This window comes from Clostridium felsineum DSM 794 (assembly GCF_002006355.2).
Taxonomy (GTDB): domain Bacteria; phylum Bacillota; class Clostridia; order Clostridiales; family Clostridiaceae; genus Clostridium_S; species Clostridium_S felsineum.
The window spans coordinates 3,287,275-3,402,617 of sequence record NZ_CP096980.1; the positions used below are offsets into that span (position 1 = coordinate 3,287,275).

Here is a 115,343-nt window from a genome sequence, read left to right on the forward strand (position 1 = left end):
CAAAAGATAGAAGTTATTGACTACAATGATGTAACCCCTTTAGTTGATCATGCGGCAATTAAAAACTTTAGAGAAAGAGCTCTTAACCCTGAGCACCCCACTGTTCGTGGAACAGCTCAAAACCCAGATATTTATTTTCAAGGTAGAGAAGCATCAAATAATTTTTATAATGCAGTTCCTGATGTTGTAGAAAATTATATGAGAGAAATAGAAAAGATTACTGGAAGAGTATACCATCCTTTTGATTACTACGGAGATGCTAATGCGGAGGAAGTAATTATAGCAATGGGGTCAGTATGCGATACCATTGAAGAAACTGTAGATTATTTGAGAAGCAAAGGTGAAAAGGTTGGACTTCTAAAAGTTCACTTATATCGTCCATTTTCTACTGACTATTTCTTTAAGTATCTTCCTAAAACCATCAAAAAAATTGCTGTTTTAGATAGAACTAAAGAACCAGGTTCAGCAGGAGAACCTCTTTATCTAGATGTAGTTAACACCTTTTATAATAGTCCAAATAAACCTGTTATCGTTGGTGGACGTTACGGTCTTGGTTCTAAAGATACACGACCTTCTCAAATTTTATCTGTATTTGAGAATCTAAAAAGCTCTAGTCCTAAAAATGGATTCACAATAGGAATTGTAGATGATGTTACAAATTTATCTCTTCCTGAGAGCGAATCAGTGGATACTACTCCAAAAGGTACTGTAAGCTGCAAATTTTATGGTCTTGGTTCTGATGGTACTGTTGGTGCAAATAAAAGCGCTATAAAAATTATAGGTGATAATACTGATATGTACTGTCAAGCCTACTTTTCCTATGACAGTAAAAAGTCTGGTGGAAGTACTGTTTCTCATTTAAGGTTTGGAGATAAACCTATAAAATCACCATATCTTGTTCATGAAGCAGACTATATAGCTTGCCACAATAAATCCTTTATACACAACATAAATGTATTAAACGGCTTAAAAAAGAATGGAATTTTTGTACTGAACTGTCCTTTTAAAGATGAGGAACTTGATGAAAATCTACCTAATACAATGAAAAAATATATAGCTGACAATGACATACAATTTTATACAATCGATGCAGTTTCAATAGCACAAGAAGTTGGTCTTGGTTCTAGAATAAACATGATTATGCAAGCTACATTTTTTAAATTGGCAGATATAATTCCAGTGGATAAGGCTATTCAATATCTAAAAGACTCTATCGAATACACCTATGGAAAGAAAGGTGCTTCAATAGTAGATGCAAATAAAAAAGCTGTAGACGCTGGCGTTAATGCTGCTCACAAAGTTAATGTACCTGCTTCGTGGAAGAATATCACAGAAGGTGATAAATCCTTAGATGACTTCCCTGACTTCATTAAAAGAATTGAAAGACCTATGGCAAGGCACGAAGGAGATGCCTTACCAGTAAGTGCTTTTAAAGGTATGGAGGATGGTGTATTTCCTCTTGGTGTAACTGCTTACGAAAAACGTGGTATTGCAGTTAACATTCCTGAGTGGCAAATAGACAAATGTATTCAATGTAATCAATGTTCATACGTTTGCCCTCACGCTGTAATAAGAGCTTGCCTTCTTGATGATGAGGAAAAAAATAATGCTCCCGAAACATTTTTAACTAAAAAACCTGTTGGTAAGGGAATGGAAAACTTAAGTTACAGAATTCAAATAAGTCCACTCGATTGTACAGGATGTGGAAATTGTGCTGATATCTGTCCAGCTCCTGGTAAAGCTCTAATTATGAAGCCTGCAAATGAAGAGATAGAAGAACAAGCCGACAACTTTAAATATGCTTTAAAAGTAAAAACTAAAGATGGTGTAATGGATATTAAAACAGTAAAAGGAAGCCAATTTGCTAAACCTCTTCTAGAATTTAATGGAGCTTGCCCTGGATGTGGAGAAACACCTTATATAAAACTACTAACACAGCTTTATGGTGATAGAATGATGATAGCAAATGCTACTGGTTGTTCTTCTATTTGGGGAGCAAGTGCACCTGCAATAGCCTATACAAAAAATCATAATGGAAAAGGACCTTCTTGGGGTAATTCTTTATTTGAAGATAATGCAGAATATGGCTACGGAATGTTTTTGGCAGTAAAGCAAATGAGAGAACGCTTACAAGAATTAATTACTGAAGCTACAAAATCAGATATAAACCTTCAACTTAAAGAAGCCTTTAATTTATGGCTTAACAGCTTTGATGATGGTGATAAATCAAAAGAAGCTTCAAGTAAGATTCTTAAAATTCTAGAAAATGAAAACTTTAAAGACAATAAGGTCTTAGCAGAAATATATGATAAGAAAGATTATTTAATTAAAAAATCCCATTGGTTACTTGGCGGTGATGGTTGGGCTTATGACATAGGATTTGGAGGTGTTGATCAGGTACTTTCTCTAGGAGACGATGTAAATATATTTGTAATGGATACTGAAATATATTCAAATACTGGTGGTCAATCTTCCAAATCCACTCCTGCTGGAGCCATTGCTAAATTTGCCTCTGCTGGTAAACGAACAAAGAAGAAGGACCTTGGCTTAATGGCTATGACCTATGGAAATGTTTATGTGACACAAATAGCTATGGGTGCAAATATGAATCATGCCATTAAGGCAATTACTGAGGCTGAAGCTTACAAAGGACCATCTATAATAATAGCTTATGCACCATGTATAAGTCATGGTATTAAAACTGGTATGGGCACTAGTATAGCTGAAGAGAAAAAAGCTGTAGAATCTGGATATTGGCATCTATTTAGATATAACCCTCTTCTTAAAGCTGAAGGTAAAAATCCATTTGTACTTGATTCAAAAGAACCAACATCACCATACAAAGGCTTTATAGAAGGTGAAATTCGTTACGCTTCACTTAAAAAACTTTTCCCTGATAGACTTGATGCTGCATTTAAACAATCTGAGGAAGATGCAAAAGAAAGATATTTACTTTATAAAAAATTATCTGAATTACAATAAACTAATAAAAGCTAGGGGAGATTAAACCTCTAGCTTTTATTCATTTTATACTCAACAACTGGTACTTTAAAAGTTTTATCACTAAAAGGTTTCTTTTCATAATTAAACTTACTTATGAAATCTTTAAATCTTTTGAATTCACCATTATCTACTTTGTACCAGTTTTCATCTATATTAAAAAAATCATCTCCCACAAAAGATATTTGATGTTGTACCTTACCATAAGTTGTAACAGATATCCCCCAACCTTTTTCATTTCTTTTTGGTATCCTTATTCTTTTTATCGAATTAATAAAATTAATAGTACTTTTTACATCTTCTTTTTTTGTTATTATTTCTTCGGTTACATGCCCTGTTTCATTAAAAGGATAAGCTATTATCCTAACTTCTTTAGTAGTTTTTGAATCTATATTAGTCGTTTGGGCTTGTTTTTCTTCTACTTTATTACCACATCCACATAAGAACATTATAAATAATATGCCTAACAATACTTTTTTCATAATTTCCCCCAAAGTTGTATAATTTACTTTTTATTAATACAAATTTTCTTCTTTCCACACCTCTCTCGAGCTATAAATATTCCTTCATTTTTTTCATATTCACATAGATATTCAATCTATAGTTTCTTTGTATCATATCTTATAAAAAATGGAGAAAGAGTTATTATTATAAAAATCCATATAATATAAAAAAGAAAGGAATAGGATTTAAATATTTCATATAAAAAATTATGGAATAAAATTGGAAGTGGTATAAGTACCGTAATTATAACTCGATATACCATCTTCATATAGTATTTAGTATTACAATTCAAACATTCAATAGGCTTACCAAGTCCTTTTAAAAGTGAAGTTACAATAGTTGTCCATCTAAAATTTTTTGAGCATTTTCTACATTTTTGAACAAACATTATTTTTCATTTCCTTTCTGTAGTATAAGGTAATTTTTGTAACCCAAGCTAATTGTATACATTATATTTTACACCTATTTAGATATTTATAAAACAAAAGTATGTTGCTATATTTATAATAATAAAATAAAATAGTATAGTAATGTTAAAAATGAAAAGGTGACAACAACTATGAATAGTATAATAAGTTCTTATAAGAAAAATCAGAAGGGTATAATTTTAATACTCTTAGCTTCAATATGTACAACTGTAGGCCAATATATGTGGAAATTGTCTGCTATGCATAACATTCCTTACATACTAATTGGATTCTTATTTTATGCAGTAGGTGCTGTAGGCATGATAATTGCATTAAAGTATGGAAGTTTTTCTGTTATACATCCAATGATGAGCATGGGATATGTATTTACAATAATAGTATCTTACCTTCTTTTAAAGGAATCCATTGGTGTAGAAAAAATAATAGGTGTAATGCTTATTATGTTAGGCGTTGCATTTATAGGTATAGGTGATGAATGATGAATAATAATATAATTTTACCTTTTGTAATTATTATAATGACTCTTTTAGGCTCCTTTGGAGGCTTCTGTTTTAAAAAATCCACCTCAGGAGGTACAATAGTATCGATTCTTACAAACAAGTTTTTATACATAGGGGGTTTTTTATATGTAAGTGCAGCTTTAACGAATATATATGCTCTTAAGTATATGCCTTTATCAGTAGTCATGCCAATGTCCTCAATTACTTACATATGGTCCATGATTATTTCTAGAATTATTCTTCATGAAAAAATCACAAAATTTAAGATTACTGGCTTGACTCTTATAATCATAGGTGTTATTTTTGTTGGGCTTGCTTAAACTGTAAATATAAAAAAGGTTCAAGAATATACTCTCTAATTCTTGAACCTTTCTATTAATATTTAGTAGTATTTTCTTTTCACAAATCCTAGTTATTACCTGTGTATACCTGCTATATATGCTCTTAAAGCTGAAGCACTAGAATTTATTCTCCAATCAGTTTCTTTATTTATACTAAAACAAACAACTGAATTTATTAAACTATATTTATCTGAATTTAATTGATTAAAAGCATCTGTATACCATGCTGCTTTATTTCCACCTATTTCTGTAGATGAAAACTCAGATATTTCTATTGGCTTATTTTTTACTTTTAATGCATTGTAAGGTTGAGAGAATATTTCATCGAAAGATTGCCATTTACTACCCCAACTTTGAGTTGTTCCCCAATTATATCCATCTATTGATATAGTATCTACATAATCATCACCTGGATATTGACCTAAGTAGCTTGAACCATTTCCTACGCTTGAACAATTAACATTGAAATTCCATTTAACATTAGCCGCTCCTACTGATCTAAATATGTCTACAACATGTCTAAATGCTGCCTTATATGTTTCGTTTGTATTTACTTTACTATCTCCCACTGCCCAATCATACCAGTTACCGTTGCCTTCATGAAATAATCTTATAATTATATTCTTTTTATAGGCTTTCATATCTAAAGCCATTTGTTTTATATATGCATCTTTTTTTCCATTTACTATATCCATATTAGAAAGTCCCCAAGCTTCCCAGGTAAGTGACATTGTAGAATTGTCTCCATATACAGCATCAAAATTTGATTTTACATCAGAAAAGTTGGTATTCCAATTAATGAACATATTTACTTCATCAAGATGCTTACGCTGTAAACTTTCAAAATCCTTTATCCCTTGTGTTGTAGGTTGATCTGCAAAAAAGGCTCCGTATTTTATTACCCTATTGGCGGAGACCTTTAGTCCGTTTCCAAAGCAACCTAAGGAAAATATTAATATTGAAATTGATAACATTACTAATTTAAACTTATTTTTAAAAAACATAATTTTCCCTCCTTAATGTTTTTAGTACTACATTTGACCCCTCTACAAAAATTATTACGTAATAACAATTAAATACATTTCTATAAAGCAATTTATTATAATAGCTATTTTTTATTGCTTCATAGATATTATATAACATCTATTTATTTAAATTAATAGTACAAATTTACTATTTAGTGTGAAAAAATTACTATTTCAAATTAATCTTACGAGTTGTATGTACTTTTGTAATTTTATAATTTTACCTTTTATTTCCCATACTTCTTATATTCAATAGGAGTATTTCCTGTATGCTTCTTAAAAAGTTTGCTAAAATATCCTGTTTCTTTGTATCCCAACATGCCGCTTACTTCATATACTTTATAATCATAATTTTTTAAAAGTATCTTTGCTCTATCCATCTTAACTTTAGTCAAATATTCTAAAAAGTTTTCCCCTGTTTGCTGCTTAAATATTGAACAAAAATAATTCTTACTTATATTTAAATGATTTGAAATGGAGGTTAGTGTAATGTCTTCATTAACATGCTTAAGAATATACTCACATGCCTTTTGAACTACATTATTTCTTTGATTTAACTTATATTCCTTTATAACATTTATAAGTGAGGATATATTATCTATAAGCTTTTCTTCAATATTACTTAAAGTTTCATTACCCAAAAATCCTACTTTAACAATTTCGCTTAAATTGTACAATTCTTTTAATGCACTATACTTTTTTAACACTTTAGTATAAATATTATTTATAACCTGAGTAATTATGATGTTAATTCTAAATACGTCAAAGTTCATTACTTGCGCTATTTCTTTTATCAGTTCTTTTAGTATATTAATTGAATCATCTTTACCTTCAATTATGTATTCTACTAGAATCTTTTCTTGCTGCTCAGGATAAATAAAATTTCTATTACTCATCTCTTTTAATTCTTCAAAGTGAATAACCCTATTGGTTCCTAAAATATATTTATAACTTAAAGCTTCTTTTGCATTTATACAACTTTTATATAAAAAATATATTTTACTATACCCTTTTCCAATTCCTATGTTAACTACTATACCCAAGTCATCATTACATGTCCTAAGAATACTTTTTAACGCTCCAGTAAACATATTATCTAAAACTGCTATTTCAATTTTCCAATCTGCTTGTACAATTATAAATTTTCTTCCCAAATCACCATCTACTATAGAATAATGTGTAATGCCTTTATTTATAAATTCCATTTTAATAGCATTATCAATAGCCCTTTCTAAATAGTTACATTGATCATTTTCAATTAATTTTTCACTGCTAATAACAAGCTTATTTATTTCAACAATTGCTACCTGTACTTTATCCTTAATTAGTGGAAGTTTATATTTTAAAATATACTCATCCATATCAATTAAATTCTTACCTTTTAATAAATCACATAAAATCTTTTCTCTAGATATTGTTTTATTAAGCTTAAATTCATAACTTTTTTTATCATTTTCAGCTAATTTTTTATAGGCATTAACTAATACATTTTGTAGTTTTTCAGTATTCAAAGGCTTTAATATATAATCAAAAGCTCCTAACCTAAGGCCCTCTTGAGCATATGAAAACTCGTCATATCCACTTAAAAGTACCACAATGGTATTTAATTTCATATTCCTTACAATTCTTAAAATGTCTATTCCACTAACTCTATTCATTTTGATATCTGTAATTATAAAATCAATTTTTTGCTTCCTAAGTTCTTCTATTGCTTCTTCACCATTAGAGCATTCACATATAACTTTAAATCCATATTCCTCCCATTTAACAGTTTTATTTAATCCCGTTCTAATAAGGGGTTCATCATCTACAATCATGACCGAATACATTTTTCTCACTCCTCTAAATGGAATTCTCATCTTTATTATACAATTTAATTATAAATTTCGAATAACTTTCTTTTTCAGCTTCTATATAAACACCACTATTTTTGCCATAAAAAAGTCTTATTCTATCATTTACATTTTTAATGCCCAAACCAAGTTTTTCATGCACCTTTCCATTAATATGTTCATATAAAATATGTATTTCTTCTTTATTCATTCCTTTTCCATCATCCATTACATTTAAATTCAAATAATCTCCATCTTCTCTAACTGATATATAAATATTACCATCCTTTTTTCTTAATTTTTCACGAAGGCCGTGATTAACTGCATTCTCTACTAATGGCTGAATTATTAACTTAGGTATTTTTAACTGACAAAAATTTTCATCTATATCAACATGTAAATTTATACAATATTCATATCTCAAAGTCATTAATGAAATATACTTCTTAATATGATTTAATTCTTCATTTAAAGACACAAAATCATTGTCCCATTTTATGTTATATCTCATCATATCTGCTAACGAAACTAATGAATCTGCAACTACATAATTCCCTTCAACTAATGACATTACCCTTATATTCTCCAGCGTATTAAATAAAAAATGTGCATTTATTTGACTTTTTAATGCTCTTAACTCCGTTTCTTTGCCAATGACTTCCTTTTTGATATTTTCTTTTATCAATTCATCTATTTTTTTCATCATTTCTCTAAAATTATGGGCCAATACACCTATTTCATCACTGCCATATACGGGTATATCCACTTCTAAGTTTCCAGTTCTTATTTGCCTAATTGAGTTTAGGATTAAATACAATCTTTTTAATATAATTTTTGTAACAAAATATATGATAATTGATAATAGTAGTAGTAGTAACAAACTTTCAGATAATAAAGCTTTCCTTGAATATGCTACACTTTTAGTAATATTATTTAAAGGTATAACACATATCAAATAGTCACTTGCTAGAGGTGATTCCATATAAAGTAGAATATATTTTTCATTTCCTTGGCTGTATGATATATCTCCTTTACTGTCCTTTAACTTTCCCATAATAGATTTTTTAAATAGCTTTCTATCAAAATGTAATCTTTTCAAAATAATATTATTCTCATTTGTTATTAAATCTAAAGTTCTTGTATTGAAAATAAATATTTGACTATTATTTAATTTATCATTATTAAACATGTTAGGAAAAAAGTTTTTTGATAACATAGTGATTCTTATTATGCCTATATCCTTACTACTTTGAGATTTAATTTCTTTATTTAGCGAAACTATTAATTCACCATTATCTTGATCTTCTAAAGAATCCTTTTTGATATCGTTATCACATTGATTTATATTCCAATATGCAGCTCCATCCTTATCTAATGTGTTTTTGTACCATTTATCTCCTATAATTCGTTTTTCACTATATATTAATGGCCAAATTTCATTAACCTCTGGATTGTTAGTAAATATATTTATTTGCCTAATATTTGGATTATTATTCTGTAAATTTGTTATCTCCTTGTACGTTACATCATTAAATTTTATAAGTTCTTTTAAATCTGTACTTTTGTGAGGATCAATATAATTCATAACATCCTCATTATTTTTTACTGCACTTAAAACATTTCTCATAATATATATATTTTTTTCAATATCACTATATTCAACATTAAGTTCATAACTATGCTTATTTATTGCATCTTTTTTAGCATTAACCTCAAGAGATTTAAAGGTATATACAGAAAAAAACATTATAGGAACTGCAATAACCAATATATAAGTAATTATTAGCTTTTTCATTAAGTTCTTTTTTATAAAAAAATCTCTAACATTTTTTATAAACAATATAATATAATCTCTCATTTAAAATACCTCTGTTTCTACACTCACTTACTTATATTAAGTTTTCTTTTATTTTCTTCGAATTTTTTTTGCTGATAGGCTTGTACCTTTGAATATCCTTCATTTTTTTCATAAGTCAAAAAATCGCTAAATATTTGATTAAATTCGTTATCACTTTTTGATGTAAGCAAATTTTTCAATGTATTTTTCCATTTATAATTTATTTTTTCATACACCGCGCCTTCTTCAGTATCTGCATATGGATTAATTTGATCGTATACAGAAAAGTTATAAGTTTTTCCCTTTGGCCAACTCTCCAATATCTGTATTGCTTTTGGTTTAGCCGATTCCCATTTATTTATAAAATCAGTATCCATAAGCATCCAATAAGTTTTCTCAGCTCCATATTTTTCATAAAATGCTTTTCTATCATTATTTAATAAATTGATTACTTCAGGTTTAAATTGCTCTTTTCCATTAATATATTTCCACAAAACACCCTCTTTACCTAGAAATAAATCTTTATTACCCTCCTCACTTATTAAATAACTAAGAAATTTTATTGCCCTCTTTGGATTCTTACAATCTTTTGAAATAAATGTAACAGTCCATCCTGATATACTATCAGAAGGTAATCTAGGCTCATCAAGTTTTGAATTTGCTGGTCCACAAACAGGTATATAAATTTTGTTTTTATCCATTTTATATAAGTGTAATTGTTCATCAACCATATCTGTTCTTTGATAAAGCAAGGAAAAATATCTTCCATCAGCAATTTTTTCCTTAATTTGCCCCTTCTTATCAACAAATATATCTTTCGAAAGCAATCCAAGTTCATTAGCTTTTCTTAACGTTCTTAACCATGTTATATATTCGGGGTCAGTTCTTCTGTCATAAATCTTACCTTCCTTCTCAAATGGTACTGCTAAAAAATCAGGTAAGATACTATCTAATGACAAATTACCTAAATCATCAAATTCATCCATTCCTAAGGGTATCATTGTTTTATCCTCTACAGTAGGATATTTTTCCTTGGCTTTTTCTAAAGCATTTAAGAAACCTTCTGGAGTCCTCATATCTGGTTTTCCTATAGCTTCATATATATCTTTTCTCACCAAAAAAGTTTGATTAGAGGGATTGTCTTCTCTATAATCATCCTTATCTTTTACATTCAAGGAAAAGTTGGGATAACAATATACATGTCCATCATTTTGCTTATACCACTCTAATTTTTGTTTGTTAGCAATTTTTAAAAAATATGTATCATATTTTTTTGCAAGCTTATCAAGTGACAAAACTAATTTTTCTTTTGTAAATTTTTTGCATTCATCATCCCAAGCATTCAAAGTTATAAAATCCGGTAACTTACCTCTATCTATCATAGCGTTTAAATTTTCTGTTTCATCTCCACTTGGAATAATAAAGTTCAGACTTACTCCTGTTTTATTTGTAACATATTTAGATATAAAATTATTTCCCCATTTAGTAGTAATTCCTGGATAATTAATATACCAATCAAAAGTTATAGGCGAAATATCTGATCTATATACTTGTCCATTCAATTTATTCTTTTCTTTATCAGTATTTCTATAATATCTTCTATATATATTAAACAACATAAAAAGTATAAGAAGTATTATTAAAACACTAATAACTTTGAACCTTTTTCTGTATTTTAATTTCATAAAATTGTTCTCCTTCCCTCTAACCGTAATACAAAATAAACAATTTATCTTATTTTTATCATTTGGATTTATATTACAAAACTCATTAATAAATACTTAAAAATAGGAGATGGACCATCTCCTATTTTACTTTTCTTTACTTTTGATTAGAATCTACATAATCCTTAGCATTATCCACATCAAAATTACTTGGAATTGATACTTTTGACACTGGCTTCTCTTCATCTATATTTGCCCAAGCTGCAGTGTCATGCTTTTCTATTGGTGTACGACGTTCATTTTGAATTTTATCTTTTTTGTTCACATTAACCACTCCCTTCACAAATAGTATTTTCAATTTATAAAAATGTATTAGCTATTTAAACATTCCTTTTTAGTTCTTAAGTAAAAAATAATATTTTTTTGGGTAATTGTTTATATATACTCCAAATAACTACAATAATTATTATATCTAAAGGTGTAATTTGGACATCATCCTTTACATTAATTTCCTAACAAAACTATATCATCTTTTTCTTATATTTTCTATAAATAGCACAATATTTTAATTGCTTATTTCATCATATATCAATACCAATATTTGCTTGAAAATTAAAAGATAAACCTTACGATAATTGAATAAAGTGCTTTGGGAGAACCGCGCGCAGATTATAATATTTTCTCTCACACAATCAAAAGATAAGAGGTGAAACTAATATGCAAAAGAGACGCTTGAAATTACTTTCAGGGTTCACTGTAATGGCTGTTACCCTTTCGTATTTTCCACTTTTCGGTGGAATGAAGGTATTGGCTTACAAAAATCAAGCTTATTTTAACGACCTTAAAATAGGTTTAGTTACAATGACTAATCAGACAATAAGTATTAAATTAAATGGAGATTATATGTTAAACGGAACCCTTATTCCCTCTCAATCTACATTAAATTTATCAGTAAACGGCAGTGGAATAGCCCTTAATGGAACTATTTATCCATACATTAGCCTTACTCCTAATAATTCTTCTAATTTGATTACTATAACAAGCGGCAGTCAAACATATAGTTATCCAGGAAACTTTGTTTTTAATGTTAGTGGCGGCAAAATTTTGCCTATAGATTCTACTTCTATGGAATCTTACTTAAAGGGTGTTGTAGGCTTTGAAATGTCCGATTATTTTCCCATGGAAGCTTTAAAATCTCAGGCAGTTGCATCAAGAACCTACGCTTTAAATAATTTAGGCGCCAAGGCTAATTTAGGTTATGATTTTGATGATACAATTAACTATCAAACTTATAGAGGTTCTGTCCCAAGTGATACTCATATAATCCAAGCTGTTGATTTAACAAAAGGACAAGTTGTTACTTATAATGACAACCTTATAAATGCAGTTTTTTCTGCTTCCCATGGAGGATATACAGAAGATGTTAAAAACGTATGGGGCTCCTCTTCGCCATATTTAATTTCTAAACCTGATATTTATAATAACCAAACTGTTGATAACGGCTCATGGTCTCAAGGAAATAAAACCTTTTCCAATGCAACTATAGATGCCACTTTAAAAAGTAAGGGGTATCTGGCATCAACAGACAATTTTGTAAGTATAGATTTAAATTCTATAACAAGATATATAAGCGGCAGAGTTTCCAGTTTAACTATAACTTATAAGGATTCTACTGGAACATTAAAATCCAAAGCCATAACCTCAGATAAGTGCAGAACCTTTTTAAATCTTCAAAGCTCTATGTGGTATTTAAGCTATGATAGTACTAAAGGAATCTATACCTTCAGTGGAAAAGGTTATGGTCACGGACTTGGAATGAGTCAAATAGGTGCTTCTCAGCGTGCAACCTTAGGTCAAAGTTATAAGGATATTTTAGGCTTTTACTACAATAACTCAATTGTAGACAGTGTTATAAAATATGCCAAGCTTGCTTCTTACACAAATAATACTACCAATAATCAAATTTATTTAGGACAAACTGTAAATTATAACGCTACAGGTCAAGATGGCTACGGAAGTTACCTATTTAAATTTGGAGTTATTAAAGATGGCGCTCTCTTAAGCGAAACAAACTACAGCTCAAATAGCAGTTTTGCTTTTACTCCTTCAAATTCAGGAAACTATCAGGTTTATGTAAAAATAAAAGATATATATTCTGATAAAGATTTTGACGATACTCTCTCAACTGCTTTAAGCGTACAAGCAATACCTGCTGTTAATATTGACAGTTTTACAGAAGATACAACTGACGCAATAGTTTCCCAAAAAACTATAAACTTTAACGCCTCAGCTTCTGGTGGAAGTACTCTTGGTTATATGTATAGATATGATATCTCTAAAGATGGAGCAATAGTTCAAAGTACAGATTACAGCTCAAGTCCAGCCTTTACAATAAATCCTAATGTTTCTGGTACATATACTGCTACCTTATACGTAAAGGATACTCTTTCAAAGGCAGACTTTGATTCAAAACAAAGCTTGAATTTCACTCTATATAATGTTCCTTCTGTGCAAAGTATAAATTTAAGTAAAATAGAATTGCTTCAAGGACAAAGTACTACTTTTACACCTATGGTAACAGGGGGGTCTCAAAATTATTTGTATAAATATGAAATTTATCGTGATGAAACCTTAGTTACTACACAAGATTTTTCCTCTGATAGTAATTTTTCATATTCACCAGCTACCTTTGGAGATTACTCAGTTAAATTGTATGTTAAGGATGCACTGTCTACTAACTCTTATGATTCAGTAGCTTCTGCAAACTTTAAAACCTATGCTTCACCTATTTTGAGCAGTTTCATCTTAGATAATGAGCAACTTATATCTGGTAATTCTGCAAACCTTAGTGCTGATGTTTCAGGCGGTTCTGGAAACTCTTCCTATAGTTTTGCAGTATATAATAACGGCTCACTAGTTACTAATACCCCTTACAATGCTAATAATAATTTTTCGTTTACTCCAGGTACTGGAGGCATTTATCAAATTTATGTTTATGCTAAAGATGCATTAGAAGAGGCACTTTATAGTGTTATGGGCAGTACTTCGCTTACAGTATTTAATCCTGTTAAAATATCTCGCACAACTGCAAGTGGCTATATGTTAGACGGAAGTCCTATTACCCTTACTTCAACTACCTCTGACGGAAGTAGCTCTGGAATCAAATACAGATATGAAGTATACAAGAATGGAGTACTTGTTTCCTCTAATTTATACAGTATTTCTCCAAATTTCACTTTTACACCAAGTACCTTTGGAAGTTATACTGTAAAAACCTTTGTTAAAGATAATTTAAGCAGTAGTTCCTTTGATTCTGAAAAAGATTTTTCAATAAATGTAAACAAAGCACCTTTATCTATGAATGTTCCTTTAAACTATGGAACTACAAGTAATGATGTTGTAAGCCTTCAAAATGCTTTGATTTATCTAGGTTATAATATATCAAGTGCTACTGGCTATTATGGAACTCAAACAAAAGCTGCTATTAGTTTAATTCAGAGTCAAAATTCACTACCTACTACCGGAAACGTGGATGCCGCTACTTTATATACTATAAATAGCCAGTTATCCAATAAAGCTGGAAATGCCCTTTTGAATTTTAGCACTTTACCTTTGAATTATGGAACTACAAGTAATGATGTTGTAAGCCTTCAAAATGCTTTAATTTATTTAGGCTCTAATATATCAAGTGCTACTGGTTATTATGGAACCCAAACAAAAGCTGCCGTTAGCTTAATCCAAAGTCAAAATTCACTTTCTGCTACTGGAAATGTGGATGCTGCTACTCTTAAGGTTATAAATAACATGCTTATAAATAAACCTCAAACTAAAGTTTTAAATTTCTAATTTAAAGAGTGGAAAATTACAATGTAATTTTCCACTTTCTAATCAATAGTTACAAAATTTTACAGACTACAATTAGCTAAAATATCTAATAATATAAAGCACAATCAATGTTACTGGTATAATTACATCTGGTAAAACAACAAACGAATTTCCTGCATTAAAATTTTTATTTTTTATCATTTCTTTTATGTGTACCACCGTAGCTCCTAGGAACAATGTACAGAATATAACTATTATAGCTAACCATGAATCCTTACTCATCCAAATACATAATACACCGGAAATTCCCATTCCTAATTCACTATATCCTAATTCTTTTTGAAATGGGCTTCCCTTTTGCCATCCAATATATTCTGCCACCATATCAGACATGAGTACATGTCCTATAAAGCCTTGAATACCAGCCAACGTTACTGTTATTACAAGTTGATAAAATAATAAATTTGTTACTATTAAGTGTACATTTTTTATTGCAGGATTAGTTAGTGTTGTTACAACCCCTACAACAATACCTAACAACCAAAAAACAAAAAATCTCATTTTTACAACCTCCTCAATCTAATCATCAAGAAGAATTATAAAGTCTATTATTGCTATAGAGTCAATACATTTTCTATTGGAATTTGAATTTCCGTAATAAACTCATCAGAATTTCTAGTTATCGAAATATCTACATGATATACTTCCACAGGTTCTCCTATTATTCTAAGTTTATTTTCGTTTGCATAATCTATTAATTGACTATAAGTTTTCGGTTTATTTTTATGCGCACCTAAATGCATTTTGCATAAATAGTATCCTCCACTTATTGTTTTAGTCTTTTCTTTTCCTATAATTTCTTCTTCAATTTCCATGCATACTTCAATATCACATGGTTCTCCTAAAACTCTTTTTCCGTGGTATATGGCAATATAGCTGCCTTTGGTTAACCATTTTTTTCTTGAAGGCATTTTGTTAGCTTCATTAAACAATTTAGAAAAACCAGTTTCATTCAATTTTATAATGTTTCTAAAATAAATAACCTTTCTTGGAGGTATTTTTTTTATTTCTATACATGAAAAATCCGCTCCATTTCTCATATTAATATTATCAATATATAGCTGAAAACTTTTATCTGCATACACTAATTCATTAATCTTCTCTCTAATTATCTTCCTTTTTTCTTTGAATAAATATTTTATATCTTCCATATCATTTTTATGTAAAAATTCGCCTATTTCCTTTAAAGACAAACCTAGTGATGCCATTTGTTTAATTATCATAACAATAACAATTTGTCTATCGCTATAGAATCTATATCCCGTTTCTTTATCTATACTCTTAGGCTTTAAAATACCAATTTTATCATAATATCTTAAGGCTTGAATTGAAACAGCACATATTTTTGAGAATTCACCTATTGAAAATAGTTCTTTGTCCATATACTCTCCTTTTTTAATACTTACGTAGTATTTTCAGTATGACTTTTTACATTATACATACTTAATAATTTAATATAATTTCTGCCGCTTTAGCCGCACCACCAAAACTTTTTATTTCATCTGAGTATATTTTAAGCTTTTCCTTAAATGTATTATCCTTAATAATTTCTCTGCATGTTTTTAAAAGAAATTCTTTATTAAAATTTTCTATATCGGTATTTAATGCACATCCTATTTCAGCGGCCTTCTCAGCATTAAAAGAGCGTTCAAAATGTTTTCCAGGAAAAATAATTGCAGGTACTCTATTTTCAATACACTGCACTGTTGTATTCTGACCACCATGATGAATAGCAACATCTGCCATTTTTAGAACCTCGTCTGATGGAACCATATTTAAAAAGTGTACATTTTCAGCACTATAATTCACACTATCTTTAAACCTTGGATTGCCGCCTGCTGTAGCTATAACATCAAATTCTGAATTTAAAAATGTATCTAAAATCACCTTTTGACATACTTCAGAAGCTACCTCTCCTACACTTAAATAAACATATATCAATGGTCGCTTTTTTTCGAAGTTAAAATTGATCTTTGTGAAGTTTTTAGGTGTAATCGATCCTAAAAATACATTTTTATTATTATATTTCAAATCCTCAAGTTCAGGTATACTTGGAATAAATGTTTTATCACAATTATAATCTACTAAAAGTTCACACACATTTTCAATAGTTTTTAAATTTAAAACTTCTAAAAGTTCATTATAATTTTCAGCATATCCCTCTGTAGTTTTATTCGAAAATCCCAAATAGCAAAAATCCTTTTTTCCTATTGTACTTCCTGTACTGAAATACGGTACATTCATTTTCTTTGCTACTATAGGCATGATCATTTCAAACTCTCCCAAAATAATATCTGGTTTAAAAGTTTCTACTAATTCCATTTCTTCTTTAAAGGTATTTTGCACATAATCTTTTGAAATAAGTCCCTTAAGTCTTATTACATCACATAAGCTATTAATAGAAAACTTAAGTTTAGGTGCACTTTCTTTAATAAAATTGCTATTTCCCTTTTCCCATATTTCCTCCATATGGGGTTTATATCCTCGTATAACTTTGTATCCACAAGCTTCGGCATAGTCTGCTTCTCTCCCTGCAGCCCTAAATAGTATACTTACGTCCTCTCTTCTCTTTCTTATTTCATCTGCCAAGGCAACCAATCTAGTTATAGTACCTAAGGCTTCAATAGCAGCAATTCCTGGAGTAAATAATATTTTTTTCACATCAATCATCCCCTAACTAAAGTTTACTTATCCCATTTATAAAATAATCTATAAATGCTGTTATTTTAGATTTTATTTCATCCTGAGAAAGCTTCTCTCTTAAAAAAAGTTCATGAAAAAATATAAAGTTGAAAAAAGCACCATATATAAATTCTGCTGAAGATCCTGCATCAACTTTTCTAAAATAGCCTTTGTTTATACCTGAAATTATATAATTTTCAAGGGGTCCATTTAAATTTGAATCTAATTTTGTAAATAATGACACGTCTGGTCTATTGCCCGTTTTATCCATTGCATAAAGAAAATGAAATTCTAGTATGCTTTTCTCCATAACATTTTTATAAAAGTACATAAAATAATCTATAAGTTCACTACGATAATTTTCCCCAGCTTCCTTAGGAAGTCCAGAAATTTCTATAGAACTAAAAATTTTAGAATATATGGCCTCTATTATTTTCTTTTTATTAGGGAAAATGCAGTATACCATAGTCTCACTAATTCCTATAACATTAGCAATATCTTTAGCAGTAAAACCAAAGCCCTTTTTTAACATAAGTTCTTTTCCCACACTTATAATTTGCTTTTTTCTTTCTTCATGACTCATCCTTGACTTTGAATTACTTTTCAATTTACCACTCCTAAACATTAATTTTTATACTTACTAAGTACTTACTAAGTATAATGTTGTAATTTCCCATTGTCAAACAAATTTATATAAAATCATTAACGAAATAGGATTAACCTTCTGCATTGGCTTAACTAAGTAAACTTAAAAATATATTTATATTTTGTTCATCCTTATACAATTCTTTTCCAAAGATTTTTTTACATACCCTTTTGAAATAAACCTTCTAAGTCTTATTTAATCTGCCAAGGCAATCAATCTAATTATAGTAATTAAATCTTAAATAAAAACAGTTCTCTGAGTAAATAATATTTTTTCATATTAATCAGCCATTAGCTAAAGTTTATTAAATATTCATATTACTTATTTCATTAATTTAAATTAAATATGAGTTTTTCTTTACCTTTTTATATTTTTTGAAAAACCCTATTGAAAGTTTTTTGTTGTGGTGCTAATATTTATAAATCAACACTTTATATGAAAAATTTACACATAATACAAAAATTTATTTAGGGGGAATATTACTATGAAAAAATATTTAATAGGTACTTTTGTGGCATTTATATTATTAGTAATTTTAGGATTTGCATCAGGAGAGTTACAAGCTATTTACAATCGCACCGTAGGTGTTGACATTAGTAGTTCTGAAACTGATAAATTTCATGCTTCAAAGGGATATGTTGATGGCGTTATCCAAGATTTATCTAAATATAAATTAGAATTATCGCAGACAACAGACAAAGCAGCAAGACAAGCTATAATATCTCACATCAATGAGTCATTTGCTGACTTTAATGAAAATCAAATAAAAAATAAAGATTTAAGGAAGTTTCTTATTGATTGTAGAAATGGAAATATAAAATAAACTGGGGGACTTTATAATGAAAAAAATATTTATAACAATATTATTGATTTTTGCAACAACTTCAAGCGCGTTATTCTTTAGTGGTTGTGACAAATCTAATGATACTAAACAAGCAGAACAAACAGAAGCCTTACAAAAGCAATCTAGTAGCAAAATTGGAATGCCTAATATAACAAACTTTTATGAAAAACGGATGATGAAAACCATAATGGAAGATTGTGATAATTCTAATCTCATAACCTATGCTTATATAAAAAATGATATGACTGGTAAATTCACATATTTAGGTGAAGCCATGGGATATGGTTTACCTTATGGTACAGAGTATACTAATCCTCAATATTCAACCGGTAGTTCTTCAAACAGAGTCACACTACCTCAGGCTGATCCGAATGGTCTATATAAAGCTGAAAATGTTAATGCAACTTGGATAATGCTAATTGATCCGGCGACAAAAAAAGCAAAACCTGTTTACGTTGAAAGTGATGTTACCATTTCCCCATTTAAATTACCTAAAAACTTGATAGACTCAAATACATTGCCCTCTGATTATTAAAAATTGTTAAGGAGATTTTAATATGTATTATAATAATAATTCCAAAAAAAAGAGCAAAAAAAAATTTCTTCTAATCCCATTAGCTATTTTTATAGTTCTAGTGCTTTTGATAATTTTTATTCCTAGAAATCCAGATAATGATACTAAACAAGCAAAGCAAACAGAAGCATTGCAAGAGCAAGCTAGCAGCCAAATAGGAATGCCTAACATAACAAACTTTTATGAAAAAAACATGATGAAAACTATAATGGAAGACTGCGATAACTCCAATCTTATAACCTATTCTTATATAAAAAATGATATGACTGGTAAATTCACATATTTAGGTGAATCTATGGGCTATGGCTTACCTTATGGTACAGAATACACCAACCCTAAATATTCTAAAGACAATGGAATAACTTTACCTCAGGCTGACCCAAATGGATTATATAAGGCTCAAAATGTACATGCTACATGGATAATGCTAATAGATCCTTCAACAAAACAAGCAAAGCCTGTTTATATAGAAAGTGATGTAACAGTTTCTCCATTTAAATTACCTAAAAACTTATTGGATGCAAGCACCCTTCCAGCTGATTACTAAGAAAATAAATTAAAGAAGTAAACTTAACTCCATATACCAAATAGATATGCTTTAAGTTTACTTCATAATGTTTAACTTTTAATATTATTTTGTGTATAAGCTTATAATAATTTCTTAATATAATTATTTGTGCTCTTCACATACTTAATATAATTATTTGTGCTCTTCACATACAATGCTTTTTTCTATACATTCTGAATCCTGTAAAAAACATACCTATAAAGCACATGCAAACCAAAACAATGTACACATATTTCATTCCATAAACGAAAACATTATCTCTTCCAAAAACATAATCAGTTACCCTATATCCTAGCTTTAGACTCATAAAATCATATAAAATAGTTCCAGATAAAATTATTCCAATTATTTGTCCAATATTTCTTACGAGTGAATTAATACTTCCGACTACCCCTAGCTTATTTCTAGGTGCTGATGACATTATTAGTGAATTATTTGCTGGTTGAAAAAGTCCTTGTCCTAAAGCTATTATAACCATATAAAATACTACTATTATTAAAGAAGAACTCTCATTTAAAAAAGACATAAATAAAAATCCACAAGCCATAAGTACAAGACCTAAAAATGTCAATATTTCTGATCCTATCTTATCTGCTAAATTTCCCGCAACAGGTGAAATTACAGCTATGATTATTGGTTGGAGCATCAAAAATATTCCAGCAATAGAGGCAGACATTTTAAGTGTATCTTGAAGATAAAACGGTATTATAATAGTTGATGCTTGAATACATGCAAATGATACAAGTGCACAAAAAAGGCTTAATGAAAAAATATTATTTTTAAAAATTTTAAGCTCCAAAAGTGGATTTTCTGTTTTTATTTCCAATATACCAAAAATTATAAACAGAAATATTGAAATTATCAAACTTACCATAAGTATAACATTTCCAAACCCAAAGTTCTGGGCAGCATTTAAAGCTCCGAATAAGAGTAGGCTTGCTATAAAATACAAAATGCCTCCTTTTATGTCCAATTTTTTACAATCTTTTTTCCCCTTTGGAAGCACTCTTAAACCTGCTGCAAAGGCAATGATTCCTATAGGCACATTCACAAAAAACAAATAATTCCAGGAAAAAGAATTTATAATCAATCCGCCTACAGGAGCTCCAAGCATAGTTCCAAGAGCAACAGCTGAAGCTAAAATTCCAAGTGCCTTTCCTCTTTCTTCAACTGGAAAGATTTGAGTAATAATTCCTTGATTATTAGCCATGTAAGCTCCTGCTCCTATACCTTGAATTATTCTAAAAATTATAAGCATAGTTAATGAATTTGAAAATCCACACATGAGTGAAGCAAGTGTAAATATTAAAGTTCCTATTTTAAATATTTTAGCTTTTCCTTTTATGTCTCCTAACTTTCCAAATATTAAAAGACTAGCACAAATAACCATTATATAGCTACTTACAATCCAAGTTACTTCAGCCATACTTATAGAAAGTTGTTTTGCCATCTTAGGTAATGCTATATTTACAATACTACTGCTAACACAAGACAAAAAAGACATTAACACTACAACAAATAATATAGTCCATTTACTGTGAGAGTTATTTCTCTTTACTCGATTCATTATAAAACCCTCCTATTTTAGTACATTATTGATACACTAAATACTTTTTTCATTACTATATTAACAATTAGCAAACTATAATTCATTAATTATCTTGCTTAGTATTAGTACAATTTTGCTGTTTTTCATAAACTTCAAACCAAAAAAGGTGAAAAATCAATTTATGATTTTTCACCTTTTTTATAATTATAAGCAGCAGCTATACCATATACTATTGCCAATAAAATATATAGAATTGCAGTAACGATATTCTTATCTCTTATGCTTAATATTGCCACAACTATAGCACATAGAGAAACTGCCAATTTAAATTTCCATCTATTCATCTTTAGTATACTCTCTTTCTTTTACGTTCTACTCTCACTATTTTATATTAACAAAATAAAAAACTAATGAATGTAATTCATAATCAGTGCATTCATTAGTTTTTTTATATATAAGATAAAGAAACTATTACCTTATATATAATTACAATAATTTTCCCATATAAAATTCATCTAAATATTCTTTACCAATAAGCATGGCATTCTTTTTTATTCCTTCAATAACAAAACCATTTTTTTCAAAAAGGCGTTTTGCAGCTTCATTTTCACATATTACTGTTAGTTCAAGCCTTTTTATATTTTGATTCTGTGCCCATAAGTTCATTTTCTTAACGAGTTTATTGCCAATTCCTTTTCTTTGGAACTCTTTTTTTACTCCCGTTACAATATAAGCTGAGTGTTTGATTCTTGAAAGGACCCCTCTTGCTGCAGAAATATATCCAATAATTTCTCCCTCTTCCTCTGCAACTAAAAGTAGATCATCTCCTTCCACTGCATCTCTAATTAGACTATTTATAAAGTTCAAATTACTGCTTCTCTCTTCTGGCTCATACATCATGTACTCTGTTTCTTTATCAAGTTCAAATTGCATTCTCCAAAATGAATATGCATCACCTGGTCTTATCTCTCGTATAATCATAATTTATCCTCCTCGCTTTCTTTATTAACCATAACTCTTAATTCTCACCCTACACTTAGCTAAAAATAAAACTTATATTAATCCCTCAATGCCACATCAAACTCAATAATTGAATCTTCATTCTCATCAACAATCTCTACGGAAATCTTATTTACTGTTGTAGTAAACTTGTCCTTAATATCTTGAACTTCTTCAAAAGCTCTGTCTATTTCATTTTTATTTTTAAACTGCCCTATTGTCATATGTGGCAAAAGCTTTTCATCACTAAACCATTCCGGCTTATAACTTTCTAATATTCCTGTATAAAGCCTACAACTAAGTTCTTTTATTGTTTTTCTTCCTTGTCTTACTTCTAAAAACAAGTATCTTCCAAATTCATTGTCCACCTTTAATATTCCTTGCAAACTTAACTTAAAACTTTTAAATTCTACACATACTCTTTTAATATGTTCTTCAATTTCACTTTGGGTAAGATTACTTTTAAAGGTAAAAGCCAAAGTAACATGACCCCTTACATGCTTGAATAAAGGATCATACTTTTCTCTAATTTTATCTATTACTTGCATATTAGAAAACTCCGGAAAAATCATTATAGTTCGTCTTTTAATATTGTTATTCACTACCATCACCCTTATTCATTATATCATTACCCTCTTTTTTTACAGATAGTATCCTATTTGTAGTTGGTAGATATTTTATCTTATAGGTTTCTCCAATGTAAAATTCATACTCACTGTAGATATTATCATAAAAATCTATCTTTTTATTATTCTTAATACTTTTTGCGTGTACAGCTGAAATTATTTTATTCTTACTACCTTTAGGTTTATCAAAGTCTAAGCCTGTTATAACAACAATATCATTTACTGTTTTCCCACCATAATAATCTTTTAAATTATCTTGAAGTTCATCATTCTGCGTCCAAGCACCAAAAATAAGCAATAAAGAAACCACTATAAACATTATTCCAAAAACTTTTCTAGCACTAAGGCTTTTTTCTGAAACCCATCCTCTATTATTATTTTTGACTTTAAAGTAGCTCTTAAATATAGATTTTCCAAATACAAATAATACCGCACCTATTTTAAGTGGTCCACTTATATTATCATAATCATTTAAAAAAGGTGCTTTAGCCTCATTACCTATCCTTATTCCTTCTATAAATATTAGAATACAGATTATATTTAAGACCATATCAATTGCTATATAAATTGCCTTCTTCATTAGTTTTCCTCCAAAGTCTCTGGCCTTAAATAAATTATTTTAAATGAACTTATACAAAAAACCAAAAATATTATACCAAATATCCTGAATTTTTTCCTTCTATGTTTTGATTTAGATTTTTCGATTGAATTATTAATTTCACTAGCCTTCTTAAAAAAATTTCTAGTAACACAAAAGAACGCTGTATACATTATAAGATACACATAAAGCCCGAATATATCCCACTTAAAAGGATATTTAAGAACCAATGAATAAATAGTTACAATAATTGATGATATTATAGTTAAAACAGCTGCTGCTAGTCCTATTCTGTCTATTACTTTCGTCAAAGCATCACCTTCAACTTACTTCTTTTCTTGTATATTTAATATTCTATGTGTGGTTTTAAGATATTTTACATTGTAAACTTGTCCTTGTGAAATTTCCGATACATAAAAAGAACAATGTTTAAATTCTAATTTTTCATTATTACGAATGTTTGTACCTTCTATTTCTGTTATTTCGGTTGTGACATGTCTACTAGCACCACGACCACCTGTATTAGTTTCTATTGTGATTTTTTTAACCTTAAGCTCTACTGAAATTATATCACCATTTTTATATTCGCTTGAATCAATCCTTAACTTGTATATATTATCTAAAGTAGCAACCCCTAAAAGTATTCCTGAGACTAAAAATATGCTTCCAATTACAATAACAGTTTTAGAGGTCTTTTTTTCTTTGGGGCCTTTTTTTGATTTTATAGTATCGGATAGACAAGCCTTACCTAAATAGAAGAAGGCAAGATACAGAATCAAAACTATACTATCCTTACTAAACTCATTTTTAAAAGGTACATTGCAATACAAGCCATATATAACTACCAAAATGTAGGCTAATACTATAAGTATTGATACTGTATTTATAATTTTCTTAAACAACTATTTTGCCCCCTCTACCTTTTCTATTGAAAGCAGTTTATGGGTTGTAGGCAAATATTTCACTTTATATGTATTTCCCTCTACAGCTTGATATATATAAAGAGAACAGTACTTAAATTCTACTTCCTTTTTAGTTTTTACACTTACTCCATCCACTTCTGAAATTATCTTTGTACTAGTTCTAAAAGCACCTTTTCCACTATGCGCATAACCTATTTCTATTTTATTTACCTTTATTACATCGGAAACTATTTTATTTTGTGTATACTCGTAAGCATTAAAAGTCATATCGTGTACATCCATAATAGTGCTTAACCCAAAGAGTATTCCACAAGCTAAAGCAAAAATTCCAACTATCAAACTACTTTTCACTCCATACTTTTCTCTTCTTTGATTCTTAGGTATTTTACTTTGTTTAATAGCATCCCTTATACCATAACCTCCAACATAAAATAATACAAGATACAAAATCAAAATAAAGTTGTAGCTTATTAAATCCTCTTTAAAAGGCACCTTTGACACATATACATATACCGATGCAGCAATCTCTGATACGGATATTATTATGGACACTGTATGTATTATCTTTTTTAGCATCCTTCCTCCTAGAAATTATATTATTATTTAACTTTTAAATCTTCATATGCTTCTTTTAGCCATGGATGAATTACTTGTACATTTTTTATAGCTTCCTCTATGTAACATAAAGCCCCTTTTTCTAGAGATATTTTTAACTCACTTTGAACTTTTTCAAGATATGGAGGAATTCCTTTTTAATCCCACTTAATCTTATCTGCTATAAATAAAACCATATCCATTTTAGAGGCATTTTTCTTTAAAGTTGTGTGGCATTCAATAGCACTTAAAATTTTCTTATTTTTAATTTCAAATAAATCTTCAGCCATAACTCTAGATATTTTCTGGTGTAAAATCAATGGTAGAACCTTTTCCTCCTCAACAATATTTAGTTGAAGCTTCTCTGCTACCAAAAGTCTTTCTTTATTTTCATAAATACCACTTATATCATGAAGTAATCCTGCTATTTCAGCTTCATTGCAATTTCCTACATATTGTTTAGCTATAATATCTAGCTTCCTTTGCCACCCCAATACTATGTTCTGCCACTGAACACTTTCCATAAGCCTTAAGAAGTTTTTGACTATCTTCTTTTATATTTCCCGTAAAATAAAATTTTTCTTTTATTTCCTTAAATACATCCTTCATAAAATTCCCCCCAGGATTTTAGTATTACTAATTATTATACCTTATCCTGCGAGGAAAACCATAAACTTTTAGTCAGCAGACTTTAAATATTCTATCACTTCATCATATATTCCACTTTGATTACTGTACGTAGCATAATTTTTAGCAGTGTTTAACCACTCTATTGTAGAAGGCTTAACTTGCTTTACAGCATCATTTAAATCTTTTGTTGTAATAGGAAGTATTTTCCCCTTTGTCATAGCTATTTTTATTACATTTTCACTTGCCACATCGCAAATTGCTTTTATATCGGCACCAGAGTACTTTACAAGTTTTTTAGCAATACGTTCATAATCAATATTTTCGCATGGCTTGTCTTTTAAATGAAGCTTTAGTATCTCTACTCTAGCTTTAAAATCTGGAGGTTGAATGAATAATATTCTATCAAATCTACCTGGACGTCTTAGCGCTGAATCAACCTGCCAAGGTGTATTAGTAGCTCCGATTACAAGCAAGTTTTCATTATCACTCTGCGTGCTATCCATTTCCACGAGTAATTGATTTGTTAAAGAACGTGAGGCACTACTGCTCATTGATTGTCTTTTACCACCTATAGCATCAATTTCATCTATAAAGATAACCGCTGGCTTATAACGTCTTGCATTTTCAAAAATACTATGAAGATTTTTCTCACTTTCTCCTATGTACATATCTAATATATCCGTTATTGATATATTAGTAAAATTCGCGTTACATTCTCCTGCTGTGGCTTGTGCCATAAAAGTTTTACCACAACCTGGAGGTCCATAAAGCAGAATACCACCACCAGCTTTTTTGCCATAGGCTTTAAAAAACTCTGGATTTTTAAGTGGGAATATTATATTTATGTTTATACTCTCTTTAGCTTTTTCCATGCCTCCTACATCTTGAAAAGTGAACATATTTCTTTTAGGCTTATCTATAGAAAAATCATTATATATTTCATGTTCCTCTTCAACCGTATTTCCTTGAAGCTCTCTTAATTTTTCTCTTGGATCAAACTCTTTAATCTTTTTATAAAATTCATCGTCTTTCAATTCAGGTAATAACTCTACCGCCTTTTCATAACTCTTTAATGCATTCTTATATTCTTTGTTATGAAAAAAACATTTTGAAAGTATTACATGACCATTTGCCCAATTTTCTTCGGGGTCCATTTCCTCATCTACAATTGTTTTTGCCTCATCAAACCTTTCAAGGGAAACAAGACAATTTAACTTGCACTCTAGAGTTTCAAAGTTAAACTCCTCAGCAAGAACTATATTAAAATTTAAAAGCGCCTCTTCAAACAAACCCTTTTTAAATTGAAGCTCTGCCACATGTTTTCTTAAAACTGAATTTTCTGGGCTCACGCTTAACGCATTTATTAATATCTCTAATTCATCCATATCTATTCTCCTCTTTTGTAATTACCTAAATAACCTTAAAAATATGGCTATTAACTTTAAGATAATTAACACCTTAATAATATCTCTTAGAAAATTAAAATTAGTGAACTCTTTTTTAAGTGCTCTCCAAATCTTAATCTTAAAAAGGCTCTTACTATATATTTTTATATTAGCTTCCCTAGCCTTTCTATATATTCTTTCCATATACTCATCTATCTCTTTTTCCTTAGGATTACTTCTCTTTAATACTTTTAAATAATCCACAGCCTCTGACATAGCGCCGCCGTTACAAAGTATTTCAGCATACCTTATATGTTTTTTTACATCCTTCTTATTTATTTTAAAGAACCTATAAAACACATTCATAGCTTCATAATATTTATCCCTACTCAAGAAAATTTTTGCCAAAATAACAAAAGCTTCCGAATTGCTGTCCATTTTTAGATCATTTTCAAAAAATCTTTTTTCTAAAAAATCGTAATAGCTTTCTGGTTTTTCTATGTACCCTTTTACTACATCAATATTTTTACGTGCTATTTCATTATTAGGATCAAGCCTTAGACTTTCATAGAAGTTTCGTATACTCTCCTCTAACTCCCCTAAATATATTAATGAATATCCATAATTTAAATAAGCATTAGAACTTTCAGTATTTAACTTTAAAGCTATTTCTCCTTCTTCTTTTGCTTTATAATACTGCCCCACATGTGTATACAAACCTGCTGCAAAAATGTGATATTCATCATATTCTGGATCAATACTTAATGCCTTATCAGTCAATTCCACAGCTTCATACAGATTTTTTTCTCCACCAAGCTTTTTAAGTGAAAATGCCTTTATGTAATATGCATCAGCATTATTAGGATCAAGCTCTATGGCTTTATTACAATAATTAATTGCTAGTTTAAAATTATCCATATCGAAATATACATTACCACATAATTTATAAGCATAGGAGATCTCTGGATAATTTTCAACTAAATTTAACGCTACTTCGAGAGCTTTATTATTTTTATCAAGAACTCTATAGCTTAAAACTATATAACATAGTGCAATATAATCATTAGTTTCTTCTTCAAGTAAAATTTCACATTCTTTTATTGTAAGTTCATATTTACCACTACCAAATAGAAATTTTATTCTTTTTTTTAAATTCTCTATCTTCTTATCGTAATCATTTGCTATTTCCACTGCTGCCCCACACTTCTAAACAGGTCATTTTATCTATTAGTACAGACTCTATTTTTTCTTTTATTTTTTCTATTTTTAACTTTCTTATTGTCTTATCTACTTCTTTTATGTACCTAACTATTTCCTTCTCATGAGGATTTTTTTCTCTTAAAGCCTTTAAATATAACTTAACTTCACTAAATGCATCTTTTTCATAAAACATTCCTATATATTTTAAATGCCTCTCAATTGCATGTGGATTTATATTAAAGTATTTCATAAAAACTTCATAGGCACTTTTATAATCTTCATTTTCAATATAAATCTTCGCTAATATGATAAAAGACTCTGAATCACTATTTATCTTCAAGTCATTTTCAAAAAACTTCTTTTCTAGTGCTTTATAATATTTTTTAGGATTTTCAATATACTCTTTAACTACTTTTATATTGTCCAGAGGAACTTTATAATTAGGATTTAATTTAAGCGCTTCATAAAAACACTCTAGACTTTCATGAAGTTCTCCTAAGCCTATTAGTACACATCCATAATTTAAATATGCTCCTGCATGCTCTACATCTATCTCTATTGCTTTTTTTCCCTCTTGTTTAGCTCTATAACATTCACCTATATCATAATAAAGTCCACAAGCATGCATATGATATACACTATTTTCAGGCTCTATTTCCATTGCCTTATCAATTAACTTTACAGCCTTTTTTATATTTTCCTCTCCCCCAAGTTTGTCGAGTGCAAAAGATAAAGTGTAATAAGATTCTCCGTAGTAGGGATCCAGTTCTATAGCTTTTCTTGCATACTCTACAGCTTTCTTATAATCCTTTAAATTTATGTATATATGGGCACATATTTGGTAAGGCTGTCCCATATCAGGATTTTTTTCAGCTAAATAAAGTGCAATTGTTATAGCCTTGTCTAAAAGCTTTAAATTCTCATAGCTTATAGCCATATAATATAACCCATTATAATCATTAGGTTCATATTCCAGTAAACTAATACACTGTTTTATTGTAAGATCATATTTATCGGCATGATACAAAAATTTTATCTTCTCCTGCAAATTTTCTATCTGTCTATTACAATTACTTACTGATTCCATTTTTACACCCCCTTATATCTATAGGGTTTTTATAGTAACATGTTTCCTTATATATTTTATCATTATAATATATTTTTACAATATTTTCACGACTTTTTATAATTCAATAATAGTACATTTTAAAATTTTGTTAACAAATAAAGCTGTACACATAAAATTCAGATATTCGTTGCAAATAAATATAATTATAGTACAATATATGTATCTAAGTTTACACTAGAATGTGAGGTAAATATAATTATGATATTAATTGTTGGATTTTTATTATTTTTTGTTTTCGGTCTTATATTAAGAACCGGAAAAGCAAATTGGATGGTCTCTGGATACAGCATGCTTCCAGAAGAAGAAAAGGAAAAACTTGATATAAAAAAAATGTACAAAACTACAGGAAATCTATTGATTTTTACTGGACTCGCTTTTCTTGTAGATTATCTTATAAGTAAATATATACATTTTCCTTACGAACATCTTATACTTGTTGCAATAATAGTAATTATTGTATTTGGAAATTTAATTTACATAAACACGGGAAATAGATTTACAAAAAAATAAAAAAGGGAGTGTCGCAAAATGATTAAAATTAATCATGAGCGATGCTCTTTTTTTGTTTAAGCTATAAAATTGCCTAATATTTTAAATACTATATTAATTATTTGAATTTCCATGAGATTTTGACGCACTAAAATAAACCTAACTATATTATTCCATAATTAGGAAATAGTTTTTAATTCGTGAAGATACTTTTGAGTTCTTTCATTTTGGATTTTTAAATGTAATTTGTTAATGTTATATCCAAAACAAAGCAAAATAAATTCAGTTTTTACACTATTTTTTCCACGTGTTAAAAATCTTTTGAATTCATAGTCGCTTTTTAAAATTCCAAACGCACCTTCAACTTGAATAGATCTGTTCATTCTCAATTTAGTTCCCAATTCAGTTTTGATATTGTTGTATGAAATTTGACGCTTTTTAATAAAAGTCTTTGAAACCTGCATTTTTCGGTTATTCTTTGCTTTTGTGCACTTTGATTTCAAAGTGCAGTTATCGCAATTTTCACATTCATAAACAGTAACCTCAGACGTATACCCACTTGCAGATTTTTTATGAATAATATATGATGGGAATAATTTTCTATTATTATGACAAATATATGTATCTGTTTTAACATCATATTTCATATTTTCACGCTTACTGATGTCGTTTTTAAAACTTCTTTTTTTCCATTTCTCATAAGTTTGAGGTTTTATATATGGTATTTGATTATTAGACTCTAAAAACAAATAGTTTTCTTCACTTTCGTAACCAGAATCTGCAATCACATTAGTATATTTATGACCAATTTTTTCTTGCATATTAGTAATCATTGGTATTAATGTTGCTATATCATTTCTATCATCAAATACTCCAACACCAGTTACATATTCACTATCAACTGCTATTTGTACATTATAGGCAGGTTTTAATTGACCATTTCTCATATGATCATCTTTCATATGCATGAAAGTTGCATCAGTATCAGTTTTAGAATAGCTATTTCTTTTTGAAAATATTTTCTTACTTAAATTATATTTTTCTTGTCTTTCTTTATATTGTGATAGTTGTTCTATCCACTTTTGAATTGCAGTTTTTCTTTTACCGATTCCATGAACAAACTCTATATTTCTTTTTTCTTTTTCAAATAAAAGCCATTGAAGAATTTTGTTTATATCATCAATCAAAGTTTCTCTCTCAATAGTGAATTTCATTAATCTTTCAAGATTAATGGTTTTAACAAGAGCAATAATTTTATCAAACATCTTACCTTCATTTTTATAAATAGCTTTCTTCCAAACAAAAGTATATCGGTTGGCATTTGCCTCAATTTTAGTACCATCGATAAATACATTTTCAAATAATAATTCTTTTTCTTTAGCTAAATAGTTAACTTGTTGATAAAATAAATCTTCAATCACTTCATTTGAAAGATATTTTTTTCGAAATCTACTTATAGTAGCGTGATCAGGTGCTTTAAAGCCTTGAAGTAGCCATTTGAAATTTATATCTCTTTTGCATGCTTTTTCTATCTTTCTACTTGAATAAATATTTTGAGAATAAGCATAAGATATTATTTTGAACATGATTTTGGGTTCAACTGCTGATTTTCTTCCTACGGAAGAATACGCCTTGTACAATTTTTTATAATTTAATCCCTCCAACAAATAGCTTAGCAAACGAACCGAATCATCTTCTGGTATTAAGTTTTCTAAATTTAATGGTAATATAAGTTGCAAATTATCATTAAATTGATTATAATTTTTTGTGTATAATTTAGTTACGTTCATAATTTAATTATACAATCAATGTGAGTTCTTCGGAACTCACATTTTTTATATACAACAAAGGAGCTATTGCAAAACTATTTTTTAGTTTTGCAACAGCCCCTTTTTATTTGAAATATTTTGAAATTATATCCAAAAAAGCTTTTATCGTAGGTGATTTCCACCTATCTTTATTCAATATTACTTGGGTGTACAAAATAATATGGCAAGCTTCAACTGAAATCTTACTAACCTCTCTATCAATAACTTCATTTAAATTAAATTCAGGCAAAAGTGAAATTCCAAGTTCATCTTTTACATACTCAATAATTGTTTTTGTGCTTCCAATGTCTAGGCAATAATTTACGGTTAGTCCTTTTTCCAGAAGCTTCTCCTCAAACACCTGACGATAATTACAACCTTTTTCCGTGAGTATAAACTTTTCCCTGGAAATATCCTCTAAAGTAACTAATTTATTTGCCATAGGATGCTTTAAATACGAGAAAAAAACTATTTTTTCTTCCTTCTCAAAAAACACTTGAAAATCAGGCTTTGTAATCTTTCTGTCTAATAAAATAATGATATCCAAAAGCCCTTTTGAAAGAAAATTCATAAGCTCTAAGGTAGTAGCAATTTTCACAATTAAAATTACTTCTTTATAGTTTTTCATATATTCTTTAATTGCCCTTATATAATTAGAAACACTAAGTGACTCTAAAATTCCAATTCTAAGTTCACCCTTAGGTTTACCCTCACACGTAACAGCATTTATGGCTTCCGCTTCACATTTAATTAACTTATTAGCATATACAAGAAATTCCTTTCCTTTTTGAGATAAGGTAACCTTCTTGCCCTTTCTTTCAAAAAGAAGCACCCCAAGCTCTTCTTCAAGCTGTTTAATCTGAAGCGTTACAGTAGATTGAGCATAACCCAAGCTTTCACCAGCCTTTGAAAAACTATCTAACTTTGCAACCCTAATAAAAGTTTTAACATTTCTAAGCTCCATCTTTCCTCCATATCAGTTTTTTTAATATATCTTTTCATATATTTCAATTTTACTAATAAAGTAATACCATGATAATATGAACCTATGAAAAATACAAGTACACGATATATAAAGGGGCTGATAACATGAATGAAATTTCAAAAAGAAATATACTAGCTTTTATCACTGTTTTTCTTTGGGCATCTGCCTTCCCACTTACAAAAATAGCAATGAACCATTATAGTCCAAACTCTCTTGGCTTTATTCGATGCAGTATAGCCTCTATTTTTTTAATTATACTCGGAATATTAAATAACATAAGAAAACCCAAAGCGAAGGATATACCATTGTTTTTCATATCAGGCGCTTTAGGCTTTACTTTCTATATGATTACTTTTAATACTGGCATACATTCTCTAACTTCTGCAACCTCCAGTATAGTTATAGCTACCACCCCAATTATGACTGCTATTGCAGCTTCAAAATGCTATAAAGAAAAAATCAATACTCTTGGTTGGTTTTCAATACTATTAGCCTTTGTAGGAGTTTTAATTCTTTTATTATCCAATGGTATTTTTTCCATAAACATTGGGCTTGTATGGACTGTTACTGCTGCCATTGTTTTTTGCTTCTACAATATCCTAAATAGAAAGCTTTCTTCTATGAGCTATACAGCCTTAGAAATTGTTACCTACAGCATGATTTGTGGCACTATTCTTCTTTCAATATTCTCATTTAAAAGCTTTAATCAGCTAACAACCTCTAAGCCAGATCATATTTTGTCTGTTATATATTTAGGTGCATTTCCAAGTGCAATAGCATACTTTTTTTGGGGACGTGCTTTATCTCTGGCTAAAAAAACTAGTGACGTTACTAACTTTATGTTTGTTACCCCTCTTCTTTCCTCTATACTTGGCTTCCTTATGCTTAAAGAAATCCCTACTATAAGTACTTTTATCGGAGGAGGCATTATTATTATAAGTGTTATAATATTTAATTTAAAAGATCAATTAATAAAACTACTTTTTAAACCTTCTAAAAATAATTATTACTAATTTTTTAAAGCAAACTCAGCAGAAGCAACAGCATGTATCCTAGTTGTATTAAAAATTGCAACTTTAACATCTTCTTGTTTTATCAATAATGGTATTTCTGTACAGCCTAATACTATACCTTCTGCACCTCTTAAAGCTAAATTATTTATTATTTCTATGTATTTTTCTTTAGATTGTCTTTTTATTATCCCCTTACAAAGCTCATTATAAATTATTTCGTGAATTGTTTTTCTTTCATTTTCATCAGGAATAATTACTTCTACGTTAAAAACTTCTTTTAAAACTTTTTTATAAAAATCTTGTTCCATAGTAAATTTAGTTCCAAGTAGTCCAACTTTTTTCATGGATTTTCTAGCTATTTTTTCACCAGTTACCTCTGCTATATGCAAAACCTTTATTCCCACTCTTTTTTCTATATCTTCAGCCATTTTATGCATTGTATTAGTACATATTACTATAAAATCTGCCCCTGCATATTTTAACTTTTCACTAATTTCTACCATAATGTCCGTTAACTCTGTCCACTTATTTTTATGCTGTAACATCTCTATTTCTTCAAAATCTACTGAATACATCAAACATTTAGCAGAATGTAGTCCTCCTAATTTTTCTTGTATCGTTTCATTTATAAGCTTGTAATATTCTAATGTAGATTCAAAACTCATACCACCTATTAATCCTATTGTTTTCAAATTTTTCACCTCTACTTTTTTCTTGCATAAAGCACACTCACTGGAGGAAATATTTGAAATTGACATTTATCAAAATGCTCAATTTCAAATCCTTGCTCTTTAAAAATACTTTCATAATATTTTACATGTGCAATATCTAATATAGCTACTCTACATCCTTTTTTTGCAACTCTTGATATTTCAAGTAAGGCTTTTTTTCTTTCTTCATTGTTTTTCAAATTATGAATTGCGAGACTTGAAACAATTATATCAAAATACTTATTCTTAAAAGGAATTTTCCTCATATCTGCATTTACAACCTGAATCTTATCTTCTGTTCCTTCAATCTTTGCATTTTTTATAGTTTCATCATAACTATTTTGAGATTGATCTTTTGCACTCCATATATCAATACCGTAAGCTTTTCCACTTTTAAGTTTTCCTGCAACACCATTGAGCATAAGTCCTCTTCCACAACCTACATCTAAAACTATTTCCTCTCCATTAATTTGAAGCCTTTTTATTATTTTTTCTCTCATTTTATATTTTCCTATCTTACTACCATACACCATATATAATCCTAAAAATAAAAATATAACACCTAAATTTATAAACCAACTTTGCTTAAAGTAAAAAATTATTCCTAAAATTAAAAATATTATTCCTAAAGAAATATAAGTTATTACTACAGAAGGGGCATCTAACCCATAATTACCTTGTTTCATGTATTATCATCACCTTTCATAAATATACAAATGGTCATTTTCAGCCTCCGTAAAATGTTAAGTCTTAAAACTTTGTTTTAAATAATTCTTACTAACTTAGTATATAATATATAATCTTTTCATTCAATTTTTTACATACCGTCATATAAGTAAAGTATCTTATATTTTGTACATTTGTAATTAATATAAGCATAAACAATACAGTACAAATTACAACAATAAATCACTTTAATATTTTCAAAGCCAATCCTTCATCAATAAATATATTCACATTATATTATGAGATTCCATATTTTACAATGTAAATTTGTTTTTTACATAAGATTTTTCCATAAAACTTATTTATTTTTGATTTCATATTTTACATATTTATTTACTATGTTATAGTTGGCAAAGTGGCTTCTCTTTTACAAGCTATATTACTATAACATGTTTATACAGTGTACTTACATTACTTTCTTTTACATTATGTGTTAACAAAAAAATAAGCCATACATATTAATAATATCATATTTAATCATTTTTACCAAATATAGTTATACAATCCATTCTAAAGAAAAAGTACAGTTCTAAAAAGATGTAAACGGTTATGTTTACATTCACCATTCGCAGTAGTGTTTTTGGATATTTATCATTAATTGACACTTTTTATTGACAAATATTATAATTACAATATATTAAATTACATTTTTAATAAAATAATACACATTAGGGGGAAAATTTTATGAAAAAGAAATTATTATCTATTGTATTAACTGCAGCTGTTGTATCCAGCTTAAGCAGTTTTAATGAGGTTTTTGCTCAGAGCTTAACAGCTCAGAAACCATCAGTTAAACAAAATTATTCAGTAAGAAGGACAAGCCATCAATTGAAAGCTGACAATTTTGAAGATCAAAAAAAGACCGTTTTTTTACATGGTAATCTTTCACAAAAGCTTCAAATTAACGAACAATCTATATTAGCCTATCTTGAACAAAATAAGGGTTCCTTCTTAAACGTAACTGGAGCAAATAACTTTAAAATACTATCTATTGACAAAGACGAATTAGGCCTTACAAAAGTTAAAGTAGCTCAAACTATTGACGGAACTGAAATTCGTGGAAGCCAAATTATACTTCACTTAGATAAGGACGGCGTTGTGAAAAACATAGTAGGAGCAGTTAATAAAGATTACAAAAAGGTTTATTCAGCTACTAAAGCCTCTGAAATTTCAGCTCAAAAAGCAATTTCTATTGCAAAAAAGCAATTCAACTATACTGTTTTAGTGGAAACACCTGAAGCAAAAAAACAAGTTATAGTAAAAAATAATGTTCCAACTACAGTTTACAGTGTTAATATTCATTACAATAATCCTGATATAGCTAACTGGGAAGTTTTAATTGATGCTACTTCTGGAAAAGTAGTTAAGACACTAGATAAAATAAGATATGATGGTGCATCGACCGGTACAGGTACAGCAGTTGACGGATCAACAAAACCTCTTAACCTATTACTTAGTCGAGGTACTTATGAACTTATAGATACTACAAAACCAATGACTGGACAAATTAAAACGTATACTGCTAATAATAAAGAAGTTGAACCTGGAAGCTTAGTTACTAATAAAACAAATAAATTCACTACTGAAACTGCTAAGCCAGAAGTTAGTGCTCATTACTACGCAGGTGTAGTTTATGACTTCTATAAAAACATATTAAACAGAAACAGCATAGATAATAAAGGCATGAGTATAATTTCTACAACACATTACGATAAAGGTTATGATAATGCTTTCTGGGATGGAAGTCAAATGGTTTATGGTGACGGTGATGGCACTGAATTCACTTATTTCTCTGGTGACCTTGATGTAATTGGACATGAACTTACTCATGGAGTAACTCAATACACTGCTAACTTAGACTATCAAGATCAGTCTGGTGCCTTAAATGAATCTATATCAGATACCTTTGGAGTTTTAATTTCAACTTATGACAAATACAATGTTAAAGGTGGCGGCACATGGAAATTCAATGCAGGTGATTGGGTTGTTGGACAAGGCTTATACTTAAATAATACTACCAATAAAGCTTTAAGAAGTTTAGCTGATCCAACTCTTTATGATCAACCAGCTAATATGAATGATTATGTTAACACATATGATGATAATGGTGGTGTTCACACAAACAGTGGTATACCTAATAAAGCAGCTTACTTAGTTGCAAAGTCATTGGGTAATAATGAAACAGCTCATATTTACTATAGAGCCCTTACTAATTATTTAACTAATGATTCAGATTTTTCAGGTGCAAGAAATGCATTAGAATCTGCTGCTTCTGATTTATACGGTTCTTCGGCAGCTAGTGCTGTAGATTCTGCTTTTGATACTGTTGGTGTTTCAAGCAGTAACAACTAAATTCAAACTTAAAATTCTTTATAAATAAAAAGTGGGACTTTCAGGAAAGTCTCACTTTTTCATTAAACTATACTATAGATAAATTACATTGCATATCATTAATCTATTTTTTTATATATATTACATTTTTTAACTCAAAATCAATTACTTGACATCAAATTATGTAAACGTTATAATGTTGTTATACTATGAACTTCTTATATGTAAAGTGAATTATAATAAAAATAAAGCCTGGCTTTTAATGACCAGGCTATTTTCAAGTAAAAATTTTCTAATAGTTTAATTCTACTAATTGTAAACGATTTTTTAGCCCGAAATAACTCTAGGAACTTTTTTACTGTTTATCAATTAGTTGACATATATTCTGTAAGATAATATAATAATCTAGTACTTAGTTAAGGATTTAACAACTTTTATTTACACCTTATCCTTTGTACTTATTGTTTTAACTTTACTACAAAGACCCCTTTTATTAAATATATATAAATGGAGAAGCTTGACACTTACCCGAATTAAGCTTCTCTAATCGCTTTAATGTACTTTTTTATAACTTCATAAAATAACCATTACGATTTTTATAATAGTGAAGTTTATTTTATTAAACCATTCGAATTTTCTATTCACAAAACTTAATTATCCGCCTTGATTTTTCCTCAAATTTCCAAAAATTATTATCCCTGTTGTAATATAAATTAACAGTTTTTCGTGATTCATCATACAAATTATTTAATTCTAATATAATTTGAAGCCCTTGGGTACATAAAGTATAATAAATTAATAGAACAACTTTTAAGGAGGTCTCATATTGCCTAAACTCTATAAACTGTTAAATTTTCTTACTAAAAATTCTTATAATGTGAAAACAAAAAATTTAAATAGAGAAACTTTCTTTAATGAGGTTGAATATTTAAAGGGGCAAAATAATTTTTCTAAAAATACATTATACTTAACAGATAAATACCAAAAATCGCCTTATAATATTTTAGTAATATCAAGTTCAAACTTTAGTGAAGCTTGCTTTCAAGTTATAACTAATAATCCAGAAAAAATTTATAAACTTATTAAAAACTTTATACATAGTGAATTACAACTATCTGAAAAGAAATATGAAATATATAGTTCAATCTATAATAGCAGTAATATTGATGAAATTTTAAATGCAGCTGAAATGCATCTAAATAATCCTATATTTATTGTTGATACAAGCTATAAAATCATGGGACGCTCTTATCTATCCCATTCAGTTACTGACTCCATAGAATATCATAATAACAATACTTACCTAATTTTTGACACTATAAAAACAATGAAAAAGGACAAATGCATAGACGATATTTATGATTCCTCAGATGCATTTTTTCATTACTCGGATTTAAACCTTATATTTTGTGCTATAAGAGTTAACGATATTACTATAGCCTATATATGTATTATAGAGAAAGTACGCAGCTTTATTAAAACTGATTTAGAGTTAGTAAATACCTTAGCTGCAGTTTTATCTACCCAAGTACAAAAAAACAACTTTTTTATAACAAAAACTGGTTTCTCTGAAGAATATTATTTAATAGATCTACTTACAAATCCCTGTGATGATCTTTCCTATATAAAAGCACGATTAGAAACCACCAGTTTTACCTTAAAAGACAACTTTTTAGTATTAGCTATACCATTTAAAAAAAATTATAGTGATTATAATTATAATTTTGAATTAAGAAAGCTTATTATAAATATCAAAAGCATATTAGTAAACTGTATCTCAGCTTATTATAAGGGAAATCTTATATTTCTTGTAAGCCTTAATTGCTATTATATTAAAGAAAAAATCCTAGAGGACTTTAAAAATTTCTTAAGATTAAATAAACTTTCTTCTTCTCTAAGCTTACCTTTTAACAATCTACTTTATATAAAAGATTTTTACATGCAAACAATTTGCACATTAAAACTCTCTAAAAAACTTAATACAAAAGAACTTATTTGCTATTTTGAGGACTACATAGAATATTATTTATTTAGTTTATGTAAAGATAATTATAAGATCAAACTTAATACGCTTATACACCCTCTTATTTTAAAACTATATGAATTAGATAATATTAATGATACTGAACTTATTAAAACTCTTAGTGCTTACTTACAAAATAATAGAAACACAAGCGACACTGCTAAAAAATTAAATATTCATCAAAGTACATTTTTTTATCGCTTTCATAAAATAGAAAAAATTTTAAATATAAGCTTAAACAATAGTAGCTTGCTATCAAAATTTGAATTATCCCTTAAAATACTTCATTATCAAGAGAATGATTATATTTAATATTAAGGAGGTTTTTTATGGACATCAAAATAAGAACAGCCAATGAAAATGATTATATACACATTTTAGAACTTGTTAAAGAAGTACATGCTTTACATGTTAAAAATAGACTAGATATTTATTTACAAACCGATAGCCCTTTATTAAAAGATACCTTCAAAGATTTATTAACTAAATCTAACATAAAAATTTTTGTAGTAGAAGATACTTATAACAATAAGATTATAGCATATAGTATTGTACAAATTATTTTACAAAGAAATATTTCATTACTTCTAAAATCTAAATTTGCTTATATAGATCATTTTTGTGTAAAATCCACTCATCAAAAGCTTGGCATTGGAAAAGCATTATTTAATCATATTGTCATATTTATAAAATCACAAGGGGTTTCCTCTCTGCAATTAACTGTATGTGAATTTAATAAAAATGCCATTAACTTTTATGAGTCCTTAGGAATGTCTACAAGGAATAGAAAAATGGAACTAAATTTATAATTCTTTTAGCTTAAATAAAGGAACTCATAAAAGAGTCCCTTTTAAATTACAACTTTATCTTTTTATTTTAATTGACGGAAATTTTATATTCTTATATTTGACAGATCTTTCTTTGACCACCTTCAAGTTTCCTTCTGTATAAAAGCCCCCTTGAGTATGTCCAATTTCTCTCCCATGATGAGCTCTTCCCTTAACATCTGTTCTATCACGACATAAACCATTTTCAGCAATAACAAATTTCCATTTTCCATCCTTCGTTTTTTCCAAATCTCCACCAGCTCCACAAACTTGACATTCAATTGGAAAATACAGTCCATCCCACTGAGGTTCTCCTAAAACAAGAGCATTAGAATGACAGTTAGGACACCATCCCATATTTTCATCACCTAACCATTTTCTCTCTTCTACCTTAGTATTTAATGACTCCATTATATTTTCCCCGATTTTTTTAGCACGCTTAATCAAATCATCATTAAGTAAGCATTGTTTTGGTGCTGGAACACGAGTTGCCAAAAGCATATCTATAATTTTAAAATCATTTGTAAAGCAAGTAGCCTGCATAGCCTCTAATGCCATTGACTGCCAAGAACGTGTTGAACCTCCAACTGCAATTAAAGCCCCAATTCTATCTTTGTGTTCTACTGCACCTATTTCTTCTAGAAATGATGATTCATAGCTTAAATTTCTATGCATAAATTTAAGGAAGGTTGCTGTTGGCATCAAATCATATGTTGGTGCTGAAAATATTACAGCATCTTGGTTTAACATAACCTTCATTATTTCCTTTTTATCGTCTTTTCCATCTAAACTGCATCCAATATATTTTCCTTTAGTCATGGCATGCGTACAAGCTGTACATCCTGAACACTCTAAAATATTGTAATCTCTTAGATTGATCATTATTACCTCTGCACCTTGATTTTCACATGCTAAAAGAGCCTCTTTTAATAAAATTTCAGAATTCGAATCTTTTCTTCCTGCTGTAACACCCATTACCTTAAAACTCATAATAAAACTCTCCTTATCTTTGATTGTATATAGCTTCTATAATTTAACATATATAAAGTTATCATTCATCAAAAATAATTTCTAAAATAATGGTTTTTTAGCCTGATTTTTTAGATAATTTTCTAATTAGTTTTTAAAAACCTCTACATCACCTAAAATTTCAACCTGGTTGTTGTATACAATTATGCCACCCTTATTGCTTATTGCATATACTGTGCCTGTTTTTTCTTTTAACACTTTAGCTATACCACTTTTTTGAACTTCTGTTTTCTCATAATGAACTTCAATTTGAAAATTCCTTATTAAATCGAGTCCCCTATTATACGAAAATGTTCTATAATCCTTGTCTGGTGTAATATGATAATTATAAAATTGTATCATTGCACCTGCACTGCTACCTATAATAATTCCCTTGAAATTTTCAAGTTCTTCTATTAAATCAAACTCCTTTAAGCGAAGCATCATTTTGTCTGGTAAACCTCCTGTAAAAAATACTATATTACTATTTCTTATCTTCCTTTTTGCTTCATTTTTAGAATCCACAAAATAATTTATAAGTTCTATATTTTCTTCCTTAATGCCATAATATAAAAATGGTGCAGTAAAGCCTTTATAATGTTTTCCATCCTTTTTATTATATTCTTTATTCCAATCTTCAATATTTCCTACTTCTGGTCCAAAGGAAAATGGAATTACTACCACTTTGTCTTTAGGCTTTATATACTTTTCCACCTCACCCTTTGCCCAAGCTTCGTGAAAATTGTACATACTTAATAATATGTTTATCATAATTTTCTCCTTCATATATTTTTTTCAAGTTCAATTTCATGCTTTATAGGTATATCAAAATTACCCTTCATTGGAATTGATGGTTTAAGCTTTCTTGCCCTATCTACTGCATTCAAATAAATTTGTGTTATGTCAAAGCCTCTTTTTTGATAAAAACGAAGAGCGTTTATATTATCATTTGTAGTTATCAATTTTACTTTATAAAATCCTGCCTTTTTAGCTATATTTACAGCTTTATCTAAAAGCGCAGTTCCAATACCTTGATTTTCTTTAAGACTATCTAAAGACATTATTTCCATTACATTATTAAAACTTCTATAGGTAATAAGTCCTACTATATTTTTATCCTCATACATAACTAATCCTTGTAGTTTAGACATATCTACTATTTCTTCTCTAACAACCATTTCTAAAGAAAACCAATGCTTTATTATAAAACTATTTATCTCTTTTCTTATCTCAGCTTCTATTTTTCTTATTTTCATTTTAAATCTCCCTAAAACATGTTAAAAATGTATACTAGCATCAAAGCTTTTTCTCATAACAACTGCAGGCAAAGCCTTACTTGTCCATTTTAACTTCACATTTTCAATTTCTATAAATCCATTTCTTTTCCAAAAGGAAAGCACCTTATTATCATATTCACAAACAACATCTATTCTAATACCCAAACTTCCTTTTTCCTTGACATACTTCTCAAATCCTTCATATACTAGTTTCCCTAGTCCTCTATTTTTATAAGTGCTGTTCAGCATTAAAAGAGAAAGATAACTCTCTTTATCTATTTTAAAATCCATTACACCAACTAATTTCATGTTAGCTTTATCCACTATTTTACAAGGATAAAAATATAATTCCCTCATGCACTTAATTTCACCTAATATCCATTCCTCTGTAACACTACCTTTTCCTATATGCTTCATTAAAAAGTTTTTATTAGAATTGTAAACTAACACTACTTCTTTTAAATCTTCATCCTCTAATAGGTCTACATAAAAATCTTTACCTTTAAAAATCATTACTACACCTTCTTATTTTAGTTCCTGCAATTACTTAATTTTCAAATAATACTATTATTATTCTATTCTTTACATAGCTTCTCTGCTATATAATCCACATAACCTTGCTTTATCTTTCTTCCTTCATATATTCTATACAGTACTCTATCTTCCTTAAATAACACCTTCATATCTTCAAAATATTTATCTGCCTCATCATCCTTTACATAACTATGAATGACCGTATCTCCTCTTTCTATCTGTAAAAATTCTCCCTCTCCGAGCTTTTCCCCTTTATTATAATCTCCGTCTTTTGTTGTAAGAAAATTTATCAAACACATTCCACCTGGTTTTAAAACCCTTTTTATTTCTTCTATAGCCCTTCCAATATCCTCCTTTTTCATATGAAAAATAGTTCCATATGAATATATAAAACTTATAGATTCATCTTCAAAAGGAAGTTTTCTTATGTCTCCCTTAGAAATATTAAGATTAACATTATGTTTTTTTGAAAAAGCTTCTGCCTTATCAAGTTGAGATATGCTTATTTCTATTCCATAGGTTTTATATCCGTTGCCTGAAAAAAGAAAAAGCGGTGGCAAATCTCCCCCTGCTCCGCAATCAAGAACTGTCTTTTCTAGTCCGCTTTCATTACAATACTTTAAAAATCTATATATCTGAGGTTGTTTAATTATAATTTCCATAACTTCTCCTCCTTCTTTACTTATGAAAATTATATCATTAATTTAAATCGTTATATATTGTATAATAAAAAAATCCACACTATATGCAGTGTGAATTTTTTTATTCTATGTTATGTCTAATTGAACTATTCTTATTTCTATAGCCTCTATTCTTAACTTTTTATTCTCAGTTCCTGCTTCTGCTCCATCAGATATCCAATCTTGCCAACCTGTATTTTGTATGTAGGCTCTATATTGAACGCTGTAACCAGGCATATTTTCAAGACTAATTTTAAAAGCTTCAAGTCTTAAACCATGACCTATCATTCCTGCTTCTGCTCCGTCACTTACCGCTGTCTGCCATCCTGTATTTTGCATATAAGCCTGATAATTTATTTTTGCTCCATTAGGTGCATTAACAAGGTTTGCTTTAAATGCTTCTAATCTCAAGGATTTGTCTTCAGTTCCTGTTATTTGACCATTTTCAACAACTGATTGCCAACCTGAATTTTGTATATGACCAGTATAGTTTACACCTACTGCAGTATTATTGGATATTTTAACAATTCTTATTTCTACTGCCTCTGCTCTTAAATTTCTTCCTTGTGTCCCTGCTACTTCCCAATCTGATACCCAGTTCCCCCAACCAATATTTTGAGAATGAACTCTATATTGTACACTATAACCAGGCATATTTTTTAACCTTATTCTTATGCCCTCTAATCTTAATCTCATCCCTACTGTTCCTGCTTCTGCTCCATCTACTACTGGATCCTGCCAGCCTACATTTTGCAAATGAGTTTGATATTCTATACTTGCTCCATTTGGTGCATTAGTTAAACTAATTTTTAAAGCTTCAAGTCTTACTCCTTGACCCTCTGTTCCTGATTCCGCTCCATCTACCACTGCACTTTGCCAGCCAGTATTTTGAACATGGGCTTGATAAGAAACCCCCACATTACTAGCTATCTGTGCTTTTACATTTTTACAAGTTAAATTTACCACACTACTTACAGTAAGCATTGTTGCCATAATTAATGCTGTGATTTTTTTTCTTTTCATTTGATTTCCCTCACATTTCTGATTTTAATCAACATATTATTTTTATCAAATATAGTTTCTATAATTGTATGTTTTATTGCAAAATACCTTAATAAACTACATTTTGTTCTATATTTTGCCCTTTTAAAATCAAAAAATACAAAAAACTCTACATCCTTTTATATTTGTGTAGAGTTTTTTATTTATGCTAACCTACTGAAAACGTAATTTATATCATTTGTTATTCTAGCATCAATAAAGCCATTATCCCTCATATTATTAAGTATATTCATTGCTACTACATGACTTAGTGCTTTTCTATATGGCCTATTTTCTGTAAGTGCTTCATATATATCTAAACACGCTATAAGCCTAGCGTTAAAATCAAGATCCTTAGCTCTTTTTCCAGAAGGATATCCTTTTCCATTTAACTTTTCATGATGGTTTGAAGCCCACTTTGTAATATCTTCAAATCCTGTAATATCCCTTAATGCTAACCTTGTGAAATATGGATGTTTTTTTATCTCCTTAAATTCCTCTTTTGTAAGTTTTTTAGGACTATCCAATATACTATTGGGTACTGCAAGTTTCCCTATATCATGTAAGTCAGCAGCAATAATAAGCTTAAGCTTTTCTTCATGACTCATTTTATAATAGTCCGCCATTATTTCAACTTTTTCCGACAAATCACTTGAATGCCTCTGAGTATATTCTGATTTACAATCTATTATTCTAGATAAAACTCCTGTTATCTTTCTTATTTCATCTACTGGAAGTTCCATTCTATATTGTGGTGGTTCATACCTCAGAGCTTTTTCTAATCTATCATTTTTTAAATTTCGCCATAAACTTTCATCCTGTGCTGCTTCTATAAATGCATCTACTAATCTCATAGAAAAAAGCTTATCTCTATTTTCCTCTACAAAGTTTATTATTTCCTCTTGCATAGTAATGTCATTCTCTTCTAGATGAAATCTTCTGTCAATAGTATCCGATATGGCAATTATTTGTGACAAAAGTGGTATTTCTTCTCCTTTTAAATGGAAAAAACCTGTACCATTATAGCTTTCGTGGTGATATTTAAGAACATTTGTTACATCAGTCAAAAATGGGTACTCGCGTATATTTCGCTCCCCTATTATGCAGTGTTCTTTTATTCTCTCAAAACTCTTAAAATTTATAAGCTCATTTTTACTCTTAAGTAACCTGTCATGAAGTCCTTTTTCACTTGCTCCATTATCATGTAATATTCCAAGTGCAACTATATCGTGTAATTGTTCTATTCCTAAACCAAGTTTTTTTGCAATTCTTAATGAAATGTATGCTGTTCTTTTGCTGTGATTAGATGTAACCCCTATTATATCTATCTCAACAAAATCTAATGCACGAGAAACAGCCATTAGAAACTCGTTTAAATTAAATAACATTCTACCACCCTTACGTCTGTATAATAATTATGTCACTTTACAATAAGTTAATGCGAATTTGAATTAAATTAAAATTTTTTCAATATTAATAACCATTATCATTTTAAATTAAATCCCATCAGCTGTCAATTTTTTATGATAAAATATTGTTTTTTAATTTACAATTTTATAAGAAAGACAACGTTTTCTTATAAAAATCCTTCTATTTTTATAAAAAAAAATATTTTATTGTTTTTAATGATCATAAACAAAAAGTTAATAAATAACTATGATCAAAAAATATTATAACCCAATATAATATTAATCAAAAGTTATACCAATTTATTTATACAATAAATTCTTTACTTTAATATTTTATGCAATCGGTTGTATACTGTGCAGCCTAGTTTTTTCAACCCTTACATAATACCACTCACTCTATTATGTGAATTTCTACCATTTGAGGAGTTTAATGTATTTATTTTAGTCTCCTCAAGCTTTTTGCTTTATTATCAAAATTGAAACTCTGTCTTTATAATGCCATACTATATCTCAAGCGCTAATTTTTATAGGTACCTTTATAAAATTTTCAGGAGGCTTTATTATGAAAACAAAAAAAATTCCCACTAAATTTATTATGTTTATGCTTTTTACAGCTATTTTGTTTATTTTTAATCCGATTGCACAAAATACTTCAAAAGCTGCTACTGTCCCTATTCAATTATACTATTCTCAACGTATTACAGATGACGATTATTCAATAGGTCATATAGAAGGCTATATTGCAGTACAAAACCTAGCTTTTAATAAGTCTGTATACGTGCATTACTCTCTTGATGGAGGTAAGACTTGGACTGATACCCCTGCATCCTACGTAAAAACAAATTCAAGTGATAACTATGAAGTTTGGAACTTTAAAACAAATTCAAGTTCTGAATTATTTGGTCCACCAATAATATACTGTTTAAAGTATGAAGTTAATGGACAAACTTATTGGGATAATAATAACGGAAATAATTACGTTGATGGTGCTTTTGGCTTATCTTCCCTTTATACCAAAAACATAAAAGCTGTTGTAAATAATCACAAATATTTTTCAGCAGACGTATATGTAAAGAACATTGATGGAGCTAAAGCAGTTAAGGTACGCTATTCCACAGATAATTGGACAAGCTATACTGATGTAGACGTAAATACAAGTAATCCATCACAAAGTACATGGAGCATATATCAAAATGTTCCTGACTCCACAAAACAGGTTCAATTTGCTGTATTGTACGAAGTTAACGGCATACAGTATTGGGATAATAATTTTGATTCTAATTATACTGTAAACTTCTAACTTTATAATCACTAAGTGTGAATTTGCAAAAAATTTAACAAGTTAATAATTTTGGCAAATTCACACTTTAAGCTTGTTTAGCTAAATAATAGGAATATCCTTCTTTTAATGCAGAATTATAAGTTAAAAGAACCTTAGAAGCAAAACGCTCCTTCGAATATTCAACCATTTTTTCTGATATTTTTTCTACCATCTGCAGCTTAAACTTTTTGTTATTAATAATATACTGCAGTGCTCCTAAAAATTCTTCATCATCTTCATATGAAAAACCGTTTTGTCCGTTTACTATTAATCCCTCTATACACATATCCCATTTGCATATAATAGGGAGTCCGCTAGCAAGCGCTTCTATATATGTTATTCCTTGTGTCTCACTGGTTGATGCTGTTACAAAAACATCTCCTAGCTTGTAATATTTGTAGACCTTATCCGATGGAATCATACCAGTAAATTTAACCTTATCAGAAATTCCTTCTGTTATTACAATTCCTTTTAGCTTGGATAAGTAAGGTCCCCCTCCAACTATTAGAAGTTTTATATTAGGTGTATATCCTAACGCCATTTTATATAGCTTTAGAACTTCTTCTATATTCTTTTCTTCTGCTATTCTACCAACATAAATTAATACTATATCCTTTTCTGACAATTCATACTTTGACAAAAGTTCTTCTTTTTCTTCTTTGGATAACTCTTTCTTAAACTTATCTAAATCAATTCCTGTTGGAACGATATCTATATTTGTAGTCACCCCGTAACCTTTTAGCTTGTTTCTCACCTTTTCTGTTGGCGCTATAACTGCCTCACAACTATTAAGCAATTTTTCTGTAACCTTAGAGACACCTACCCGTCCCAGTATTCTCCCACAAAAGAAATAATGAAGATAATCCTCGTACATAGTATGGTAGGTATGTACCTCTGGTATATTAAGTTTTCTTTTTATATATTTAGCTACTATCATAGTTGAAAATTCAGTTTGAGAATGTATAATATCCGGTTTCCATCTTATTATTTCACCTACAATTTTATTTTTAATAGGCTTCATAACTCTTGCATCAGGATAAATTGCCACACTAAAAGAGCTGAGATAAAAAACATCTGAAGTTATCTTTTCTTCTCCATCTGGAGATAAAGCAAGTATTTTAACATCATGTCCCAAAGCTTTTAATTGTTTATATAAATTATTAATTGAAACTACAACACCGTTTGTCATTGGATAATACGTATCTGTGGTAATAAGTATTTTCAATTCTTTCCCTCCAAGCTAATGTTAAAATAACAAGTTATAAGCTATTCTAACAAATTTAATATGTTATACTTTTTTTATTTTTATTCTAAGGTGATACTTATAACAAAAATGTTTTAAAAATTATAATTTCTTTATCTCTTAGTAGCATCTTACATATAGTTAGGAACTGCTTTTAATACTGCTACTATTTTTTTTTCAATTATTTCATATAAATACTCTACTTTATTTCTTAACTTTAAATTATAAATATAGTTTGTGCTTAAAACCATTATATATGCAAAAACAACATCCATAGGATAGTGGTTTCCAACGTAAACTCTTGAAAAACCTACTATTAAAGATATAATTGTTAAAATAATACTTATTAGCTTATTATAATTTTTTAATCCTAAAGCTATACTCATAGTCCCTGTAGCATGATCACTTGGAAGTGATGCATCCTTAACATGATTCACTAACAAATTAACTTTATTGTTTACAAAGGGTCTATTTTCATAATATAACTTTCCAATTATAAAACTAAAGATTAAATTAATTAGTGTTATAACAAAAGTACTAAAAACGACCTTCCTACAGTTATCCTTTTTCTTTATTAATCCCAAAATAAATATTATTGCAAGAGCTCCTGCATATAAATAAGGTACATCCTTTGAAAAGAAAATCATTACTTTATCTAAAACCATATTTTTGTTTGCTAAATTATTTATTAATCTAAAAAGTTCCATATTCATTTGTTTTTTTACCTTTCCAATCCTATGTTCTTTTGTACTGTTATAAGTATTTTTATTATATATACATTATCCATCTAAAACATTAAATTTACATTAAAAAGTTCTTAGCTTTTACTTAAGATTTTCATATATTTTTATGAGAAATATGTTTTATTTTACCTTTAAAGTCACAGTTATCTTAGTAAATTTACCTTCTTCACTTTCTACACCTATTATTCCGTTATGCATATTAACTATCCATTTAGCTATAGAAAGTCCAAGACCACTGCCTCCCTTTTCTTTTGATCTAGATTTATCAACAATATAAAATCTATCGAATATATTCTTAATTTCATCTTTAGGTATTCCTATTCCTGTATCCTTAACAGATATTTTTACTTCGTCATTAAAAAGTATAGAACTTATATCTATAGTCCCACCCCTTGGCGTAAATTTAATACTATTATCTATAAATATTCTAAGCATTTGCTTTATCATTTTACTATCAGCTGAAATTTTCACTTTATCATTTCTACTGCTTAATATTTTATGATTTTTACTTATAAGCAAACCTTCTGAAACTAAACTATCAATTATTTCATTAAGATAAAATTCTTTCTTCTCAAAAAAATACGTTCCTGTATCTCCTTTTGCAAGGAAAAGTAATTTTTCAATTAACTCAGCCATATTTGCCGCCTCAAACTTGATACCATATATTGATTTTTCTAAAGCATTTTTATCATTTTTACCCCATCTATCTAAAAGATTTGCATATCCCTGAATTACAGTTATAGGAGTTCTAAGTTCATGAGAAGCATTTGATACAAACTGTGCCTGACGATCAAATGCATCTTGAAGTCTGTCTATCATTTTATTAAAGGTATTAGATAATCTTTTAAGTTCGTCGTCAGCTCCCGTTACCTCTATTCTCTCTTTTAAATTGTTAATGCTTATATTTTCAGCAGTTTTAGTTATATAATCAATTGGCTTTAACATCTTTTTACTTATTACATATCCAAGAAATATAGATACAATAATCCCTATAAAATCAGCCAATACCATAATCCCAAATAGAACCTTCATATAATAGTACTCCGTATGCATATCTTTATATATTTGGAGATATATCTTTTCATTTCTTTTAGTTATAATCAAAATATTTTTATATATTAGGTGTTTTTCATCATCTTTCAAGTGTTTTCCATTAAATTTAAGTATCTCCTTATCTTCATGAGGTTTTTTTATTCTATGATCAAACTCTGTTGTTTCATTTATTACTTTTCCATTCTTTAAGAGTATTCTTATTGATATGTTTTCCTTTGAAGGAACATCTGAAAAAATGTCATCTACATTTAAATTTACCTGCTTATTTTTAAGCTTGTTTGTCATTATATTTTGTACATCTTCTATTTGTTTGTTTCCCTCTTCATAAATATAATGCCTAACTCCAAATAAAATTGAAGCATTTAAAACTAATAATACTAATATAAACATAACCGCATATACTGCGGTTATCTTTAGAGAAATTTTTGCACTTTTTATAAAACAGAATAATTTTTTAATCTTCTTTAATAACATATCCTACACCTCTAACGGTAGTTATAAGCTTATTCTCAAAATCATCATCTATTTTACCTCTTAAATATCTTATAAATACATCTACTACATTTGTATCACCTATATAATCATATCCCCATATTTCTTCAATAAGCTTTTCTCTTGTTAGTACAATATTTTTATTGATTAAAAGCATCTTCAAAAGTTCATATTCTTTTTTTGTAAGATCTATTTCTTTTCCAGCTCTCTTAACTTTTCTAGTTCTATTGTCCATAACTATATCTCTAACCTTAATAATATCTTTAGAACTTTTAACTAAGTTATTTCTTTCATGAACTCTTATTCTAGCTAAAAGTTCTTCAATTGCAAAAGGTTTTGTAAGATAATCATTAGCTCCAACGTCAAGTCCTAAAACTTTATCGTGTATATCACTTTTTGCTGTAAGCATTATGACTGGTACACTAGAAAACTGTCTTGCCCTTCTTAAAACTTCTATTCCATTTAAATTTGGAATCATAATATCTAAAAGTACTAAATCATACTCATTGCTTTCCATTTTCTTCAAAGCATCCCTTCCCTCATAGCTAACTTCCACTTCATAGCCTTCATGGGTAAGCTCCATTTCTATAAACATTGACATTTGCTTTTCATCTTCAACTAAGAGTATTTTAAAATTCTTCAATTTATCATCTCTCCATGTATTCCTTCTCTTTTATTAATGCCTCTCTTAAAGTTTTCCAGAGTTCCATATTTAGAATTAACTCTAACTGTTCTTAACATATTATCTTTGTCTTTAATTTTAAATCTATTTATATAAGTCTATTATCTGAAATTTAATCTCTCTTGTACGTCAACCACTTGACCTGCCCCTTTTAAATCTGTGACTATGTATATTTTATATTTGCATTGGCACATGAATAAGCAGCTCCTAACATTATTCCACTCACTACCACAATTGTCAAAATCAATACTGAGAATATACTTATTATTTTCTTTCTATACTTTTTTAAACTTTTAATTTTAGTAAAATTTTTTTCATATTATGAGCACCCCTTAATTTAAATTTATAAGCTTATAATAAAATCACTTAATTAAAAGGTGATAAAAATAAAGTTAAATTCAGATTAAAATAGTAAAGTTCTATTAATTAATTTATATTATGTATCAAATAACTCTATTATATAGATAAAATATCACTGATTTAAGTACCCATTTCTACTTAAAATAAAAGACAGCCTTTCACGTATTAAAATCGTAAAAGACTGACTTTTATTTTATATTATTTTATTCACATACCTTTCCAGGATTTAATATATTTTTAGGATCAAATGCTTTTTTAATATTCTGCATCAATTTCAAAGTAGTTTCTCCTAATTGTTTATTTAAATATTCTCTCTTTGCATACCCTATGCCATGTTCTCCAGAAACTTGTCCTTTTAATTCATTAGCTTTATTGTACATACATTTAAATACTTCAGGTAACTTTTCTGACCACTCTTTCTCTTTAAGTTCATCTCTTAATATATATACATGAAGATTACCATCACCAGCATGACCAAAATTCTTTATTCTAATATTAAGCTTATTTTGAAGTTCATAAGTGTAATTTATAAATTCAGCCACCTTGTTTCTTGGAACACAAACATCACACTCGTCCATTTCAGTAGTTGATGCCTTTATAGCTTCAAGGAATGCTCCCCTTGCAGACCATATAGCTTCTTTTCTTTCATCTGTATCAGCTATAAATATATCTAGCGCTCCCTCTTTTAAAACTATATTAGCTGCACTTTCGTAATCTTTTTCTATTTCTTCTGTATTATTACCATCAAAAGTCATCAAAAGGTATGCATCTGATGCACTATCCGGAAATTTCTTTCCTAAAAATTCTTCTGCTGCAAGTATTACATCTCTTTCCATAAACTCTATAGAAGTTGGTATAGTTTTTGATTTTATTATTTTAGGAACTGTTTCTATAGCCTTTGTAAGGTCAGGAAACGGAACTAAAAGACTTATTGATTTTTTAGGAAGTGGTAATAGCTTCAATATGGCTTTAGTAACTATTCCAAGTGTTCCTTCAGAACCACAAATTAAATCCTTTATACTGTACCCGGAACTATTTTTAACAACTTTTCCTCCAACTTCTATGATTTCTCCTGTAGGAAGAACTAATTCAAGACCTCTAACATAATCTCTTGTAACTCCATATTTAACAGCTCTCATACCACCAGCGTTAGTGCTTATATTTCCTCCTATAGTTGCAGATTTTTCACCTGGATCTGGTGGATAAAACAAATCATGCTCCTGTACAAAGTCAGCTATTTCCATTAAAAGCACTCCTGGCTCAACAGTCAATGTTAAATTTTCTTCATCTATTTCTAGTATTTTATTCATCGAACATAAATTTATCATTATTCCACCATATATAGGAACTGATGCACCAACAAGGCCTGTTCCGGATCCTCTAACTACAACTGGAATGTTATTTTCATAAGCATATTTAACAACCTTTGAGACCTCTTCAGTTTTTGAAACCTCTACTAAAACTTCAGGCATATTCTTTACCGCACCTAATTCATCATGACTGAAATCCTCACTTATATTTTTGCCAAAAATAACTCTTTCTTTTCCTAATATAGATTGTAAATAACTAATATCTCTCTCATCTATTTTCTTATATTCATTTGACATAATAAAAACCTCCTTAGCTTAAATTAGCCCACCTTTATTTTTTCAATTAACTTAGGTACTATTTCATATAAATCTCCGACAATTCCATAATGAGCAACATTAAATATTGGCGCCTCTGCATCACTATTTATAGCAATTATACAGTCTGAGTTATTCATACCAGCCGTATATTGAACTGCACCTGAAATTCCTATGGCAAATATAAGCTTAGGCTTAACTGTTCTACCACTTAATCCGATTTGTTTTTTTGCATCTATTAAACCAGCTTCTACAAGAGGTCTTGTACCAGCTACTTGTGCTCCTAAAAGCTCAGCTAATTTTTTAATAGGTGCCATATCTTTTTCTGATTTTACTGCTCTACCTACAGAAACTATTATTTCTGCATCTGCTATATTTTCCTCTACCTTTTTCTTTACAACCTTTAAAACTTCAATATTAGAAGTTATATTTTCTAAAGAACATATAGTTATTTTTCCTTTTTTCTCTTCGCTTCTCTCTGGCGCATTCATAACCTTATATCTTACTGTAGCAAGCTGAGGTCTGTTATTAGGATTTACTATTTGTGCCATTATATTTCCACCAAAAGCTGGTCTTATTTGAACTAAATCTGTATTTTCTTTCATATCAAGTATAGTACAATCAGCTGTTAGTCCTGTTCTAAATCTAGCTGCTATTCTTGGCGCTAATGATCTTCCAACAGTAGTTGCTCCTACTAATATGGTAGAAGGTTTGTTTTTATTTATGAAATCTTCGAAGGCTTTAGTATAAGGCTCTATTCTAAAGTATTTAAGTTCCTTGTTATCATAAACAAATACTTCATCTACACCATAATGAAGCAATTCTTCTGCTTTATCCTTAATATTTTCTCCGATAAATACTGCATATACAGGATGATTTATTTTATTGGCAAGTTCTCTAGCCTTTCCTATAAGCTCATAGGTTACAGGATGTATCTCACCATCTACATGATCAACATATACTGCTACTCCTTTATATAAACTTTTATCAATAAGAACCTTCTTTTCATCTTCTACAAATTCAACAACTCCAGCTGGTCCCTTTTTAACACATAATCTACACATCTTACAGGCAGCTGAAATTTGAACTTTATCTCCTACTCTTTCCATTGCTCCAAATGGGCAAATGTTAACAAGCTCTTCAATAACCTCATTATTTAATTTATTTTCATTAATAACTAACTTTCCCATTGCATTTCCTCCTCCCTAAACAAATTTCATTTCCTTTAATTTTTTTAATAACTTACTTGAAAGTTCTGCACCATTTCCATTCCACATTTCTTTATGCAAATTTGATTTTGGTGGAAATATTCTTTCAACTTGAGTTGGTGACCCATTTAGGCCATACATATTTTCATTTTTATCTGCAAAATCACTTAATCCGTATACTTTTATATCTCTATCTTTGGTATCTAATTTCTTTTTATATGAAGGAAGCCTTGGCTGAAAGATATCCTTTTCAACTGTTAAAAGACATGGAAAATTAACTTCTGCAATTTCTAATGTGTTTGGCATATCCATTTCTATAACTATTGATTTATCCTTTACTTCCACAAGCCTTCTAACATTGGCTACATGAGGCACTTTTAAATATTCTGCCATCTCTGGTCCAACCTGTGCTGTATCTCCATCTGTAGTTTGTTTTCCACATAATATTAAGTCGAAATTACCAGCTTTCTTTATTCCTTGAGAAATCGTATATGAGGTAGCTAAAACATCTGCCCCTGCGAATTTTCTATCTGATAGAAGAACTCCTTCATCTGCTCCCATCATGTATGCCTCTTTTATAACTGCTGTTGCCTGTGGTGGTCCCATACTGATAACAGTAATTCTGCCGCCAACCTTTTCTTTTATTCTTAATGCAGTTTCTAACGCGTATAAATCATATGGATTCATTTTTGAATCTACACCATCTCTTTTCAAAACACCTGTCTTTTCATCTACTTCTACTTTACTCGTACCAGGCACTTGTTTAATACAAACCAATATTTCCATAAGTTCTACCTCCCTATTTTTTAAACTGGTCTACTGGTCATACCAGTACATCTCTAAGATACCACACTTTTCTATATATATCCAGACATTTTTTATTTATTAACACATTTTTCATACAATAATTGTGATTTTTTTAACTTATTGCAATTTATTCCAAGCATAATTAAAGGTGTGCAGAATTTCTTCTACTAACACCCTACAAATTATTATTTTATCTATCTTTAATGTATTCAAATATCAAATCTAAATGCTCTCTCATTGCTTTAGATGCTGCCTTAGGATCATGATTTTTCAAAGCTTTTAGTAGTGCACTATGCTGATTCATTAAAACATCCTTATTGCCTTCCACCATTAATATTTTTCCTCTAGCTTCAGTTATAAAAGCATCCATAAGAGACGATACTGCATTAAGCATATTAACTATCAAAATATTTTTAGAAGCCTTTGCTATATTATAATGAAATTCTTTATCATATTTTCCTTTTAAGACCTCATCCTGTGCTTCCAATAAACCATTCAAGCACTCCTCTAATTTTTCTATTTCTTCATTATTAATTTTCTCTGCTGCTATTGCTGCTGTCTCAACTTCTATAATTCTTCTAAGCTCTAATATTTGTTCTTTATTACTGCCATTTAACATGAAAATTAACAAAAAAGGATCTATTAAGCTTTCCTCAAAATTCTCTCTTATAAAATTCCCTTCACCATGTCTAGCTTCTACAAACCCTATCATTTGAAGCGCGCTCAAAGCTTCTCTTATACTTGCTCGACTTACTCCAAGCTGACTTACTAGCTCTCTCTCTGAAGGCAATCTGTCCCCCTTTTTTAGGGTACCATCTGCAATCATAGTTTTAAATTGTTCTATTACTTGTTCATATACTTTTGTACTTTTAACTGGACTAAACACAACTTATATCTCCTAACCTCGATTTTATACATTAATTTTACCCCATAAATAGGATTTTAACAACTTTAGTGTTCATATTTTAGGTTACAAAAAATTTAACAGAATATATTTTAAGGCAGAAAGTAAAATATGTATTTTTACCTTCTGCCTATAAAAAACTCTAAAATCAAAGCTTCTAAACTCTAAACTTATATATTTCTTCTTTTAATCTCTCAGCTAAACCTTGAACCTCAACTGTATGCTGAGCAAATTTATCCATTGTTTCCGTAACCTCTTCTGTTGATGCTGTAACCTCTTCTATAGAAGATGCTGTTTCCTCTGAGATAGCTGATGTGTTTTCTACCTGTTCTACAAAGATTTGCTTTTGAACTTGCATATCCTCTACTGAAATTCTCACATTATCAACTTTTTCTACTAATGTTACTATAGACATTAATATATCGGTAAATATTTCTTCAGTTCTTGCTACAACTTCATTTTGCTCTAATCCAATTTTCTTATTGTTGTCTATAGCTTTTACTGCCTTACTAGCTTTTTCTTGTATATTTGCTATTATCGATTTAATTTGCTCTGTAGAATTCTTTGACTGTTCTGCCAGTTCTCTAATTTCTTCTGCAACTACTGCAAACCCTTTTCCAGCTTCACCTGCACGTGCTGCTTCAATAGATGCATTAAGTGCTAATAAATTAGTTTGATCTGTTATATCTGTTATTGCATCAGATATCGTACTTATCTCTCTTACACTATTATCCATATCCCCAACTATATTTGAAACTACAATTGATGCATCCATTGTCTCAGTGTTCTTAGATATAAGTACATTTACAGTATCTATTCCTTTTTTACTTAAATTTTTAGTATCATTAGATACATTACTCATGTCCTTTGTAACTTCAGATACATTATCTAATTTTTCCGATAGAGTACCGATACTTGAAGCAGAATCTCCTGAGGTTTCAGCTAAATTTACAGCTCCTTTAGATATTTCAGAAACTGCCATAGCAACCTGTGACATTGATGCATTGGTCTCTTCCGCCATACTAGAAAGATTTGATGTAGTTTCAAGAACTGTATCAGAAGTTTTTCTTGCATTTTCTAGTAATATACCTATATTTTTAATCATAGAATTGTAATCTTTAGCTAAATCGCCAAATTCATCTTTTGTTTTTATCTCTATCTTATTAGATAAGTCTCCATGTGAAGCTTTCTCAAATACCCCTCTGAGCTTCTTTATATTTATATCTATTCCCTTACTTAATAACAACGACAAACCTATTGCTATTAAAGTCATTATACATATAAGTATAGCTGTAGTTAATGTTATTGATTTTGTATCATTAGTCAATTCATCATTTTTTAATGAAGCTACTATCTTCCATCCTGTTAATTTGTTAGTTTGATATACTCCAAATTTCTTTTCTCCATTATATTCATATGTTACAAAATCACTATCAGTAGTCTTTGCTTTATCCCAAAATGAGAGCTTTGCTGCTTCATTTGTACTAATAATTTTTTTATTTGGGTGTGCTATAATGTTTCCATCTTTATCTGAAATAAATACATATCCTGTATTTCCTATTTTTTTGGTTGATATTCTATCTGCAAGTGTTGAAAGCGTACAATCAACACCAACTACTCCTACTACTTTTCCATCCTTCATTACAGCTCTAGCAATACCAACAACCATACCTTGTGTTACTACATCCTTGTACGGTTGAGTTACTATTGTTTTACCACTGTTTTTTACTGCTTCCATATACCAAGGCCTTTTAGTTGCATCATATCCTTCAGGCATTTTAGCTTCAGTAGAAATAGAAAACTTTCCAGAAGCCGTTCCATAATATGCATCAAGAATATCCTTGTTACTATTTTGTAAATCCTTAAGTAAACCCAAAACAAAACTAAAATTATTTCCTTCGTCTACATTCACTAAATCGTAATTACCTGCCGTCAACGCAACCATATCATTAAACCCATGAAAATAATCCACTAAACCACTATTTACTTCATTAAGCATTTGTGTGCTTGTTAAATTTAGTTTATTATTAAGAATAGATTTAGATTGATTGTAAGAAAATGCACCTTCCACAATTAAGGGAATTACACAAATCAATATTAAACTAGCAATTAACTTACTTCTAATACTGTTTAAATCAAACTTCTTAAACTTCATTCTCTCCACCTCAATACCACTTTTTTGCTTTTGTTATTTTTTCGATATTATTTTATATTTTTATTACTTTTTTTCATCACCTTTCTTTATTTAAGTTATATTTTCCTTTTAATTATATTTTCGTTCAATTTAACAAATACTAAAGTTACACATAGTGGTAATTTTTAATACAAAAAAAAGTTCTGTACTAACTTTATAACTAGTACAGAACTTTTTTATTAGTTTTTATTAACAAGCATATCTCCAACGCTTACATCTGAACCACCAATATCTTCTAGTCTAATATTGGCTTTTTCACCTTTAGAAATAGATTGAACTACTTTTCTTGTATTTATATTTATAATTCCTTTTACTCTAACAATTTCAACATCACTATTATTATGTTCAATAGTAACTAAATCATTTTTTCTTATAGTTCCCTCTTCCATATTACCTTTAACAATTACGTCATAATCACCAGTTATAGTCATCTTTGTTATTTTAAATTTAGGGTAATTTTCTCTTTTGCAAGCTGCCAATTCAAAACTCATAACTAATATTACTGCTAGTAAAATAATTTTCCTCATGTTCTGTATCACCTTTACCTATTTTATTTATTCTCTATTCTCAATACATATTAACCATTTTAGAAAATTGTTTTTCGCGAGTACTTTAGGGTTTACTGTAAAAGTATAAAAATTTACTTTACTAACATATCCTTAGCAGCTACATCATCCTTATCTACATCGCCAAGACCAATACGTGCTCTATTTCCTTTGGATATTGATCCTACCTCTCTATTCATCTTTGAATTTATAATAACTTGAACTTTAGCTTTTTTAGTAGTTCCATCGCTATTACTCTCAATAGTAACCTTTTCACCTTCTCTTAAAGTTCCTTTTACTACCTTACCTGAAACAAATAATCCCTCTTTACTTGTTACTTGTACATCCGTAACCTTAAACTGAAAAGAATCAGATTTACCACATCCCATAAATCCAATACTTACAACAATAATCAATAATAACAAAATATTTTTTTTCATTTTTTACCTCATGTTGTATTAAATTAATAACCTAAATTTATATCATTTCTATATATCACATGAAAATATTACTACAAATTCTGACTGCTATCAATAGTATTTTGTCATTTTTTTCATTATCCAAATAATATTAAACGTTTTTTTATTATTTTTTTATTATTATTAAAATTATTATATGTATTTCTTTTAATGAAGGATATAATAACATATAAAAAATTATGCATCAAATACAGAAAAATCCTGATCTAATACATAACCATATTACATTATTAAGAATAGTACTCTAATATACTTTTATATATATCTTTAATCTTTTTTGTGCATATCTTTTTGATATTCTTCTTTTTAGGGCTAAAAATTTCACATTCTAAAGCTTTATTAACTTTTATTATAATGTCATCTTTAATATCAATTTTATTACAATCCATAGCTGCAAGAATAATATCTGGTGAATACTTATAGCTTATATTATTAAAATACTTATTATACTTACTTCCTTTGGGAAAATACTCGAATCCATACAAATATGAAAACTCATAATTTGAACTTTTTAAAGCATAATATCCATCCAAATAAAATAGTTCTTTTATTTCATTTATAATACCTATTACTTCTTTTTTATTTCCGAGAAAATATACTATTGGAGTTTGGCTTTCCTTGTGTTTTTTATTTTTTAATTTCTTAAAGATTCCCTCATGCCAAAACATTATGTCATTTTTATTAAGAAATTTTATTATTTCATTTGAAACGGTTTTACATAAAATAACCGAACGTATATATTCTTTTTTAAGCTCTATACATTCTTTAATTTTCTTTACTTGCTTTTTATCATGATTATTAAATACTATTACTAAATCAAATGTTTTGTCATATATTTTCATAAAATCCAAATAATTATCTATGTACTTAAAATCAAAGAATAAATATTCTGTAAAAATACTTTTTGACAAATCTAAAATATATGCAGCTTTCAAATAACTTATAGACTTTAATGTATTACACCATTCTCTATTTCTAACAATATTCTGCTTTACAATATTAAATCTAAATTCATCTTTAAGGTACTGTAGAACATTATATATAATCGCTGTAAAATAAGCTGTTGCATAACTATTACATCTCTCCGTAATATATATACTGCCACTTTTTGTATTAAGTTTATGTACGCTGTTTACTAAAAAGTCAATTCCAACATATGTATTTTTTTCAATTTGTATTTTTTTATATCCCTTATTAAAATATGTATTTATAAAAATTCCTTTCCTACATTTAATTCCTATTACATTAGGCAAACATGCTGGTATAGTATATTTATTATTGTTATTTTTCGCAGCCACTATGTAAATTCCCTTATCAAAAGCTCTATTACAAATATTTCTTAGCCTTTCAAAATCTTTATAATATATGCTCCCATTGCTTAAATTAATTATGTTAACATCATTATCTATGCACCATTCAATTGCCCTACAAAGTTTATTTACATTACCTTTCCTTGTTAATTCATCTAATATTTTAATACTTATAATACACGGATTTTGAATATATTTTTTTATAATTGCTGCACAAACTGTACCATGTGATATTCTATCCGATTTATCCTTTCTTATAAAAATCTCAAGATTATCACCAACTACTAAATCTTGTTCCATTTTTTCCACATATAAATCAGAAGATGGATTAATCCCATCGTCAATAATCGCAATTTTCATAGTTTAAAATATAATCTCCTATTATTCTTAATAATTACTCTTAAATGGAAAGATGTTATTGTGACCAATAACATCTTCCCATTTAAATTATAATTACATTTCTAAGCCTGTATTTGCATAAACAACTGCATCTTTTGCTGCATTACTTACAGATTCAGGATGATACCAAACTGAACAGCCACAATAGCATCTACATGGGCAATCTCCAGCATATGCTTGTATTGAATTAGATTCAACATTGTTATTTTTACCTAATTTTTTCATTTATTATCCCCCCCTTCTTTGATTATATTAATTTCATTTTAACAACTAAATATTAAATTTAGTTTTCAAATTATATATTTGAAGACTTTTATCTACTTAAAAACAATAATTTAAAGCAGATTATGTCTTACAATCATTTTTTATTTAATAGCTCTTAAAACTGCCTCTTTAATACCATTAATAGAATTAAACTTATAGCTTTCTAAATCAACTGCCTCTAATTTAATATTAAAATGTTTCTGAACTTCCAAAAAAACATATACCATATCAACTGCTGAAAACATCAATTTTCCTGTGAGGGAAACATCAAAATTTTTTTCGGTATATAATTCTTTTTGTGGTTTTACTAAATTTAAAATATCAATAATTTCTTCTATTACATTTTCCATTAAAGTACCTCCAGCTAAACTACAGTAACATATTTTGTAAGAGTATCAAGAGAATGTCTAAACATCTTTTCACAATCTTCATCATTTAAGGGATTAAAAATCGGTATAGTACAATCTTTAAAATTATCTAGAATAATTTTGTCCACATTTTGTACTGGTAAATAATTCAAAACAACTTTGTGCTGTTCTGTTGAATAAGAAATATCTAATGTTGTATTTAACATATTTATTACATCAATTTTAAATCCAAAACGATGCCAAAAGCATTCACTTAAATTTCTATAAAATTCTTCGGGCATGTCAGTAAAAGGCGTAACCAAGGCAAAATAATCACTAGAGAGTGCTTGCGAAATAAGATACGGATAAACTCCAAATCCATTAGTAATAATATCTGAATACTTCATCATTCCACTAGGCAATTGAACAACTATAAGATCTGGCCTATATCTTTTTTCAACTTCCATTATGTAATAATTAAATAAAAATATTTTTTCTTCAATAGATATATTGAACTCAAATATAAAATTAGGAAAAGATAAATAACCAAGTATTCTACAGTTATCATTTAAACTTATTGTCAAAACTTTATATCCTTGCTTCTTATAACTTTCAGAAATAGAAACCACACTACAGGTTGACTCTAGTTTATCTAGCAATTTTCCTACAAATATAACAGTAGCATCAGGCTTGTATATTCTTCCATAATCATTTACTTTTTTTTGATTTTCTATATATTCCAGGCTTTTATCTGACCTTTTTAAATATTCAAATTCAACATTGCTTTTTTTACTTAATTCTTCTATTTCTAAAATATCTTTATCTTCTAATGTAAAGCAACATACAATATTCTTATTAAATTTAATACTTGTCTTTATTTTGCTTACTATATCTCTATACATTAACTTTTTATTATCACAATCAGCAATCACAATTGTATCGCATCTTTCTATTTCTTCTAAAAAATCATTAGATATGTCAATCCCCAAGTAATCACTATTATTAATTTTACTTACATCATTTTTTTCTTTAGCAAAAAACCAAGTCTTCGGAGTTACTACAGACATAATTTCATATTCATCTGATCTATTAATCATTTCTTTCATTACCGAAAAAAACTTATTTGAAAATGGGTAAATTAAAACTTTTTTCTTCATAATTTCACATTTTACATAAAATAAATAAAAGTTTTATTTATTTTATGTGTTTCCTTTCTTAATATTTTAATACTCATATTCTATAAATCGTTCTACACTCTTTAAGTAAAATTAATTTTTTCAAATCATCTTCTACAGATGCTCTAACTCCTTTGCATAATTCTAACTTTGCATCTGCAGACAATTTTCCTTTTCTTTCAAGTTTCTTAGCACATATAGTACATTTTCTTAAAGCCCAACATTTTTTACATTCTTCTGGTGTTAATCTGCCTATATTTAATAAATTCTTCACTTTTTTTATATTGAATCCTTCATCCAGATTTCCTATTTTCATAACCTCTGAAACTTCACTAACTTTCTCACAAGGAAAAAATTCACCATGCACATTGACAAAAAGCCTTCTTTTACCTGGTATACATGGACCACTAGGTGCTGTACTTTCAGGAAGTCCATTATCTTCAATCATATTTTCTTTAAAAGTATGAATAGAATTAATTACACTTGCAATTAAAGGATATGTTTTTAAACCTTTAATATCTCCAACTAAATTTACCATCCCAATAAATATTTGATAAAAATATTTTTCGATAAATTCTTTTGAATAAGTTGTTTGCTCGTTTGAAAAAAAATTTTCTACAATAACTGAACCAACGTCTAATCCTTCAAAAATTTCATTTTCAAAAATACTATTCATTTTATCAAAATCATTTTTAGGATCCATTACTGTGTTAACTCTTAAAAAATCTCTCAGTTCATTACCATACTTATCTTTTAGTTTTTGTAAATTATATATTATTTTTGCAAAAGAGCCCGTCCCATCTGCAAATTTTCTATTTATATCATGTATTTCCTCTGGTCCATCTAAACTTATCATTATGTCTATATTATTATTTATTGAATATTCTATTATCTCTTCAGTTAATAATGTTGCATTGGTAGTTAATGCAAATCTTAATTCTTTACCTATAAAATTTTCCTTTGCATATGAAATTATCTCTTTAATAAAATCAAATTTTAATAGCGGTTCTCCTCCATAAAATGATATAACAATCTTTTCACTATCATTAGAATGCCTAAGCAAAAAATCAATTGCTTTAGTTGCAGTTTCCATACTCATTTCTTTATTTGAACGGTTTCTTTGAGTTGAATTATCAAACTTAGAATATGCACAATACGAACATCTCAAATTGCAATCTTGGGTTACTTGAAGTGTAAGTTGATCAATATGCCTATCCAAATGGTATTCTAAATTATCTGTTTCAGGATGCTTAATTTCTTTTAATGTATTGCTTGATAGATATCCATTTTGTTTTAATTTATTAATTTTATTTTGTGTATCTTCATTTTGTTTAAATTCTTCATCATTTAATAATTTTCCGAGAAAATCATAAACATCTTTATTAACGTTTACAACCTCATTTTTATTTACATCATAGAAATAAAATCCGTTAATTGATGATAATAAATGAATAAATGGCTTTTCCATGTTGCCTCCTCCAATATAATTTTCTACTCTTTTATCTATTAATACTATTTTCTCACATTATCGAGTAAAATAAATACATTTATCTCGAAACATACAAGATATGCCACAAAGTTCAAAATGTCCTTATTTAATTTGTATTTTGAAAAAAATATTCTGTTTATTCCTTAAATTGTATGTTTAATTATAGTATTACCTTCCCTTTTTTAAACTCTGATATAACATTGTCCTTAAATTTATAACCTAGAAGAGCAACTTTACAACATTTATGAAAATATACATTGCTTAATTTAACATCTATTTTTTCTATTTTCCTTATGTAATTCTTATTTACTGCAAAAGCCTTATGACTTCGAATTATGTATTCGCAATCAATTGATTGCAATAACTTTTTTAAACTCATATTATTAACAGTATAGGTTCCTTTTATAGTGTTAAGTTCACATTTTTTCCCCTTAACCTCTATAAAAAATATATCATCTACTTTTATATTCACATATGTACCATTTTGGGGCATTATAATAATTTCTTTATTGGTTCTTTCTTTAATCACATTATTTTCATGAAACATAAGTTTACTTAATATAGCTTTTACGATTTTTTCATTATATGGTTTCAATATGTAGTCATAGCAATGTACCTTTTTAAAAGCTTGTATTATATACTCCATATGATGTGTCAAGAAAATAATTTGACTAAACTGATATTTCTTAATTTTTCTAATCTTCATTGCAAGATTTAATCCTGAGGACTCTTTAAGCATTATATCTAATAAAAATATATTAACATCATTATTTTCAATTATTTTTAAAGCCTCAGCTTCACAATCAGCTTCATATATTTTTACGAATTGATATATAGATACAATTATGTTTTTTATTTTGTGTCTTTGTTCAGCATTATCTTCTACTAAAATAACAGAATACAAAAGCATCACTCCAAATCTAGTTTTTTACTTAATTATATTATATTTAAAACATTGATACAATTTTCAAAACTTATTCTCATACAATGATTAGATATTAGAAATATTTATTCCTTATATTATACAATTTCATATTATATAAATCAGTAAAATTAATAATATCTTGTTTACATATTATTTTTTGAATTATTTGACATTAAAATTAATTAGTGGTATTTTATACTTGTAATGTAAAACATACACATAAGGAAAGGATTGTGATTTACATGAATAAAAAAATCAAACTTTTATCAGCAACATTATGCACTTTAGCATTAACCTTAAGTTTACCATTAGCAACAGCTCAAGCATCAACTGTTCATTCATCAAACATAACTACTAAAATTTCAATGCCAACTGAAGTTGTCACTGGTACTCTCAGTGGATATGCTACTCAAAACGTACCCCTTCTAGCTAGCCCTGATGCTTCTTGTAAGACAATTACAAGTTGGCTTATACAAGGAACTCGTTTTGTAATAACAAGAACTGATACTAATGGTTGGTATTATGGTGCTTGGGGAAGTGATTATAACGGTTGGAATTGGGGTTGGGTTAAAGTAGGCTATATAACTGACATAACACTTACTTAAATTTTTATCATCAGTTTTATGGGGATTAGCAATAACTTTTAGTCTATCATTAACAAGCTTAAGCACTTCAACTATGCAACCTACAAAAACAACAACTAATAATGTACTGTTAATGAGCTTTTCTAGCTCCAATTATGGTTCTATTTGGAGAATTGCTAATCAAAATTTATACCTACTAAATAGTCCTAGCATATCTTGAAAACAAATAGTCGGTCATCTTGCATTCGGCACACGTTTTCAATATTGCAAAGTCCTTGTCAAGGATGATATTATGATAGTGACTATAATGGTTGGATTCAATCTTAATATATATGCAATATACGAGTTGAATATTAATTAAACATACTATTTTTAATACTAAGAATGTACATCGAGATATGCATAAAACTTATAATTAACTTTTATATATATCTCGATGTGTACTTTTTTATATGAGGCATACATCCTTAGTGAAAACTTTATACTATATTTTAATTATTTAATTTATCTATCCTCTCTTTTAAGTCATTAAAATCAATAGGCCTGTATTTCCACCTCTCAACACTTACACATGCAGATTTTTTTGTAACAGATTTATACATATCAGTTCCATGAACATGACCATAGATATAGAAAAATGGAGTTTCAGCATTAATATACTGTGGCGGCTCATGCTGCATTACTACAAATTCGTTATATATAATTGGATATTTATAAACTTCTTCAAATCCACATTCAAACCACTCATTCAGAGTTAGATAATTATCATGGTTTCCCATAACAAGTACCTTTTTCCCGTTTAACTTTTCAATAATATTCTTCATTTTAGATAATTGATATACTCCAACATCTCCAAGATGAAATACCGTATCCTCCTTATCAACAACACTGTTCCATAATGTAATCATTTTATTATCCATATCTTCTACAGACGAAAATGGCCTTTTTTCATATGCTATTATATTTTCATCTCCAAAATGTGTATCTGCTATTATAAAAACTTTTGACATAATTATTACCTCCATTTTAAAGTGATAAATACTCAGTTATCAAACTTCATTATGTACTTCCCCTAAATCAAACCTATCCAAGGCTATTTTAGCTTCATCAGGATATACCAATGCTATAATCTATGTATGAATAATTCCTTCTTGCAATTTGTACTTCACCTGAAAACATATAATCATCCACTAATATTACTTAAAGCTTTCTTAAAATTTCATCAGTATATTTTTTTCCTTCTTTTACTATATCAAATTTTCCACTTGAAAAACACCAGGAAGCCATGATCCCCCTAACAAAACTTTCTAAGTATAAAAATATTTCTTCCTTGGTTTGCTCCGTTTCAAATATACTCTCATTAATACCTTCTGAAATCAATATTTTTAAAACATCTGTAAAATTACGTCTTTCAAAATGCTTACTATCTCCCGTTATACATTCTGATAGATTTGTTACATATGCTCTACAGGTAACCATATATCCGACGTGATCTGCAAACATGAATTCTGATATAATAAATTTTTCTATTTTTGACTTTATATCAATTTTTCTATTTTTACAAACTAGTTCTTCATATTTCTTCAGAACAAATTCCCTCATATCTGAATAATAGCTTTCTTTTACAATATCTTCTTTAGATTTGTAGTGGACATAAAAAGTTCCCTTGGCCACTCCTGCTTTCTCACATATTTCACTTACAGTAACCTCATCATAACCTTTTTCTTTTATTAATTTAACAGCAGTTTCAAACAATTTATTTTTTGTAAGTACTGATCTTTCTTTTCTTAACATTTTTATTCCTTCCTTGACTTTTTTAATTAAATGTATATAATAATGACTATAGTCAGTGACTGTAGTCATTATTATATTAAAATATTTAAAGGAGAAAATCAATATGTTCATAATAAATCTTGAATACATAAAATCCATTAATGAGGTAGAAAAATATTTACCTAATCATATATCGTTTCTAGATAAATACTACTCTAAACAAAAATTCATTTGCTCTGGCAGAAAAAATCCACGTACCGGTGGAATTATACTTTGCACTGCTGAAAATGTTGATGAAGTTAATGAAATATTAAGGGAAGATCCCTTTTTTAAAGAAAAGATTGCTAACTATGAAATTATTCAGTTCTTCCCTACAAAATATTCAGATGATTTTAAAAGCTTTATTTGAATATACCTACTAAAAATCAAAGTTTAAAATTCTATGCTTTGAAATAAAGCCAGCCTTTTCAAGTGCTTTTTTCGAAGCATAATTATAATACCAACAACCACAAATAGGCTCTAGTTTTTTATTGCAGGCTATTTGTCTTAATTTTGTTATAATATAAGTTCCAATTCCCCTATTCCTATAATTTTTATTAACTATCATTCCAATATCATAATAATTTGTACTATGAAAAACTTTTTGTATTACACCTGCCCCCAGCAAAACTTCATTAGAATATAATACAAAAATTTCTCCTTTTACAATTTGTTCTTCTAGCCTTTGGAAAAAATCATAATTGATATCATCTATTTTACTAACGTCTCTTAACTCAGCTTGTCTAAACTTTAATTTTTCAAAACCACTCAAAGATATTTCTGTATCATAAAAATCTCTAAATAAATATCCTGAACAACTTGCCTTTTTATGAAAGTCTAAACACAGTGACATAAATAAAGAATCATAGGATTTACATTCTGCTGATGTAAAGTACCCATTTTCAATTATAGTTTTAAATATATACTGTGAGAATTTCAAAGCTTCTACGTCCAAATAAAATTCATAAATCACCTTGTCACTATTTACACAAAAGTATCCTTTTATTTTTGACTCTATTTCGATTATATAAACATCACATTTTTTAACTATTTGCTCAAGGTACTGTTCCTGTGCAAAGTGTAAAGATTTTATATATAACTCCCTTTCATTATATATTTCTTCTATAGAGTTTGCTTTTTTTATGTCTAAAGTCAAATTTATAGCCTCCCCCTGATTGTTTTTTCTTTTATAATATAATGAAATTTCACAATTGTCATTACACATTTATGCCTACATGGAAGTGATTATCAAAAACTATCAATTATAAAATAATTAATCTTATGCTGACAATTACAAGAAGTACCATTAATATTTTCATAGCTAATTTATTTATTTTATTTGCAAGCTTAAAACCTAACCATTCTGATGGTCCTATAGCTATCCCTATACCACATATAATAAACCCTACTCCTATTACTGCTGGAATTATGAAGCCTCCAAGCATTGATATACCAGTTATGCTTATCCATATTCCCATACATATGAAACCCATTGTTTCTCCTATGGAGTTACCACAATATATATGAAATGCTTTAAACACTACTTCTATTGTTTCCTTCTTATCAGCACTTATATTCTTATTTGTATACTCTTTTGATAAACTATCTGCTAAGAATATCCACCTCATTAATCCCAAAACATAAAAAATACCTGAAGCAATTCCAAATGCTGAGCCTACTATTAAGTAGGGAGTATCACTTCTGTTTAAAATTTCATAAAATATTGCCGACAATGGAATAAGCATTAGAGAACTTACAGCAAAACAAAGCCAAAAAAATTTCAATCTCACTCCTCCTTCATAGAATTTATCCAAAATAACATCAGTAGATGATCTTAATATTTGAGGATAATTAAAAATTTTTGAAATACCTATTTGGCTAATTGTAAACCCCAAAGCAACCATAATAATAAAAACTCCTGAACACTTATAAAATGTAATTATATTCATAAGAACGCCTCCCTTAATATGTTTAGCTACTAAACATGCCTGTAAAAAAATTATTTTTTATCTAAAAAGTTTTCTAATATATTAATAATTTCTAAAAATGATTCTAAATCCTTATTCTCTAGATGTTCTAATCTTTTGCCGATTTCAGAATACAGTTCTGTATGATAAGCTTTATGTCCTGTATATACTTCTTTCCCCTTTTCAGTAAGCTCCAAAGACACCTCATTTTCTTTACTAGATACTATTTCCTTTATTACCATATCCTTTTTTATAAGCTTATCTACCATCTGAGAAACAGCACCTTTAGTTATTCCCAAATACAATGCTAATTCAGTAACATTTATCTTATTATTTTTTCCTATAGCATCGATTGTATGTACTTCTGATCTGTACATTAAATCTTTAGTACCATAATATCTTGGTTTTTTTTCTGATTTATTATATTTATTCATAACCTTTTCGAATTTGTGTATCATTACTTCCGTACTTAATTTTTGAGACATTTTATTATTCCTCCACATGTTTAGTTACTAAACATCATAATATACTCATTATAAGATTTTGTCAATAAAAAACATGTACTATTTATTTTTTATGTTAAAAACTGTCGCACTAATTTTTTTAGTGCGACACCTTACTATTTATAAAATACTATCAAATTTTAAACTTTTTAACCATTTGATCTAACTTCTGTGAAAGTTCTTCTTGTTGTTGTGCTGCTAATGAAACTTTATCAACAACCTCTAAGGTTTCATCAATACTTTTCTTTATTACTTCTGCATTTTCTGATGATTTTTGTGCTACATTTGCTGTATTTTGAACTGCTTCACTAACTTGATTTATTGTTGCTGAAAGTTCTTCCGACATAGCTGCTATATCTTCTGACATCTTACTTACAAACTCTGAATCTTCATAATAAGAATCTCCCATATCGTTCATTGCCTTAAACTGTGGATCTACCTTTTCATTGATAAAGCTAAGTACATCTTTTCCACTATCTGATAACTTTTTAAATGCAGCTTGAATCTTTTCAACAGTATCTTGTATAGAAATAACAGCTTCTTGTGACTCTTCAGAAAGCTTTTTGATTTCTTCTGCAACAACTGAGAAACCTTTTCCATGAACTCCAGCTCTTGCAGCTTCTATAGATGCATTTAATGATAATAAATTAGTTTGATTTGATATGCTTAATATAGAATCTGCCATAATTTTAATTTCTCCAACTACTTTGCCTGCTTCTATGGCTTTTAATATTTCATTTCTTTTCTCTTCATATATCCTTTTGGTTTCATTTACTGCAATCCTACCATCATTTTTAATCTTTATTGATTTTTCTTTTGAACTATTTGCATTATTACTGCTCTCCATAGATTTATCTGATAGTATGTTCACGCTAGAATTAACTTCCTCAACAGATGCACTTATCTCTTCAGAAGACGCACTGGTTTCCATAATGTGATTTGACAATTCTTTAATTGCCTTATCAATATTTCCAGCTTTAGCTGACAATTCTTTCGTAGTAAAGGATAATTCATCACTCATTGAATTCATGTTTTGTGAATTTTTTAATATTTCCTTGATTATATAGACAAATTGTTTTTTCATAGCATCAAAAGCCTTTGTAAGTTGTCCAATTTCATCTTTATATTTAAATAAATATTCGTAATCCTCATCGTCAGTTAAATCAAATTTAGATGCTTTTGACATAACACTGGTGATTTTTACTATTGGCTTTGAAATTATATTTCCAACACGTAAAGAAACAATGATAGCTAATATTATTCCTATAACATTAAATAAACTTATTATTTTTATTAAATCATATGATTGTTTGAAAATTTCGCTTGTTGGTGCTGCTAATGCAAGTATCCATCCATTTGAAAGGTTTACATAACTTAATTGTTTTGATTCTCCTCCTATTTTATAGTTTAAAAAGTTGACTTTAAATTTATTTTCACCTATTTGCTTTGATAAATTTTTTAGTGAACCACTATCTATTTTTTTCAAATTATCTTTAATATTATATTTAGGATGACTTATAAAATTGTATTTATCATCAAGTAGAAATGAATATCCGTCATTATAAATTTTCGTTTCTTTAACTATGTTACCTATTTTTTTAAAATCAATATCCATACCAACTACGCCAATGGATTTTCCATCCTTGAATATAGGAACCACATAAGATGTCATATATAAATTTATATTAGAATTTATATATGGATTCATCCATACAGGTTTCCCTCTATTTACAGCAGTATAATACCATCCAACATGATTAGTATCGCTTGGATCATATTTACTGAAATCTGTAGGAATCTGTTTTGTAAATTTGCCCTTTTCATCTGTTTTTGAATAAAATATACCTGAAGTTGGTGGTGTGATTTTAGGATTAAACCTTACATAAAAAGTCATTGCACCGTCTGTATTTTCCCCGAATTTTTTTGCCGTTTCCTCTATTTCGCTCTCATAATTTTCTAAATATTTAGGATCACTTGTAAATTTATTTACATCATCTAATCTATCCTTAGCTATTGAAGCAAGTGTATTTACCGATATTTCTATTTCGGACATTTTTTCTTCAATTTCATCCCCCTCATTTTTACAGGTTATTTCCATCTTTTCTTTTGAATTAGATTTTGACATACTCGTTGAATTTAAGATACCTGCAACTCCTACAAATAGAGAAACTAAAATTGAAGTTAATACAATAGATAAAAATATCTTCGTTTTAATAGTTCTCATATGTGTTTTACCCCCTTTTATTTTTTGCTATATATATTATATACATACATTATAGTATATTTTTATATTATAATGAATATTTTAACAAATAATATTTGATAAACTCCTCACATAATATTTAGGTTTCTAAAAAAAGCACACCCATGAATCAAAACTTCACGAATGTGCTTTTATGTTAAATATCCATTTTATTAAGTATATCTCTAAGTTCTTTTAACTCTTCTTTGCTTAATGTAATACCCTTTCCCATTTTTTCATGTTCAGGTGCCCAGTCTCTTAAATCGTATTTTGGTGTATTTTTATTCCAACTTATAAGGTTTATTTCCTTTTTCCAGCCTTTAGGTGACTCTGCTAAAACACCTATGCTTTCTTTTATTTCAAATTTAATATCTGCCACTTTTTCCAATCTCCTTCTTAACCTTTTAATCCATTTAAAATTACTATTTTTTATTAAATACAAACCTGCCCTTAGCTGACCTTCTCCTCTTTATCTACCTATCAATATCTCATCTAATTCCTTCTGAAAAACATTTATCATTGTCATGCTTCTATCATATATAGCAAAAATTATTTTTATCTCTTGAGTATTCTTTATATTTTCTTTTAGTTTTTCTCTAAATATCCTTGCAACTTCTGTAGGAGCATTTCTAAAAACACCACAGCCAAATGCACCTAGCACAATAGCTTTAGGATTTTTGCTTAAAGCTAATTTTATTATGTTGTTAATTCTATTTTCCATAGCTTCTGTTATTTTCTCTTTACTAATTCCTCTCTGCCTTGCTACTCCAGCATTTACAGCAGGTGAGGTTATAAATGAACACTTAATAGGTGTTCTTAAAAACTTTCCACTATCATCTCTAAAAATTGGTACCTCGGGTGAGTAGATCATCTTATCTGAATATAATGGAGTTTTTTGTTTCTTATGCCATTCATAAAACTCTTCTGTATATTTTGTAAGACACGGATACATTGAAGATGCTCTAGCTATACTTTCCTCCTGTGCATTAGCACCTGAAATAAAACCTCCACCTGGATTTTTTGCTGAGGCAAAGTTAAGCGCAACTATATTTCCATTTATACCATTTCCCCTTAATTCTATTATTTCATTAATAGTAGAATTATTTACAACAGTAACTTCAACTTTGTCAAAGGAAAAATTCGATTTAATTTCTTTCTTATTTTTTAATTCATCAATAAATTCTGTACCCTCTATTGCTTTATCAGTAGCTGCTTTTATATCTATTTTTTCATTTGACTTATTAATATAATATCCATTATCAATTACACTCAAAGTCTTACTTGCTATATTTTTAAAGTTTTCTCTTTTATTTAACATTTATATTCACCTTACATTATAATTTTTTTCAAATAAACTTAATTGTTTTTTGTCTTTAATTGATTTCATTTCGCGAACAATTATTTTTTCATCACCCTTTAAGTTATAGGCTAAAACTGGAGTTTTGGGATTATGGCTTAAAATATTATAGTTAACAAGCTTTTCATTAAAATTTGCATAACAATATAAGCAGTGATGTTTACAAGTATTGTATTGTCCAATATCCACACTCTTTACACATCCGCATAATTCTCTTTGATTATCATCTTTTTTCACGTCTATAGGAAAATCTATTATCTTTGAAATCAATTTCTTGTCTATACAACTTCCCTTTTTTATCCCATATTCAGATAAATCAATGCCTTCTGAGCAAGTTTCAATTATTATATTATGTCTACTTGCTATACTTTGCAGCTGTTTTGCCATTTCCCTCATGCTGTTTTCATCCATTTTATGTATGTTTAAACACTTAGTATTTTTCTCTGTTTTTTTGTACAAATCCAAAAAACTTATTATACATTTATCTGTGTACTCCTCTAATTTAGCACAAAACTTTTCAAACCATATATAATGATATTCCTTAGTATATAAATCATTTAAAAATATAGGATCATATCTCCATATGATTTTTTCCTTTCCAATCTTTTTTGAAAGCCTTCTAAATGTATCTATAATATCATTTTTCTTTCTGGTTCCTAGTTCAACCTCATTCCTATATGCAGTTATTGTAAATTGAAAATAATATTTAAATTTCTTTAACTTATCTAACCTTTTTAACATCGGTTCGGCGTCTTTAGTCCAAAATACAAATAAGTCTACAGTTTCAGGGGTAAGTTCCACTTTACTTACTGTTTTTTTATTAAAAGGATTTATTACATATACAAAACCTTCTTTTAATCTATTAAAAAACCACTCACTATAAAATGCAGGTATATCAGTTCTTCTACTTACACTTACTATCATAAAATATACCTCCAAGCTCTCATATTTTTTATCCTAATACTCCAAAATTGCTTTTTTAGCTGCTTCATCTGCTAAATCATTATATTTGCTTTCATAACTGTGGGCTTTAACTTTAACAAAATAAATATTTAATTCTTTGCTTATATCCTCTACAAATTTAACATATCCCTGGGTAAACTCGTTTTTAGCTTTCCATTCACCAGTTGCCCACAAACCTATATTCTTTAAATCATGATATATTGCTACATTCTTTACACCAAACTCCTTAGCTTTAGTTAATGCAAGCTTTGTAGCTTCTAATTCACCTACTATATTCCACTGATCCCATATGTCTTCTCCAGCTGTTGAATAAACTTTATAAGAATCATTTTCTTCTAAAACTATAACTCCTGAACCATATAGTTTTTTTAATTTATCATAGCTTCCATCTACAAAAGCTATGAATTCATATTCTCCTTTTATTGTTTCTGGCTCTACAAAAGTTTTGGAACTTTTAACCTTTGCTTTACTTTTTATTGGGTTTATATCGCATCCACTCTTCACTGGTACATTTTCATTAAATTTAGCGACTTCTTCATCCTTATTTATATCTAAGTTTATACATCCGTCTAAATAAATTTCTGCTTCTTCTCTCGTTACAAATCCTTTATATTTTGCATTTGGGTATCCTGAAACATACTGCACGCACTCATCCCAAGTTTTAAATATTCCTGTTTTTCTGCCTACCCTTACTGCATAAAAATTTTTCTTTGCCATTATGATTCTCCTTCTAAATTTATATGTATAGTTTACAATATCTCCACTTATAAATTCAATTATAACTTAAAACCACTTATTAAGCACTTTTTGCTTAATAAGTGGTTTTAAATTATATTAATTGATTTCAAGCCAAATTTTTAATGTACTAGTTAGATATTTAAAAGTATTCTCAAGTGTAAAGATATCACTGTAAATGGCATTATCTACTTAAAAATCAAGCTTAGTGCAGGATGCTATTATTTCTGGTACATCTCTTTAACCATATATAATCATTTTATTTGAACTATTATTATCATTTAATGTAGGTGGTTTTTTCATCACATCAAACAGTTCTACATCAGAGGAATGGTCTGTTATATATTTTCTTACATTTTTCATATTTCTTATTGTACCTTTATATAGAAATTTTGTCAATTTATTTCATAAGTTTATCATTAATTAATTTCATTTCTCCCGTCAAAACATAATATTTACGAAACAAAAACAGCCAGTAAGGGGGAACAAACTGGCTGCCTATATATTAAAATAACTTATCAACTACTATGTTTATATATTAATACCCTATTGTGACAATTAGGTTACAACAATGTGTGTATACTGTGTTAATTTACTCATATTTAAAGAAAATTATTTTAATTAACTCAGTTTTGTCATTTTATAGTTTTGTCCCTTAACAAATTCCAATTTACCTTATCATAATTCTCACAAATTTTTCTTAGTTCATCTCTTACCTCCATTAATGCAAAGCCCAAAAGATTTTCTCCTCTCCACCTTTCAGTATTTTCTATATCTTTATCACTAGATGACATCTTAATACCCCATATACCATCATAGGGACTTGCTTCTACTAAAACTTTGTCCTTTGTGCTTAATAAAAATTCTCTTAACTTATCATTTTGTAAAAATTTATGATAATTTCCCTTTAGAACAATTGAATATTTCACTTTATTCCAAGTGATCTCGTCAAAATTACGAACTTTTCTACCTAATGCTTTTATGATTTGAGGCTCTTTGGACTTAATTATTTTCTCTTCTATTTCTTTATCATCAAATAATCGTGCCTTTTCTGCCATCATAAATTGTTCAGTGCAGCAATATGTATTAATACCTATTCTGAATTCTGACATCCACCATTGACTTAAACATGATCCTGTAATTTTTCCGTTCTTTGATGCTCTATGCCCCCAGAAAAATAAATACTCCATATTTTTATTATTTTTTATATTATTTCTATTATATAATGCCCTACCATTCTTTTGCCAAAACTTTATCCAATAGTTTTTATTATGAAAATAGTATTCTTCTCTCTCTACTTCTTCTTTGTAAAAGTATGTCCACTCTTTAGGCTCTGGAAACATCTCTTCATATTTCTTTTTTTCATCCCCTGTTAATGACTCCAGCCATTTATAAAACAAACATATGTAGTACTCTCCATACCCCATTCTCCATCCAATGCTTCCATTCTCTATTTCTGGATACATAAGCCAAGGTGGTGCCATAGGACTTGCTAAATTAAATTCATTATTCATTGCGATATCTCCTTAATTCACAAAAATGTGTGTACTGTTATTAAAAACTGAGCTATAAATACTTATGAAATAGTTTAATTAAAAGAATTATACCATAATCAATTAAATAAATTAATAAAAAAACAGCCAGTAAGGGGGAGCAAACTGACTGCTTATATTTAAATTGGTTTATTAGTTACTATGTCTATATATTAATATTCCATTGTGACAATTAAGTTACAACAATGTGTTCACATTGTGTTAATTTTAAATATAGAAAAAGCAGAGCATATACTAACCCTGCTTTTGTTTCAATATCTGTTAGTTTGAAAAATTCATATTATTAACATAAAAAGTCCATTCACCTGGCTGATACGTATTTCCATCTATTAAAAATTTAACCGCAGATATATTATTTTTATCAATAGCAGCTGAAGTTAAATTAGCCATTGGTATAGTAACCTGTTTCCAATCTGAATTTGAAACTGTAACATAGTCTGTAAGTTCTACTGGGTTTGTTTCATTTCCCCATACGTCACACAATTTAATTCTTGCTTTTGAATTTGAGTCTCCTAAAATATTAAATTTCAAATAAGTTGTTCTTGTTAAATTTTTTCCTGCATTAAAATCCACATCACTAAAAGGTTCTATTCCATTTGGCGATTCGGAAGTTGGTATTGACGCACCTGCATATGCCGTATTAGAAGTACTTTTAAAATGAAACTTAAGTGAACTATTTCCATTATATTTTACTACATTAGACATAGGTAAGTTATTCCATTGAGTAGAAGATTCTATACTACCACCTGAACCTGACCACACAGAACTATAATTCCAAATCCCATCGTTATTAGCATCTTCATAAGCCCAATTTTTAGTTACAGCTATTGGTCCCATAACTGCTGATTTATATGCTGCTTGTACTGAAGGATTTGAATTAATTGTCCAATCTGTTTCTTTGTTTTCATTAAACCAAATAACCGCATCTATTAATGGATAATTTGACCTTACTTTGTTATATGCATCTGTAATCCAAGCTGATTTATCTCCACCTTTATCAGCTGAGCCAATTTCAGCAATAAAAATTGGTTTATTGTATACTTTTAAAGCATTGTATGCCTGCCCAAAAACTTGATCAAAAGACTGCCAACTGCTCCCCCAGGATTGAGTCGTTCCCCAATTATACCCGTCAATTGAAAGTACATCTACATAATCATTTCCAGGATATGCTGCCATGTAGTCTGTATTATTTCCAACACTATTGTTATTTACATTATACATAAATTTTACATTTGACGCTCCTGCATTTCTAAAAATTTGTACAATGTGCTGATATGCTGTTTTATATGAAGCATAACTATTTACACTTCCATTTTGATATCCAGTTGCCCAGCTGTACCAATTACTATTGACCTCATGCATAAGTCTTATTACTATTGGTTTATTATAGTTTTTAAGATCACTTGCCATTTGTTTTATATAATCGTCTTTATTACCAATAATAATATCATTATCTGTAATACCTTGTGGTTCCCAAGTTAAAATAAGCTGTGATTTATTTTGGTAGACAGCGTCAACATTTGCTTTAAATGAACTAAAAGGTGTTGAAAAATCGGCAAACATATTTACATAGTCCATTTTTTTGTCTTGTGCTTCTTGAAATTTATTGATAGCATCAGTTGTTGGCCACTTACCAAGCCATGCACCATTTCTCAGCGGCATTCCTGTAGTTGTAGCATTAGCTTTTATTGCTGCCAATCCTACACTTGCAATTGTCAAACTAGCTACAAGTAGTAATTTTGAAATTTTACTTTTCATAATATTCTTCTCCTTGCACGTTTAGTATACTAATATATAAGCTACTTGCCTAAACAAAGCTCTATATTGCTAAATAATATTTAAAAACAGCTTCTTAATTTATGTTTTTAACCAACATAAATTATTTTTTTTACTTTTATTATAACATAATCTTCTTAAAAATCAAATTTTTGAAAATATTATTCATTTTTTTATAATTAAATAATACACAATATTAAAGTTTTTATAATTTATTTATCTAAAAAAAGATTGAGCATAAACACCCAATCTTATATCCACATAATAAGCAATTCTTTCACGAAATTACCAATTTATTTCTAGCCCTACCCCAACTTCCTTTACTGGCAAAACCTTATGAATTTCCGCTTTTACAGCAAATGAAGTACAATGACATGGGTATAACTCCTTTATATTATTCATCCTTAGATACTCTATAGTTTTATATACTTGTTTATTTACTTCAAATAGATGAAATCCTCCTATTACCCCTATTACCCTATCATCATTACATACCTTTTTTGCATATTCTACAATATTACAAATTCCACTGTGAGAACATCCGGTAATAATATAAATACCATTATTGCTTTTGTAAGCAAGTGCTGTATCATCCATTACATAATCATCTACTAATTTCCCGTCTTCAAGCTGCTTACCTATGGGTTTTCTATTTTCAAAATCATTCATCCTAGGTATCTCACCTAAGAATATTATATTATCACTAACTTTTTTAGGTGCTTTTGATAAAATTAGATTACATTTTTCTTTTAGCTCATTCTCTAAAATTGGAGAACAAATTTTCAATTTACCCTTTATCTTTTCTTTAAATGAATCTTGATGTGCAATTACAGAAATTTTACTTTTGTTATTCTGTTCAAAATAATATTTCAATCCTCTTGTATGATCATCATGTCCATGTGAAATAACAATAGCATTTATTTTTTTTAAATCTATACCTAATTCATTAGCATTTTTAATAAATAGTTCTGAATATCCAACATCTAATAATAATTTAAAATCTCCATCCTCAATATAATATGAAACAGCAGGTTCACCACAATAATATTGGTCAATATATGTATTATTATCTACTAAAACTTTTAACTTCATATTTCCTCCTTCACACTATACAAAAAGATTGAGCCTAAACTCAATCTTTTCGTATATCCTTTTAAAGTTTACCAATCAGAAGAACCCGAATCGCTAGAGCCTGATCCTGAATCACTAGCGCCTGATCCCCAATCAGATTCTCCACTAGATATGGTCCAATCTCCACTGGACGTAACATCATTATTTCTTAATCTTTCATCATCACGATAATAATCATTATGATAGTGATCCTCATGATGATGAAGCTCACTAGATAATATCTCTCCTGCAATAACTCCTTTAACAAAATCATTATTATTGCCATTGTTAATTATTGTTGTATTTCCTCTTGGTTCACCATATGAGTTATTATAATTTTCATACCTTCCATCATCTTCTGCCATATTGCCTGATCTATATCTTCCATTATTTCCACCATCATAGCCCAAACCATTTTTTCTTGCAAACTTTCTAGCTCTCATTTCACTATTGCGCTTTACTTTATAAATTATTAATATTATAATAACCAAAGCAAATATGAGAAATATTATTAAACCCAAGTAGCTTTTTTTAGGTGATACAGTTCTATTTAATCCATCATTTTTAACAGTAGCTTTTCCTGAACGAACAGCTTTTGTTGTTATATCTTGATCTATAGCTTCTCCTACTTTTAAAATTCCATTATTAAAATCACCACTTTTAAAATAACCATTTGGTATACCAGCTATTCTATCTAATTCAGAACCATTAAACACATTATTTAATCCATATGATAATATCTTGTTTTTATGCTCTTTTACAGCTACTATAAATACCACCTGTTTTGTTGATGAATTTTGATCTATCATATTCATTGCTACATCTCTTATATTTTTTCCATCTAGTGATTTTATCGTTTCTAATTTGACTTTAACTCCTGTATTATTTTCTACTTTGGTAAAGTTATTATTAACAGTTTGTATTGTATTGGCACTTAATACATTTGCATTATCTTCAATATAATTTCCAGCTGCAGATACTGCTACACTAAATAACATTAAATACACTATTAATAATACCATTATAAATTTTAGTTTTTGTTTCACCTATACCAGTCCCCTTCAACCAATAATTGAAATAGATTTATTTCCTTTATATTACAAGTATTATTTTTTTTGTTATATGTGTATATTATAACATCAAATATGAATAATTGTATTGCTTTATTTATACAATGTTTATATTTTTGCAATATTATACATTTATTTTTAAAAATTGACTGTGGGTAAAATATCTAATACTAGGTGCCTGTTTATCAATTATTGAAATTTTCTTTTATACTTTTACATTTTTTATAAACCTCAGCACAAACTATACAATCATCTGCCGAATTATGAGAGCCTATTTTTATACCCAAAAATTCTTTTAAAGTAATAAGCTTATAGTTTTCTGGTCTTACTCCATTTTCATTTTTCATATATTTTCTAGAGAGATTCAAGGTATCTATTACTTCGTTTTTAGGTTTCTTTAAACCTAAATTATAAGCGTTATTAAGCAAAAACCTCATATCAAACTTTGCATTATGAGCAATCAATACATCTTCACCTATGAAATCAATGAATTTAGAAAGCACACTAGTTATTGTAGGTGCATTTTTAACATTACTATCTCTAATTCCCGTTAAAGTTACTATATTCCTCGGAATTGGCCTTTCGGGATTTACATATGTAATAAATTCATCTGCTTTTTTATTACCTCTATATTTTATTGCACCAATCTCTATTATCTTGTCAGTATTTGTATCTAAGCCTGTGGTTTCAAAATCAAATACTATAAAATCATCTGGATATTTGCTACTTTTGTTATAAGTCATATATTTATTATAAGGCTCAATTTCTGTATCATATTTCCTTAAACGGCTGTGTTGCCCAACAATTTTATCTTCATCAAAACTTCCTTGTACTAATTTATTTATAAATCCCATTGTCTCTCTCCTTATTGTATAAATAACATTTTTCTAATTTCACTTTTTAATTATATCACCAAAATATGCAAATTGTTCTTTTTACTCTTGTAAGCTTACCTTATTATTTATATAAAAAAAGAATTGAGCCTAAATAAACTCAATCTTTATACTTTATCTAAATATCTTCCCATAAGTTCTAAATGATTCATTATTGATAATTTCTTTATAACTCCTAATCCCGGATAATGATTATTATAATAATAATTTATTATCTCTTTTACACCTAATGTTTGTGCATTATTGTAAATCGACCATTTTTTTAGCTTTTTACATGCTTCAAAAAACTTCATCTTTGTATTTTTATTGTCATTATTGGAATCTGATATAAAATGACGTATTTTTAAATTACTATCTTTATCAAAAAACACTATGTGTATAACAACTGCATAGGGTGGCCATCCCGATTTGTTAAAAGTTCTCCCTATTACTGAGTAATCTGAAAAACCCATATATCCATTCTTTTTATATTCTAAATGTGTTTTCGAAAAATATTCTTCGGATTCACTATAATCGGAATTTCTTTTTTCTTTATTAAAGCTATCCTTTAAAATTATTTTATTTTCATTTTTTTGTGATATATCTCTTAAATAATCATAATATTGCTCTATCTTATTTTCTGTATCTATAATAATTAAACTTTTATTTTCAATATTTTTTGTAAGCTTATTTATTTCATCCTTTGACTTTCTATTTTTTATGTGCCCTATAATTGTATTTTTATTGTTAAGAATATCTATAAATTTTTCATCAATAGTTTCATTAACCAAATCTCCAACTTTAGGATTGTGAATTAAACAAATCTTATTATCTTTTATAATTTTATTTAAATAGTTAGTTGTCGAATTGCTCAAATTTACAGGTTCAATTATTGGAACTATTTTAGATGACAAAAGGTTATTATTAATAAGTTCTACTAAAGCTAATAATTCATTCTGTTTTCCCCTAAGATATGGTAAATACATAAAAACTCCGCTAATATTTATTTCTTTAATAAATATTAGCTTTATATTAAAAATATTCTTATTATTATAAAATACAATAAAAAAACAGCCAGTAAGGGGGAACAAACTGACTGCTCATATATTATTAATTTTGATTTATTAACTACTATACTTATATATTAATATGTCATTGTGACAATTAGGTTACAACAATGTGTACATATTGTGTTAATTTAAAATATTTACACCCTCATCGTTTAATTCTAAATAATATACTAACTATCTTATATAAATTTCATCATTAATACTAGAGTTAGTTATTAAAGCTCCTTTGCTATTTAATTCACTTTCATTAACATTGCTTAAAATTACTACTTCATATTGAAAATCTATTCCTCCATAAGCAAGAAACATTTGTTTATTATGAATTATTCCAACTCCATGTAATTGAACCTTATTATGTATAGACCAAGTTAAATCGTATAAATTATCATTTTGTTTCTTTTTTATAATTTTCAAATCAAAAATAGGAGATTCGTATTCTTTTATAAAATATCTCACTTTATAATCCCCTTCAAATCCTTCATTTGTTTCTTGTCTTATAGCAATTCCTGAACCCAATGTATCAAAATTCTGCGTTGAAGCCCAAAGTGCTGAATTTGATCTAAAATCACCTATCGGCTTGTACATACCCACCCCGGCCATGGGAACTTTCTTTGAATATCTTGATACAAATAATTTATTATTGACAAATATTCCGATTCCTAAGTATTCGTGGTGGTGGTCTTCCTCTTCTATGCTCCAAGTACACTTATATGTTTCACCTAATTTTTCAATATTAAGAGTACCTTGTCCATTAGCTAACTTCCAATTACCTAAAATATCCTTTTCTTTATTACAGCTCATTATTTCACCCTCAATTCAAATAAAATCTTAAATATAGAATATCATATAAATAACTAATATTATCTATTTAATTTTTGTATAACAACTTTAAAATAATGCTTAAGTGGGATATCATAGAGTCTCCACCCTATGATTACCCTTAGCCTATTTGCTTACTAATTCTTTAGCTACGTCTGTCTCAATAGTTTTGACAACAAAATCAACTATCTCTTTTATTTGTGCTCTAGTTAAATGATCTCCATATTTGTTATCCAATTTGTCTAATAAATCTGTTATCTTTTCCTCTGCAAAATCTTCTGGATGAAGCTTTGCTAATTGAAGCAAGAATTGTTTACATTCATTGTATTCAGCTTCACCTATCTTACTTTCAACCACACCAAGACCTGCTTTAACCTTTTTTACCACTATTGGAACCACAAAGCCTATAACTAAACCCAAAACACCATAAATATAATTTTCCATAACTGAATTACCTCTCTTTATAATTTTAGAAAAATAAAAAAGCTGCTTATTATATATGATATGAATAAGCTTTAGAATGGTGCCTTAAATGTCGATAGCTGTAAAGCTTTGCAATACTTGGTAGACTAAAAAAAGATGACTTCTATTTATAGAAAATCATCCCAGTACAATCTATCTTATTATTTGTTATCAATTTTAAGCTAATCCTTATATTTTATTGCTTATTCTGTACTTTTCATTTTTGCAACAAACATCATTTTAAGCTTTACAGGAAGCCAATTTTTTATTCTGTTTGTGAATCCTGGAACAATAACGCTCCTATTTTTCATGAATAATTTATAAGCATATACAGCAACTTCTTCGGCTGTCATGGCACTTCGTGGAGTTATTGTTCCTTCCCTATGAAAGAAGTTCGTTTTTGTAGCACCAGGACATAACGTAGAAACTTGTACACCTTTTTTCTTTGCTTCATAACGAATTGCTCTGCTATAACTCAACACAAAAGCCTTACTTGCAAAATATGTGCTAGTATATGGTCCTGGCTGAAATGCTCCAATAGACGAAACATTTAAAATTTTACCCTTTCCTTTATCATACATATCAGAAATATACAATTTACAGAGTTCTACAAGATTTATAACATTTAATATCATCATACTTTCATCATCTTGTAAATCTATTCTATCTGTGGAACCAACCAATCCTATTCCTGCATTATTCACAAGTATAGAAATATCTAAATTATCTTCTTTTATCCTACCATATAATTGTGTTGCTGCTCCTATCTTTCCCATATCCTGCTCATAGGTCACTACTTTTACATCGAATTCATTTTCTAATTTTTGTTTAACCTTTTTGAGACTTTCACTATTGGAAGAAACAACAACTATACCGTATCCATCCCTAGCAAAATTCCTCACAAGTTCAAGTCCAATACCACTTGTCCCTCCTGTGATCAACACATATTTCATACGTAAACACTCCCTTCTTCACATATGATTATAGAAGAAAAAAATATTACAGTAATTCACATATGTTAATTAAAAGAAGTATTTTTCATTCCATTCCTTATTCTGCTTAAAGATGCAGCTCTGATACCTATATATGATGCAATATATTTTAATTCAATTCTTTCATACAAGTTGGGGTATTGTTTACAAAAATCAATATATCGTTCTTCTGCATTCATCAAGGTTAAATTTTTAACTCTGTTTTCCAATTTATTAACTTCCTTTAGATACAAGTTAATAAATAAATTTTTAAATTTTTCATCTTTCTTCATAATTCTATGTACCAATTCGTATGAAAGTTGAATACAATGACAATCTTCTAAACACTCAATTGTAAATGATGAAATACTTCCTGTCCGTAATCCTTCAGAAGAAAAAAATTCATTCTCGCTGCTGAAACATTTTGTAACATCATTTCCCTGCTCATCAATATAATATCCTCTAACTATACCACTGATAATAAAATATAGGTTTATAGATTTCATACCTTCTAGCAGTACAATATGTTTACACGGAAATTTCACAAAAGAAACTTCAGCATTAATCAGGTCAGAAATATTCTCCTCTATTTTAATTCCAAGTCCCTTTTCCAAATATTTATTAGCATGCATTACTTTATCAAATCCCCTTTTATTAAAATATTCCGTTTTACATTTTGCCTTTTCAAATAAGCTTTCTTATGTACCATTTTATCACTTTTATCAATAGTTTTCCTATAATCGCTTGTACTATCTACTCCATACAAAATTCCCAAAACATCAAAAAAGTTGTGCAAGCCTCAAAGTTTTTCCTCATTGCTTACACAACTTTTTACTAGATTAATGTGTATTTTAAACAAAAAATATTTATTACACATTATATTTATACTTATTTTTATAATCCTTAGAAATGTACAGAGCTTATATTTTCCCTATAACATTCTTTCCAAAGTCTCTGCACCTATTTAACCCATCTTCACCTGGATTCCACAATTCCTTTATACCTTCATTTATTATCTCAAAACCAGCCTTACTTAATTCTTCTGTAATAACCTTTACACATTCACCACTCCAGCCATAACTACCAAAGGCCGCTGCCTTCTTTCCCTTAAATTCAAGTCCTTTAATCATTTCTAATATTGCTGCTGTTGAAGATAATATTCCTTTATTTATTGTTGATGAGCCAACAAGTACTATTTTTGATTTAAATACTTCCGTAATAATATCATTTTTATCACTTTTAGATGAATTAAAAATCTTTATTGTAATATCTTTATTTAAACCTTTTATACCTTCTGCTATTCCTTCAGCCATCCTTCTCGTGCAGTTCCACATTGTATCATAAATTATAGTAATTTGATTTTCCTGATAATCTTTTGCCCATTCCATATACTTATTAACTATTTGTAATGGGTTATCTCTCCATATTACACCGTGACTAGGGCAAATCATATTAACTGGCAAATTAAAACCCACTACTTCTTCTATTTTCTTTACAACGAATTTACTAAATGGAGTTAAAATATTCGCATAATATTTTATTGCCTCCTGAAATAATTCTGCCTGATCAACTTTATCGTTGTACATAAGCTCTGACGCATAATGCTGTCCAAAGGCATCATTACTAAATAGAATATTTTCACCAGACAAATATGTAAACATAGTATCCGGCCAATGAAGCATCTTTGCTTCTACAAATGTCAGTTTGTTCTTACCTATATCTAATGTATCTCCTGTTTTCACCTCTACAAAGTTCCAAACTTTATGGTAGTGTCCCTTTAGTATCTTAACTCCGCTTTTTGTGCAATAAATTGGTGTATTAGGTATTTCATTCATTAAATCTACAAGTGCACCACTATGATCGCTTTCAGAGTGATTCATAACTATATAATCAATTTTATTTAAATCGATTTCATTTTTTAGATTTGTTAAAAATTCTTTAGAAAAAGGTTTCCATACTGTATCCATAAGTACAGTTTTTTCATCTCTAATCAGATATGAATTATATGAAGAGCCCTTATGTGTAGAGTATTCCTCTCCATGAAAGTTTCTTAACTCCCAATCTATTTTCCCAACCCAGGTAACTGTATCACTAATTTTAAATGACATGACCATCATTCCTTCCACTATATGTTTTTAAATAAAATATTATTTTCAAGATGAATATGCTGAAATGTATTTTGCTCTAATTCCCCTAGTTTTCTATAGGTTAATTCAAAGGTTCTACAAGCATCCTTAGGGGCAATATAATGCTCTGTTACTTCCCTTAATTCTTTGATTATATCTCCTGCCCCTGTATGCTCTTTTTCAAGCTCATTTAAAAGATTTAGAACCCTTTCTCTACTATGATTAGTTTTCTCTACTTCATATTCTTTTATAAGTGGAAATAATAATTCTTCTTCTTTTACTAAATGTTCTTCAAGCTCTGTTCTTAAAGTGTTTATCAGCTTATGAACTTTAAAAAGTTCTTCGTGATTTTTACCATGTACTTTTAATATTTTAAATGCAAGTTCACTTATTCTAGGTAGTTCTTCCTTTAAATATGCATGGTGTGTACCTTCTATATAATCTACGAGTTTGCTTGGCTTTTCCTTAGCCCAATCTGTAAACTCCTCATTCTTTTCTTGAAACTCTTTATATCTTTCATTTAACAAAGTTAATATTTTATTTTCATCAAGCTTTTGCTCTTTTATAGCTTCCTTTAATGGCCTATTTCCCCCACAACAAAAATCTATTCTATACTCTAAGAACAAATTACTTGCCCCTGGAAAGACAGTAACAATATCACCTATTTTATCTGATGTCTTAAAATTACTAACCATAACGCTCCTCCTAATAATCCCTTTATTTTTTCAACTTAAAAATTATGTGTTTGTGAACTATTTTCTTATTTATTTTAGGATATAGCTGCAAATCTTCTTTAATAGTTTTATTATTCTCTTACCGTATTTTAAAAATTCATTTATATCACTTAAAATCTTATTCTTATAATTATTAAACTGTAAATACATGATCTAATTTTAGGCATAAATAATCCCTCCAAAGTAGACATAAGACTACTTTGGAGGGATTATATTATACATTACCGCTGTTTTTTATATGAATTATTTCTTCTTCATATACACGAGCTGAATTATAACTACAATAACAAAAGCTATAATACCTACAAAACACAATACTGAAAACAAAACAAATCTTCCTAAATCTTCAATTGCTAGCAAGCCTGTTTGAGTCGATAAATTTTTCATAATAGCTAATGACAAGAAAAATACAATCCATATCACATCAAGTGTATAAAATATTACAAACTTTCTCACTGCACTATCCCCTTTTCAGTGCTTTAGTTCTCCTCTAATTAAAAGAACTGGCATAAGTATGCGTAGACAATAAATAGTAGGATTCAGTATAGTGTGGATTTGCTATACCTCCTAAGCCTGACCTTATAATAGCAATTTTGGCATCTTCGTATCTTTTAGCTGTATTAAGCTCCACTGCAAACCTTGCAGCATCTATTTTATTTGCCATAAATGCTGATAACACCTGCATAAAATATTCTGGCTGCTGACAAACTGTAAAATCCCAGCCAGCGCACAAGAATCCATTATACCTAGTAATAGTACAATATGGCAGTGCATTATCGGGTATCTTCGCTATAGCATTCTCTCGACTTTCCTTAGAGGTTCCATAATTTCTTATAGTCATATCATTTAAAGAACCTGTATACTCATAAGCTTCATTTCTATTATTCATAATATCAGATAATTTTTTAATAGTATTATCCATACCTATTGCATCATTATTGTAATCTACTATTCCAAACTCATTTTTACAACCGGTTAAATTCTCCCATTCTTTTTCGTAATTTTTTGCTATACTAGTAGAAACAGATTTTCCATAATGAGTAAACTTCCATGCAGTCATTGGCAGATATGGTACAAGATCATCTGTATTTAATATATTATATATTCCTACATAACTGCCAGCATCAGAAGCAGTCGTTGTATTTGGAGCCGCAAAAGTATATGTATACACATTTTTAGACTCCTTTTCTAATCTTGCACCAATAATATTAGCTATTGCAGCTCCCCTTGAATGTCCCATTACCCAATATGCTGTATCTACTGATTTGTCCGTATATCCAAGATTTTCATATTGTTCTAAACATCTAAGTATTCTGGTTGCAGCCACATCAAAACCTTTATGGTTATCTTCAACCGTCCAATCAGGATATTTATAATAATCATCAGTGGTTCCTATATCAAAATTACTTGACCACTCCTGAATTGTTCCATTTGTACCTCTTACAATTACAGCAATAACTTCTTTCGTTTGTCCATTATATGAAACTTTTCTATGTCCAATATATGCTTCAGATAAATCTGCGTCACTATACATATCAGCTAAATTATAATCGTGCACATCATAAATACCATTATCATTCATGTATGCTTTTATATCCATACCTGAGTAATTATCTCCATTATATACAACTGAAGAGTAAAGAGATGATATTGTTCCTATATTTCTTGAGTATGAACTATTACTTTGAAAGAAATCCCTATAATCCATTGTATATGAAACCTTAGAATCAGCATAATCTGTATGTAATGTCCCTGAAGATGAATTGTCTAAAGGATTTGAATCAACATTATCATTTTTTCCATCATAATCAGTGTCTGGTAAAACAGGATTCGATTTATACTGGTATACCTCAATGCTTGTCTTACCTGAATAATAATCTTTAGGAACACCATTCACTTGAAGAAGCCCCTCAATCGCTGGAGTTAAATTCTCCTCAACCGGTGCTCCAAGTTCATCATAATCACTAACTCCATCTCCATCTGAATCTGTACCGCTGGTTGGAGAAACTGGTCCTTTCAGCTTAACATATTGATAATCACTTAATAAAACCCAAGTACCATCATCTACAGCTAATTTACTTGTATTGTCATTTGAATTTATAGCTGTATCTTTTTTTATACCTTGTAAACTAAACTTAGTTTTTGCATGATTCTTTACTTTTTCTAAAGGATTCATACCCAAATTATCCAAAAATTGTTCACTATCAAGTACAAAATATACACCTTCGCCAGAAATATCTGTACACAAAGACTTATTCTTCTTATCTATAGTTGTAATTAAAGGAATGAACCTATTGCCTTTATACTGATAAATAGCAAGCTTATTTAAATTCGATACATCATTATTAGCTAAAAACTTACCGCAAGAAAAACTAAGCTTTAATTCACTATCTTTGTTTAATAAAGTTTCTAGTTTAATTGGTTTGCCAATAACAGCACGATTTTTACTGAGCACATCATTATTATACTCGTCCAAAAATACTTCATTATCAAGTACCTTGGCTAAAGCTCCCGATAAAGCTGGTACACATAAATTACTATTGTCTTTTAATGAATCTGCAATTCTGTTACTACTTAAATTTTGTTTGATTTTTCGCTCACTATCCTTCGTAACACCGTCAGAGCAAGCTTTTAATGGATTTAATCCCAAACGAACTTCATCTCCATCTGAAATACCATCACCATCAGTATCACTTAATAATGGTGAAGTATGGTATTTCTTAACTTCATCTCCATCCGAAAGACCGTCTCCATCAGTATCCTTCTTTGTGCAGTCTGTTCCTAGTTTTATCTCCTCTAAATTACTAAGTCCATCACCATCAGTATCCTCTGCCCCATCGTTTATACCATTTCCATCTGTGTCCTTCTTTAATGGATTTAGGTTAAGTTTTATTTCTATATAGTCACTTATGCCATCACTATCAGTATCTGACTTATTGGGATTTGTTCCATAGATTTTTTCAAGTGCATCTGAAAGTCCATCATGATCTGAGTCCTTAGTAGTATCATATGTATCTTGCTTTTGCATAGTATTATTTGTGGTGCTTATTTTAGAATTTTCCGAATTTTTATTGTCAGCAGAAAATTTTTCTTTATAGCTTTTCTTACTTTTTTCTGCCTTTACTGGTATAGTAGCAATAGATGAAGCTACCATAAACATAATCATTAATAAGGAAAAAAATTGTTTAGTACTTTTTTGCTTTTTCCTCATAGATGATCCCCCTTTTATTTATCCTTTTTTACATTATTTTGTATATATTAACACATTATCACATATTATGATTATTGGCAACAAATTTTCATACTTGTTTAAAGGATAAAAAATCAGGGATTTAGCTTTTTAATCTCTGAAGATTTTAAATATCATGTTGATTAAGTTTTCTTGAAATTTAGGATTATAATTAATAAAAAATAGGCAGTAAAATTTAATTTACCACCATATTATTGCTATTCCTTATAATTAAGATTTGTATTGATCCACACAATTATTTTATATATTCTATTGAGATTAGATGTGGTGAATTCTTCTTGTTTCAATATATCCTTGTCACTTTTTCCTAAAGCCACATTTACTTTAAACTGATTATTGTCTGAACTTATAGTAATTCTTCCAGCATAAACGGACGATTCTTTTTTCTTTCTTAAAGAAGTTTCATATTTGTTGGTATGATATATATTAATACTTTTTAAAATATTTAAGTTCTCATCTTCATTATTACATTCCGTCAAAAACTCATCTGGTAGATTATCTATTATAATCTGCATCATAATATCTACATTACTACACTGCACATCAAAGTTTAAATTTCTAATTTCCTCATCTATTTGGCATATTTTACTTATTCTATTCTTAACTTTATCATCTATGCTTTTTAATTTATTTTCCATATCCTTTAAATTATCCTTTATAGCTGTTATATTTCCTTTCAAATTACTTCTTTCTTTAATTATTTCTTTTAGTTCTTCAACTTCTCTTTTTTCATCTGCTAAAATCATTGTGAAGCGGTGTTTTGCATCTTCCATATACCCTCCATGATATAATAGGTTATATGAAATTTATATTACAATTTTATATAAGTTATTACATTTGTTTTCATATATTATTCAACTGTAATTAGCTCCTTATCCTAATGTAGATAAACTCTTAAAACACACAAAAACTGCACATATAATTAAGACTTTACTTAAAATAATGTTGGATTTGCATTTTTACTGTTTAAATCGAATAAATAGATTTCAATTCAATTATTATTTATTATAAAAATCAAACAACAAAATTTTTCAACCATTATATCATATATGTAATTCAAGTATTTTACATTTAATTGCCACAGGTTGTCCTACTTAAATAATTACAACAGAGAGCATTTAAATACAGTATTTTACATTTATTCTAATAAGTTGTATGCTTTATTCATATTCAAAACATATTTTATCAAATTTAGGGGGGGATTAAAATGAAAAGCTTAAAATTAAAAGCTTTATCTTTAGGCATTGTTTCTACTATATTATTTTCTTCTAGTGTTTTTGCATCTACTAATAATACTAAAATACAGATAAATAAATCTGATATTACTACATCTCAAAAAGTTCTTGTTAAAAACACTACAGCGTCAAAACCTCGCAGTTCCTGGGATAGTAGAAATGCTTCTGAAATACTTGGCAGTGGTGGATATATTGAATTGGGTGATGAAGGAACCGCTGTTCTACAAGTTCAATATCGTCTACAATCTGCTGGTTTTTTACCTCTTATTTATACTAGTGTTGATGGTATATTTGGACAAGAAACATACAATGCTGTTAGAAATTTTCAATCACATTATGGTTTAAAGGTTGACGGTATTGTTGGCTGGGGAACATGGAATGAATTATTAAAACATTAAAGTTTGTGTACTATAAATTTATATAATCTAAAAATCCAAATGAAGAGAGTGTCGCAAAATGATTAAAATTAATCAAAATTTAATCATGAGCGATGCTCTTTTTTTATTTAAGCTATAAAATTGCCCAATATTTTAAATAATACATCAATTATTTGAATTTCCATAAGATTTTGGCGCACTAAAATAAACCTAACTATATTGTTCCATAATTAGGAAATGGATTTTAATTCATGAAGATATTTTTGGGTTCTTCCATTTTGGATTTTTGAATGTAATTTGTTAATGTTATATCCAAAACAAAGCAAAATAAATTCAGTTTTAACACTACTTTTTCCACGTGTTAAAAATCTTTTAAATTCATAGTCACTTTTTAAAACTCCAAATGCTCCTTCAACTTGAATAGATCTGTTCATTCTTAATTTAGTTCCTAACTCAGTTATAATATTGTTGTAGGATACTTTACGCTTTTCAATAAAAGTCTTTGAAACTTGCATTTTTCGGTTCTTCTTTGCTCTTGTGCACTTTGATTTCAAAGTGCAGTTATCACAGTTTTCACATTCATAAACAGTAACCTCAGATGTATAGCCACTTGCAGATTTTCTATGAATAATATATGATGGGACTAATTTTCTATCACTTTGGCAAGTATATGTATAAGTTTTAGCATGATATTTCATATTCTCACGTTTACTTATATCATTTTTAAAACTTCTTTTTTTCCACTTCTCATAAGTTTGAGGTTTTATATATGGAACTTGATTATTGGATTCTAAAAACAAATAGTTCTCTTCACTTTCATAACCAGAATCTGCAACTACATTAACATACTTGTGACCAATCTTTTCTTGCATATTGGTGATCATTGGTATTAATGTTGCTATATCATTTCTATCATCAAATATTCCGACACCAGTTATATATTCACTATCAACCGCTATTTGTACATTATAAGCAGGCTTTAATTGACCATTCCTCATATGATCATCTTTCATATGCATGAAAGTTGCATCTGTATCAGTTTTAGAGTAGCTATTTCTTTTGGAAAATATTTTTTTACTTAAATTATATTTTTCTTGTCTTTCTTTATATTGTGATAGTTGTTCTACCCATTTTTGAATTGCAGTTTTTCTTTTTCCGATTCCATGAACAAACTTTATATTTCTTTTGTCTTTTTCAAATAAAAGCCATTTGAGAATTTTGTTTATATCATCTATCAAAGTTTCTTTTTCAATAGTAAACCCTTTTAAGTTTTCAAGATTAATAGTTTCAACAAGCGCAGCAATTTTATCAAACATCTTGCCTTCATTTTTATAAATAACTTTCTTCCAAACAAAAGTGTATCGATTAGCATTTGCCTCAATTTTAGTACCATCGATAAATACATTTTCAAATAATAGTTCTTTTTCATTAGCCAAATAGTTAACTTGTTGATAAAATAAATCTTCAATCACTTCATTTGAAAGATATTTTTTCCTAAATCTACTTATAGTAGCGTGATCAGGTGCTTTAAAGCCTTGAAGTAGCCACTTAAAATTTATATCTCTTTTGCATGCTTTTTCTATTTTTCTACTTGAATAAATATTTTGAGAATAAGCATAGGATATTATTTTGAACATGATTTTTGGTTCGACTGCTGATTTTCTTCCAACGGAAGAATACGCCTTGTACAATTTTTTATAATTTAATCCCTCCAATAAATAGCTTAGCAAACGAACAGAATCATCTTCTGGTATTAAGTTTTCCAAATTTAATGGTAATATAAGTTGCAAATTATCATTAAATTGATTATAATTTTTTGTGTGTAATTTAGTTACAGGCATAATTTAATTATACAATCAATGTGAGTTCTTCGGAACTCACATTTTTCATAACACAGCATTCCAATATAAATTCTTTAAAACCTTCATCAAAAGTTTTATCATTTACTTTAGTTTTCATATTTATTTTCTTCAATATTAATCACTTCCACGCACCTATAGATGCGAGTAGCTTTTTATTCAGTAAGTCGTCCTTCATACATAATGGATAATTCACCATACACTTTACCCCAATCTCTTAGTGGTAAACGCCACTCTTTTGTGGCTTCAAAAGTAGCAAGGTACAAAGTTTTTAAAAGTGATGTATCGCTTGGAAATACAGTCCTTTGTCTATTTAATCTACGGTATGTACTGTTGAGACTTTCGATTGCATTTGTAGTATAAATATCTTTTTTTCTTGCCCTAATAAAAGGCTCCTATGATTTTTATTTTACTATAGAAAGCCTTACTATTTTTATTTACAGACTTTTCTTCACACGCTCCCCTTTTTATTTATATATAGAAGAAAATGGGTTCACGATACTACCTGATTTTTTCCGTTATTCTTTGCTTTATATAACTTATCGTCAGCAGCCTTTAAAATATCATCTTTGTTTCCGTTATAATCTTCTGAGTATGTTGCGACACCAATGCTAACAGTAATATGAAGTGGTTTGTTAGGTGATACACTATTATAAAAATCAAATTTTTCAATTGTTTTACGAATTTTTTCGCATATACAAACCATATCCTTTGAAGATAGTATCATAAATATAACTACAAATTCTTCTCCGCCATATCTACAAACAACATCTTCTTTTCTGACATTCTTAGTTATTACTTCTGCAAGTTGTTTTAGAATCTCATCACCAACTATATGACCATAGGTATCATTTATTCTTTTAAAATTGTCAATATCAATAATAGATATTCCAATATCTATTTGATCATCATTATTATAATGTTGTAGCTTGTACATTTCATTATAAAATAACTCGTTAAAATATCTTCTATTATAAAGTCCTGTTAACCCATCTCTCTCTGCTAAAAATTTTAGTTTTGAATTTAATTCTGTAATTTCTTTGTTTTGTCTTTTTAATTCAATAGTAAATTTTATATATTCAGTAACATCCTTTAAAAGTAGAATACTTCCAAGCCTTCTGTTGAACTCATATATAGGAGTATATTGAACTTGAAAACATTTCTCCTTAAGTTTAAAAATTAATTTATGAGTAAAAGTTTCTTCCATTCCTAACTTTAAAGCTTTTGTTACATCATCTACTATTTGTAAGTTGTTATCAGATATTTTCTCCCTTAAAACATCTATATTTGCGCCTCTTTTAATTTTTGTAGAACAAAATAAGTTTTCAAAGGATTTATTATAATCAATTATTTTTAAATTAATATCACATATTATAAATGAATCTTGAATATTATCTATAACTGTCCTTAATGCTATAGGTTTTATATTGAAAAATCCATACCGTGAAATCGCTATCCAACATAGAATTACTGATATTGGAGAAAAAATAATTGAATCATCAGGAGTAAAATTGCCGATAAATGCGGTTCTTACATTAACTACTAATGGAAGAAGTAACCCTAATATAAAAACTAACACTTGTTTTGAAAAAAAACCACTATGTTTAATTGAATGTTTTAATAATAAATAAAATCCATATAATATACATATATACGAGTAAATTATATGAATATAAAGCCCATATGCCCCCCACGTAAAAGAACCGTCCATATTATATTCACGATAAAACAAATGGTATCTGCTGTTTAATAATAACATTATTGTACTTATAATTGGTATAATTAAATAGCGTAAATATTTGAATGTAAAAAAGTTATTTTCGGAATTAACATAAGCAATGCACATAAATAATAACACTATTGGTACATATGGGTTTGTACCTTCTCTTATAAAAATAAGGACGTTTATCAGTACTTTGCTTTTTGTTGAAAAGCAAAATAGTGCGGCGTCTGCTACATCTCTAAATATAATAATTATTAAGAATATTGAGAAAAATAATGAAACTTTATCATTATTTTTATTTCTTAGTACCTTTATAGCTAAAACTAACAATACAATTATTGAAATAACTAAAATCATTAAAAAATATGTATTTCGCATATAAGACGCCTCCATATAGGGTATGTATAATATAATATTATTTTATCAACTATATTTTGTAGTAAAAGTGGGATTTGTAATATTCTAAGCTTAAATTATAAGATAAAAGAATGTTAAAGTAAATATCAAATTATTTCCAAAACTTAACTCATTCTTTATTTTCATCTATTTCACATCTAACTTACCTTTATCTAAACTAAAATAGCTTTCTATAGTTTCTATTTTATCTGCTCTTTTCTCTACTTCGCTATTAATTAAATTAACAACTTGCTTTGTAAATTCATCCATATATTATATCACTTCTAAATTAGTTTTAAGGAAAATAACTATCACTTCTCTTTCCATTAGAAATAATTCAAACGATACATATACATAGTATATCGCTTTAGGATTATTAAACTTTATGCCATTGAATAACTCCGAATTTCCCCATGCTATTCCTATAGTATCATCAACCCGTCTAAAAATAATATCTGCTAAATACGACCCTCCATTATTGCTATACCATGAGTGTCTAAAATACCAATCTTGTCTTTTTTTATACCACGAATCAAATTCATCATCATCGGAATCAAAATCTCCACTCTTGTTGTAAAACTCTATTGCATTATTTGCTTCAACGGTCAACGAAAATTGTGTTTCGTTAATAATATTATTTCTATTCTTACACAGCCACTCTACAATTAAATTAAGCTCCATTCATAATTATGAATTTTATCATTGGTTAAAAAATCATATACTGACTTATTATCAACCCACATTTGAAATCTACTCTTGAACCAGACAAATATACTGCATGGATTCCATCATCCTCCTTAGATGTAAATCCATCATTTCTTGTTCACTTGGCATATCTATTATCACCTCTCAATTAAAAATAAAAAAAGCCGAGAAACAATGAAGATGTTATTGTACACAAACATTAAAGTCGTGTTATGATTTCCACTTTTCCTTCCGCATATACATAAAAAATGGTGACAATAAAATTTAATAATGTCGTGTTGCACTTGACTGATTTTCATTCATATTTGGGTTAATGGGTAAGGTATAGGGGCTTTTTCCTCTCTTTTTCTCTTCTCATTTTCTCCTCTAGTCCTTTTCAACCGTTGATTAATGGGGTTTTGTTCTCTTTTTCTTCTCTCTATTTTTTCTCTCAAATAAAAAAAGTTGTGCAGTAACAGAAGATTTCTTCTTCTATTATTAACACAACTTTATTATTCGTGATATAACTTTATTCTATTTGTCTAACTCTATAAAATTATTTTCTATTGTAATGATATTTATATCATCATTTTTAAATTGCTGCATTTCTTCTATCGAAATTGATGTTGCAATTATTGACTGACACTTTAATTCTTTTAATCTGTTTACAAATTTAATTATAGAACTCTCTGATACCTGTTGTTGAAACGGTTCATCAAAAACAAATATGCCTAGATGATTTCCACCTGATACCTTAGACGTACTGTATAAGGATAATAAATATGCCCATACTGCCCTTATAAAATCACTACCTGCTGAATCATATATTAGATGAAATTCATCGCAAATTGGTAAATATTTATCTGGTGATAACTTTATACTATTTATATTTGTGCTTGTATACCCAAATTCCCTCAATAATTTTCTAAAATTAGTTTGAAATTTATTTATTTTTTCTTGATCATCATCGCTCAACCCTGTGTTTTTTAAATCTTTAATGCTCTTTTCTAATTTATTTATTTGAGTATATATAATACTTAAATCATCCCAATATTTCTCAACACTATTTTCCACCTCAAATACCTTATTGAGTTTTTCTTTATATGAATATTTCTTTTCTATAATAGTTTCAGAAGGTAATTCATTTACTCCAGTTAAATCGCTTTTGGCAATTCTAATTCTGTTTCTCAATTTATTAGTCGCTTTTTCTTTTGCCTCAATACTAATCTGGAATTGTTTTAAACAAGTTAAGCACTCATTAATCGCTATTTCAATTATTTTTTTCTCATCTTTAATAAATATTAAATTATCTTCATTACTCATAATATCTACATTAATTTCTTTTGGTAAAAGACTTTCTTGTAATTTATTATCACAAACAGGACATCTAGACTTTAAAAAACCAAATTTTGCATCTGAACCTAATTTTCTTAATTTTACTATGTCTTCATATCTTCTTATTTTTAATTCTATTTCTTTTAATTGATCTAATAAACTCTGGTAATAAACCCTTTTTATACTATATTCATTTTTTAGATGCTCAATATTACGTTCATAATTATTTAATTCATCTTCATAATGTTTTAAATCACTTGATATATTCTCTATATTTTCATTTATGCTTTTATTTTTTAACGACTCTATTCTTTCAATTTGTTCTATCAAATTCTTTTTTATTTTATTTATTGACTTACCTGAAATTTTAATTTTTTCCAAACCATTTTTGTCAAAAATTTTAACATCATCACTTAATCCTTCTATATGATCTCCTAATATTAACAAACTTTCTTTAATTCTTTGATTTGTCCATTTCCATTTATCTTTTTCTTCCTTTAATGCATTTTTTAATTTACTTCTTTTTTCATCTACATCAGTAATAATACACCCCAAAATGTATTCTATAGATATCTTTTCAATATTTTTTATACCATAATACACCTTTTGAACATTAAAACCTGTCCATCCACCAATCTGTTCTATAAAAAATAAATTAGCAATTGCCTGCAAATATAATTTACCACTCCTATCGTTATTGTATGACACTATTGGTAACTCAATATTAACAAACTTCTCTAAAAATTTATGAAATCCTATCTCCTTTTGTGCTGCCCCCGAATCATGTAAAAAATAATCACTATAATTAACATTATCATCAATTTTATTTATATTTGAATTGTAGACTCTCACCAACTTTGTATCACACTCAACACCCTTTACACCTCTTCGTATAGTAACAATTTTTTCTCCATTATCTACTTCAAGCAAAATATAAGTTTCATATACTGTATATCTACTACTATCTATTTCAACACTCCTATTAAGAACAGGTTTCATCGTATTTCCACCTTTGGCCCCTAACAACTCTTCTATTCCTAATGCATAAAATATTGAATTTATACATGTACTTTTTCCAACTGAATTTTTTCCCATATCCCATATAAAATTAACTCCATTTTTAAACACTAATGTTGGGGAAACTGATTTTATGTCTCCCTTATTATCTTTGTAGTATATTTTTATAACCAATTTATTTATTCTTAACATACATTCCCCTCACTTTAGTATACTCTCTGTAATAAAATTTTTCTTTTTCTTTTCTAATAAACATAATTCATCTACAAACAACCTATTATCTATTATTAATTGCACTAACTTCATGCCATTATTTAACAAAACTACTTGTCCTTCTTTAATGCATACAAGATCATCTATTATAGCAAGGTTTAAAACCTTATTAAGCGTTTTATCAAAATCACAATGAATATCTACTGCCTTTGTTATTTTTTCCATATTCATCATAGATCTATAAGTACATAACGAATTCATAATATAGTTAATTTTTTTTATAGAGCCCTTGTTATTCCTACAAGAAAAATATAATATTATTACAAGCATACTTATTTTATACTCAAATCTATACTCTGGAGATATAGATATAGGCTTAGATTTTAATTTAATAGTAATTTTTCTATTCATCTACATTCCTCCACATCAATTTCAAATGGACACCTTATTAGCCAATCTGAAATTGCATACCTTTTTATTGAATCAATTAATCCTCTATCAATATTTTCGCCTATTTCTAAAATAAGTCTCTGCTCAAATTTTTTTTCTATTACATCTAATATTTCTCTTCCGCCCTTTTCTTCACTTTCATAAATGCAAATATCCTCCACTTCATCTTCAAAAGAAGATAAAATATTAATTATTTTTTCATAAATAAACTTATAATGTGAATCTAATAAATCCATTTGTTTTTTTCCCTTTAAATAATTATTCAACTGCCTTTCAATATATTTATTCCTAATTCTTTCTCTTGTAATTATCATAGCACTTTTTCTAACTAAATTATTGATTCCACAGACATCGGATTGTTTAAATTGTTCTATATCATTACTATTTATCTCTTCAGCAAGATTAACATTTATTTTTATTTTTTTCATATTTAATGCATCTGGCAACTCTCTTGCAATAAAATTAACATTATGTATTAATACATCAAAGTTTTCATCAAGGATACTTAAATTTAACTCTCTCATTTTTTTTGCTTTGTTAGCACAATATTTTACAATGTCTTTTTTATGAAAATAAGGTGTTACAAAATGCCAAGTTTTAATTTTTACATCAACTAAATATTTTTCCAATTCATCCTTATATTTTATTAATTTATTCAAATCTTTATTAATTTTATCTCGTTGATTTTCATATAAATCATCTGCACTATACTCTATATCTGGACAATAACATTGAAATACTTTTCCTGCTCTTGTGAATCCCTCAATGCCCAAATCTCCATTAGAATGAGCAACCATTTCCTGATACCCTTCATTTCCATATTTCAATTCAAAACATACCTGACATAATTCCTCCCAACTATCTCCATCAAAATTCCCAAATTCAGTTTTGATCATACTCACTATGCTCCTTTTCATAAGATGATTAATTATATTTTAACATATTCTCCTTTATTTTGAGTAATTTTATTATATACGACTAATTTTATATTATTTTACAATACCTTTGTAATAAAAAAACTTGTATGTGGGTATTACCAAAATACAAGTTTTTACATTAAAATTTTTTTCTCTAATTTCACCAATATATTAGCACATTTTTTATTGAAAATTATCTTTATAATATATCAAAAATTTCAATACTTCTTATTTTAGAATCAATATATCTATTTTTTGCCACAATATCTTCTTTATTCTTTTCTTCATTCACAATCTCTTGACAATGCATAAAAGTATCATCTCCAAATCCAGTCAATTCTTTAACCAAATTGATATTTATTCCTTTGTTTATAAATTGAATTATAGTATATTTTGCTACGCTTTCAGCGCTATTACTATTTAATAAATCCTTTAATATTGTAAAAGCAAAATTATAATTTGTTCCTATTTCGTGTCCTTGTCTATTAATAAAAAAGGGTCCATCTACATCTTTATTTGTACTAATTTGATCTCTAACTAAAATATACTTTTTTATTTGTACACCTAATTCATTTGGCAGATGTATATCAAATCCATTAATAGTTAATATATTCAACTCTGGCTTATAATCTTTTAATTTAATTGAATTTATTACATTATTTTTGATGCCTGTCAATATAATTATTTTCGTTATAAAACTTGAAACAAAAAGATTAAAATCTTTTTGTCTACTTTTTTCCTTTTTTATTTTATTAATATTTATATTTTTAATATCAAAATCTTTTATTTTTTTATCACAATATTCTATTATATTATGACATGCACTTTTTGTTATTGGTGGTTTTTGCTTAGACTCCTCCAATTTTAAACTTTTTATTTTTTTATCAACTTTATCTTTAATATTTGAATACTTTGTTGTACTATCGAAATTTTTATTGTTTAACCCATACTTTTTCGAAATAAAATCAAAATAAGATTTTATTACTGTAAAATAATTTTCAACGGTTATTTTGAACTTTATGTTATTTTCATTTACATAAAACTCTATGCTGTCTAATAATTTATTCTCTCCTATTGCAGAAAGAATCTCTTCATAATTACTATCTGTAACCCCACATTTTTCACTAAGATATTCATAAAACACATTAATTTTTCGACTATATGTAATCCTAGAACTATCATAAAAATCTCCCTCATTTATATTGCTAAGAAAGTCCTCTTTAATCTGAAAAAAACTCATATTCTCCCCCTCTTTTCTTCCATATTATTATATCACTTCAAAATTAATCCTATCAATAATTGATTTTGAATTTTATATCTAATAAAACTACTTAATTCAAGTAACCATATTTTTATTTTGTTTATATTGATATTTATCTATTATATTTAAAATTTTGGTTAAATATCTACCATAAAATTTTTCACTCACCCCAGCCTTTATAATAACATACCACTTCTTAATTTCCCCATCTTTAAACAATTCTTTTATAGCTCATTTAATACACCTCAATTGAAACTCTTCCAAACTCTCTATATTATTATTTAAAAACTCTTCAGTCATTGATAATATGTTTAAGTTCCTTTGTATCAAAGTTATCTTATTTATCTTTTTAGCCACTAATGTTTTGGTAATTCGCTCTGACTTTTCTTCTGTATTTCTTAATGAATCAACAGCAATTTTAAATAACCTCAGAACCTCTTCATCCCTCTTACACCAATCAACTACTTGTTCTTTTCTAATACCTACCTTTTTATTAGGATAATTAATCTTTAACCACTCATTATCATGTCTATGAAGCCATATGTAAATTGCTCTATCCTTATCTCTTATAGAAGTCTTATTTTCACATGGATACATCATCATTAATTCCAGCCATCTATTCCTTTTTTCCATTACTTCTTTTGAATTAAACATATCTGCTATATTTATGTCTAAAAATTCTGAAAACAAAATATGCTGAATAGGATGAAATCCCTTTCTATGTTTTCTAGTGATTGTTGCTACCCAATTAAATGGTTTATTTATATTAAAATTACAGTTAAGAATATCTAATAAAGGTTCTCCCCAGAAACTTTTAAACTTAGGTATTAACTCATGCTGATATATTAGATTTCTTGTTAATGCTAATTTGTTTTCTATATAAATCTCTCTAAAATAGTTCAACTTCTTAGCATCCACCTTATTGTTTAGTAGATATTCTATATTTCTTCCTGTTATTAAATGCTTATTTTTAATATCTTCAAAAGTATTAGAAATCTCTTCTATCTTAGTATCTATATCTATAATTTCTACTTATTTAAAACTCTTATTATCAATATCAATACATATTTCCATCATTGAATTTACATATTCTTGTCTATTCTTTAGTTTTATTGCTGCTTAGGTGGGGGATGTTTAATGTAAAAATTCAGACTTGCTACTTGATGAATTTTATGCCAATAAGTTTCTCCATACAATTTAATATCTTCTTCAATATATTTAGAATATAATTTTAAATAGGTATTTAATTTTTATATTACTTAACCCAAGTTCTACATGTATTTTGAAGCTATTATCACTTAACATATAATCATATACCTTTTTACCCCTATCCTCTGTAATAAATGCTGTAAAGTATAGATACATTGTATGATTATATATTAGTTCTTCTATTTTAAATGTTGCTCCAACTTGAGTTGCTTATTAACCTATTTATATTTTAAGGCAATTCAACCACTGCCATAACAGTGGTTGAGTTAAATAAATCATTTAATGTTGCTTTAGCATTAGTATTACCGCTTCTTATAGAGAGGTGGTTAGCTTTTTACGTATTTAAAAAAACACACATCCATAGACATTAAAATCTATTAGATGTGTGTTTTTAAAACAACTTTTACTACACCGTTACGCCAAATTTTCTATTATTTATTCATACCTTCTTCAACAGCAACTGCTACTGCAACTGAAGCTCCAACCATTGGGTTGTTACCCATTCCTATAAGACCCATCATTTCAACGTGAGCTGGAACTGATGAAGATCCTGCGAATTGAGCATCTGAATGCATTCTTCCCATAGTATCAGTCATACCATATGAAGCAGGACCTGCTGCCATATTGTCTGGGTGAAGAGTTCTTCCAGTACCACCACCTGATGCAACTGAGAAGTATTTCTTTCCTTGAGCCATACATTCTTTTTTGTATGTTCCTGCAACTGGATGTTGGAATCTAGTTGGGTTTGTTGAGTTTCCAGTTATTGATACGTCAACGCCTTCGTTGTGCATTATTGCAACACCTTCTCTAACGTCGTCTGCTCCGTAACATCTAACTTTTGCTCTTTCTCCATCTGAATAAGCAGTTTCTTTAACTATTTTAAGTTCTCCTGTATAATAGTCAAATTTAGTTTGAACATATGTGAAACCATTGATTCTTGAGATTATGAATGCAGCATCTTTTCCAAGACCGTTTAATATAACTCTTAATGGTTTTTTTCTTGCTTTGTTTGCTGAGTTAGCAAGTCCAATTGCACCTTCAGCAGCTGCAAAAGATTCATGTCCTGCTAAGAATGCGAAACAATCAGTTTCTTCTCTTAAAAGCATTGCAGCAAGATTTCCGTGTCCAAGTCCAACTTTTCTGTCATCTGCAACTGAACCAGGGATACAGAATGCTTGTAATCCTTCTCCTATAGCTTCAGCAGCTTCAGCAGCCTTTTTACATCCTTTTTTAATAGCTATTGCAGCTCCAACTGTGTAAGCCCAACATGCATTTTCAAAGCAAATTGGTTGGATGCCTTTAACTATATTATAAGCGTCTACGCCTTTTTCATCACAAACAGCTTTAGCTTCTTCTATTGAATTAATACCGTATTTCTTTAATACTGGTAGTATTTGGTCTACTCTTCTTTCATAACTTTCAAATAATGCCATAACAATCTTCTCCTCCTATCCTTATTCGTGTCTTGGATCGATAACTTTTGCAGCTTCAGCAAATCTTCCGTATGTACCTGTTGCTTTTTCCATAGCTTCTGCAGGCTCGATTCCTTTTTTGATGAAATCCATCATTTTTCCAAAGCTTACGAATTGGTATCCGATAACTTCGTTGTTTTTATCAAGAGCTATGTGTTTAACATATCCCTCTGCCATTTCAAGATATCTAGTTCCCTTAGCTTTAGTTCCGTACATAGTACCAACTTGGCTTCTAAGTCCTTTTCCTAAATCTTCAAGACCTGCTCCTACTGGAAGTCCACCTTCTGAGAATGCAGTTTGAGTTCTTCCATAAGCTATTTGTAAGAATAATTCTCTCATAGCTGTATTTATAGCATCACAAACAAGGTCAGTGTTTAATGCTTCTAATATAGTTTTTCCTGGAAGAATTTCAGATGCCATAGCAGCTGAATGAGTCATTCCTGAACATCCTATTGTTTCAACTAATGCTTCCTCTATTACGCCTTCTTTAACATTTAAAGTTAATTTACAAGCACCTTGTTGAGGAGCACACCAACCGATTCCGTGTGTTAAACCTGATATATCTTTTATCTCTTTAGCTTGTACCCATTTTCCTTCTTCTGGTATTGGAGCTGGTCCGTGGTTTGGTCCTTTAGCAACGCATACCATTCTATCAACTTCTGCTGAATAAATCATATTTATTTCTCCTTCCTTACAACTAATTATATGGTTTTTTAACAAACACCACTTAAGGTAATGTTATCAACAAATTGTTACATAACCCCTACTATTGTAACAAATAAGTAACTGACTAACAATATCTTTTTATAAATTTATCTTCTTACAGTGGTATTTTTGTGTAATATTTAACAAAGTATTAACGTTTTTCTATGACTATTAACTCTGGTGGGCAATTTACTTGATTTATAAATTCTGTCCTGAAAACATTATATTCCTTTTGATCTAAATTAGAACAAAATTCATAAAGGGCATTTTTTTCTAATTTTCCTTCCTCATGCCCATGATATATATTTAGTACAATAATGCCTTTTTTAGCTACAAGCCCTAATAACTTTTCTACAGCCTTAAGGGTTGTCTTGCATTTTGTGGTTATGCAGTGATCCTCTCCTGGAAGATAGCCTAGGTTAAACACTGCTGCATTTATGTTTTCAGATATGTATTTATCTAAATTTTCATGTCCATCTTTTATTAAGCTTGCCCGTTTAAGATTTCCTGATATATCTAATTTTGCTTTTGTATTTAAAATTGCTTTTTCTTGAATATCGAAAGCATAAACCTTACCGTTTTCTCCAACAAGTTCACATAAAAACTCAGTATCGTTGCCATTTCCCATCGTACAATCAACTACTCTATCCCCTGATTTTACAGCAGACATAAGTATACTTTTTGATACGCCAAGGGAATTATTAAATTTGTCCTTTATATCCATAAAAAATCAACTTCTTATCTTTATTAACTTTATATGAAAATATTTCATATAATATATATTAACATAAATTTTTAGGAGTATGAAATGGTACATGCAAAAACTTACAACTTCCATTCCTTAACAGGCTTTAATCTTAAGCTTATTAAAAATCATTACGAAATATACACCAATTACATTAATGATTTAAATAAAATATGGAATACAAATCATACTCCATATTTTAAAGAAGATAACTCTATTAACTCTTCCATACGTAGTTTAAAGCTAAAGGAAATCTACACTCTTAATGGTATTGAGCTTCACGAACTATACTTTGAAAACCTAACAGGAAAAAACACCATCCCGTATGGACCTATCTTAAATGAAATAAAAAAGCAGTTTTCTTCTTATAACAATTTTATTTTTTACTTAAATGAGGTGGCACTTTCTATGAAGGGTTGGGTAACTCTTTCTATGGATTCTTTAGACTCAAAACTACATTTATTTGGAAGTGATTTTCATGACACTAGCGCAATTTTATCCTCTTATCAGCTTTTAGTTTTAGATGTTCACAATCATTCCTACTATAATCAAGATAAAAAGGAATACGTAAGAAACTTTATTAATAATTTAGATTGGAAAGTTTTAAATAATAGATTTAAGTCTTATATTTTAGAAACAAGCCTTGAAAAGCACTGAAGACGAATCATACTACTAAAAAGAAAACAGGTGAAACATAAAATCACCTATTTTCTTTACTTATTTTATCAATATACTTATCTCCCCAAACTTTAAACTCCTTTAAAACCGGTTTAAAGTCATCGCCTAAAGCAGTTAATGAATACTCAACCTTAGGTGGAATTTCAGAGTACACCTTTCTGTTTATAAGACCATATTCTTCAAGCATTCTCAATTGTTTTGTTAGTGTAGCTTCTGTTATATCTCCAATTCTTCTTTTAAGTTCCCCATAGCGTATAGGTCCTTCATTTAAATGATACATTATTAGTATTGACCATTTCCCACTAAATACTTTTTGTGCTGTAAAATATGGGCACTTCCCAAAAAGATCTTTTTTATTTTCGTCAATAGTATCCATTAGATACTTACCTCCATTAAAAATCGTACTTGATATTTAATTTGTACATGTTATTATTTGTATATAATAAATATTAACATAGATGTATGAAAGGAGCAACAACTATGAAAAAAGCATTAGAATTTTTAAAAGAATGTGGAGTTTTTTATATAGCAACTAACGAGGGTGATCAACCAAGAGTTCGACCTTTTGGCGCTATTTTTGAATACGAAGACAAATTATATATAGTTACAAATAATACAAAGAAATGTTTTAAACAAATGATTGAAAATCCTAAGGTTGAAATATCAGGTATGAACAAAAAAGGTCAATGGATTCGTCTTTCTGGAGAGGTTTTTAATGATGATAGACGTGAAGTAAGAGAAGAAGCTCTTAAAGCATATCCTTCTTTAAAAAGTATGTACAGTGTTGATGATGGAATTTTCTCAGTCTTATACTTTGCAAAAGGTGAAGGCACTATCTGTTCTTTTAAAGGTGAACCAGAAAGCTTTTCATTTTAATTTAATTTTGAGTGCTTGCTACACGCAGCACTCTTCATTTAATTCTAATACTGTTTTTGTTATTTCAATTTCCTACTTTCTAAAGAAGTATTATTATTGTTACATTTTTATTTAAATCAGTACTTTTTCATTCAAACCTTATCATAAACATTACAGCTTTTAATCATTTATCGTTTACATTTCCTATTCTTCCTGTTATAATTTTGTTATACACTATTTTTATATATTGTTTGCCAATTATACAATAATCAATTGTAAAAATAAGTTCCTTAAGAAAACGTTTTCTGTGTAGTGTGTTTAATTTTATTTAAGTGGAGGGATATGTTATGTTAAAAAAGCTTATAAGGCGAGTTTCTATTATGCTTCTCGGTGCAGGTCTACTTATTAATGCAGGTTTTCTTTCTACCAGCGCAAATGCTGATACTTTCGCAAATGGTGCTGATATCGGTTGGTTAAATCAATTAGAAAATAACGGAGTAAAATGGCAGGATACCAATGGTCAGACAGGTGACGCTCTTACCATATTAAAAAATCATGGTATAAATTCTGTACGATTAAGAGTTTTTGTTAATCCACCTTCTGATTTTCAATGGGTGAAAAATGATGGTACACGATGCCTTTTAGGTTACGGTGATACAAAAGGTGTAGTTTATATGGCTCAGCGGGCAAAACAACTAGGAATGAAGGTTATTATTGATTTTCACTACAGCGATCACTTTGCTGATCCATCATATCAAGACAAGCCAGCAGCATGGGCTAATGATGATTTTAATCAATTACAAAAGGACGTTTATTCTCATACAAATTATGTTATGACAGCTCTTAAAAACGCTGGTGTAACCCCTGATTGGGTTCAAGTAGGTAATGAAACTAATACTGGTATGCTTTGGCCAGATGGAAATTCTTATAACTTCAATAAATGGGCAGCGTTAATCAATCAAGGTTATAATGCAATAAAAGCTGTAAGTCCAAACTCCAAGGTTATAATTCACTTATCTAGTGGTGCAAATAATAGTCTCTATAGAAATGTATTCGATGGTCTTACTAAGGCCGGTGCTAAATTTGACATTGTAGGTATGTCCTATTACCCTTACTGGGATAATGTTGATTATACAAAAAATATCAATAATTTAGCTTATAATCTAAATGACATGGCTTCTCGTTACAATAAACAAGTTATGATATGTGAAATTGGCGGTTTAGAAAATGACCCTACTAATACCTACAATATGATTAAAGCAGTTATATCAAAAGTAAAGGCTGTTCCAGGTGGTAAAGGCCTTGGTGTATTTTACTGGGAACCAGAAGCTAACTCAAGTGTTTTACCTGACAAATATCCATTAGGTGCTTGCAGTAAGGTTTCTAATAATGTTTTAAGATTTTCCACTGCTATAGATGCTTTTAGATAAATACGAAAAGGCTGGATATTTATTTTATTCAGCCTTTAACTTTTTTCCCTTTCACAAATTAAATGGTTGGATATTTAAGATTTTATTAAAGCATTATATCTTCCTCACATAATAAAAATCCCTATAGCAAATAATATTACTATAATAACTCGTAACGTTTTATTTATAGTTTTTTTAACATATAACTGTTAATAATACCCTCTATATACTAATGTAGTCTTTAATTTAAACAATAGTTATGTTATATTTATTTAAAAATAATTTTTATTAGAGGTGATACTTTGTCCATTGGATATGCTTGCATTACTTTGGGTGTTAAGAATACTAAACTTTCATCCTGTACTCTTAAAAATGCCTCCGAAGAAAACTTACGAAAAATAATAGATATCAATTTGGATGCTCTTACTAATATAATTGATTACAATATAAAAAATGATATTAGGCTATTTCGCATAAGTTCCGATATAATTCCTTTTGGTTCTCACAAAATAAATACTCTTAATTGGAGAGAAGAATTTAAAGATAAGCTTTTAAGTATCGGAGAAAAAATAAAGGTTTCAAATATGAGAGTATCCATGCATCCTGGGCAGTATACTGTTTTAAATTCTATGAATGATCAGGTTGTTAAAAATGCTGTTATGGATTTAGAGTATCATACTTCCTTTCTTGATGCCCTTAAGGTTGACAGTAACAATAAAATTATTCTACATATAGGCGGAGTCTACGGTGACAAGAAAAAAGCTTCCGAAACCTTTATAAGAAACTATTCTAAATTAGCTGATAACATAAAAAAGAGATTAATTATTGAAAATGATGATAGAAGTTATACTATTGAAGACGTGCTTAATATATCTAAAGAAGCCTCTATTCCTGTAGTTTTCGATAATCTTCATAATAAGCTAAATCCATCATTTGAAAACCTTAGTGAAAATCAATGGATAAATTTAGCTAAAAAAACTTGGAAAAAGGAAGATGGAAATCAAAAGATTCATTATTCTCAGCATAAAGAAGGCGGAACTTTTGGTGCACATTCAGATACTATTTTTTTTCACGAATTTTTAGAGTTTTATAATAATCTGGAGGATAAAAACATAGACATAATGCTTGAAGTTAAAGATAAAAATCTTTCAGCTGTTAAGTGTATAAATTTGACTAAAAACACTCTTGAAATTAAAAATCTAGAACAGGAATGGGCAAGGTATAAATATTTCACTTTAAGCCGATCCCAAAAACTCTATAATAGTATAAGAGAACTTTTAAAGGATAAAACCTCAGCACCAGTAAGAGAATTTTACTCTTTAATTGAAAAAGCAATTGTACTTAAAGAAGATAAAGGTGCTGAAATAAATGCTATTGAGCATGTTTGGGGATATGTAAACAAAAACTGCTCTGACGCTGAGAAAAGACGTTATCAAAAGCTTTTCAAAGAATTTTATGAAGGCACAGGAAAAATCAGTACCTTAAAAAAACATATTTTAAAATGTGCCATTGAGCAAAACAAAGAGTATCTTATAGATTCACTTTATTTTTATATTTAATGTAACTATAAAAGAAAGAGTACAATGAAAAATTTTTCTCATTGTACCTTTTCTTTTATTTAGAAGTATTTTGAAGGCTTTGACTTATCTTTGCTGTATCTCCTGAAACTGTGGAAGATATAATTTTATACTTGAGCTTTGGCAGAATTTCTTCAACAATCTTCCTCTCATTTTCATTACTATAAGAAATTTTCTTATCGCTAGTATTTAAATATGTACTTGCGGTTTTAATATCATTTTTCCTCAAAGCATCAAACCACTTGGTTATTTTTATTTGCAAATAAGTTGCCTTTATTACTGCAAATTATATAAATTACATAAATTGTTTTTTATTGTTCAGATCATTCTTCAACTCCTAGATTCAAAAACTTTGCCATAAAAATAAGATCCTTATATCCTTCTTCGGTTTTTATTGCTTTTATCTTTTTTCCTTCTTCTTCAAAACCAAATTTTTTGTAGAGCTCTATAGCCCTAGTATTATCATGAAATACCTCTAACTCAATTTTTTCAATCTTCTTTTTTTTGGCCCATGCTATAACTGTTTTAAGAAGTAAGCTGCCAATACCTTTTCCTGTATATTCTTTTAGTATAGTAACGCCAAATAATGCTGTGTGATTTAATTGACTTAACCCGCTTCTTTGTAGATTAGCACTCCCAATTATTATTCCATCTACCTCAACCACTATAAAAATAGCTGAGTTTCTTATATATTCTTGTTCCACTTCAACTGTAAAATCAAATTCTTCAGCTGTCCTTTCAAAGAATGGTGATTCCTGAATAACTCGTTTAACTAGTCTAAGGATCTGATAGGCATCACCTGTGTCTGCCCTTCTAATTATAAGGCTTTCACTTTTCATTCCTTAATCCCCCCTTTTAAGATACTACAGGTGAATAAACACCTGCAATATGAAAAATACTAAAGCTTAGCATCAATAAATTCTAAGAGATCCTTCTTCTCACCTTCTGAAAGCCTTTCGCTAAGTCTTGCTGCTGCCACTGGAAGCTCCCACCTTTCTATTTGTTCCCTTTTAATTCCTGATATTTTCATATAGTGTTTTATATAATCTACATAAAATCTTCTTTTTAAAAACTTTACAACGTGAACGTTTTTCTTTCCCTTATCGCTGCCAAATTTAAGCATCACTACTGTTCTAGCAATATCACCTATCCTACTTCCCTTTGCCGCTGTCATCCAGTCAATTATTGCCTCTCCATCCTGAGTTATAAGTATATTATCAGGATGCAAATCTCCATGACACAGGATATTATCATCCTCAAGTTCATCAATATAACTATATAGCTTTTCCTTTACCTCTTCTTTTAAAAGCTCTGTTCTTGAAATGTTATCCTTAAGTGTAGCTTTTAAACTTGGCAATTCAAAATCAACTGGCTGCTGAATAGCTTCATGCAGTTCTGCCAATCTCTGTGCCTCCCGTCTTATCATCCACGGCTTTGAACCAATTATCTCCATCATTGTAGTTCCATTAACTTTTTCATATATAATGCCGCTTCTATCCTCTACTTTTACAAGATCATAAACCTTAGGTACCAAATCAAGCTTTTTTGAAACCTTTGAGCTTGCTTTATACTCTTTTTCAATAATATTTTTAGGAAGATCTTCTTTAAAAAGCTTCAAAATTTTATCTTCTTCATATTCAAATACTTCAGATGTTCTTCCTTTAGCAATTAACTTTCCCCTATTCAACTTAACCCCACCTTTTTAATTTTAAACTTTAAATCAACCCTCGAATTTTTAATAGGGTACGTCCTTATATATATGCAAAACTTAACACTCAAAGAACCATTCCCTATTTAGATGTGTTTTAATCAATTCCCTCTATGACTTTTTCACAATTTCAACTATCCACGTAAAATTCACTATGTATTCACTGTTAACTTCAAGTCCCAGTTGCCTAACATAATTCTCCAAAACCTCCATGTTACTGTAACACTTACAATTTACTGCTTCCCACAAATCTCTCCTTTCTAAGAATAACAAGTTTTTTTTACATTGTTCTTTTTCTAAATCATTTTTGAACATGTAATCTGCAATAATAATTTTTCCATCTCTTTTTAAATATCCAAGCATATTCTTAATTGCTGCTTTCTTTTGGTCTTCTTTTAATGCATGAAAAGCAAAGGTAGTTACAACAATGTCTGCTTTATTTTGCATAAATGCCTTGTCTAAAAAGCTTCCCTGTACAAATTTCATATTTTTATATTTTTCTTTTGCGCCTTCTAGCATTTCTTTACTTTTATCAATACCTATTACTTCAATAGTTTTACTTAATTGTCCACATAAATTCCCTGTTCCACAACCTATATCAATTACCGTTTTTGCCTTACTATCTATTATTCTTTTTCTTATTTTACATAATATTTCATCATACTTCTCAAATAAACCTAATTCATCGTCTTTTCTTTCTCTGACCATTTTATCGAATCTTGCTGCTTTATCATTCATGTTCATTTTCACCTACCTTATTTTCTCAAAATTACATGATTAAAAAATGATATATCAACATACTCTTTTATATCTGATACCTTCATTTCAATTTGAAACATCTTATCCTGCCAGGAAGGCTCCTCTTTTATTTCATTATTTTGCAAGCCCCAAAAGGTTCTAATTCCAAGTATTTTTTCTACATTAAAATCAAACCCTTCTCCCCACTTTTTAATATCCTCTAAATTGTAATAGGCTACTTGTCCCAAATTTATAGAATTAATATTTCCCCCATCTAAAAGTTTAATTGCTTCTTCTATATTATTTTCGAAGACCACCTTTTGCATAATCCTTCCTGCATGATTATGCTTTATTATAGATATAATTCCATCTTTTTTTATAACTCTTAAAAACTCTCTAAATATTTCTTCTCTAT

115 protein-coding genes and 2 pseudogenes (2 of these 117 only partly in view) are annotated in these 115,343 nt (G+C 28.6%); 20 read left to right on the top strand and 97 right to left on the bottom strand.

Annotation, left to right across the window (positions count from 1 at the left end):
- Window positions 1–2,982: the 3' portion of a pyruvate:ferredoxin (flavodoxin) oxidoreductase gene (gene nifJ / locus CLFE_RS15670; RefSeq protein WP_077894926.1), read on the top strand. Its footprint begins 540 nt before the window's first position; only the last 2,982 of its 3,522 coding nucleotides appear in the window; its start codon lies beyond the left edge, outside the window; it ends in the stop codon at window positions 2,980–2,982.
- A 29-nt stretch (window positions 2,983–3,011) separates the two neighbouring features.
- On the opposite strand, the gene CLFE_RS15675 is transcribed toward nifJ, so the two are convergent.
- Both CLFE_RS15675 and CLFE_RS24495 read right to left on the bottom strand, forming a co-directional pair.
- Window positions 3,012–3,482: a hypothetical protein gene (locus CLFE_RS15675; RefSeq protein WP_077894927.1), complete on the bottom strand. Its 471-nt coding sequence runs from the start codon at window positions 3,480–3,482 to the stop codon at window positions 3,012–3,014.
- Between the two features lie 116 nt (window positions 3,483–3,598).
- Window positions 3,599–3,892, bottom strand: a complete 294-nt coding sequence (locus CLFE_RS24495) for a TIGR04104 family putative zinc finger protein (protein WP_077894928.1) — start codon at window positions 3,890–3,892, stop codon at window positions 3,599–3,601.
- A gap of 171 nt (window positions 3,893–4,063) precedes the next feature.
- On the opposite strand from CLFE_RS24495, the gene CLFE_RS15680 reads away from it, so the two are divergent.
- Window positions 4,064–4,411, top strand: a complete 348-nt coding sequence (locus CLFE_RS15680; protein ID WP_077833845.1) for an EamA family transporter — start codon at window positions 4,064–4,066, stop codon at window positions 4,409–4,411.
- Window positions 4,411–4,752 (top strand): EamA family transporter, encoded by a 342-nt coding sequence (locus CLFE_RS15685; RefSeq protein ID WP_077833846.1) that lies wholly within the window; start codon window positions 4,411–4,413, stop codon window positions 4,750–4,752. The genes CLFE_RS15680 and CLFE_RS15685 overlap by 1 nt, the downstream gene beginning before the upstream one ends.
- Before the next feature lie 95 nt (window positions 4,753–4,847).
- On the opposite strand, the gene CLFE_RS15690 is transcribed toward CLFE_RS15685, so the two are convergent.
- From CLFE_RS15690 to CLFE_RS15710, 5 genes are all read right to left on the bottom strand, one after another.
- Window positions 4,848–5,777 carry a glycoside hydrolase family 26 protein gene (locus CLFE_RS15690; RefSeq protein ID WP_139356222.1) on the bottom strand — a complete coding sequence of 310 codons (930 nt, stop codon included), beginning with the start codon at window positions 5,775–5,777 and terminating at the stop codon, window positions 4,848–4,850.
- Between the two features lie 248 nt (window positions 5,778–6,025).
- Window positions 6,026–7,627 carry a response regulator transcription factor gene (locus CLFE_RS15695; RefSeq protein WP_077894929.1) on the bottom strand — a complete coding sequence of 534 codons (1,602 nt, stop codon included), beginning with the start codon at window positions 7,625–7,627 and terminating at the stop codon, window positions 6,026–6,028.
- Window positions 7,628–7,640: 13 nt separating this feature from the next.
- Window positions 7,641–9,488 carry a sensor histidine kinase gene (locus CLFE_RS15700; RefSeq protein ID WP_077894930.1) on the bottom strand — a complete coding sequence of 616 codons (1,848 nt, stop codon included), beginning with the start codon at window positions 9,486–9,488 and terminating at the stop codon, window positions 7,641–7,643.
- 23 nt (window positions 9,489–9,511) lie between these two features.
- A complete protein-coding gene (locus CLFE_RS15705) occupies window positions 9,512–11,152 on the bottom strand; it encodes an extracellular solute-binding protein (protein ID WP_077894931.1) in 1,641 nt (546 codons plus the stop codon).
- A 136-nt stretch (window positions 11,153–11,288) separates the two neighbouring features.
- Window positions 11,289–11,456, bottom strand: a complete 168-nt coding sequence (locus tag CLFE_RS15710) for a CDIF630_02480 family spore surface protein (protein ID WP_077833850.1) — start codon at window positions 11,454–11,456, stop codon at window positions 11,289–11,291.
- A 392-nt stretch (window positions 11,457–11,848) separates the two neighbouring features.
- Here CLFE_RS15710 and CLFE_RS15715 point away from each other — a divergent pair, with 392 nt between their 5' ends.
- Complete coding sequence (locus CLFE_RS15715) at window positions 11,849–14,977, top strand: SpoIID/LytB domain-containing protein (protein ID WP_077894932.1); 3,129 nt, start codon at window positions 11,849–11,851, stop codon at window positions 14,975–14,977.
- Between the two features lie 72 nt (window positions 14,978–15,049).
- Here the strand turns inward: CLFE_RS15715 and CLFE_RS15720 are convergent, their stop codons facing one another.
- From CLFE_RS15720 to CLFE_RS15735, 4 genes are all read right to left on the bottom strand, one after another.
- Window positions 15,050–15,517, bottom strand: a complete 468-nt coding sequence (locus tag CLFE_RS15720) for a DUF6790 family protein (protein ID WP_077894933.1) — start codon at window positions 15,515–15,517, stop codon at window positions 15,050–15,052.
- Window positions 15,518–15,570: 53 nt separating this feature from the next.
- Window positions 15,571–16,398: a MerR family transcriptional regulator gene (locus CLFE_RS15725; protein ID WP_077833853.1), complete on the bottom strand. Its 828-nt coding sequence runs from the start codon at window positions 16,396–16,398 to the stop codon at window positions 15,571–15,573.
- Window positions 16,399–16,459: 61 nt separating this feature from the next.
- Window positions 16,460–17,677, bottom strand: coding sequence for a glycosyltransferase (locus CLFE_RS15730; RefSeq protein ID WP_077894934.1), 1,218 nt, complete (start codon window positions 17,675–17,677; stop codon window positions 16,460–16,462).
- A gap of 16 nt (window positions 17,678–17,693) precedes the next feature.
- A complete protein-coding gene (locus tag CLFE_RS15735) occupies window positions 17,694–18,305 on the bottom strand; it encodes a TetR/AcrR family transcriptional regulator (protein WP_077894935.1) in 612 nt (203 codons plus the stop codon).
- 523 nt (window positions 18,306–18,828) lie between these two features.
- On the opposite strand from CLFE_RS15735, the gene CLFE_RS15740 reads away from it, so the two are divergent.
- Genes CLFE_RS15740 through CLFE_RS15750 form a run of 3 tightly spaced genes read left to right on the top strand, consistent with a single transcriptional unit; the run spans window position 18,829 to window position 20,309 of the window.
- Window positions 18,829–19,167: a hypothetical protein gene (locus CLFE_RS15740; RefSeq protein WP_077833856.1), complete on the top strand. Its 339-nt coding sequence runs from the start codon at window positions 18,829–18,831 to the stop codon at window positions 19,165–19,167.
- 43 nt (window positions 19,168–19,210) lie between these two features.
- Complete coding sequence (locus CLFE_RS15745; protein ID WP_139356224.1) at window positions 19,211–19,723, top strand: hypothetical protein; 513 nt, start codon at window positions 19,211–19,213, stop codon at window positions 19,721–19,723.
- Between the two features lie 22 nt (window positions 19,724–19,745).
- Window positions 19,746–20,309, top strand: coding sequence for a hypothetical protein (locus CLFE_RS15750; RefSeq protein WP_077851902.1), 564 nt, complete (start codon window positions 19,746–19,748; stop codon window positions 20,307–20,309).
- A gap of 166 nt (window positions 20,310–20,475) precedes the next feature.
- Here CLFE_RS15750 and CLFE_RS15755 read toward each other — a convergent pair whose 3' ends face one another.
- From CLFE_RS15755 to CLFE_RS15815, 13 genes are all read right to left on the bottom strand, one after another.
- Window positions 20,476–21,897 (bottom strand): MFS transporter, encoded by a 1,422-nt coding sequence (locus CLFE_RS15755; RefSeq protein WP_077894937.1) that lies wholly within the window; start codon window positions 21,895–21,897, stop codon window positions 20,476–20,478.
- A gap of 161 nt (window positions 21,898–22,058) precedes the next feature.
- A complete protein-coding gene (locus CLFE_RS15760; protein WP_169851011.1) occupies window positions 22,059–22,223 on the bottom strand; it encodes a DUF8582 domain-containing membrane protein in 165 nt (54 codons plus the stop codon).
- A gap of 142 nt (window positions 22,224–22,365) precedes the next feature.
- Window positions 22,366–22,860, bottom strand: a complete 495-nt coding sequence (locus CLFE_RS15765; protein WP_077832657.1) for a GNAT family N-acetyltransferase — start codon at window positions 22,858–22,860, stop codon at window positions 22,366–22,368.
- A 77-nt stretch (window positions 22,861–22,937) separates the two neighbouring features.
- Complete coding sequence (locus CLFE_RS15770) at window positions 22,938–23,486, bottom strand: 2'-5' RNA ligase family protein (protein ID WP_242951706.1); 549 nt, start codon at window positions 23,484–23,486, stop codon at window positions 22,938–22,940.
- Entirely contained in the window at window positions 23,473–24,084 is a 612-nt protein-coding gene (locus tag CLFE_RS15775) for a hypothetical protein (RefSeq protein WP_077894938.1), read from the bottom strand. Before CLFE_RS15775 ends, CLFE_RS15770 begins: the two co-directional genes overlap by 14 nt.
- Window positions 24,084–24,413 (bottom strand): hypothetical protein, encoded by a 330-nt coding sequence (locus CLFE_RS15780; RefSeq protein ID WP_077894939.1) that lies wholly within the window; start codon window positions 24,411–24,413, stop codon window positions 24,084–24,086. Before CLFE_RS15780 ends, CLFE_RS15775 begins: the two co-directional genes overlap by 1 nt.
- 15 nt (window positions 24,414–24,428) lie before the next feature.
- On the bottom strand, window positions 24,429–25,004 hold the full coding sequence (locus CLFE_RS15785; RefSeq protein WP_077894940.1) for a hypothetical protein: 576 nt from the start codon (window positions 25,002–25,004) through the stop codon (window positions 24,429–24,431).
- A complete protein-coding gene (locus tag CLFE_RS15790) occupies window positions 25,005–25,601 on the bottom strand; it encodes a hypothetical protein (protein WP_077832654.1) in 597 nt (198 codons plus the stop codon).
- Between the two features lie 176 nt (window positions 25,602–25,777).
- Window positions 25,778–26,143 (bottom strand): HD domain-containing protein, encoded by a 366-nt coding sequence (locus CLFE_RS15795; RefSeq protein ID WP_139356225.1) that lies wholly within the window; start codon window positions 26,141–26,143, stop codon window positions 25,778–25,780.
- The gene (locus CLFE_RS15800; protein WP_169851013.1) at window positions 26,079–26,228 is read right to left on the bottom strand and encodes a hypothetical protein; all 150 of its coding nucleotides are present in this window, start codon (window positions 26,226–26,228) and stop codon (window positions 26,079–26,081) included. The genes CLFE_RS15795 and CLFE_RS15800 overlap by 65 nt, the downstream gene beginning before the upstream one ends.
- A 68-nt stretch (window positions 26,229–26,296) precedes the next feature.
- A complete protein-coding gene (locus CLFE_RS15805; RefSeq protein ID WP_077894941.1) occupies window positions 26,297–27,634 on the bottom strand; it encodes an AAA family ATPase in 1,338 nt (445 codons plus the stop codon).
- A 21-nt stretch (window positions 27,635–27,655) separates the two neighbouring features.
- A complete protein-coding gene (locus CLFE_RS15810) occupies window positions 27,656–28,825 on the bottom strand; it encodes a tetratricopeptide repeat protein (protein ID WP_077894942.1) in 1,170 nt (389 codons plus the stop codon).
- Window positions 28,809–29,921 (bottom strand): tetratricopeptide repeat protein, encoded by a 1,113-nt coding sequence (locus tag CLFE_RS15815; protein ID WP_077832650.1) that lies wholly within the window; start codon window positions 29,919–29,921, stop codon window positions 28,809–28,811. Before CLFE_RS15815 ends, CLFE_RS15810 begins: the two co-directional genes overlap by 17 nt.
- Window positions 29,922–30,161: 240 nt before the next feature.
- On the opposite strand from CLFE_RS15815, the gene CLFE_RS15820 reads away from it, so the two are divergent.
- Complete coding sequence (locus tag CLFE_RS15820) at window positions 30,162–30,473, top strand: DUF3784 domain-containing protein (protein WP_077894943.1); 312 nt, start codon at window positions 30,162–30,164, stop codon at window positions 30,471–30,473.
- 158 nt (window positions 30,474–30,631) lie between these two features.
- Here the strand turns inward: CLFE_RS15820 and CLFE_RS15825 are convergent, their stop codons facing one another.
- Window positions 30,632–32,242: an IS1182 family transposase gene (locus CLFE_RS15825; protein WP_250944600.1), complete on the bottom strand. Its 1,611-nt coding sequence runs from the start codon at window positions 32,240–32,242 to the stop codon at window positions 30,632–30,634.
- A gap of 103 nt (window positions 32,243–32,345) precedes the next feature.
- Complete coding sequence (locus tag CLFE_RS15830; RefSeq protein ID WP_077894374.1) at window positions 32,346–33,224, bottom strand: LysR family transcriptional regulator; 879 nt, start codon at window positions 33,222–33,224, stop codon at window positions 32,346–32,348.
- Window positions 33,225–33,349: 125 nt separating this feature from the next.
- Between CLFE_RS15830 and CLFE_RS15835 the strand changes: the two genes are divergently transcribed.
- Window positions 33,350–34,258, top strand: a complete 909-nt coding sequence (locus CLFE_RS15835) for a DMT family transporter (RefSeq protein WP_077894375.1) — start codon at window positions 33,350–33,352, stop codon at window positions 34,256–34,258.
- Here the strand turns inward: CLFE_RS15835 and CLFE_RS15840 are convergent.
- Both CLFE_RS15840 and CLFE_RS15845 read right to left on the bottom strand, forming a co-directional pair.
- Window positions 34,255–34,950 carry an aspartate/glutamate racemase family protein gene (locus CLFE_RS15840; RefSeq protein WP_077894376.1) on the bottom strand — a complete coding sequence of 232 codons (696 nt, stop codon included), beginning with the start codon at window positions 34,948–34,950 and terminating at the stop codon, window positions 34,255–34,257. The two genes, CLFE_RS15835 and CLFE_RS15840, sit on opposite strands and share 4 nt — an antisense overlap.
- 11 nt (window positions 34,951–34,961) lie before the next feature.
- A complete protein-coding gene (locus CLFE_RS15845; protein WP_077894377.1) occupies window positions 34,962–35,654 on the bottom strand; it encodes a class I SAM-dependent methyltransferase in 693 nt (230 codons plus the stop codon).
- A gap of 724 nt (window positions 35,655–36,378) precedes the next feature.
- Here CLFE_RS15845 and CLFE_RS15850 point away from each other — a divergent pair.
- The 3 genes from CLFE_RS15850 to CLFE_RS15860 all read left to right on the top strand — a co-directional run bounded on the left by CLFE_RS15850 (window position 36,379) and on the right by CLFE_RS15860 (window position 40,857).
- Window positions 36,379–38,046, top strand: coding sequence for a M4 family metallopeptidase (locus CLFE_RS15850; RefSeq protein WP_077894378.1), 1,668 nt, complete (start codon window positions 36,379–36,381; stop codon window positions 38,044–38,046).
- An 805-nt stretch (window positions 38,047–38,851) separates the two neighbouring features.
- Window positions 38,852–40,360, top strand: a complete 1,509-nt coding sequence (locus tag CLFE_RS15855; RefSeq protein ID WP_242951670.1) for a PucR family transcriptional regulator — start codon at window positions 38,852–38,854, stop codon at window positions 40,358–40,360.
- Between the two features lie 17 nt (window positions 40,361–40,377).
- On the top strand, window positions 40,378–40,857 hold the full coding sequence (locus tag CLFE_RS15860; RefSeq protein ID WP_077894379.1) for a GNAT family N-acetyltransferase: 480 nt from the start codon (window positions 40,378–40,380) through the stop codon (window positions 40,855–40,857).
- Window positions 40,858–40,911: 54 nt separating this feature from the next.
- Here the strand turns inward: CLFE_RS15860 and CLFE_RS15865 are convergent, their stop codons facing one another.
- The 7 genes and pseudogenes from CLFE_RS15865 to CLFE_RS15895 all read right to left on the bottom strand — a co-directional run bounded on the left by CLFE_RS15865 (window position 40,912) and on the right by CLFE_RS15895 (window position 46,803).
- Window positions 40,912–41,865, bottom strand: a complete 954-nt coding sequence (locus CLFE_RS15865; protein ID WP_077894380.1) for a flavodoxin family protein — start codon at window positions 41,863–41,865, stop codon at window positions 40,912–40,914.
- Window positions 41,866–41,991: 126 nt separating this feature from the next.
- On the bottom strand, window positions 41,992–42,654 hold the full coding sequence (locus CLFE_RS15870; protein ID WP_077894381.1) for a Type 1 glutamine amidotransferase-like domain-containing protein: 663 nt from the start codon (window positions 42,652–42,654) through the stop codon (window positions 41,992–41,994).
- A gap of 11 nt (window positions 42,655–42,665) precedes the next feature.
- A complete protein-coding gene (locus tag CLFE_RS15875; RefSeq protein ID WP_077894382.1) occupies window positions 42,666–43,139 on the bottom strand; it encodes a GNAT family N-acetyltransferase in 474 nt (157 codons plus the stop codon).
- A 21-nt stretch (window positions 43,140–43,160) separates the two neighbouring features.
- A complete protein-coding gene (locus CLFE_RS15880) occupies window positions 43,161–43,673 on the bottom strand; it encodes a GNAT family N-acetyltransferase (protein ID WP_077894383.1) in 513 nt (170 codons plus the stop codon).
- Between the two features lie 62 nt (window positions 43,674–43,735).
- Window positions 43,736–44,356: a class I SAM-dependent methyltransferase gene (locus CLFE_RS15885; RefSeq protein ID WP_077832638.1), complete on the bottom strand. Its 621-nt coding sequence runs from the start codon at window positions 44,354–44,356 to the stop codon at window positions 43,736–43,738.
- Window positions 44,357–44,476: 120 nt separating this feature from the next.
- Window positions 44,477–45,397, bottom strand: a pseudogene (locus CLFE_RS15890) (chromophore lyase); the annotation flags it as partial.
- 182 nt (window positions 45,398–45,579) lie between these two features.
- A complete protein-coding gene (locus CLFE_RS15895) occupies window positions 45,580–46,803 on the bottom strand; it encodes an HD-GYP domain-containing protein (protein WP_077894385.1) in 1,224 nt (407 codons plus the stop codon).
- Between the two features lie 583 nt (window positions 46,804–47,386).
- On the opposite strand from CLFE_RS15895, the gene CLFE_RS15900 reads away from it, so the two are divergent.
- On the top strand, window positions 47,387–48,124 hold the full coding sequence (locus CLFE_RS15900) for a carbohydrate-binding protein (protein ID WP_077894386.1): 738 nt from the start codon (window positions 47,387–47,389) through the stop codon (window positions 48,122–48,124).
- A 67-nt stretch (window positions 48,125–48,191) separates the two neighbouring features.
- Here CLFE_RS15900 and CLFE_RS15905 read toward each other — a convergent pair whose 3' ends face one another.
- The 17 genes from CLFE_RS15905 to CLFE_RS15985 form a co-directional block, all read right to left on the bottom strand.
- Entirely contained in the window at window positions 48,192–49,370 is a 1,179-nt protein-coding gene (locus CLFE_RS15905; protein WP_077832634.1) for a glycosyltransferase family 4 protein, read from the bottom strand.
- A 149-nt stretch (window positions 49,371–49,519) separates the two neighbouring features.
- Complete coding sequence (locus CLFE_RS15910) at window positions 49,520–50,101, bottom strand: phosphatase PAP2 family protein (RefSeq protein WP_077832633.1); 582 nt, start codon at window positions 50,099–50,101, stop codon at window positions 49,520–49,522.
- Window positions 50,102–50,251: 150 nt separating this feature from the next.
- Window positions 50,252–51,658: a sensor histidine kinase gene (locus CLFE_RS15915; protein WP_077894387.1), complete on the bottom strand. Its 1,407-nt coding sequence runs from the start codon at window positions 51,656–51,658 to the stop codon at window positions 50,252–50,254.
- Window positions 51,639–52,319, bottom strand: a complete 681-nt coding sequence (locus CLFE_RS15920) for a response regulator transcription factor (protein ID WP_077894388.1) — start codon at window positions 52,317–52,319, stop codon at window positions 51,639–51,641. Before CLFE_RS15920 ends, CLFE_RS15915 begins: the two co-directional genes overlap by 20 nt.
- 602 nt (window positions 52,320–52,921) lie before the next feature.
- Window positions 52,922–54,325: an FAD-binding oxidoreductase gene (locus CLFE_RS15925; protein ID WP_077832630.1), complete on the bottom strand. Its 1,404-nt coding sequence runs from the start codon at window positions 54,323–54,325 to the stop codon at window positions 52,922–52,924.
- 23 nt (window positions 54,326–54,348) lie between these two features.
- Window positions 54,349–55,533, bottom strand: coding sequence for an FAD-binding protein (locus CLFE_RS15930; RefSeq protein ID WP_077832629.1), 1,185 nt, complete (start codon window positions 55,531–55,533; stop codon window positions 54,349–54,351).
- A gap of 15 nt (window positions 55,534–55,548) precedes the next feature.
- Window positions 55,549–56,337 (bottom strand): electron transfer flavoprotein subunit beta/FixA family protein, encoded by a 789-nt coding sequence (locus CLFE_RS15935; RefSeq protein WP_077832628.1) that lies wholly within the window; start codon window positions 56,335–56,337, stop codon window positions 55,549–55,551.
- Between the two features lie 211 nt (window positions 56,338–56,548).
- Window positions 56,549–57,244, bottom strand: coding sequence for a FadR/GntR family transcriptional regulator (locus CLFE_RS15940; protein WP_077832627.1), 696 nt, complete (start codon window positions 57,242–57,244; stop codon window positions 56,549–56,551).
- 175 nt (window positions 57,245–57,419) lie between these two features.
- Window positions 57,420–59,417 carry a methyl-accepting chemotaxis protein gene (locus CLFE_RS15945; protein ID WP_077894389.1) on the bottom strand — a complete coding sequence of 666 codons (1,998 nt, stop codon included), beginning with the start codon at window positions 59,415–59,417 and terminating at the stop codon, window positions 57,420–57,422.
- Between the two features lie 218 nt (window positions 59,418–59,635).
- Entirely contained in the window at window positions 59,636–59,983 is a 348-nt protein-coding gene (locus tag CLFE_RS15950) for a hypothetical protein (RefSeq protein WP_077832625.1), read from the bottom strand.
- A gap of 113 nt (window positions 59,984–60,096) precedes the next feature.
- Entirely contained in the window at window positions 60,097–60,441 is a 345-nt protein-coding gene (locus tag CLFE_RS15955) for a GTPBP1 family GTP-binding protein (protein WP_077832624.1), read from the bottom strand.
- A gap of 269 nt (window positions 60,442–60,710) precedes the next feature.
- A complete protein-coding gene (locus CLFE_RS15960) occupies window positions 60,711–62,150 on the bottom strand; it encodes a S8 family serine peptidase (RefSeq protein WP_077894390.1) in 1,440 nt (479 codons plus the stop codon).
- 93 nt (window positions 62,151–62,243) lie between these two features.
- Window positions 62,244–62,414, bottom strand: a complete 171-nt coding sequence (locus CLFE_RS15965; RefSeq protein ID WP_077852289.1) for a CLI_3235 family bacteriocin precursor — start codon at window positions 62,412–62,414, stop codon at window positions 62,244–62,246.
- Window positions 62,415–62,554: 140 nt separating this feature from the next.
- Window positions 62,555–62,803 (bottom strand): hypothetical protein, encoded by a 249-nt coding sequence (locus CLFE_RS15970; RefSeq protein WP_077852290.1) that lies wholly within the window; start codon window positions 62,801–62,803, stop codon window positions 62,555–62,557.
- A 14-nt stretch (window positions 62,804–62,817) separates the two neighbouring features.
- Window positions 62,818–63,957 (bottom strand): TIGR04066 family peptide maturation system protein, encoded by a 1,140-nt coding sequence (locus tag CLFE_RS15975; RefSeq protein WP_077894391.1) that lies wholly within the window; start codon window positions 63,955–63,957, stop codon window positions 62,818–62,820.
- Window positions 63,958–64,030: 73 nt separating this feature from the next.
- Window positions 64,031–65,443 carry a Cys-rich peptide radical SAM maturase CcpM gene (gene ccpM / locus CLFE_RS15980; RefSeq protein ID WP_077894392.1) on the bottom strand — a complete coding sequence of 471 codons (1,413 nt, stop codon included), beginning with the start codon at window positions 65,441–65,443 and terminating at the stop codon, window positions 64,031–64,033.
- Window positions 65,444–65,624: 181 nt separating this feature from the next.
- Complete coding sequence (locus CLFE_RS15985) at window positions 65,625–66,374, bottom strand: LytR/AlgR family response regulator transcription factor (RefSeq protein WP_077894393.1); 750 nt, start codon at window positions 66,372–66,374, stop codon at window positions 65,625–65,627.
- Between the two features lie 257 nt (window positions 66,375–66,631).
- Between CLFE_RS15985 and CLFE_RS15990 the strand changes: the two genes are divergently transcribed.
- Window positions 66,632–66,994, top strand: coding sequence for a hypothetical protein (locus tag CLFE_RS15990; protein ID WP_077894394.1), 363 nt, complete (start codon window positions 66,632–66,634; stop codon window positions 66,992–66,994).
- Between the two features lie 470 nt (window positions 66,995–67,464).
- On the opposite strand, the gene CLFE_RS15995 is transcribed toward CLFE_RS15990, so the two are convergent.
- Together CLFE_RS15995 and CLFE_RS16000 are read right to left on the bottom strand one after the other, a co-directional pair.
- Window positions 67,465–67,983, bottom strand: coding sequence for a metallophosphoesterase (locus CLFE_RS15995; RefSeq protein ID WP_077894395.1), 519 nt, complete (start codon window positions 67,981–67,983; stop codon window positions 67,465–67,467).
- A 190-nt stretch (window positions 67,984–68,173) separates the two neighbouring features.
- Entirely contained in the window at window positions 68,174–68,767 is a 594-nt protein-coding gene (locus CLFE_RS16000; protein ID WP_077894396.1) for a TetR/AcrR family transcriptional regulator, read from the bottom strand.
- Window positions 68,768–68,870: 103 nt separating this feature from the next.
- On the opposite strand from CLFE_RS16000, the gene CLFE_RS16005 reads away from it, so the two are divergent.
- Complete coding sequence (locus CLFE_RS16005) at window positions 68,871–69,155, top strand: YciI family protein (RefSeq protein WP_077894397.1); 285 nt, start codon at window positions 68,871–68,873, stop codon at window positions 69,153–69,155.
- Window positions 69,156–69,164: 9 nt separating this feature from the next.
- On the opposite strand, the gene CLFE_RS16010 is transcribed toward CLFE_RS16005, so the two are convergent.
- The 24 genes from CLFE_RS16010 to CLFE_RS16125 form a co-directional block, all read right to left on the bottom strand.
- Complete coding sequence (locus tag CLFE_RS16010; RefSeq protein ID WP_169850981.1) at window positions 69,165–69,941, bottom strand: GNAT family N-acetyltransferase; 777 nt, start codon at window positions 69,939–69,941, stop codon at window positions 69,165–69,167.
- 106 nt (window positions 69,942–70,047) lie between these two features.
- Window positions 70,048–70,734, bottom strand: coding sequence for a DUF4386 family protein (locus tag CLFE_RS16015; protein ID WP_077894399.1), 687 nt, complete (start codon window positions 70,732–70,734; stop codon window positions 70,048–70,050).
- A 50-nt stretch (window positions 70,735–70,784) separates the two neighbouring features.
- On the bottom strand, window positions 70,785–71,237 hold the full coding sequence (locus tag CLFE_RS16020) for a MarR family winged helix-turn-helix transcriptional regulator (protein ID WP_169850982.1): 453 nt from the start codon (window positions 71,235–71,237) through the stop codon (window positions 70,785–70,787).
- A 151-nt stretch (window positions 71,238–71,388) separates the two neighbouring features.
- A complete protein-coding gene (locus CLFE_RS16025) occupies window positions 71,389–73,479 on the bottom strand; it encodes a methyl-accepting chemotaxis protein (RefSeq protein WP_077894401.1) in 2,091 nt (696 codons plus the stop codon).
- 175 nt (window positions 73,480–73,654) lie between these two features.
- Entirely contained in the window at window positions 73,655–73,876 is a 222-nt protein-coding gene (locus CLFE_RS16030) for a YdbC family protein (RefSeq protein ID WP_077894402.1), read from the bottom strand.
- Window positions 73,877–73,966: 90 nt separating this feature from the next.
- Window positions 73,967–74,815, bottom strand: coding sequence for a TIGR02452 family protein (locus tag CLFE_RS16035; RefSeq protein ID WP_077894403.1), 849 nt, complete (start codon window positions 74,813–74,815; stop codon window positions 73,967–73,969).
- A 6-nt stretch (window positions 74,816–74,821) separates the two neighbouring features.
- Window positions 74,822–75,778, bottom strand: coding sequence for a DUF1848 domain-containing protein (locus CLFE_RS16040; RefSeq protein ID WP_077894404.1), 957 nt, complete (start codon window positions 75,776–75,778; stop codon window positions 74,822–74,824).
- A 33-nt stretch (window positions 75,779–75,811) separates the two neighbouring features.
- On the bottom strand, window positions 75,812–76,534 hold the full coding sequence (locus CLFE_RS16045) for a ribonuclease H1 domain-containing protein (protein ID WP_077894405.1): 723 nt from the start codon (window positions 76,532–76,534) through the stop codon (window positions 75,812–75,814).
- A gap of 258 nt (window positions 76,535–76,792) precedes the next feature.
- A complete protein-coding gene (locus tag CLFE_RS16050; RefSeq protein ID WP_250944645.1) occupies window positions 76,793–76,951 on the bottom strand; it encodes a hypothetical protein in 159 nt (52 codons plus the stop codon).
- A 236-nt stretch (window positions 76,952–77,187) separates the two neighbouring features.
- Window positions 77,188–78,066, bottom strand: coding sequence for a riboflavin biosynthesis intermediates N-glycosidase (gene ybiA, locus CLFE_RS16055; protein ID WP_077894406.1), 879 nt, complete (start codon window positions 78,064–78,066; stop codon window positions 77,188–77,190).
- A 300-nt stretch (window positions 78,067–78,366) separates the two neighbouring features.
- On the bottom strand, window positions 78,367–79,863 hold the full coding sequence (locus tag CLFE_RS16060; RefSeq protein WP_077894407.1) for a glycoside hydrolase family 26 protein: 1,497 nt from the start codon (window positions 79,861–79,863) through the stop codon (window positions 78,367–78,369).
- 303 nt (window positions 79,864–80,166) lie between these two features.
- Window positions 80,167–80,973 carry an MBL fold metallo-hydrolase gene (locus tag CLFE_RS16065; RefSeq protein ID WP_077894408.1) on the bottom strand — a complete coding sequence of 269 codons (807 nt, stop codon included), beginning with the start codon at window positions 80,971–80,973 and terminating at the stop codon, window positions 80,167–80,169.
- A 68-nt stretch (window positions 80,974–81,041) separates the two neighbouring features.
- Window positions 81,042–82,037, bottom strand: a complete 996-nt coding sequence (locus tag CLFE_RS16070; RefSeq protein ID WP_077894409.1) for a TPM domain-containing protein — start codon at window positions 82,035–82,037, stop codon at window positions 81,042–81,044.
- A gap of 209 nt (window positions 82,038–82,246) precedes the next feature.
- Window positions 82,247–82,915 carry an exonuclease domain-containing protein gene (locus tag CLFE_RS16075; protein ID WP_077894410.1) on the bottom strand — a complete coding sequence of 223 codons (669 nt, stop codon included), beginning with the start codon at window positions 82,913–82,915 and terminating at the stop codon, window positions 82,247–82,249.
- A gap of 146 nt (window positions 82,916–83,061) precedes the next feature.
- Entirely contained in the window at window positions 83,062–83,919 is an 858-nt protein-coding gene (locus CLFE_RS16080) for a sce7725 family protein (RefSeq protein WP_139356194.1), read from the bottom strand.
- Window positions 83,920–84,177: 258 nt separating this feature from the next.
- Window positions 84,178–84,804 carry a hypothetical protein gene (locus tag CLFE_RS16085; RefSeq protein ID WP_077894412.1) on the bottom strand — a complete coding sequence of 209 codons (627 nt, stop codon included), beginning with the start codon at window positions 84,802–84,804 and terminating at the stop codon, window positions 84,178–84,180.
- 144 nt (window positions 84,805–84,948) lie between these two features.
- Entirely contained in the window at window positions 84,949–85,266 is a 318-nt protein-coding gene (locus tag CLFE_RS16090) for a hypothetical protein (protein ID WP_077832600.1), read from the bottom strand.
- A 221-nt stretch (window positions 85,267–85,487) separates the two neighbouring features.
- Window positions 85,488–86,237, bottom strand: a complete 750-nt coding sequence (locus CLFE_RS16095; RefSeq protein WP_077894413.1) for an SDR family NAD(P)-dependent oxidoreductase — start codon at window positions 86,235–86,237, stop codon at window positions 85,488–85,490.
- A 65-nt stretch (window positions 86,238–86,302) separates the two neighbouring features.
- Entirely contained in the window at window positions 86,303–86,887 is a 585-nt protein-coding gene (locus CLFE_RS16100) for a Crp/Fnr family transcriptional regulator (RefSeq protein ID WP_077894414.1), read from the bottom strand.
- Between the two features lie 288 nt (window positions 86,888–87,175).
- Window positions 87,176–88,363, bottom strand: coding sequence for an anaerobic nitric oxide reductase flavorubredoxin (locus tag CLFE_RS16105; RefSeq protein ID WP_077894415.1), 1,188 nt, complete (start codon window positions 88,361–88,363; stop codon window positions 87,176–87,178).
- Window positions 88,364–88,380: 17 nt separating this feature from the next.
- The gene (gene ric, locus CLFE_RS16110) at window positions 88,381–89,076 is read right to left on the bottom strand and encodes an iron-sulfur cluster repair di-iron protein (RefSeq protein ID WP_077894416.1); all 696 of its coding nucleotides are present in this window, start codon (window positions 89,074–89,076) and stop codon (window positions 88,381–88,383) included.
- Between the two features lie 282 nt (window positions 89,077–89,358).
- A complete protein-coding gene (locus CLFE_RS16115; RefSeq protein ID WP_077832597.1) occupies window positions 89,359–89,571 on the bottom strand; it encodes a hypothetical protein in 213 nt (70 codons plus the stop codon).
- Between the two features lie 34 nt (window positions 89,572–89,605).
- Entirely contained in the window at window positions 89,606–92,326 is a 2,721-nt protein-coding gene (locus CLFE_RS16120) for a lipase family protein (RefSeq protein WP_077894417.1), read from the bottom strand.
- Between the two features lie 236 nt (window positions 92,327–92,562).
- Window positions 92,563–93,138, bottom strand: coding sequence for a hypothetical protein (locus CLFE_RS16125; protein WP_077894418.1), 576 nt, complete (start codon window positions 93,136–93,138; stop codon window positions 92,563–92,565).
- Between the two features lie 434 nt (window positions 93,139–93,572).
- Between CLFE_RS16125 and CLFE_RS16130 the strand changes: the two genes are divergently transcribed.
- On the top strand, window positions 93,573–93,998 hold the full coding sequence (locus tag CLFE_RS16130; RefSeq protein WP_077894419.1) for a peptidoglycan-binding domain-containing protein: 426 nt from the start codon (window positions 93,573–93,575) through the stop codon (window positions 93,996–93,998).
- Between the two features lie 209 nt (window positions 93,999–94,207).
- On the opposite strand, the gene CLFE_RS16135 is transcribed toward CLFE_RS16130, so the two are convergent.
- From CLFE_RS16135 to mnmM, 13 genes and pseudogenes are all read right to left on the bottom strand, one after another.
- Window positions 94,208–95,818 carry an IS1182 family transposase gene (locus tag CLFE_RS16135; protein ID WP_077894420.1) on the bottom strand — a complete coding sequence of 537 codons (1,611 nt, stop codon included), beginning with the start codon at window positions 95,816–95,818 and terminating at the stop codon, window positions 94,208–94,210.
- 173 nt (window positions 95,819–95,991) lie between these two features.
- Window positions 95,992–96,210 (bottom strand): annotated as a pseudogene (locus CLFE_RS16140) (transposase); the annotation flags it as partial.
- A 119-nt stretch (window positions 96,211–96,329) separates the two neighbouring features.
- Window positions 96,330–97,937, bottom strand: a complete 1,608-nt coding sequence (locus CLFE_RS16145; RefSeq protein ID WP_169850983.1) for a histidine kinase N-terminal 7TM domain-containing diguanylate cyclase — start codon at window positions 97,935–97,937, stop codon at window positions 96,330–96,332.
- A gap of 165 nt (window positions 97,938–98,102) precedes the next feature.
- Window positions 98,103–98,225: a hypothetical protein gene (locus CLFE_RS24300; RefSeq protein ID WP_284738942.1), complete on the bottom strand. Its 123-nt coding sequence runs from the start codon at window positions 98,223–98,225 to the stop codon at window positions 98,103–98,105.
- Window positions 98,226–98,228: 3 nt separating this feature from the next.
- The gene (locus CLFE_RS16150; protein WP_077894423.1) at window positions 98,229–98,636 is read right to left on the bottom strand and encodes a hypothetical protein; all 408 of its coding nucleotides are present in this window, start codon (window positions 98,634–98,636) and stop codon (window positions 98,229–98,231) included.
- A gap of 537 nt (window positions 98,637–99,173) precedes the next feature.
- Complete coding sequence (locus CLFE_RS16155; RefSeq protein WP_077894424.1) at window positions 99,174–101,183, bottom strand: coiled-coil domain-containing protein; 2,010 nt, start codon at window positions 101,181–101,183, stop codon at window positions 99,174–99,176.
- A 9-nt stretch (window positions 101,184–101,192) separates the two neighbouring features.
- A complete protein-coding gene (locus tag CLFE_RS16160) occupies window positions 101,193–101,615 on the bottom strand; it encodes a hypothetical protein (protein ID WP_077894425.1) in 423 nt (140 codons plus the stop codon).
- A complete protein-coding gene (locus CLFE_RS16165) occupies window positions 101,612–102,550 on the bottom strand; it encodes a hypothetical protein (protein ID WP_077894426.1) in 939 nt (312 codons plus the stop codon). Before CLFE_RS16165 ends, CLFE_RS16160 begins: the two co-directional genes overlap by 4 nt.
- Before the next feature lie 220 nt (window positions 102,551–102,770).
- Window positions 102,771–103,811, bottom strand: coding sequence for a hypothetical protein (locus CLFE_RS16170; protein ID WP_077894427.1), 1,041 nt, complete (start codon window positions 103,809–103,811; stop codon window positions 102,771–102,773).
- Window positions 103,812–104,063: 252 nt separating this feature from the next.
- Window positions 104,064–104,735, bottom strand: coding sequence for a TnsD family Tn7-like transposition protein (locus CLFE_RS16175; protein WP_169850984.1), 672 nt, complete (start codon window positions 104,733–104,735; stop codon window positions 104,064–104,066).
- 737 nt (window positions 104,736–105,472) lie between these two features.
- Window positions 105,473–106,474, bottom strand: a complete 1,002-nt coding sequence (locus CLFE_RS16180) for a GGGtGRT protein (protein WP_077894429.1) — start codon at window positions 106,472–106,474, stop codon at window positions 105,473–105,475.
- 21 nt (window positions 106,475–106,495) lie between these two features.
- Window positions 106,496–107,188 (bottom strand): iron-sulfur cluster assembly scaffold protein, encoded by a 693-nt coding sequence (locus tag CLFE_RS16185; protein ID WP_077850868.1) that lies wholly within the window; start codon window positions 107,186–107,188, stop codon window positions 106,496–106,498.
- Between the two features lie 181 nt (window positions 107,189–107,369).
- A complete protein-coding gene (gene mnmM, locus CLFE_RS16190) occupies window positions 107,370–107,942 on the bottom strand; it encodes a tRNA 5-(aminomethyl)-2-thiouridylate-methyltransferase MnmM (protein ID WP_077894430.1) in 573 nt (190 codons plus the stop codon).
- Between the two features lie 84 nt (window positions 107,943–108,026).
- On the opposite strand from mnmM, the gene CLFE_RS16195 reads away from it, so the two are divergent.
- Window positions 108,027–108,620 carry a Fe-Mn family superoxide dismutase gene (locus CLFE_RS16195; RefSeq protein WP_077894431.1) on the top strand — a complete coding sequence of 198 codons (594 nt, stop codon included), beginning with the start codon at window positions 108,027–108,029 and terminating at the stop codon, window positions 108,618–108,620.
- Window positions 108,621–108,663: 43 nt separating this feature from the next.
- Here the strand turns inward: CLFE_RS16195 and CLFE_RS16200 are convergent, their stop codons facing one another.
- Window positions 108,664–109,017, bottom strand: coding sequence for a winged helix-turn-helix transcriptional regulator (locus CLFE_RS16200; protein ID WP_077894432.1), 354 nt, complete (start codon window positions 109,015–109,017; stop codon window positions 108,664–108,666).
- Between the two features lie 104 nt (window positions 109,018–109,121).
- Here CLFE_RS16200 and CLFE_RS16205 point away from each other — a divergent pair, with 104 nt between their 5' ends.
- The 3 genes from CLFE_RS16205 to uvsE all read left to right on the top strand — a co-directional run bounded on the left by CLFE_RS16205 (window position 109,122) and on the right by uvsE (window position 112,464).
- Entirely contained in the window at window positions 109,122–109,517 is a 396-nt protein-coding gene (locus CLFE_RS16205; RefSeq protein ID WP_077894433.1) for a pyridoxamine 5'-phosphate oxidase family protein, read from the top strand.
- A gap of 326 nt (window positions 109,518–109,843) precedes the next feature.
- Entirely contained in the window at window positions 109,844–110,926 is a 1,083-nt protein-coding gene (locus tag CLFE_RS16210) for a glycoside hydrolase family 53 protein (protein WP_077894434.1), read from the top strand.
- A 281-nt stretch (window positions 110,927–111,207) separates the two neighbouring features.
- Window positions 111,208–112,464, top strand: a complete 1,257-nt coding sequence (gene uvsE / locus CLFE_RS16215; RefSeq protein ID WP_077894435.1) for a UV DNA damage repair endonuclease UvsE — start codon at window positions 111,208–111,210, stop codon at window positions 112,462–112,464.
- A 55-nt stretch (window positions 112,465–112,519) separates the two neighbouring features.
- Here uvsE and CLFE_RS16220 read toward each other — a convergent pair whose 3' ends face one another.
- The 5 genes from CLFE_RS16220 to CLFE_RS16240 form a co-directional block, all read right to left on the bottom strand.
- A complete protein-coding gene (locus CLFE_RS16220; RefSeq protein ID WP_077894436.1) occupies window positions 112,520–112,711 on the bottom strand; it encodes a hypothetical protein in 192 nt (63 codons plus the stop codon).
- Between the two features lie 94 nt (window positions 112,712–112,805).
- Entirely contained in the window at window positions 112,806–113,321 is a 516-nt protein-coding gene (locus CLFE_RS16225; RefSeq protein ID WP_077835448.1) for a GNAT family N-acetyltransferase, read from the bottom strand.
- 59 nt (window positions 113,322–113,380) lie between these two features.
- The gene (locus CLFE_RS16230) at window positions 113,381–114,169 is read right to left on the bottom strand and encodes a phosphotransferase family protein (RefSeq protein WP_077894437.1); all 789 of its coding nucleotides are present in this window, start codon (window positions 114,167–114,169) and stop codon (window positions 113,381–113,383) included.
- 132 nt (window positions 114,170–114,301) lie between these two features.
- Window positions 114,302–114,928 carry a class I SAM-dependent methyltransferase gene (locus tag CLFE_RS16235; RefSeq protein ID WP_077894438.1) on the bottom strand — a complete coding sequence of 209 codons (627 nt, stop codon included), beginning with the start codon at window positions 114,926–114,928 and terminating at the stop codon, window positions 114,302–114,304.
- A 17-nt stretch (window positions 114,929–114,945) separates the two neighbouring features.
- A protein-coding gene (locus CLFE_RS16240; RefSeq protein ID WP_077894439.1) for a class I SAM-dependent methyltransferase crosses the window boundary here: on the bottom strand, window positions 114,946–115,343 show its 3' portion. Its footprint extends 319 nt past the window's final position; only the last 398 of its 717 coding nucleotides appear in the window; its start codon lies beyond the right edge, outside the window; the stop codon is at window positions 114,946–114,948.

Excerpts from the sequence above, each read along its gene's own strand:
- CLFE_RS15675 (WP_077894927.1), bottom strand. The coding sequence starts at position 3,482 with ATGAAAAAAGTATTGTTAGGCATATTATTTATAATGTTCTTATGTGGA.
- CLFE_RS24495 (WP_077894928.1), bottom strand. The coding sequence starts at position 3,892 with ATGTTTGTTCAAAAATGTAGAAAATGCTCAAAAAATTTTAGATGGACA.
- CLFE_RS15680 (WP_077833845.1), top strand. The coding sequence starts at position 4,064 with ATGAATAGTATAATAAGTTCTTATAAGAAAAATCAGAAGGGTATAATT.
- CLFE_RS15685 (WP_077833846.1), top strand. The coding sequence starts at position 4,411 with ATGAATAATAATATAATTTTACCTTTTGTAATTATTATAATGACTCTT.
- CLFE_RS15690 (WP_139356222.1), bottom strand. The coding sequence starts at position 5,777 with ATGTTTTTTAAAAATAAGTTTAAATTAGTAATGTTATCAATTTCAATA.
- CLFE_RS15695 (WP_077894929.1), bottom strand. The coding sequence starts at position 7,627 with ATGTATTCGGTCATGATTGTAGATGATGAACCCCTTATTAGAACGGGA.
- CLFE_RS15700 (WP_077894930.1), bottom strand. The coding sequence starts at position 9,488 with ATGAGAGATTATATTATATTGTTTATAAAAAATGTTAGAGATTTTTTT.
- CLFE_RS15705 (WP_077894931.1), bottom strand. The coding sequence starts at position 11,152 with ATGAAATTAAAATACAGAAAAAGGTTCAAAGTTATTAGTGTTTTAATA.
- CLFE_RS15715 (WP_077894932.1), top strand. The coding sequence starts at position 11,849 with ATGCAAAAGAGACGCTTGAAATTACTTTCAGGGTTCACTGTAATGGCT.
- CLFE_RS15720 (WP_077894933.1), bottom strand. The coding sequence starts at position 15,517 with ATGAGATTTTTTGTTTTTTGGTTGTTAGGTATTGTTGTAGGGGTTGTA.
- CLFE_RS15725 (WP_077833853.1), bottom strand. The coding sequence starts at position 16,398 with ATGGACAAAGAACTATTTTCAATAGGTGAATTCTCAAAAATATGTGCT.
- CLFE_RS15740 (WP_077833856.1), top strand. The coding sequence starts at position 18,829 with ATGAAAAAATATTTAATAGGTACTTTTGTGGCATTTATATTATTAGTA.
- CLFE_RS15750 (WP_077851902.1), top strand. The coding sequence starts at position 19,746 with ATGTATTATAATAATAATTCCAAAAAAAAGAGCAAAAAAAAATTTCTT.
- CLFE_RS15755 (WP_077894937.1), bottom strand. The coding sequence starts at position 21,897 with ATGAATCGAGTAAAGAGAAATAACTCTCACAGTAAATGGACTATATTA.
- CLFE_RS15760 (WP_169851011.1), bottom strand. The coding sequence starts at position 22,223 with ATGAATAGATGGAAATTTAAATTGGCAGTTTCTCTATGTGCTATAGTT.
- CLFE_RS15765 (WP_077832657.1), bottom strand. The coding sequence starts at position 22,860 with ATGATTATACGAGAGATAAGACCAGGTGATGCATATTCATTTTGGAGA.
- CLFE_RS15770 (WP_242951706.1), bottom strand. The coding sequence starts at position 23,486 with ATGGTAGTGAATAACAATATTAAAAGACGAACTATAATGATTTTTCCG.
- CLFE_RS15775 (WP_077894938.1), bottom strand. The coding sequence starts at position 24,084 with ATGAAGAAGGCAATTTATATAGCAATTGATATGGTCTTAAATATAATC.
- CLFE_RS15790 (WP_077832654.1), bottom strand. The coding sequence starts at position 25,601 with ATGCTAAAAAAGATAATACATACAGTGTCCATAATAATATCCGTATCA.
- CLFE_RS15795 (WP_139356225.1), bottom strand. The coding sequence starts at position 26,143 with ATGGAAAGTGTTCAGTGGCAGAACATAGTATTGGGGTGGCAAAGGAAG.
- CLFE_RS15800 (WP_169851013.1), bottom strand. The coding sequence starts at position 26,228 with ATGAAGGATGTATTTAAGGAAATAAAAGAAAAATTTTATTTTACGGGA.
- CLFE_RS15805 (WP_077894941.1), bottom strand. The coding sequence starts at position 27,634 with ATGGATGAATTAGAGATATTAATAAATGCGTTAAGCGTGAGCCCAGAA.
- CLFE_RS15815 (WP_077832650.1), bottom strand. The coding sequence starts at position 29,921 with ATGGAATCAGTAAGTAATTGTAATAGACAGATAGAAAATTTGCAGGAG.
- CLFE_RS15820 (WP_077894943.1), top strand. The coding sequence starts at position 30,162 with ATGATATTAATTGTTGGATTTTTATTATTTTTTGTTTTCGGTCTTATA.
- CLFE_RS15825 (WP_250944600.1), bottom strand. The coding sequence starts at position 32,242 with ATGAACGTAACTAAATTATACACAAAAAATTATAATCAATTTAATGAT.
- CLFE_RS15830 (WP_077894374.1), bottom strand. The coding sequence starts at position 33,224 with ATGGAGCTTAGAAATGTTAAAACTTTTATTAGGGTTGCAAAGTTAGAT.
- CLFE_RS15835 (WP_077894375.1), top strand. The coding sequence starts at position 33,350 with ATGAATGAAATTTCAAAAAGAAATATACTAGCTTTTATCACTGTTTTT.
- CLFE_RS15845 (WP_077894377.1), bottom strand. The coding sequence starts at position 35,654 with ATGAAACAAGGTAATTATGGGTTAGATGCCCCTTCTGTAGTAATAACT.
- CLFE_RS15850 (WP_077894378.1), top strand. The coding sequence starts at position 36,379 with ATGAAAAAGAAATTATTATCTATTGTATTAACTGCAGCTGTTGTATCC.
- CLFE_RS15860 (WP_077894379.1), top strand. The coding sequence starts at position 40,378 with ATGGACATCAAAATAAGAACAGCCAATGAAAATGATTATATACACATT.
- CLFE_RS15865 (WP_077894380.1), bottom strand. The coding sequence starts at position 41,865 with ATGAGTTTTAAGGTAATGGGTGTTACAGCAGGAAGAAAAGATTCGAAT.
- CLFE_RS15870 (WP_077894381.1), bottom strand. The coding sequence starts at position 42,654 with ATGATAAACATATTATTAAGTATGTACAATTTTCACGAAGCTTGGGCA.
- CLFE_RS15875 (WP_077894382.1), bottom strand. The coding sequence starts at position 43,139 with ATGAAAATAAGAAAAATAGAAGCTGAGATAAGAAAAGAGATAAATAGT.
- CLFE_RS15880 (WP_077894383.1), bottom strand. The coding sequence starts at position 43,673 with ATGATTTTTAAAGGTAAAGATTTTTATGTAGACCTATTAGAGGATGAA.
- CLFE_RS15885 (WP_077832638.1), bottom strand. The coding sequence starts at position 44,356 with ATGGAAATTATAATTAAACAACCTCAGATATATAGATTTTTAAAGTAT.
- CLFE_RS15895 (WP_077894385.1), bottom strand. The coding sequence starts at position 46,803 with ATGTTATTTAATTTAAACGAGTTTCTAATGGCTGTTTCTCGTGCATTA.
- CLFE_RS15900 (WP_077894386.1), top strand. The coding sequence starts at position 47,387 with ATGAAAACAAAAAAAATTCCCACTAAATTTATTATGTTTATGCTTTTT.
- CLFE_RS15910 (WP_077832633.1), bottom strand. The coding sequence starts at position 50,101 with ATGAATATGGAACTTTTTAGATTAATAAATAATTTAGCAAACAAAAAT.
- CLFE_RS15915 (WP_077894387.1), bottom strand. The coding sequence starts at position 51,658 with ATGTTATTAAAGAAGATTAAAAAATTATTCTGTTTTATAAAAAGTGCA.
- CLFE_RS15925 (WP_077832630.1), bottom strand. The coding sequence starts at position 54,325 with ATGTCAAATGAATATAAGAAAATAGATGAGAGAGATATTAGTTATTTA.
- CLFE_RS15930 (WP_077832629.1), bottom strand. The coding sequence starts at position 55,533 with ATGGGAAAGTTAGTTATTAATGAAAATAAATTAAATAATGAGGTTATT.
- CLFE_RS15935 (WP_077832628.1), bottom strand. The coding sequence starts at position 56,337 with ATGGAAATATTGGTTTGTATTAAACAAGTGCCTGGTACGAGTAAAGTA.
- CLFE_RS15945 (WP_077894389.1), bottom strand. The coding sequence starts at position 59,417 with ATGAAGTTTAAGAAGTTTGATTTAAACAGTATTAGAAGTAAGTTAATT.
- CLFE_RS15950 (WP_077832625.1), bottom strand. The coding sequence starts at position 59,983 with ATGAGGAAAATTATTTTACTAGCAGTAATATTAGTTATGAGTTTTGAA.
- CLFE_RS15955 (WP_077832624.1), bottom strand. The coding sequence starts at position 60,441 with ATGAAAAAAAATATTTTGTTATTATTGATTATTGTTGTAAGTATTGGA.
- CLFE_RS15960 (WP_077894390.1), bottom strand. The coding sequence starts at position 62,150 with ATGAAAATTGCGATTATTGACGATGGGATTAATCCATCTTCTGATTTA.
- CLFE_RS15965 (WP_077852289.1), bottom strand. The coding sequence starts at position 62,414 with ATGAAAAAATTAGGTAAAAATAACAATGTTGAATCTAATTCAATACAA.
- CLFE_RS15970 (WP_077852290.1), bottom strand. The coding sequence starts at position 62,803 with ATGGAAAATGTAATAGAAGAAATTATTGATATTTTAAATTTAGTAAAA.
- CLFE_RS15975 (WP_077894391.1), bottom strand. The coding sequence starts at position 63,957 with ATGAAGAAAAAAGTTTTAATTTACCCATTTTCAAATAAGTTTTTTTCG.
- ccpM (WP_077894392.1), bottom strand. The coding sequence starts at position 65,443 with ATGGAAAAGCCATTTATTCATTTATTATCATCAATTAACGGATTTTAT.
- CLFE_RS15985 (WP_077894393.1), bottom strand. The coding sequence starts at position 66,374 with ATGCTTTTGTATTCTGTTATTTTAGTAGAAGATAATGCTGAACAAAGA.
- CLFE_RS15990 (WP_077894394.1), top strand. The coding sequence starts at position 66,632 with ATGAATAAAAAAATCAAACTTTTATCAGCAACATTATGCACTTTAGCA.
- CLFE_RS15995 (WP_077894395.1), bottom strand. The coding sequence starts at position 67,983 with ATGTCAAAAGTTTTTATAATAGCAGATACACATTTTGGAGATGAAAAT.
- CLFE_RS16000 (WP_077894396.1), bottom strand. The coding sequence starts at position 68,767 with ATGTTAAGAAAAGAAAGATCAGTACTTACAAAAAATAAATTGTTTGAA.
- CLFE_RS16005 (WP_077894397.1), top strand. The coding sequence starts at position 68,871 with ATGTTCATAATAAATCTTGAATACATAAAATCCATTAATGAGGTAGAA.
- CLFE_RS16015 (WP_077894399.1), bottom strand. The coding sequence starts at position 70,734 with ATGAATATAATTACATTTTATAAGTGTTCAGGAGTTTTTATTATTATG.
- CLFE_RS16020 (WP_169850982.1), bottom strand. The coding sequence starts at position 71,237 with ATGTCTCAAAAATTAAGTACGGAAGTAATGATACACAAATTCGAAAAG.
- CLFE_RS16025 (WP_077894401.1), bottom strand. The coding sequence starts at position 73,479 with ATGAGAACTATTAAAACGAAGATATTTTTATCTATTGTATTAACTTCA.
- CLFE_RS16035 (WP_077894403.1), bottom strand. The coding sequence starts at position 74,815 with ATGTTAAATAAAAGAGAAAACTTTAAAAATATAGCAAGTAAGACTTTG.
- CLFE_RS16040 (WP_077894404.1), bottom strand. The coding sequence starts at position 75,778 with ATGATAGTAAGTGTAAGTAGAAGAACTGATATACCTGCATTTTATAGT.
- CLFE_RS16045 (WP_077894405.1), bottom strand. The coding sequence starts at position 76,534 with ATGGCAAAGAAAAATTTTTATGCAGTAAGGGTAGGCAGAAAAACAGGA.
- ybiA (WP_077894406.1), bottom strand. The coding sequence starts at position 78,066 with ATGAATAATGAATTTAATTTAGCAAGTCCTATGGCACCACCTTGGCTT.
- CLFE_RS16060 (WP_077894407.1), bottom strand. The coding sequence starts at position 79,863 with ATGAAAAGTAAAATTTCAAAATTACTACTTGTAGCTAGTTTGACAATT.
- CLFE_RS16065 (WP_077894408.1), bottom strand. The coding sequence starts at position 80,973 with ATGAAGTTAAAAGTTTTAGTAGATAATAATACATATATTGACCAATAT.
- CLFE_RS16075 (WP_077894410.1), bottom strand. The coding sequence starts at position 82,915 with ATGGGATTTATAAATAAATTAGTACAAGGAAGTTTTGATGAAGATAAA.
- CLFE_RS16080 (WP_139356194.1), bottom strand. The coding sequence starts at position 83,919 with ATGTATTTACCATATCTTAGGGGAAAACAGAATGAATTATTAGCTTTA.
- CLFE_RS16085 (WP_077894412.1), bottom strand. The coding sequence starts at position 84,804 with ATGAGCTGTAATAAAGAAAAGGATATTTTAGGTAATTGGAAGTTAGCT.
- CLFE_RS16090 (WP_077832600.1), bottom strand. The coding sequence starts at position 85,266 with ATGGAAAATTATATTTATGGTGTTTTGGGTTTAGTTATAGGCTTTGTG.
- CLFE_RS16095 (WP_077894413.1), bottom strand. The coding sequence starts at position 86,237 with ATGAAATATGTGTTGATCACAGGAGGGACAAGTGGTATTGGACTTGAA.
- CLFE_RS16100 (WP_077894414.1), bottom strand. The coding sequence starts at position 86,887 with ATGCATGCTAATAAATATTTGGAAAAGGGACTTGGAATTAAAATAGAG.
- CLFE_RS16105 (WP_077894415.1), bottom strand. The coding sequence starts at position 88,363 with ATGTCATTTAAAATTAGTGATACAGTTACCTGGGTTGGGAAAATAGAT.
- ric (WP_077894416.1), bottom strand. The coding sequence starts at position 89,076 with ATGGTTAGTAATTTTAAGACATCAGATAAAATAGGTGATATTGTTACT.
- CLFE_RS16120 (WP_077894417.1), bottom strand. The coding sequence starts at position 92,326 with ATGAGGAAAAAGCAAAAAAGTACTAAACAATTTTTTTCCTTATTAATG.
- CLFE_RS16125 (WP_077894418.1), bottom strand. The coding sequence starts at position 93,138 with ATGGAAGATGCAAAACACCGCTTCACAATGATTTTAGCAGATGAAAAA.
- CLFE_RS16130 (WP_077894419.1), top strand. The coding sequence starts at position 93,573 with ATGAAAAGCTTAAAATTAAAAGCTTTATCTTTAGGCATTGTTTCTACT.
- CLFE_RS16135 (WP_077894420.1), bottom strand. The coding sequence starts at position 95,818 with ATGCCTGTAACTAAATTACACACAAAAAATTATAATCAATTTAATGAT.
- CLFE_RS16145 (WP_169850983.1), bottom strand. The coding sequence starts at position 97,937 with ATGCGAAATACATATTTTTTAATGATTTTAGTTATTTCAATAATTGTA.
- CLFE_RS24300 (WP_284738942.1), bottom strand. The coding sequence starts at position 98,225 with ATGGATGAATTTACAAAGCAAGTTGTTAATTTAATTAATAGCGAAGTA.
- CLFE_RS16150 (WP_077894423.1), bottom strand. The coding sequence starts at position 98,636 with ATGGAGCTTAATTTAATTGTAGAGTGGCTGTGTAAGAATAGAAATAAT.
- CLFE_RS16155 (WP_077894424.1), bottom strand. The coding sequence starts at position 101,183 with ATGTTAAGAATAAATAAATTGGTTATAAAAATATACTACAAAGATAAT.
- CLFE_RS16160 (WP_077894425.1), bottom strand. The coding sequence starts at position 101,615 with ATGAATAGAAAAATTACTATTAAATTAAAATCTAAGCCTATATCTATA.
- CLFE_RS16165 (WP_077894426.1), bottom strand. The coding sequence starts at position 102,550 with ATGATCAAAACTGAATTTGGGAATTTTGATGGAGATAGTTGGGAGGAA.
- CLFE_RS16170 (WP_077894427.1), bottom strand. The coding sequence starts at position 103,811 with ATGAGTTTTTTTCAGATTAAAGAGGACTTTCTTAGCAATATAAATGAG.
- CLFE_RS16180 (WP_077894429.1), bottom strand. The coding sequence starts at position 106,474 with ATGGCATTATTTGAAAGTTATGAAAGAAGAGTAGACCAAATACTACCA.
- CLFE_RS16185 (WP_077850868.1), bottom strand. The coding sequence starts at position 107,188 with ATGATTTATTCAGCAGAAGTTGATAGAATGGTATGCGTTGCTAAAGGA.
- mnmM (WP_077894430.1), bottom strand. The coding sequence starts at position 107,942 with ATGGATATAAAGGACAAATTTAATAATTCCCTTGGCGTATCAAAAAGT.
- CLFE_RS16195 (WP_077894431.1), top strand. The coding sequence starts at position 108,027 with ATGGTACATGCAAAAACTTACAACTTCCATTCCTTAACAGGCTTTAAT.
- CLFE_RS16200 (WP_077894432.1), bottom strand. The coding sequence starts at position 109,017 with ATGGATACTATTGACGAAAATAAAAAAGATCTTTTTGGGAAGTGCCCA.
- CLFE_RS16205 (WP_077894433.1), top strand. The coding sequence starts at position 109,122 with ATGAAAAAAGCATTAGAATTTTTAAAAGAATGTGGAGTTTTTTATATA.
- CLFE_RS16210 (WP_077894434.1), top strand. The coding sequence starts at position 109,844 with ATGTTAAAAAAGCTTATAAGGCGAGTTTCTATTATGCTTCTCGGTGCA.
- CLFE_RS16225 (WP_077835448.1), bottom strand. The coding sequence starts at position 113,321 with ATGAAAAGTGAAAGCCTTATAATTAGAAGGGCAGACACAGGTGATGCC.
- CLFE_RS16235 (WP_077894438.1), bottom strand. The coding sequence starts at position 114,928 with ATGAATGATAAAGCAGCAAGATTCGATAAAATGGTCAGAGAAAGAAAA.